The organism is Desulfocucumis palustris, assembly GCF_002933875.1.
In the GTDB taxonomy this organism is placed as follows: Bacteria; Bacillota; Desulfotomaculia; order Desulfotomaculales; family Desulfocucumaceae; genus Desulfocucumis; species Desulfocucumis palustris.
Genome location: NZ_BFAV01000157.1, coordinates 57,672 through 173,014, shown reverse-complemented (window position 1 = coordinate 173,014; position 115,343 = coordinate 57,672). Strand labels below are relative to the sequence as shown.

Below are 115,343 nucleotides of genomic sequence, written 5' to 3'. Positions count from 1 at the left end.
GAAAAGACATTCCCACGGTTAGGGAATGCCGGGCCATTTTCAAAAAATTCGCGGTTCCCGAAGGAGTTGTCGCCCACTGCAGGGCGGTGGCGGTTCTGTCGGAAAAAATGGCCCGGCTGCTTAACGGGGCCGGCTGCAATGTTGATACAGCCCTGGTGGAGACTTCCGCCCTGCTGCATGATTTGGCCAGGGGCCGGTCCGATCATGCCGGGGCCGGGGCGGATATTTTGCGGGAGCTGGGCTTTCCCCGGGTGGCGGAGATTGTGGCCTCCCACATGGATATAATACCATCGGGGGGAAGAATCCCTGTTGAGGCTGAACTGGTTTACCTGGCGGACAAGATGGTCAAGGGCGATATGCCGGTGACTCTGGAGGTGAGGTTTGCCGAAACCAGGGGCAGGCTGGCCGGAGACCAGGCTGCTTTGAAGGCGGCTGAAAAAAGGCTGGAAAACGCGGAGAATATAAAGAGCCGGGTTGAGGCGGCACTGGGCATGACCCTGGAGAAATTGTTAGTAAAGGGAAGCATTTATGAATAGATTCATTTATTTAATAAGGCACGGTGAATTACAGACCGGGGGCGGCAAGCGGTTTGTGGGACAAATCGATCTGCCGCTGGCCGATGCGGGAATCAAGCAGGCCGGCAGCCTGGCCCTGGAATTGAGCCGTGTCCGTTTGACGGAAATTTTTTGCAGTGATTTGAGCCGTTCCATGGAGACAGGCAAAATAATTGGCGAAAAGCATAAATTAATCCCCCGGGCCGTTCCGGAATTAAGGGAAATAAGCCTGGGAGACTGGGAAGGCCGGGCTTTTGACGAGATTAAGCGCAAATATCCCCGGGAGTTTAAAAGTCGCGGCAAGGATATAGCCAATTACCGCCCTCCGGGCGGGGAAAGCTTTGCCGATTGCAGCGCCAGGGCGGTGGAGGCTTTTAATAAAATTGCCGCTCTTTACCGGGGTAATATTTTAATCGTCGGTCATGCCGGGGTGAACAGGCTTATTCTGTGCCACCTGCTGGGCATGCCCCTGGAAAATATTTTCAGAATAGGGCAGGATTACGGCTGCCTTAACGTTATTTTCCAGGGAGAGCAGGGTTTCCAGGTCAAATTGATGAACAGGATATTCATGGGTCCGGGCTGAGCCGGGAAGCCATGGATTAGGTATTAATATTTTAACGATAAAAATGTTTTAGCCGGATAAATTCCCGGGGTTACTTTATAGAGAATCGCCGGGCCGAAAAGAAGCAGCCTTTAACAGGCTGCTCCCCGGAAGGTTGATTGCTTTCATCTTTTACCGCAATTTTACTACCTGTGAGCCTCTTCGGGAACGTAAACTCCCCCGTGACCCATGGGGAGCGGGGCTGATTTCCGCAGGGCCGGAGCAGTTTCCCGGGGGCGTTCGGTCTGGCCTGGTTTGCGGATTTTTCTCATATGCTCAATCCTCCTCGATAGATTTGCAAACCCCTGGACTGATTTTATTTTAACCACAACCCCCGGGGGAAAATCCACCGGTGCTTTGGATATAGCCGCGCCAAGATGACTGAATTGCGTGGAAAATATATCTCATTAATAATAAACAGCCGGATTATTTGATGCCCGGCAGCCTTGCCGGCCGGCCTCCGGCGCCTGAGCAGGCGAAAGCTGTTCCGGGTAATTCCAAAAAATAGCTGGCGCTGCTTTGACTTTTCATGCAGAATAATAAAAGAATGAATATTCATATTAAAATGAAAGGGGCTAATTAATGGAATTTATTGATGTGGTTAAGAAACGTCGCAGTATCCGGGCGTATAAACCGGACCCGGTGGAACTGGAAAAAATTTCCGCCATTCTGGAGGCGGCCCGGCAGGCTCCATCATGGAAAAACCTCCAGTGCTGGCGCTTCATGGTTATTGGCAGCCGGGAAAAACGCGAAGCTATTACCACTGCCTTTTCCCCTCAAAATCCGGGTGCGAAAGCGCTGGTACAGGCGCCGGTGATAATTGTGTTGTGTGCAAACCCGGTGGAGTCTGAAAATTGGCAAAACAAGGACTTTTATATGCTGGATGCGGGGCTGGCCATGGAGCACCTGGTGCTGGCCGCCACGGACCAGGGACTGGCCACCTGCTGGCAGGGGCTTTATGACGAGGGAAAATTGCGCGAAGTGCTGGGAGTGCCGGGTGAGTTCAGGATTGTTGCCCTGACTCCCCTGGGTTATCCGGCACAGGAAAGGGACCCCCGCCCGCGTAAGGCCATGGAGCAAATCGCCTTTGGAGAACAATGGGGCGAGCCCTGGAAGGGCTAAACCGTAAACATTTATATGAGCGGTGCGGTAAGGTGATTACATTATAATGCCTTAAAATGAAAATATGATTTCCCGGGAGAAAAAGCCGGAATTCTGTATATCGGAATCCGGCTTTTTCATAACTGTTTTCCTTCCATAAATAAGTAATATTAGTGTAGGACATATTATAATTATTATTCAATTGTAGCTGTATATTAAAACATGAAAGGTGGAATCTTAAAGAAACAAAAAAGGAGGTTAAATTAATGAATAAATCAAGACTGCTTATTCCTGGCCTGTTAATCATTGCTATAGTGTTAATGTTAACCGTATTTACCGGAATTGCCATGGCGCAACAGCGAGGTTATAGCAACAGCTCCATGGTGCGGGTTATCCATGCAAGCCCGGGTTCGCCCCCGGTGGATGTGTATGTTGATGGAAAGATCGCACTTCGCAATCAAACCTACAGACATGCATCAAACTATTTAAATCTTTCTTCCGGCTCGCACCATATCAAGGTAATCACCGCGGGCAAAGGCCCTAATGGAAATATACTGATCAGCAGAACCGTAAATGTCCGGCCAAATGAAAGGTACTCCCTTATGGCTGTGGGAAACAAAAAAAGCATACATTTGCTTCCGGTGGCCAGCAGCCAGCAAGTGGCCAGAGGAAAGTGCAAAATTCGCTTCGTGCACGCTTCATCCGATTCGCCTCCGGTGGACGTGGCTATCAGGGGCGGCAGGGTTTTATTCCGCAATGTATCCTATGGAAAGTCCTCAGGCTATGTGGAAATAAAGCCCACAACGGCCAACCTGGAAATAAGGGAGGCCGGAACCGGAAAAGTTCTTGTGAATTTACCCAATATGAGGCAGAAAACGGACAATTTATATTCCCTGAATCTAATTGGCTTTTCAAAGGGACAGCCCGGGCTGGAGGCTACCCTGACGGTGGACTCGAACATGCAGCCGTTTTCTATGCCCAGGACGGGTATGGGCGGAACCAGCATGAAATAATACCTGAAATTATCGAAATACCCTCCATCGGGGTAAAGGCCCCGGTGGTTCCGGTGGGAGTGCTGCCCGACGGGCAGATGGAGGTTCCCCGGGACACGGATGCCGTGGGCTGGTACAGGCCCGGGGCCAATCCCGGCGACCGCGGGAATGCGGTTATGGCCGGACACGTGGATAGCAAAACAGGACCGGCTGTTTTCTACAAGCTGAATAAACTAAAAAAGGGAGATATCATTTTAATCAGGCTAAACGGCGGCTTCACCCGCGCTTTCTCGGTAAAGAAAGCAGTTATCTACCGGCGTGACAGGGCTCCAATGGAACAGATCTTTGGACCCACCGGGGATGTTAATCTGAACTTGATTACCTGCACCGGCACATTCGACAAAACCAAGGGAACCCACCAGGAGCGCCTGGTGATTTACGCAGGGCTGAAGGCCGCGCACGAAATAAAAAACAGAGTCCCGCCATTGTAGTAAGGCGCCGGGGCTCTGTTTTTTTGTTTAACAACAATAACCGTTCAGCAAAAATGCCAACTGCCGGCCATTATAGGACATGCGGGGCGGTGGGCCGGAGGAACTTCCGGTTACCGGCCGGGGTATGAGCATGTTAAACGAAGACTGAATCCGTACTCACTTTTTGTTTGCGCCGGTCAAGGCGGTGGCCACGCCAAGTCCCAGGTAGATGGTTCCGGTAAAATACCGCTGGGCCCGTAAAAAACTTGAATTGCCTTTCAGCCAGTGTCCGACGCTTCCCGCTGTTATCGCATAAAGACTATCGCTGCACAGACCCATGGCTGCCAGAAGGAGCCCCAGAAATATGAACTGTTCGACTATGGTTCCTTTGGAAGTATCAATAAACTGGGGCAGGAAAGCTAAAAAGAATAGAGCGGTCTTGGGGTTTAGCAGGTTAACAAGCACAGCTTGACAAAAGATCCGTTTTAATTCTTTTTGTTCCTTTATTTCCGTTTGCCGCAGCTTTTCATCAACAATTAGTTTGCGGATGCCAAGATAAATAAGGTATACCGCGCCAATATATTTCAGGGCGCTAAAGGCCAGGGCCGAGGACAGTATCAGCGCCGACAGTCCCAATGCCGCCGCCGCAATATGAAAAAGGGTTCCAAACTGTATGCCCAGGGCGGAAACAATACCCGCCAGACGCCCCTGATCCATGCTTCTTGTCACAATGTAAAGCACTGATGGGCCGGGTATAAGCAAGAAAACCAAAGCCGAACCAATAAATAAAACAAGTGTTGAAAATTCAGGCATGGACATCTCCCACAGTTTCTATATGTACATTGGTATCTGTGTTAATTATTGCTTTCTTCGGCATTAATAAATAAATTCCTCCCAAATCCGGGGGCCGGTGGATGAAAAAAGTGAGCATACCATTGAGCCGGCGGGCTTTGCTGCCGACCACGCAAATACCGGAGGCGGCGCCGGGCCAGGCCCAGCCCGCCAAGGGCGATAGGGAGATGGAGGGGTGTGATGAATAATATTGCCAATGATGGCAAAAATTAAATAGGCAATTTCCTTAGGGGGTGAATTTGTGCGCAGAGTCACCAGACATATTAAGGGCGGCTGCCGGAACAAGGCGAAAATACCCCCGGGCAGCAGCAATAAAGATTCGTCTGCGGAGCTGGATGAGAGCTTGTTGCTCACAGAAAATTTAACAACAAATCTTTTTCGGATAAAACAGTTTCTAATAGATTGCAGCGATATAGTCTACCGGGAATTTCTATTCGCCCAGCGCGAGGACATAAGACTTGTGATGATTTATACCGACGGCCTGGCCGACAAAAGCCAGCTCAGCGACCAGATTATGCGCGCGCTCTCCCTTGAATTGCCCCTATCCGCGCCCCAGGCGGATATCACCAGGTCCGGGGCCTATCATTTAATCAAGGAGCGTGGGGTATGCGTCCACCAGATAAAGGAAACAAACCGCCTGGACGAGATCATTGAAGCCATTCTCTCCGGTGATACCGTGCTGCTGGTGGAAGGAAACTCCACCGCCATTATTAACGGGGCCAGGGGCTGGGAATCCCGCAGCATATCCGAACCGGATACGGAGGTTATTGTGCGCGGCCCCCGGGAGGCTTTTGTCGAAAATCTGAGCACCAATACGGCAATGCTTCGCCGCAAGCTGAAAAGCCACCTGCTAAAAATAGAAGCGCTAAGGTTGGGAAGAATAAGCAAAACCGACGTGGTTATTATTTACATCAAGGGTGTAGCCAATGAAAAGCTGGTTACAGAGGTAAAACGCAGGCTGCGAAAAATTGATCTGGACGGCATCCTTGGCAGCGGGTACATTGAGGAATTGATCGAGGACAATCCATGGAGTCCGTTCCCCCAGATCAACCATACCGAGCGGCCGGACAGAATGGCGGCCCGCCTCCTGGAAGGACGTGTGGGAATCATGGTTGACGGGACGCCTTTCGCCCTTACCGTTCCCAATGTATTCATCGAATACCTGCAGGCTCCGGAGGATTATTACGAGCGATTTTATTTTGCCACCGGCGTCAGGATTATTCGTTTTGCGGCCCTTGTGCTTTCCCTTACGGCCCCTTCCCTGTATGTGGCCATCATCACCTTCCACCAGGAGATGCTGCCCACCCCGCTTCTGCTGAGCATTGCCGCCCAACGGGAGTCCGTGCCCTATCCGGCCATTTTCGAAGTTCTGTTTATGGAATTATCCTTTGAAATATTAAGGGAGGCGGGAATTCGCCTGCCGAGGCAAATCGGACAGGCGGTCAGTATCGTGGGTGCTTTAATTATCGGCGAGGCGGCGGTGCGGGCGGGGCTGGTTGCTTCCGCCACGGTGATTGTGGTGGCCATCACCGGTATATCCTCCTTTGTTTTTTTCTACTCCGCCAGTATCGCTATCCGCATGCTGCGTTTTCCAATAATGATGGCTTCGGCCGCCCTGGGGCTGTTTGGGCTGATTTCCTCCATAATTGTCCTGGTGCTGCACCTGTGCAGCCTGCGTTCCTTTGGAATTCCCTATCTTTCCCCGGTCGCTCCCATTAGCGTGGGGGACATGAAGGACGTCGTGCTGCGCGTGCCCTGGTGGGCCATGTACAACCGCCCCCGGCTGATTGGGTGGAAGAACCCCAGAAGGCTGGGACCGGAGCAAAAGCCTGACTTCCCGGAGGTTAAGAACAGGGGAGGCGCGGGAGATGCTTGAAGATGGCAGAATCAGCAGCAGGCAGGCTACTTTCTTAATGAGCACCATGATAATAGCCACGGTGGTCCTTTTTGTGCCGAGCATAACCGCCAAATATGCCCGGCAGGATGCCTGGCTTTCAATTATCGCGGCTATTCTGGCCGGGCTTCTGATTGCCAGGCTGGCCACCACACTGGGCCTGCGCTATCCGGACAAGAGCATTTTTGAATACCCGGAGGATATTCTGGGCAAATGGCCGGGAAAACTGGTGGGCTTGTTGTACGTTTGCTGGTTTTTGCATTTGAACGCGGAGGTAATCAGGGAATACGGCTCTTTCATGGTCACTGCCTTTATGCCGGAGACACCGATTATTGTTTTTATACTGGTGGTGGTGTCGATAGCTGCTTACGCCACCATAAACGGCCTTGAAGTTTTCTCCCGGGCCAACGAAATCTTTCTCCCGTTGATTGTGGGCTCTGTCATTATTCTTTTTATACTGGCATTGGGGCAAATGAATTTTCATATGCTGCTGCCCATGTTTGACGCGGAACCCGAGGATGTTTTAAAGGGGGCCATAGCCCCGGAGGGCTGGTTCGGCGAGGTTGCCGTTATCACCGTGCTTATTCCCTATCTGAATAAACCCCGGGAGGCTCACCGGGTGGGTGCCCTGGCCGTACTGACCTGCGGCGGGCTTCTGTTACTGGATGCGGTGGGTATCATTGCCTTGTTCGGTCCCAACCTTGTGGAGGCGTGGCTTATTACCACCCTGAACGGGGCCCGTATGATAATCGTCGCTTCATTTATTGAGAGGCTGGAAGCGGTGATAATGATTATCTGGGTAACCGGGGGCCTGATAAAAATAACGGTTTTTTATTGGGCTGCGGCCCTGGGCAGCGCGCAACTGCTAAAATTGAAGGACTACCGCCCGCTGGTGGTGCCCATTGGAACGGTTCTGGTCTCCCTGTCAACCCTGCTTCACCCAAACATATCGGATTTGCTGCAATTTCTGACCAGTGTCTGGCCGCCTTACGCTATTATTGTCTTTGAGGCGGGCCTTCCTTTGCTGTTATTGACGGTTTCGCTGGCCAGGGGTATTAGGGGTGCCAGGGTTTGAACAGGAAAATTATACTGCTTATGGTGTTGATTTTAGCGCTGTTATTCCCGGAGGGGTGCTGGAGCCGCCGGGAAATTAATGAATTGGCCATCGTTCTCGGGGCCGGGCTGGACAGAACCGCCGATAATAAAGTACAGCTCACCCTTCAGCTGGCCAGGCCCAGCGCGTTCAGCGGCGGGGGTGAAAACGCCGGGGGAGAGGCGCCCAGACAGAATAACTCCTGGGTGGTCACCGGCACGGGGGATACGGTCCTTGACGCCGAGAATAACCTGGCGTTAAAGGTATCCCGCCATATATACTGGAGCCACAGCATTATCATTGTATACGGTGAAAGCATGGCAAGGGGGGGAGTGCGGGATGTAAGCAACTTCTTCATGCGCAACCCCCAGCCCAGGGAAACCTCCTGGATATTCGTTACTGAAGGGGAAGCGAAAAATGTATTGGAAAGCCACTCCGAACTGGAAAAGACCTCTGCCCAGTCCATTGCCTTTCTTGCCAGGAACCAGCCCGGCTATTCGATAATGCTGGAGGATTTTCAGCAGAATTTGACTTCTCCGGGAACAAACCCGGCGGCGCCGCGGATCCAGTTGTTAAAATTGGGACAGCCCCAGGGCGTCGGCATGGAGGAAAGGCTGCGGCATGAAGAGGTCGGCATAACCGGCACGGGCATCTTTAAAGATGATAAGCTGGTGGGCTGGCTGGATATGTCCGAAACAAGGGGGCTGCTCTGGCTGCACGGCAAGGTAAAGGAAGGGGCGATTATCGTCCCGTCTCCGGGGCAGCCGGACAAAAAAATCTCTCTGGCCATTAGCCGGGATAAAATCAAGGTTAACCCGGAATATGACGGGGAGACCGTTAAATTTAACGTTAATATAGAATTTGACATGGAATTGCTGGAGCAGCAATCCAACGAAGACCTGACGCAGCCGGAAAAAATAAAAGAAATAGAGAGGCTGGCGGCTGAGGAAGTGCTGGAACAGTGTAATTCCGCCCTGGCAAAAGCCCAGGGAGATTATGGCACTGATATTTTCGGTTTTGGGGAAGCCTTTCACCGGAAGTATAAAACAGAATGGAAAAAAGTAAAAGGGCACTGGAACGACGAATTTCAAAAGGCCCGGGTTGATATAGCGGTGGAACCCCATTTGCGGCTCACCGGAATGCTGCACAGAAGAGCCAGCCTGAAGAGATAACAATATCCTCAAATAAAATAGATAAGGCTGAAATAATTTCAGCCTGTACTCTAATTTTAACATGGAGTGCTGTTAATGCCGGTACTGCTGGTTTTGGTTTTTTTATTGATTATTTTCCTGGAAGCGCCGGGGCTGATAAAAAAGAAATGGTGGAGGGAAATGATTGCCGTCTCCTTTTTCCTCCTTCTGGGCTTTGCCCTGTCCCTGCCCCAGGTGCTGGGGTTTGAGCTGCCCAGTCCCAATATAGTAATTGAAGCTATTTTTAAACCAATATCGGACTGGCTGCGGGTAACCACTTAACTCAATTTTGACGGATTGAGTCCAATTCCGGCCGGCATGAACAGATATTCGCCGGGTAAACCGTCACCTTATCCCCTTCCCGCACCGGCGGGTGTCCGGAGGGGATTTCAATCAGCGCGTTGTAACTGCCCAGTGAATTTAACATGCTGGATTTCTGTCCGGGCAAAATCCGCACGGTCCAGCCCCCTGCGTCACATTGGGCATAACCTCTCAAAAACCGGCGGGTATCTCCTCCTTTGTCATAGGGGCTCAGGCAGGTGGCGGTGAATACCCCAGGAAGAGGGTTTAATCCCTGCATTGCCCGCAGCGCCGGGGTGGCCAGCAGGTGATAGCCCGTGATGCAGGCGGAAGGATTGCCGGATAGGGATATTATGGTGGTCGAACCGCTGATTCCGCCCCCGCTGTGTGACCCGGGTTTCACCCGGATACCCCAAAAAAGCATTCTTGCCCCGGTTTCCCGCAATAATGCAAGAGCCTGGTCGGAGGCCCCGGAGGCCGCCCCCCCCACGGTTAAAACCAGGTCGGCCCGGCTGATTAGACCGGCCAGAACTTCCCTAAGCCCATCCGGCTTCTTCCCGTGTAAATATTCCATGCTTACAGCCAGACCCCCGTCCAGGTTAATCAGCGCTGCCAGCAGGGGGCCGTTGCTGTCCCGGACCTGTCCTTTTTCAGGCGTCAAATGGCAGGGAACTATCTCCGGCCCCAGGCATACTATGGCAACCCGGGGGCGTCTGTACACCGCAATCTTGCTATGGCCGAAAGCGGCAAGTATACCCGTCATTCCCGGGGTAACAGGGGAACCGCGCTTAATCAGGGGCTGACCGCCGCAAAAATCCTCACCCCGGGGTTTAATGTTGACTCCCGGAGCAATTTCCCCGTCACAGAATACGTAATCCCCCTCCAGCCGCACCTTTTCCAGCGGTACAACCGCTGCCGTGTCCAGGGGCAGGGGCCCGCCGGTGACCACCCCGGAAGTTTTTCCCGGCTCCAGGGGCATGGAGGGCACGTCTCCCGGAAACAATATTTCCAAAAGAGCCAGGCCGGGCCGCTCTTTTAAATTTTTTTGGTGAATTGCGTATCCATCCACCGCCGACTGGGGGCAGGGGGGCAGGTCCGCCGTGGCCGCGTAATCCGTGGCGGCAATCCGGTTAAGGGCTTGCGACAGCGGAACGGTTTTTACCGGCAGGGGTAATATTTGGCCCAGGAGCGTGTCCCGGGCCTCTTCAACACCAATTTGAAATAACATTTTATCATCTCCGGGTGAACTTGCTTTTATATTTATGCTCCGGTGGATTTACCGAAGGAGCAGGAAGGGTAGCGGCATATCTCGCACTCCTCGCACAGTCCTCCGTGCCCCATGGCCACCACGTCGGCCCGGCTCACTCTCTCCCCGGCGAAGAATCTCGGCAGCAGCAGGTCCAGTATGGTTGTGCTGTTGTACATTACACAGCCCGGCAGCCCGCAAATGGGAACATGTCCCAGGTAAGCCAGCATGAACATGGAGCCCGGCAGCACCGGAGCCCCGTAAAAGACCACCTCCGCCCCGGTGGCTCTTATTCCCGGAGGGGTGACGTCGTCCGGGTCCACGGACATGCCTCCGCTGGTCAAAACCATCTCCGCGCCTTCCGCGATGAAGCGGCGTATTTCCCCGGTAATCAGGTCCTGGTCGTCCGGAACTATGGACTGGCCCATTACCCTGCCTCCGAAGGGTGTGACTTTGTTTCGGATCATACCGAAGGAGGCGTCCTGGATGCGACCGCTGTATACCTCGTTACCGGTGGTGACCACGGCCACCCACAGCGGGTTGAAGGGTTTGACGTAAATCAGCGGCCCCGGTCGGCTGCATATTCTTTCAGCCTCTTCAAGCTTATCCCCGGGCACGGCCAGGGGGGTCACCCTGGTGCCCGCCACTGTCTGGCCCTCTTCCACCCCCCGGTTGTTGTGCAGGGTGGAAAACACCATGTCCTCTATGCTGTTCACAGAGTTAAGCCGGTCAATATCCACCTTGAGCAGCCCCTTATGGGTGGCCCTGAGGGCTACCTTGCCCTGGTTGGGCCCGTTCATGGCCAGGCCCTGGCCGGCCGCGGCGCCGGCCAGCCGGAGGGCGGCTTCATCCTCGTGCACCATGTTCTCCCCCGGCTCCCAAACGTATATATGCTCCTTGCCCAGGTTACGCAGGGCTTCTATATCCGTTTCCCGGATAACGTGCCCTTTTTTAAAGGCCCGGTTTTTTTCCCGGCCAGGGACAATCCTGGTGATATCGTGGCCAAGAACCATTCCCACCGCTCCGGTAACAGGCACTTTCCGCATTGTCACGGCCTCCTTGCCGCTGCCGGAACTTCACAACAATCTGGCTTTAAGGGAAGCCCGGCTTAAATTTAAAAGTATTAATTTTTGACGTATACTTCTATATTCTATCATACACAGCCGGCAGGCCTCCAGAGGGCTGAGATTTTTTTACGGCAAGGCCCCTGGGAATAAGACGCCCGCCAGTATTGCGGCGTCCGGCTGCCGGTTTTTAACCATGCCAACCGCCTTACTGACGGGCGTCTTTTATTTCCGGATGCTTGCTATGCTTTTATCACATTGACGGCGCAGACCTTGTATTCACCGGTTTTGGTGATTGGGTCCAGTGCGTCGCTGGTCAGGGCGTTGGCCGGACTGTCCTTGTAGTGGAAGGACATCCATATAACGCCCGGCGGCACCCGGTCCGTCACTTGAATTTTGGTGGTCAGTTCGCCCCTTCTGGAGTATACCTTCACCCTGTCTCCGTAGTCCACGCCCAGCCGGGCGGCGTCTTCGGGATTCACCTCGGCGTATTCCTCGTTCCATATACTGTTTATGGCTTCGGAATAGGGCGTGGTGACATTGTAATGATAGAGTATCCTGCCGGTGGACAGCAGGAAAGGATATTCCTGGTCCGGCAGCTCCGCCGGCGGAATGTGATCTATGGACTGGAACAGTCCCTTGCCCCTGCTGAAGGCCTGGGCATGCAGGTACGGCGTGCCCGGGTGGTCGCAGGTGGGGCAGGGCCACTGAATTCCTTTTTCCTCCAGCCTGGTGTAGTTAATGCCTCCATAAGACGGTGCAAGGGAAGCCATTTCCGCAAATATTTCTTCGGGTCCGCGATAGTTCATGGGATAGCCCATTTTGTTGCTCAGGCTGATAATGGCCTGCCAGTTGGTCATTCCCGGCAGGGGGGCAATGGCCTGGCGAACACGCTGAACCCTGCGCTCCGTATTGGTAAAGGTCCCGTCGGTTTCCGCAAAGCTGGCGGCCGGCAGTATTACATCCGCATATTCGGCGGTTTCGGTCAGGAACAGTTCCTGTACCACCAAAAATTCCAGATTTTCCAGCCCGGCCCGGATATGATTGCTGTTGGGGTCCGTAAGCACCGGATTTTCGCCCAGTATATACATGGACTTGACTTCTCCGGAATGAGCCTTATCAAACATTTCAGGGATCATCAGGCCCATATCTCCTGAAAGACTGGCTCCCCAGGCCTTTTCAAATTTTTCCCTTGCAGCCGGGTCTATTACCCTCTGGTAGCCGGGGTATACGTTGGGAAGCGCCCCCATGTCGCAGGCGCCCTGCACGTTGTTCTGGCCCCGGATGGGGTTTACCCCGGTGCCGGGCCGTCCCAGGTGGCCGGTTAACATGGCCAGGTTGGCCACGCTCATTACGTTGTTTGTCCCGCAGACATGCTCCGTAATACCCAGGGTATAGAAAAGCATTGCCTTGTCGGTGGTGGCGTAAAGCCTGGCCACCGCGTATAAGTCTTCCTCCGGTATTCCGGTAAGCCGGGATACGTAATCCGGAGTGTATTTTCCCACCGTTTCCTTCAGGGCTTCGTAATTTTCGGTTCTTTCCCTGACGAAAGCCTCGTTATGAAGATTTTCCTTGATAATTATGTGCATCAGCCCGTTGAGAAGAGGGATGTCCGTGCCTGGTTGCAGCCGCAGCCAGTAGTCGGCCTCCTCCGCCAGTTCTATGCGCCTGGGGTCGGCTACAATGAGCTTCGCCCCCCGGCGCGCCGCCTGGCGCATTTTATACCCGATGACGGGGTGGGCCTCGGTGGTGTTGGTGCCCACCAGAAACATCAATTCAGTCTGATCTATCTCGCCAATGGAATTGGTCATTGCGCCGCTGCCGAAAGAAGTGGCCAGACCGGCCACCGTCGGAGCGTGTCAGGTACGGGCACAGTGGTCTACACTATTTGTGCCCATCACCACCCTTGTAAATTTTTGCAACAGATAGTTCTCCTCGTTGGTGCACCTGGCCGAGCTCAGCGCCGCAAAGGAATCGGGACCGTATTTTTCCTTAACTTCCCGCAGTCCGACCGCTATCCTGTCCAATGCCTCGTCCCAGGTTGCGGGGACGAATTGCCCGTCCTTTTTAATAAGGGGGGTGGTAAGCCGCCGTTTGCTGTAAATAAAGTCCCAGCCAAAACGGCCCTTGATACATAGTGAACGCCCGTTAACCACATTGTCCGGCCCGGTGGTGACGGCCATTACCTTGCCGTCTTTGACATTCAGGTCGAAATTGCAGCCGGTTCCGCAAAACGGGCAGGTGGTTCTAATCTTTTTAAATTCGTAGTGCCGGGCCACGCCCTGAATGCGCTTTTCAGTCAGCGCCCCGGTGGGGCAGGCGGAAACGCAGTTGCCGCAGAAAACGCAGTCCGACTCTATGAAGGGAACGTCGTAGAAGGTGGTTACCTTGCTGTTAAACCCCCTGTAAGCGTAGTCCAGGTTGTTTTTACCGGTGATTTCAGCGCAGGCCCGCACACATTTGCCGCAAAGAATGCATTTGTTCATGTCCCGCACTATAAAGGGATTGCTGTCCTCCACCGGGTAATGGTGCCTGTCCCCCTGGAAGGTGCTCTGCTTTACCCCGTATTCGTAGCAGTAGTTGGCAAGTTTGCAATTGCCCATTTTCTCGCAGGTGAGGCAATCCTGGGGGTGATTGGCCAGCAGCAGCTCCAGTATGGTCCGTCTGGCCTCCATAACCGCCGGGGAATGGGTATGCACCACCATTCCGGAGGATACCGCGGTTACGCAGGAAGCGGGAAGGTTGCGCATGCCCTGGATTTCCACCACGCAGAGCCTACAGGCCCCCAGGGGGCTTAAGTCCTTTTCGTAGCAGAGCCTGGGTATGTGGATGCCTGCCATTTCGGCGGCATTCAGGACGGTGGTGCCCGCCGGCACTTCAACCTCCAACCCGTTAATGGTCAGCTTAACGGTGTCCAACTCATCACATCCTTTATTAAATAGATAATTGATTACCTTGGAGTATGTTTGTCCAAACAAAAAACCTCCGGCCGGGCTGGAGGTTTATAAGGCAATTAACAGCCAGGTGGACGGCGGCACCCGAAAAAGATGCCAATAACCATCACTGACAGTAGTTTAAAGCTCCTTTCCAACCACGGGAGGCAAACCCGTTTCCAGATTTACCCTAACAGCCTGATGCCCTGGCTAAAAGCGCTTTAGGCAAAAAGGCTCGGAGCGGCATATTAATTTGTCAGTAAATAAATACAATTCGGCTGGCTTAATTTTAAGGCTTTCCATGATAAAGTGTCAAGCTTAATTGTTTTTCCGGGCTGGTCGGATGAAATTTAAAACAATAAAATCAGCCAGCTCGCTAATTTGTTCAAAGCCGAACCGGGGCAGGCCGTCTTCCAGGGGGGCGTCCGTTACCAGGGCGATTACGTTGGAATCCGGGGGAAGCCTCCGGGTGGAATGATTATTCCTGTATAATTCTATTTTGGGGCCCGGCTCGGATTTGAAGCCTTCCACCAAAATTATGTCGACATCCCGTATTTCCCGGAGCAGCTCCTGTAAAGCCGGCGGCCGGCGGCAGCCGTGGTGCACCGTGTAGGAATCCGGGCCCGCCAGTATCATTTGGTCCGCTCCGGCCCGAAACACGCGCCAGGAATCCTTTCCCAGCGGATCCACGCTATAGCCGTGGGCGGCATGTTTTATGGCGGCCACACTATAGCCGCGGTTCTTTAAAGCCTTGACCAGTCTTTCCACCACGGTGGTTTTGCCGGAATTAGAGTAGCCTGCGATAAAAACGAAGGGAATCAATATGCGACCTCCCTATCCCGTTATTCTCTCATTATGGCTGTATATGCTAAAGCTCCGGCCCCGGGCGAAGCCCACCAGGGTTATACCCAGCTCATCCGCCAGCTCCACCGCCAGCATGGTGGGCGCGGAGCGGGACAGCACCAGGGGTATGCCCAGGCGCGCGGCTTTAATTAGTATTTCCGAGGAAACCCGTCCTGTTAACAGCAGGCATTTATCACCGGTGACCAGACGGTTTAAAAGGGTGTAGCCCAGCACCTTGTCCACCGCGTTGTGCCTGCCTATGTCTTCATACATAACAGTTATATCCCCGCCGCTGCCCAGGCCGGCGCTGTGCACGCCGCCGGTGACGCGAAAGGTGGCGGAGCTTTCATCCAGGGCGGACATCAGCTTTGCCATGGCGGAGGCGGCAAACAGGGCTTCCGATTTCACCGGCTGTATTTGCCGGGCATCGTTTACAAAATACAGAAGCGCCCGGCCCTTGCCGCAGCAACTGGCAATCTGGCGGCGCAAAAAGTTTTCCGCCTGGGGGACCGGGGAGTGGGTCTGTATCCACAGTAATCCCTCGTCTTCCCGGCAGGATATTTCCCTGATCTCGGAGCAGCTTGTAATCAAGCCTTCGGTGGCCAGAAAGCCGACAGCCAGCTCCCGGTAATTTCCCGGCGAACAGACCAGGGTGGCCAGCTCCGCATCGTTAAGGTATAGGGTTAGCGGCACTTCATTTACGATCATGGCGTTTGTTTCCCGCATTTCGCCCCGGTCGTACTTGATTATGCCGCGCTGGGTGTATGTGGAAGGCGTCGCCACGGTGCAATGCTCCTTTCCTGTTCCGGCGCCTGCACTATTTTGCCGGCCGGCGGGTATTAATTCATGTCCGGGTTTTTGTTAATTTTACGACAGCCCGGGGTATTTGACAATTATAAGCGTTTACCTTAAACACAAAACATTGGGATGGTCCCAAAGTTATGGCGGCGGAGTGCCGAACAAAGAGCCGGATGCGTGAGCGCAGGCGGTTTCTTTAATTTATAAGTAAATTTTATAATGAACATAGTTAAAATAAAAATTACTAATGGTTACCATAAAGTATTTAAATGTGTGCAATGTTAGTTTAATATATTTATGTGAAGAGAAAGGAATGGAGGAGGTTTAAATGAACGGCAAAAAATTTCTTGTCGTGGCGACCGGGGGCGTTTTGGGGCTGCTGTCCGTATATCTTGTCAAAATGGGGAACCCGGCCAATATGGGCTACTGCATAGCCTGTTTTCTCAGGGATATAGGCGGCGGGTTGGGGTTTCACAGGGCGGAGACCGTTTTGTACATGCGCCCGGAGATATTTGGACTCATCACCGGCGCCTTTTTGGCGGCGCTGGTGACCAAAGAGCACAAAGCCGTGGGCGGTTCCAGCCCTTTATTGCGGTTTTTTCTGGCTTTTGCGGGCATGGTGGGCATGCTGGTATTCCTGGGCTGTCCTGTTCGGGCCGTGCTTAGACTGGCGGGAGGGGACCTTAACGCGGGGGTCGGTATACTGGGCCTGATTGCAGGTGTTTTTATCGGCATTCAATTTTTAAACAGGGGCTTTTCCCTGGGCAGGGCAACCGCTCAGAGCAGCGTTAACGGGTATATTTTTCCCTTAACGGCAATTATACTTCTACTTATTGTATTATCCGGCGCCGTTGTCTTTTTTGCCAGCAAAACCGGCCCCGGCTCGATGCATGCCCCGGTACTTGTATCCGCCGCGGCGGGACTTGCGGTGGGGGTGCTTGCCCAGCGGTCCCGCTTTTGCATGATCGGGGGGTTAAGGGATTTTATTCTTTTTAAAGATACCCACCTTTTATGGGGCTTCTTCGCTCTGTTAATATTTGCCCTGGCGGGTAATCTGGCGGTGGGCGCCTTTAAAATTGGTTTTGCCGGCCAGCCCATAGCACACTCCGACGGGCTCTGGAATTTTATGGGTATGCTGTTGGCCGGTGTTTCCGTATGTTTGCTGGGAGGTTGTCCCTTAAGGCAGATAATTGCCGCCAGTGAAGGAAACACTGACTGCGCCGTTACAATCATCGGATTTATCGCCGGTGCCGCCTTTGCCCATAATTTCGGCCTGGCGGCCAGTCCCAAGGGAGTGCCCGTGGCAGGCCAGGCAGCCACCGTAATAGGTATTGTTTTGGTGCTGATAATAGGATTTGCCGGAGCTTACCGGACAAGCGCGGCTTCAGGGGGTGTAAAGCTTGGACAAAATGGTTGATGCCCGGGGGCTTTTATGCCCGGAGCCGGTTCTGCTGACCAAAAAGGTGATAGATAACCTGGGGGGCGGAGTGGTCAGGGTAATGGTGGATAATAACGCGGCCAAAGAAAATGTTACCCGCCTGGCGGAAAACAAGGGGTGGGGAGTGGAGGCCGCCCTGGAGGGCGGCGAGTATATTCTCACCCTAAAAAAATAATTTAAGTATAATAATGGGAGGATGCCCCGTCAAACCTGATGGAGAAGCACCCTCCCATTTTTTCGCACGGTGAAATTATTTGGCGATCATTACCGAGCTGGCTTTAACCAGGGCTGTTATTTCATCGCCCGCTTTCAGTCCCAGCCGGTTTACCGAACCGGTGGTTATGGTGGAGCACATTTCCTGACCGCCCACATCCAGCACCAGTTCCGACATTATGGCGTCGGACTTGATGTCCTTGATACGGGCCTTTAGCCTGTTCCGAGTGCTGAGTTCCATGTAATATTCCCCCTTTCCGGAATATTTTGTACCCGGGAGGAAATATTTATACTTTTTAATGCCATAAATATTCTTCTGTTATATTTTATCTATGGTTACGCCGATATCAGCGGGTTTGCCGAAGTAGACCCAGGTGGTTACCACTGCGTCTATTCCTGTTCCGGCATATGCCGCGACATTTTTTTCATTGATGCCCCCGGCTGCCAGGGCTACTATCCGGGGATTTTTTTCTTTAATTGCAGCCACGTATTTTGTCAATTGGTCCGGCGGCACCTTGTCGAACTGTATGCCGTCCACCCCGCTGTCGCAGAGCATTATAGCGTCTTCCAGGTTGTCCACTTCAATGATTATCTTTTTTTCACAGGCCCTGGTTTTAACGGTGTCGATCATTTTTATGAAGTTTGCCGGACCTCCCAGAAAGTTCAAGTGCTGTTTGAATACCAGAACGGTTTCGGACAGCCCCAGCCGGTGGGGGTAACCGCCTCCGGCCACAGCGGCCTTGATGGACAGGTCTTTGGTTCCCGGGAAATTTTTTCTGGTGGTTATTATGGAAACCCCCGGGTTTATACTTTGGGCGGTATCCACCAGCCTTCTGGTTCTGGTGGCTATGCCGGAGCAATATTCAAGAATATTTAAAGACACCTTCCAGGCCATGTGCAGATCCCCGGCCTTTCCCTCCGCCTCGAGGAACACCTGGTTTGGTTTAAGCGCCGTTCCGGAGGGAAGATGTTTAATTGTTGCGATATTCAGCTTGGAAAAAATCCTCAACACTTCTTCCGTGCCTGATAATACCGTGTCTTCCCTGCCGGCAAACCGGATTCTGCCCTGCTGGGAGCCTATTCCCAGCACCAGGGTGGTTAAATCAATGAACGGCGCGTCTTCCTTGATGAAATAATCGATCCTGTGATCAGAAAAGTAAATCATTCTATTTCCTTTCCGGCGGTTTTCTGCCGCCTGTTAATATTGGCGCCCGGTTTTAGTTTTCAGGTATGATATGCAGGTTCTCCGGATTTACCCAGAGGTTTACCCTTTCGCCTGCCGATAATTGAAGTTCCCGCCACCGGGCCAGGGACAGGCTGGCCTGCCAGTTGCCGCTTCCGTGGCAGTAAACGTCCGCGTGGGTCCTGTTCAGGGCGATTCTGCTGACTGAAGCGGTCCAGCTGATGGAATTGGCGGATTCCGGCGGCTGGCGGCCAAGCCGCAGGTTGCCGGCCCGGATGAGCATTTTCCGCTTCTGGGACCCGGGATTGTCAGCAATTGCGGCGCCGCAATCCAAAGGCAGCGGACCGAACAGCAACGGCCCGTTATCCTGGCGGAACCACCTGCGGCCGTTTATGGTGAGTATGGTACCCGCAAGCAGGTTTTCTCCCTGCAGGAATCCGGCAACGTACACCGTGGCCGGGTGAAAGAAAATGTCACAGGGAGCGCCCCTTTGCTCTATCGCCCCATTTTTCAGCACGGCCATGCAGGTGCCCAGCTGCATGGCCTCGGTAAAGTCATGGGTTACATGAATTATGCCCAGCCCTTCCCTTAAGTGTATTTGCCGCAGCAGTTCCTGCATGGCGCCCCGGGTCCGGGGGTCCAGGGCGGATAGCGGTTCGTCCAGCAGCAGCAGGGGAGGTCGTTTCACAATAGCCCTGGCCAGTGACACCCGCTGCCTTTCGCCGCCGCTTAAACCCGCCGGATATCTGTCCAGCAGGCCGGATATGTTCATGGCCTCAACCAGCTGCTCCAGGTGCCTGCGAATTTGGGGGTCGCCGGCCTTGCCCCGGCCCCGGGAGCCGAACAATATGTTTTCCTTCACTGTCAGGAAAGGATATAGCAGGCTGTCCTGGTAAGCCAGCCCGATGCTTCTCTGCTCCGGGGGCAGCCTGGTTATATCCCTGCCCTGCAAAATTATGGCGCCCCCGGCAGGCATATAAAGGCCGGCAATGGTTTCCAGCAGCAATGTTTTGCCGCAGCCGGTGGGGCCAAGCACCATGAAGTAATCGGACCGCGCCATGGAGATATTAATATTTTTCAGAGCAAATTTACCGGCGTTTAAATGAAGTCCGCTAATTTCCAGCAATGTGTTCATGCCCGCGCCTCAAGTCTGGATATGGTTTTAAAAACGGCCAGCAAAAACATGGCCAGGAACAGCATTATAATTGATGTGGCCATGGCAAAATTCATATCGCCGATGGACATGTTTAAAAAAACAGCCACCGCCAGTGTTTCCGTTTTCATTCTGATGATTCCGGCCAGCATGGCCGTGGCGCCGAATTCACCCAGGGTTCTGGCCCAGGCCATGGTAAGGCCTCCCAAAAGTCCCTTTTTGGCCATGGGCACGGTGACTTTGAAGAACACTTCGGACGGGGTGTAACCCAGGGTCCGGGCGATTTTTTCCAGCCGCGGATCGATTGAATCAAAGGCCTGTTTGAAGGTTCTGACCGCAAAGGGAGTGGCGATAAACCACTGGGCCACTATAACCCCCCGGATGCTGAAAACTATGTCCAGCCCCAGCCTGGTCAGGGCGTCGCCCAGCACGGGGCCGAACAGTATTAACAGGGCCACCCCGCTTACCAGGGGCGGCAGCACTATGGGTATGTCAATTAAGGTATCCACCAGTATTTTCCCCGGGAAATTGTGCCTGGACAATATAAATCCGCAGGGAACCGCCACCATGCCCGCAAGCATGGTGGACAGCAACGTGGTCCAGAGGGTGAAGGTCATTGCGTAATGGAATTCCGGCTGCTGTAACACCTTCAGGAAAGCGCTCCATTCGCCGTATAGAAAGAGGCCGCCTACCAGGGTCAGCATGAACGCCGTCATCAGTATTAAAACCAGCCAGAACGCTGCCTGGAAGGGGCCGGGACCCTTGAGGGACATTTTCATGGCATTAAAGAATACAGCTTTATGATCCTGTTTTAAAGCCGTGTTTTGCAAAAATGGCTGGTCCTTCCTGCTTCATGAATTCAAGAAAATCCTTGGCCTGCTCCTGTTGGGTGGAGAAGGTGAGCAGGGCGCAGGGGATTTCCTCGGGCATGTTTACCCCGGGGTCTATTTCAATAACGTCCAGCTTGTCCCGGTTTTTATACATGCTGATTTCCGTGATGCCGGCGTTTCCCTGGCCCAGCATGAGCATTTCGGCAACCTTCATCGGTGTTTCGGCGTAGGTTAAAATATTTTTTTCCACCTGCGCGGTTATCCCCAGCTTGTCGAATATCTTAAAGGCCGTTTTACCCATGGCGGTGGCCTCTTTATCGGGCATGATAATCTTTACCCCCGGTTTGGCCAGGTCTTCAATTTTAGTGATATGGGCCGGGTTGCCCTTGGGGGTTATAATTGCCGGGGTGTGGTAGGCTATGGGGCCGGCCATTTCTCCCAGGTAGCCGGCTTCTTTGGCCTTTTGTATGTAGGGCATGCTTCCGGGCATGAAAATGTCGCCTTTTTTGGCGGTTTCCATCTGGTTCAGCAGGGCGCCGGAATTATTGAAGGAGGTTTCCAGTTTGACCCCTGTTTTCTGTTCGTATAGGGCGGCGATTTCACTGAAGGGCTCCTTCAGGCCGGCCCCCACATAGGCAAACATAGGGGCTTTTTCAGCTGTGGCGGAGTCCTGCTGGTTTTCCGGGGCTTTTTGTTCCGCCGGAGTAGTATTTGCGCATCCCACCAACAGCAGCAAGGTCAGGGACAATACTAAAAATAGCTTGATATTTTTAATTGGCTGATTAAACAAAATACCCATCTCCTTATAATTCACCCTGGCGGTTGCCGGGGTGAATGAAATTTATGGCGAACAAGTTTCTGCGGCAAAGTCTGAAAGTTTTTAAGACCTGCATATGTTCAAAAAAATGGCTCAAAAAATAAGCCGGCTGCGGCGCCGGCAGCCGGCTTATTCAAGGCATGCTTTGGGTAAGCCCGGAAGCCGCTTCGGATATGGTTTGCAGGGGTGTATCGGAACTGCGGCCTTTTTCCAGGGATATTATTTTGTCCCCCAGAAATCCGGCGTCCTCCTCGTCGTGGGTGACCAGCACAAAGGGTATTTTCCATTTACGGTGCAGTTTTTTTATTTCCTGGCGTAAATTTTCCTTTATATTTCTGTCCAGGGCGCTGAAGGGCTCATCCAGCAGCAGCAATTGCGGCTGGACCGCCAGTGCCCTGGCTAGGGCCACCCGCTGCTTTTCACCCCCCGAGAGCTGTGTGGGATAACGGTCGATCAGGTGGCTCACCCCGAAGGGTTCCAGCAGCTCCAAAGGGTTCTTCCCGGGCAGGTCGTGGTCCTTTTTCCTTTTGCATTTCACCCCGTACAATACGTTTTGCCGCACCGTGAGATGCGGGAACAGGGCGTAGTCCTGGAACAGGTAGCCCACGTTCCTGAAGCGAGTGTTTACATTGATTCTTTCCTCCGAAGAGTAGAGAACCGTGTCGCCCAGTTTGATCAGCCCCCCGCCGGGACTGGACAGCCCGGCCAGACAATGCAGAATAGTGGTCTTGCCGGCCCCGGAAGGGCCCCATAGAACCAATATTTCAGTGCCCAGGTTAATCCTTATGTCCAGGGTAAAATGCCATAATTTTTTTGTGAAGCGCGCTTCCAGCATAATATCACCGGCTGTTTAATGATTTTGACGCTTGGCCCACCTGTTAACCCAGAAAATCACCAGGAAGCTGAATACGGTGATGATGGCCACCAGGGTCCTGGCGGTAACGTTGTCCCCGGCGTTTACCGCGAAATAAATGGCCATGGGAACGGTCTGGGTCTGTCCGGGTATATTCCCGGCCACCATCAGTGTGGCTCCGAATTCACCCAACCCCCTGGCAAAGGACAGCACCAGCCCGGCAATGATGCCCGGCCAGGCCAGGGGCAGGGTAATGGTGAAAAAAATTTTAATCTCTCCCGCACCGAGAGTTCTGGCGGCTTTTTCATAATTAATGTCCACGCTTTTAAAAGCCGCCTTGGCGCTTTGATACATCAGAGGGAAGGCCACCACGGTGGAGGCCAGCACAGCCGCCCACCAGGTGAATATTAAAGTTAGTCCCAATTCCGTTAAGGTTTTGCCCAGTATGCTGTTTTTGCCGATGAGCATCAGCAGCCCGTAACCAATTACCGAAGGAGGTAGCACCAGGGGCAGGGTGATGGCGGCCTCCAGCAGGTCCTTGCCGTGGAATTCCCTGCGGGCCATGAGCCTTGCCACCGGCAGGCCGAAACAGGTTACTGCCGCCAGGGCAATAAACGCCACCCTGAGGGAAAGAAATACCGGGAACCAGTCATTTATTTGAAAATACATGGTCGCGGGATTTCGCTATTTCTTTGTTATAAAACCGTATTTTTCAAATACCGCCCCGGCTGTGTCGCTTTGCAGGAAGGCGGCAAAGTCCCCGATTTCCTTCTGGTGCTTGGTGCTTTTGATAAGGGCCATGGGATATTCAATGGGTTTGTGCGAATCCGCCGGGGCGGCGGCAACTATTTTTATGTTTTTCCCGGCAATGGCGTCGGAGCGGTATACCAGTCCGGCATCGGTATTGCCTGTTTCCACATAGGTGAGCACTTGGCGCACGTCACTGGCCGGAACCAGTTTGGACTGTAGTTTATCCCAGAGCTGCAGGCTGGTCAGGGCTTCTTTGGCGTAGCTTCCGGCAGGCACGGTTTCCGGTGTGCCGATGCCGATTTTTTTCACATCGGCTCCGGTTAAGCCGTCAAATCCCGCCAGCTTGCTGTCCTGGCCGGCTATTAGCACCAATTCGTTGCTTAAAAGGTTTACCCTGCTTTCGTCTATAAGCAGTCCCTTATCCGCCAGGGCGTCCATTTGTTTCTTGCCGGCGGAAATAAACATGTCCACCGAGGCGCCTTCCTCAATTTGCTTTTGCAGGGGTCCGGAAGCGGCAAAATTGTATGTAATTTCTACTTCGGAGTGCTGTTTCTGATATGTATCTTTTAACTCGGCCGCCGCGTCCTGCAGGCTGGCGGCGGCGGATATGGTCAGTTTGACCGGTTCCGCCTTGGTCTGGGGCTGTTGCTGTTCCTGGCTGCCGCAGCCGGCCAGGGCAAGAGTGATGAACATCAAAAAACAAAAAAATAGCCGCATTTTTTTCATGACAGGGAGCCTCCCGTTAAAATTGTTTTTGTTACAACAAGGAGTTGATGACGGTGAATTCATAATCATTGGCATCCTTACCGCTGTTTTGTTTAAAACGGTGGAGCATTCTTTCGCACAGCATATTGATTGTAAGGGATAAGGCGATGAGTCCCGGTAATTTTAAAAATATATCCAGCAGCAAGGAATGATACGCATCCAAATTAAGGCCCACCCCCTTTTGTATAAAATGGAACTTAAAAACATCTTTGGGACTCCGTAATAAAAAAACCCGACATTGTTGATATGTAGGGCATCGTTGCCATATTAATAATATGCAAAGTAATCGTTATGTAGAATTATAAAACGTTATGAAAATAAGTATTGGTTGTCCAAGTGCAGTGTTTTGTCTAGTATGATTACCTTTCAGATATCGCCTGGTCGAAAATTAAATACCGGCATGGTTTTAATGGGTAATCTTATCATTTAAACCGGTTATAATAGTGATGAAACAATACATAACATAACTATACGTAAATAATAATGTATGTTAAAATGAATGTCAAGTAATATGAAAAATATTAAAGGGGCACCATGTGATAAAAATTTATGGCAGGGAGGAAGTGCCGGTGAATGTAACCGATAATATGGCAGCTATAATTCTTGCGGCGGGTTCTTCCTTCCGGATGAAGGAATTCAGGCCCTTGATGAAATTGGGAAATGTTACGGCCATCGAACATGCGGTTCGCTGCTTTTATTACGCGGGGATCAACGACATAAGAATTGTATTGGGATATAATGCGCTTGATGTGATAGAAACCCTAAGGTATTATGTAGTCAGATTTATTTTTAACAGGCGTTTTCACGAGGAAATGTTTTCTTCGGTGCGGGAGGGGATCGCCACCCTGGAGCCGGAAATAAGGGCATTTTTTGTTATGCCGGCGGACAACCCCCTGGTGAGTGTTAAGACAGTATATACAATGCTTGAACGTTTTCATGCCCCGGACCAGCCGGATATTGTATACCCCAGTTTTAACAACAGGCGCGGGCACCCGCCCCTTATCTCAGCCAGACTGAAAATGGATATTTATAATAGCTCCAGCCCCGGGGGATTGCGTGAAGTATTGAGGAATTTTGAATCCGGGGCGGTGGACGTGGCGGTGGATGATGAGGCGGTATTGCTGGATATGAACGTGCCCGATGATTACCATCGTTTGCTGAAGTATTTAAAATATCAGGATGCCGCGGAGTATAAATGATGTTAAAAAAAATAACCGGGTATGGTTTGGGGGCGGATAAGATGGGTGAATTGTCTTTGACACCGGAGGAAGTGGCCGGTATTTTAAAAATAGCCAAAAATACCGTTTACGAGCTGATTAAGCGGGGGGAGCTTCCCGCTTACCGGGTGGGCAGAAAAATCCGAATAGATTTGGAGGACGTGGAGTCTTATAAAAGAAGGGGCAAAAAGGTTGAGGCCGCCTCTGACGAGTACGGCCTTTGCAAGGTGGCGGAAAGGAATTCAGCGGTAAAAAACGCCGCCGGTCAGCCTGCTAAATTGATCATATGCGGCCAGGATGTTTTGCTGGATATCCTTACCCGTCATCTTGAGCGGCATCCCGACGGAACACACGCCTTCCGTCACCACGTGGGAAGTTTTGCCGGGCTGCAGGCCCTTTACCAGGGCAAGGCCCAGATGTCGGCAATTCATTTATGGGACGGGGATTCGGACAAATACAACCTGCCCTACGTGCGCCACATGCTGCCCGGAATACCCACGGTAATTATCCATCTGGCCTGCCGTATGCAAGGGTTTTACGTGGCTGCCGGCAATCCCAAGAAAATAAAGGAGTGGCGGGATCTGGTCCGGCCCGGCGTGCGTTTTATAAACAGGGAAAAAGGCTGCGGCACCCGGGTGCTGCTGGATGAACACCTGCGTTTGCAGGGGATGGACCGGAGAGCGATAAAGGGCTATGGGGTTGAGGAATATTCCCACCTGGGTGTTGCCAGCACCGTGGCCAGGGGGGAGGCCGACGTGGGGCTGGGCAGTGAAAAGGCGTCTCTGCAGGTCAGGGGCATAGAATTTATTCCCCTGCAGAAGGAACGCTATGAGCTGGTGATAAAGCGGGAAGACCTGGACAGGCCTGAATTCAGGGCGGTCATTGATATATTGCAGTCCGAGGAATTTAAAGCCGAGCTCCGGGGATTGGGGGATTATGATTTGACGGAGACAGGCAGGATAGTGTCTGAAGGTTAATTTTTGCCTTAAAAGTAAAAACAAAGCCTTCCCTTAAACCCGCCGGGTTGGGGAAGGCTTTGAAATTTTAAGCCTGTTTTATTCAATGCAATCCGTAAAAATATCGCTGTCCGGCGTGTTCCAGAAATCCACCGGGCTGATCCGGCGCCGGGCTGAAATGCTTAATGTTTTGCTGCCCAGGCTCCAGTCGCTGCGGCCCGGGGAATCAGCCAATTGATGTCTGAACCGCGGCGGGTTGGCCAGCCTGGCCCTGGTCAGCCCCTGCAGGGTATCGGCCAGACACGCGGAGCCGGTTACCGCCACCTGGAGATCCGGCGAATTGATGTGTCCAAGGCTCTCTTCGGCCAGCATGGTCATGCGCACCGCCAGCAGGAGATCCGGACATTCCTCCTGATGGTGGGCGATAGCCCGTTTTAATAATATACCCTTTAGCACCTCGCGCCGGAGGGGCCTCATGTGGGGCGTGCGGGGGGAAAATATAATGTCGTTTTCAAAATACGGCTTGATATCAATAACCGGAGTTCCGTCAATGGCATCCAGTCCGGTTACATGCAATTTGTTTCCTTCCACGCTCTCCAATTGCACCAGGCTGAGACCCACCGGATTGGGGCGGACCGGGGAGCGCAGGCCAAATACTCCGTATTCGGGCAGATTGGGATTAATGCGGCCGGGCACTGTGACCAGGACGTTCCGCCTTGCCTGATGAAACCAGGTCAGTATCCAGAAATGCGAATGTTCTTCTATCCGCAGCAGGGCATTCGCATAATCGGGAAAAACCTCCACCGTGGCGCGGTATCCCAGTATGGGCGCCTGGGTGGGATCCGCATAGGGGGCCTGAACAACCCCCACCGGCTTAATGACTATGTCTTGAAACAGCATTGTTTGCTCCTTTCCTGCCATCTGCCTTGTGGCGCTTGAAATTTTCAACCTTGCGGGGGGCCTGGCCGGCTTAAAGGTCTCCAGGTTGAAAGGGGCTTTCCGAAGGATTTGTTGGTTTTTTCCGGCACATATTCAATACCGTAAAATCTTTGGTAGAATTCTTTGGTTTCCGCCGGCACGTCAAATTGAAAAATTTCCGGATGCAGCACGTTGGCAATGTGCATTAATCCCAGAATCCAGCGGGGACTGCCGAAATCCGACACGGGAACGGGATGCGTGTGTATTCTGCCCTTGCGAACCGCCTCCACATCTATGCCGGTAAAGACGCAGTCCACGGAAAAGTCCTCCACCCGGTTGCTGAAGAAAGAAGAGATAAAGATGAACTCCGGATTTAACCTGTTCAATATTTCCGGGGTAATCTCGAAACCGGGCCTTCCGCTTCTTTCCAGCTGCTTGTTGACACTGGCTCCGCCTGCCAATTCCACCAGATTATTTTCCATCCGGTCACCGTTCAGGCAAAACAGGGGCTTTCCCATTACATAATAAGTCCGGGGGCGGAGTTCTGTTTTTTTAAGACCTTCTTTTATCAGCCGCAGCTTTGCACCGATATAATCCACCAGTTCCAGGGCGCTCTTCTGGCGCCCGGTCAGCTCTCCAAAGGTGCCGATAATCTCCAGATAGGCTTCGGGGCTTTGAATGCCTTTATGCAGCCGGTTCAGGCTGTAATTGCCCAGCACGTGATCCAGAACATCTACAAAATCCCTTTCGGTGTTTACCCCGATGGATATTAATACCGCTTCTATCATTTCCAGCGCCCGGGTAAAGGGATAGCCTCCCTCAAACATTTCTTCCTTGTAGGCTTTGGCGGATATTTCCCCCCGGATGGCAGTCCCGGTTCCGCAGCGGGGGCAATGGCGCCCCGGGGCGGAACCGGGGCTATTCCGTAATTTCGCGCCCATGGGCCCGTAAAATTCCCGCCTGTAAAGCACCAGACCGCATTCCGGGCAGCGGGTGTTTAATAAATGTGTGCCCGGGCTATTGAACAGATACACGTATTTCAGCATCTTTTCCAGCTGGCTGCAAAGAATTTCGGATTCTTTAATGGAGGGCTCGGTGGATATATCCGTATTTTCCAGCGGTATAAACCGCATAATCTGCAGGGGGATATCCGGATTAATAGCCGCCAGCCGTCCGGCCAGTTTTAAAATCTCCGGTTCGTTGCCTGTCTTGTGCACGCAGGAGGCCTCCACATGGACGCCATTGTTAGCAAGAATCTCCACGTTGCGCAATACCGGTTCCACGCTCTTTCCCCCGCACAGGGTATAAGCCCGGCTGGAGAAACCTTTAAATCCCACATTGATGAAATTCAGGAAGGGCATTAATTGGCTTAAGGATACCTCGGTAAAATAGCAGTTGGTGGAGCAGCCCACCAGCAATCCGCGTTCTCTGGCCAGTGCCGCCACTCTAATGAAGGTAGGCAGCGAGGCAAGGGGGTCATTCATTAAAAAGGCAACTCCCCGGCAATTTTGTTTGACCGCCTCCTCTATAATGGTTTCCGGCGCCAACCGGCGGACGGCTTTAAACCCGGGATGAATTCCTTTAACAATCAAATTGGAAACGCAGCCCGGACAGTCAAGGTTGCAGCCCAGGGTGCTGATTTGCAAAAGTTTGCCGGCCGGGTGAAAGTGCAACACCGGCATGGTTTCCACCGAGATTGGGCAGACCGCGATATAGTGATCCGGGAAAAGCTCCAGCATGGTGCCGCCTGTGTTGCGGTACATGCCGCAGGCCCCGCTGGAGCCCTCCTGAACTACGCAGCCCCGCTCACAAATATTACAAATCATAACCGGATCTCCTTTCAGGGGTGGTCTTGCGTAAAAGCTTCTATTTGCCGCCCGGGGGGGTCAGTAATTTATCCGCCTCCTGGTCGGAAAGGTCGTAATGGTAAAACATTGAATAGAATTTTTTAACTTCCGCCGCCAGGTCATATTGATAAACATCCGGGTAGAGCATTTTGCCCAGCCATTTTATTCCGATAATCCGGTTTGAGGAAGGAGGCCGGTCAAACCAGCAAAAGGGGTAATCGTTGATTAAATATATCCGGTTATTTTTTACGGCTTTCAGTTCCCGCCATTTCGGGTCGGAAAGGATGGCGTTGTAAGCGCCCCCCTGTTCTTCGGGCCTGGTGAGAATTACATCGGGATTCCAGGACAGCACCTGCTCCATGGATACGTCGGACATCCCCATTCCCCCGACTCCGCGTTGCGGGGGGATATCGGCAACGTTAATGCCGCCCACCAGATCCAGCACCTGGGTATGCGGCGAGCCCGAGGGATCGGTCTGCAGGCCCTTCGGGCCTTCGGCGTAATACACTCTTACCCTTTTGTCCGCCGGAATTTGCGCGGCTTTTCCAGCAGCCTCGCTCACCGTTTGCCGGCAGTAGGCGGCCAGCTCCGCCGCCCGGGATTTTTCATCCAGCAGTTCCCCCAGTATTTCATAGGCCTTGTCCATTTTGTCCAGATCCGTCTTGATGGTAACCACGGGAATGCCTGTCTGGTTTTGAATTTTGTCGGCCTGGGAGGCGGATGTCTGATCCACGGCTCCCATGGAAAGAATCAAATCCGGGTGAATTTTCAAAATCTCTTCCACGTTGCAGGTGCTTTTGGCGTACCAGCCGCCCAGATTCGGTAAGGACCTGTACTGGGGCAGAATAAAATTGGCATCCCCGGGTTTTAGATCGTAATTCCACCCGATGAGTTTATCGGGGTCCAGGGTGTATACCATAATGGTCCCAACCGGGCTGGTTGAAAATACTTTATTAATCTCCCCGGGAATGGTGCTGGTCCTCCCCGCGTCGTCAACAAAGGCGCGGGTTTTGTCCGGGGAATTGTCCGCCGGGGTTTCTCCCTGTTTATTGGCGCAGCCTGCAAGCCCGGTAACGAAAACAATAACAATCACCAAAAAAAGGCCTGCCAGGGAGGTTGAATTCAATCGTTTAATCACTTTAATCTCTCCATTCCAATTTTCGGTTGGCGGTTTCTTGTTTTTATTATCCCGCCGGCTCCTTTAACCCGGGATGGGATACTGGGCATTATCCCTTGTTCTTTTGATGTTATTGCTTTAATCCCGCCTTGTAATAACAGTCCGGCTGGCTGATTTGCCAAAGAAGTGATAACCTGAGCCGCCTTCCGCCAGAAGATCCAGCAACCGGTCGGGGCTGTTCACGGAAATTCCGCCTATAATATCAGCTCCCCGTTGAAAGAAAGCATCCGGCAGCAGGCTTGCATGGCTCTGGCGGAACTGGGACAGCAGACCGCCTCGGGAATGGTCTTGACCGGTGTAAAGCAAATGCCGCCGAAGCTATTGCTGAGTTTTACCCCTGTGAAAAATAAACCCAAAACTATCCGTTCCAGGGAGATTTCGTCTAACTCCTCCCCTAAAGCAGCCTGGATATGTCCGTGGGTTTCCCGGAGGATGGCGCCGGGACTAAAGTCTAATGAGCCCACAGATTATTCTCCTTTTCCGTAAACTTAAAAGCCTTACCCGGCCATGAGAATGTTCCCCTGACGCCGGGCCGCCGGCGCAATCCTTTGCCTTGCTGTGTTATTTAAAGGTTATTCCCCGGCCGATTGCGGGTTGAAAAATGCTTTGAATTCCTGGTCGGTTAATGAATAATGATAAAAGGTTTTAAAAAATTCCCCGGTTTCCCGGGCCAGGTTGATATTTGCAAAGGTATCCGGATAAAGCGTCCGGGCCAGCCACATAATCCCGAGGATGGATTCCGGGGAAGGCCGGTCCCACCAAAAGGCGCCGATGGGGCATTGGTACAGCTGATTATTTTTCACTGCGTTTATATTGGTCATTTGCGCGTTGTTTTTCAGTTCGTCGGCCATGATAAAGTGGTTTTTGGTGGGTCCTATATTGCTGCTCATGATAATAACGTCAGGATTCCATTGCAGGACCTGTTCGGCTGAAACCTGGTTGGCATTGTCCACTCCCCGGGCAACGTTGATTCCCCCTGCTGTTGTAATAAAATCCTGTCCCCAGGCAGAGCCGTCGGTTCTCAGCGGGATGCCCAGCATATAATAGACTTTTTTCTGTTTGTCCGCCGTCAGTCCGGCGGCCTCATCCTTAAGCATTTTCAGCCGGCTGTCCCAAAAACCGATCAGGGTATTTGCTTCATTTTCCTTGTTTAATACTTCTCCCATCATCTTAAATTCTTTTTTTAAGCCGTCAATGGTGGCCCGGCCCGTTAGCACCGTTACAACAGGTATCCCGGCATCCTCCAGCTTTTTGTTGCCCTTGGGGGAAGTGACGCTGGCAATTACAACATCCGGTTTAAGCCTGATAATCTCTTCCACGCTGATATTGTCAAAGGAACCGGCATCCGGTATGTTTTTGAACTGCGGCTCAAATTTAAGTAAATGCGGGAAGTTTTCCTGTGAAGGCTGGCCTACAATCTTGTCGGCCGCGCCGAGGACAACGATTTCATTGGTGGCGCCCCCGTAACAGGTGACGACGATTTTATTAACCTCCGCCGGAACTTTAACTGTTTTACCGGACATGTCCACAACAGTCTTTTCTGCCGGGGCGGTTTTGACTGCCGTCTGGGTGCCGCAGCCGGCCTGAATAAGAAGGCATGCCATTATGACGGCTGCAGCCAGATAGTATTTAATGTATCTATTCATATTCTTCTCTCCATTGCTATCTTGTTTTTGGCCCTGGGAACTCAGCCCAATGCCGCCGGAGGGTACCGGCACGGGTTTTGATGACCGGCTCCTTATCCGCCCTGCACATTTATGCGCTTGCATTTTCCGGGGCCGGACAGTCCATTGGTCCGGTATGAATATTGATAATTTACCGGCGGTCTACTGTACTAAGGGGACAATAACCCTTGTTTCACCGCCTTTTCGGATGGTTGTGGTTATTATTTTAACGTCAACCCCAAAAAGTGTTTTCAGGCTCTGCTCGGTTATCATTTCCTCCGGCCTGCCGGCCCCAAAGACTTTGCCCTTATGCAGCAGCAGCACTTTTGTGGCACTTAAAAGGGCGTGTTCCGGGAAGTGGGAGGACATCACCACCGCCAGGCCCATTTGGGCCAGCTTTTGAACGTGCCTGAGAACCAGCAGCTGGTTGCCGAAGTCCAGGTTGGAGGTTGGCTCATCCATGATTAAAACCTGGGGCTGCTGGGCCAGTGCCCTGGCAATAAGCACCAGCTGCCTTTCACCGCCGCTTATTTCCGTGTAGATTTTATTCTGTAGATGGGAAATATTAAGGGCCTCAATGGCTTCCAGGGCTATCTTCTGATCGTTTTCGGAGGGCGAGGCGAAAGCCCCCAGGTGAGCTGTCCTGCCCATTAGAACAATATCCAGCACCTTATAGGGAAAGGGCGGATTATGGGCCTGGGGAATGTATCCCATAAACCTGGCTATTCTGGAGCGGGGCCAGTTGCCGATATTCTCCCCGCCGCAGAGAATTTCTCCCCCCTGTAATCTTAGTAATCCCAGCATGGTTTTAAAAAGTGTTGTCTTTCCCGACCCGTTCGGTCCCAGCAGGTATAAAACCTCTCCTGAATCAACGGGCAGGGAGACCTGGTGGACCACCGGCTTGCTGCCATAGCCGCAGGTAACGTTTTTAAGCTCCAGTCTCATAGCCAGCCCCTCCGGCTTCGCTGCAGCAGATATAAGAAAAAGGGAGCGCCAATCAGGGAGGTCAATATGCCCAGGGGAATTTCCACCACGGCCATAATCCTTGCCAGGTCATCCACCAGCAGTAAATAGGAACTGCCGATCAGGATGGAGGCAGGCAACAAAACCTTGTAGTTTGGACCCACCAGCATCCGGGCCAGGTGCGGAACCAGCAGTCCCACCCAGCCGATTACCCCGCAGATGGAGACGGCGGCGGCGGTCATCAGGGTGGAGCAAACAATCACCAGAAACTTTAATCTGCCGGTGTTGATACCCAGTGCCCGGGCCTCTTCCTCTCCCAGGGACAGCACGTTCAGGCGCCAGCGCAGGAGATACAGGGGAACGGCCCCGGCCAGCATCGGGATGATCACCGAAAGGACATCCCGGGGGGCGACGGCGGCCAGACTGCCCATCAGCCAGTAGGTGATGGCCGGCAGCTTGTCGTAAGGGTCGGCCATATACTTAATCAGGGAAGTGCCTGAGGTAAAAAGCGTTCCAACCAGGATGCCGGAAAGAATCAGGGCCAGCATGGGGTCGTGCCTGATTCTGCTGCTGACGGCATAGGCCAAAAGCACGGCCAGAAGGCCGAAGAGAAAGGAGGAAGCCTGGATTCCGATTATGCTGAAGGAGTTAAAGATGGCTATGGCGGCGCCAAACCCGGCCCCGGCGGAAGCCCCTAGAATATCCGGCGATACCAGCGGGTTTTTAAACATTCCCTGGTAGGCGGCGCCCGCCGTGGCCAGAGCGGCTCCCACCAGCATGGAGGCAATGATTCTCGGCAGCCGGACCTGAAAGACCACCGTATCCACCGTGTCCGGCCAGGTATGCTGCAAGGGCAGGAGTTTGGCCGCCAGGACATTGAGCAACAGGTCCGGAGAAACCGGGTAGCGGCCCAGGGTAAAGGAGATGATGAAAAGCAGCGGCGGCAGCGCAAACAATGCGCCGCCTTTAATTACGCGGAGGCCGTCCCGGGATTGAAAAATTAATTGAAATATATTTCTCTTTTTAATTAATTCCAATTCCGTTCACCTGCTTGAGGCTTGTTCGCCGTTTATCTTTACCATCCGGGCGCCCCGCTGGAACAGCTGCAGGCTGCCGCCCTCCTGAACCACCTGGCGGACGGTTTCCGGGTCAACCACCACGGTGCCCGCCAGCACGTTGACGCCGTATTGAAAAAGAATGGGAGTCAGGGGGGTGCTGGGACCCACCAGTATAACCACCGCCTGCCTGCTCAGTTCCAGCAGCCGGGGCAGGGTTTTATTGATCAGGGTGGTGGCGGTGATAAAGATGTAATCCTGCCGGGGTAAAATGTATTCACAGGCCGGGTCCGGAAAATCACCCGGCCGGGGCCTGCGCTCCAGGATGGAAAGCCGGCAGATGGCGGCCAGCGGGTCCAGGTCGGGAAAGTGGCCTATTACGGCTACGTTTTTATCTCTCAGCTGCTCTTGAAAACAGGTGAAGGCGTTGACCTGTATCTGCTCGCTAAGAGGCTTGCCGGACAGTTTTTCCGCCTGTTCGGGAGTGTTGTAAAAAGAGTTGATGGCGGCAAGGCCTATGGTTGCCTCTAAAAAATCCCAGGATTTAACATGCTCAGCCAGTTGACGAAGAGGCATGCCGCGTATTTCACCTGCCAGCCTTGTGCCGGTACCGCTTTCCGGGTAGGTCATGGCAATTCCCGCGGTTCTGGAGTCGACCATGGTCCAGCATAACCCCAGCAGGCAGTCTCTCACCTTTAGGCCGGGCGGAATTGCGGCAATGAGTTCGTCGTAGATTTCCCACATGAAAATTCCTCCAAAATATGGCCGGGCCGGGCTTGTTTTCCCCGGCAAGTTCAAATGCGGGCGACAAGGAAAGCGCCGCTACCGGCATATTTGTCCGCGGTCTAAATTTCAGAGAAATATTTTAAAGCATACTCTTCTTCATCCCCCAGGTCGCTGGTGATGACAATGCATCCGGACATTCTGCCGTAGCTCAAAACCTCGTATACTTTTCCCCTGGTAATATTAAAGACTGTGGACCCGGCCCTTATTTTGCTTCCAATTTCAGGCATCAAGGTCTGGCCGCAGCACCGGCAAACAGCTTCCATGCGCTTTTCCTCCTCTATTGCGGGTATGGGGACGCTGCTATTGAATAATAGTATGTTGTCATGCAATATATTACATGACAAAAATAAGCATGACATAGTTGTTGTTTGGGTTGGACGTTACATAACATATCGTAACGTAACATAAATTTATTATGTTAATAATAGTAAATTAGGTTGGGGTGCTTGTCAATACAATGGGGATTAAAAAATCATGCAACATTTTAGCGGCGGAGAATGGCAGGGAGGCTTCGGGGCGCCTTCTGCATGGGGTGAGAGTGCTGCCGCGCGGGAAGGTAATATCCGTGCCCCAAGAATTATTTTTATAAAAATATCTTCAGGGTATATTGACATTTATTTTATTATGACTTATCATTCTTTCATAGTTACGTAATGTACAGTTATGTTACGTTATAATTATTTATATCAATGAAACAATTTGTATTGAGTGGAGTTGAGTGGCGTTGAGTGGCGTTAAAATATTTAACGTTAATCTATGCTCTATCCGATTTGCCTGACAGTCTTTATAGTATACAAGCGATACGATGAAGTATCAGGCCGACGATGCCCTAATTACGCAGTGCGCGTATATTAGGGCAATTATATTTTTACGGTCTTTTTAATTATGACAACAAAAATTTAATTAAAGGATACAAAGCGGTATCAAAAGGGCGGCGGCGCTTTTTAAGAAAGCTATTTTTCCTGAAGAGCGCGCTGGTCAGCACAAGGATGTATTAAACCGAGCAGTGACGCTTTCACGACAGGAGTCAACCCTGTTGTGACGGCGTTTTTTGTTTTAGCCCGGCGGTTTTTGGCAGGCTATCCGGCTGAATCCAGGGTTTCAGCAAAAACACTATGCAAATAAACTTCCTGATATTTAAGTAATATGAATTTTGGAGGCGATGGAGATGTGGGGAATAGAGGTTAATAACGTTACTAAAAAAGCAATTTTGCCTGATGGAACAAGTGATTTGTTATTTGAAAATTTTAATTTAAGAGTAAAGGAATCGGAGGTTGTTGGAATTTTTGGGCCTAACGGCTGTGGAAAGACTACGCTGTTAAATATGGTTTCAGGAATTAGCAGGCCCGATTCAGGCGAAATATTGATATTTGGGGAAAAACCGGGAGAAAAAAGGATTGCCTATATTTTTCAGGATTATCGAAGCAGTCTTTTCCCCTGGCTTACAGTGAGGGATAACATTGTATTCCCTCTTTCTCTCAGAAAAATGAACAAAAGGGATATTGATGAAAAACTGAATCGCATGGCGGAAAACATTAAAATCTCATTCGACATGGCTAAGTATCCTTATCAGTTAAGCGGCGGGCAGCAGCAATACATTTCCATATTAAGAGGGCTTATTTCCGACCCCGTTGCAATGTTGATTGATGAACCTTTCTCAGCATTGGATTATAGCAATAGCTTATGGCTCATGAAAAAGATGTCGGAGATTATGGATGCCGTAAAAATTCCGGCAATATTGGTGGCGCATGACATTAATCATCTAATGCGTCTTTCTCACCGGATTTGCTTTTTTTCCAAAAAGCCCACGGGAATAATTAAAGAGAGGCATATCAAGTCTGATAGAGCATGGAGAAATCAGTATTTTAAATATAATGAAATTTTAGAAGCAATGCACTAGTTATTAAAAATGTCATACCTTCGGTGCAATTGCAGATAAAAATCGGCATCAAAAGAAATATAAAAAATAGGAGGTTTATGCTGTGAGATACTTTATTGCCCCGTGAAAAACCAGGCGAATCCGCAACAAAACCGATTATATCACCGGCATTCAGTGGTAAGGGCAAAAGTCAGAAAAACCGCTTAAAAGGCATATGAATTGGAGGTGCAATTAACTGTGAAAGAAAAAATTAAAAAAATAATGGAGAAATACCCGGCCAAAGTTTTTAAGAACAGAAAGGAACATGTTCTGGTGGTGAATAAATGCGAGGCGCCGCAAATGATTATGGCCGATGCCAGAACAATACCGGGAATCATAACAGAGCGCGGGTGCACTTATGCGGGCTGCAAGGGTGTTGTGGTGGGTCCCCTGAAAGATACCGTGGCCATAACCCATGGTCCCATAGGCTGTGGTTATTACAGCTGGCTGACAAGACGAAACAGGGCAAGAAATAATGAAGGAGAGGGTTATAATTTTCTGACTTACTGTTTTTCAACCGATATGCAGGAAAAGGATATCATATTCGGCGGTGAAAACAAGCTGAAGCAAGCCATCGGGGAAGCCGTGGAGATATTTAAGCCCAGGAGTATCATGATATGCGCGACCTGCCCCGTGGGATTGATCGGTGACGATATTAACGCGGTGGCAAATTGGGCCGAAAAGGAATTCGACACCCAGGTAATAGCCTTCAGCTGTGAAGGCTATAAAGGAGTAAGCCAGTCCGCCGGGCACCACATTGCCAATAACGGCCTGTTTAAACATGTCATTGGTACGGGGGATGAGCCCGTTGGAGAATACTCCGTCAATATATTGGGGGAGTACAACATTGGCGGCGACGGCTGGGAAATTGAAAGGCTGCTGAAAACCGTCGGCTACCATATTATATCCATCATGTCCGGGGACGGTTCCGTCGAAAGATTGCGAAACGCCCACAAGGCGCACCTCAACCTGGTGCAGTGCCACCGTTCCACCAACTATACCGCGGAATTGCTGCGGGCCCAATACGGCACCGACTGGCTTAAGATCAACTTCCTTGGAATTGAAAGCACCGTTCAATCTTTGAGAGATATTGCAAAATACTTCGGGGACCGGAAACTGATTGACAGAACCGAGGCGCTGATTGCCGAAGAGCTTGCTATTATACAGCCGGAAATGGAAAAGTACAGAAAGCTCTGTCAGGGTAAAACCGCGGCGCTCTTTGTGGGAGGCTCAAGGGCGAACCATTTCCAGGGCCCGTTCAAAGAACTGGGCATGGAAACAGTTCTGGCCGGTTTTGAGTTTGCCCACAGGGATGATTATGAAGGAAGGGAAGTAATCCCGTTTATAAAAGAGAACGCGGACAATAAAAACATTGAAAATATTGTGGTCGGGCCTGACAGGGAGCGTTACCGCCTGGTACTGTCCAGGGAAAAGTATGAGCAGTTGAATAAGGAAATGTCTCTGAATTATTTTAAAGGAATGATCAAGATCATGGATGACGGCAGTATCGTTGTGGATGACATCAATCATTACGAGATAGAATCTTTTATGAAATTATTGAAGCCGGATGTTTTCGGTTCGGGAATAAAGGAGAAATACGTCATCCACAAAATGGGGACGCTGTCGAAACAGCTCCATTCCTATGATTACAGCGGACCCTTCGCAGGTTTCAGAGGGGCCGTGATATTTGCCAGGGATGTGGCCATGGGATTGACCACACCTGCCTGGAGGTTGATTAAACCTAAATGGAAAACCGGTCCGACCCTTGAAGGCGATTTTATCCGGGAGGTGGTTTAAATGCTGGATCATACCCCGAAGGAATGTATTGAAAGAAAAGCCCTGGTAATAAACCCCGCCAAAACCTGCCAGCCTCTGGGCGCCACCTATGCCGCACTGGGCATACACCGGTGTTTGCCGCACAGTCACGGCTCCCAGGGGTGCCAGATGTATTTCAGGTCACACCTGAACAGGCATTTCAGGGAACCGGTTGAGGCTTCCACGAGCTCCTTTACAGAGGGCGCGGCGGTTTTTGGCGGGGGAGCGAACCTGAAAACATCAATTAAAAACATATTTTCCATTTACGACCCGGATATTATTGCCATTCATACCACCTGTTTGTCGGAAACCATTGGAGACGATATACCAACCTATATTGCCCAGGCTGAAGTGCCCGAAGGCAAATTTGTCATTCATGCCAATACGCCCAGCTACGTGGGCTCGCATATCGTAGGATTTTCCAATATGGTCAAGGGTATGGTTAAATATCTTTGCAATAATAACGGCAACCCGAACCGGAAGATAAACATCATCCCCGGTTTTGTAAATCCCGGGGACATGAGGGAGATTAAAAGAATCTTAAAAGCCATGGAAATTGATTTTACCATGTTTCCCGACACAAGCGGCGTATTGGATGCTCCCCTCACCGGGGACTATACCATGTTTCCCGCCGGGGGCGCCAGGGTGGAGGATATTGTTGCCGCGGGAAACTCAGGCGCCACATTGGCCCTGGGAGGTTTCGCCTCCGGAGACGGGGCTTTTGAATTGAAGAAAAAGTGCAAGGTTCCGGCAAAAGTATTGCAAACCCCCATTGGTATAAATGCCACCGACGAGCTTCTGATGGCGGCGTCGAATTTCAGCGGCAGGGAAATTCCGGCGGAACTGGAGGAGGAAAGAGGCCAGGTAATTGATATAATGGCGGATTTGCATCAGCATTATCATGGTAAAAGAGCGGCAATCTTTGGAGATCCGGATATTCTCATCGGACTTGCGGCATTTCTCCTGGAATTGGGTATGATTCCTAAATATGTACTTACGGGAACGCCGGGAGCTTTATTTAAAAAAGAGGTTGACCGGATGCTTCAGGAGGCGGGTGTCGACGGCAGGGTCATAAGCGGCGGCGACCTTTTCACATTGCACCAGTTGCTAAAGAATGAACCGGTTGACCTGTTGATGGGAACAACCTACGGCAAATATATCTCCAGGGCCGAGGATATCCCCCTTGTACGGGTGGGCTTCCCGGTTATGGACAGGGGCGTTCACTCTTATCTGCCCATTGTCGGCTATAGAGGGGCCATGAGGCTGGTGGAAATGATCAGCAATACGCTGTTGGACAGGGTGGACAGAGACGCGCCTGATGAAAATATGGAATTAATCATGTGACAACCGGAGGGATAAAAATGCCCAATTTCCCCCATCAATATTTTCCATTTAAACCAAATCATATTCCCCCGGAGCACGCGCCGGGCGTAAGGGAGCGATTGCTTTCCTGCGACGGGGCGGGTGATCAATTCGACCGCCATGTGATGTCCTGCGCATTGGCCACCGCCATGGCCGAGAGGGAATATCATCCGCTGACAGAAGCCCTTGGTCTTACCCGGGAAACAATTGCGGAAATATTGGGAAGCATGTTTCCCGGTAGCTATGCCATTGACGAAATTATTCCAGCCCATGCCGGCACCGGAGAAGCTGCCCCTGAGGAGCCCGCCCTTAGAAAAATGCTTTTGCTTCACCGCACGGCAGGTACGCCGATTGAGGAAACAAAAGTATAAAAATCCACAAATATCCTTTTTGTGATTACTGTCCTGATCTGGAAGAGTGCATTGCCACGGAGGATTAATCCCCGACTCTGAATTCTATGGAAAGGAGGAAGAAATTTTGCGCAAAAAGATTGCTGAAACTCCCGGAAACGTCGCTCCCTGCGCACATAAAAGCGCCGGCGGGCAGGATTGCAGAGGAATTGAACCTCCGGGACTTGCCACCTTCGGCTGCGCCTACGAGGGGGCCTATTTTGCCCTGGCGCCGGTGTCCGACGCCGTTCACCTGGTGCACGGGCCGATGACCTGCCTGGGCTCCACCTGGGAATTTCGCCATGTGGGAAGCAGTTGTGCGGGCCTGGACAAGACTCAGGTGGGTTTTACCACCGATATAGGCGAAATGGAGCTTGTTCACGGGGGAGAGAAAAAACTGGCCGGGGCTATTGATTATGCCATAAGCAAATATCAGCCCCAGGGAGTGTTTGTCTATGAAACCTGTGTGACCGCGCTGATTGGGGATGATATGGATTCAGTCTGCGGAGCGGCGGAGAGGCGCTGGAACATCCCTGTTGTTCCTGTCCACGCCCCGGGTTTCATCGGCACAAAAAATTACGGAGAGCGGCTGGGCCTTGAGGCGGTGGTGAATCATATAGTCGGAACAAAGGAGCCGGAATTCGCCACTCCTTATGACATCAACCTTATTGGCGAACACAACATCAACGGGGAGATGTGGATGTACAAACCCATTCTCCAGGAGATTGGCGTCCGGATTCTTTCCACCTTTTCCGGTGACGGGCGCATAGAAAAAATGCGCCAGGCTCACCGGGCGCGCCTCAATGTTGTGGTGTGCGCCAAATCTTCCCTGGCTATAGCTGAAATAATGAAAAAGAGGTGGGGTATACCCTATTTGTCCGCGTCCTTTTACGGCATGAGGGAGGCCTCGGATGCCATCCGCCGGATTTGCCGGCAATTAGGTGATGCCAAATTGATCAAAAAGGCTGAGCAGGTGATAGCCCGGGAAGAAGCTAAAGTCAATAAGGCGCTGGAACCGTACAGGGAGCTGTTTGCGGGACGTAAGGCGGTTCTCAACACCGGCGGCAACAAATCCTGGGCCTTTGCCGTGGCCCTGCAGGATATAGGCATAGAGGTGGTTGGCGTTTCAGTGCGCAAATCCAATGAGGAAGACCGGGCAAAACTCCGAAATATCCTCGGGGCGGATGCTGTGCTGATGGAAAAGCCGGTGGTTGAACAGATTCCCCTGATTATGCGCACCGGGGCCGACTTGCTTCTGGCCGGGGGGCGCAGCCTTTACTCGGCATTGAAAAAGGCTATTCCATTTATCGAAGTGAGCCAGGAGAAAACCGGCAATTATTGCGGCTACGGGGGTCTGATCAATCTTGCCCGGGATATCGACCTGTCAATAAACAATCCCGTGTTTAAGCTTGTCAGCGGTGACGCCCCCTGGGAAAAGAAGGTAATGGAGCCGGAGCAATGCCTGGGCAGGGGGGCATAATTATGAGGGCCTATGCGACTATTGGCAATAAGAATATGCAGGTTTACCCCATAAAGCTGTCCCAGCCCATGGGCGCGACCCTGGCGGTTCTGGGGGTGAAGGGAAGTCTCGCCCTGGCCCATGGGGCTGTTGGCTGTTCCAGTCTGACAAAAATATTTTTCACGCGTCATTTTTGTGATCCCATCGCCATACGAACCACGGCGGTGAGCGAGCTGGCCGCCATCTTTGACGGCGGGGAGGGCATTGTGCGGGAAGCTGTTCAAAATTTTCTGCCCAGGGTGAGGCCCGAGGTTATCGGCCTGTTTTCCACGGGGCTGACCAGCGCCAAGGGTGATGACCTTAAGCGCATCGCAAACAGTATAAATTATCCCATTGTTTATGCTGAAACTCCCGATTTTGAAGGCGGGCTGGAAAGCGGCTGGGCAAAGATGGCCGCGGCCTTTATAGAACAGGTCATGAAGCCCGGGTTAAACCTCCGGCCTGATAAGGTTCTGCTAATGCCGCATGTCAGCCTGCACCCCCTGGAAGTGGAGGGCGTTAAGGATCTTCTGGCGGAATTCGGCCTGGAGGTCCACGCGCTTCCGGATATTTCCGATTCCCTGGACGGCCACCTTGGAATTAACCAGGCGTCATTGTGCCAGGGCGGCATTGCAATGGATGAAATTAAACAGCTGGGCTCCGCGGGGCTCGTCATTTCCGTGGGAGCCTCAATGCTGCCCGTGGCGGAGGCGTTTCTCCGCAAGAGCCCCCAGGCCTTGCATATTAATATTCCCGGTCTTATGGGATTGCAGGCCACGGATACTTTTATCGGGCAGCTGATGCGGCTGACCGGCAGGGAGCCCGGCCCCAGGGTCAAGCACTGGCGCCGGCGCCATCGGGATGCTCTTATTGATTCCCATTTTTACATCGGCAGGAAGCGCTTCATACTGGCAGGCGAGCCCGACCGGATTGTGGATATGGCTGCGGCCCTGGCGGAGGCCGGAGGAATCATAACCGCCATTATTGCCAGCACACCCGGCAAGTCGCTGGAGAGATCCGTGGCGCACCGGACCCTGGTGGGGGACCTGGAGGATGCCGAGGGCATGATTGATGACTGTGATGTTTTGATATCAAATTACCATGGTGAGCGCATCGCCCGCCGTCATGGAAAAATTCAGGTTTTGCGGGGCTTCCCGATTCTTGAGCAGATTGGTGCTCAATTGAAGGTGGATACTCTTTACGATGGAGGCACCCATTTTCTGGTGGAGGTGGCAAATGCAATTATTGCAGGCCACCCTCATTGACAGTCTTTCAGGAAGACACCAATTCAGCATTGTATTTAGAAGCATTTATTATGAAATAAAAGGACGATTGAAAAATATTTCAGGAAAGAAGGTATTGTCATGCTCAAGGAGATCGCCGTTCATGTGGGCAGGAATGGAGAAACCGCCACCCTGTACGAGCAGGGGAAAATTGTAATATATCAAAGGAAGCAGGGAAGCTGGAATGTCCATAGGGAAAAAGACTATAGCTTCAAGCGGGAGCAAGGATTGCCGGGGATGCGCAAGCAAATGGGAGAAGTGGTTGATTTTATTGGCGGCTGTAAAATATTTGTGGCCGGCGCCATTAGCGGTATACCCTATTATGAATTGGAGAAGGCCGGGTGCAGTATCTGGGAGTTTTCCGGCGAACCCGATGATTTGCTGGAGTATGTCTGGGAAAAGGAGGAGCAGGCGGCCCTGGAAAAAGCGGTCAGGCTTGTGGCGGTGCCCGGGCCGGTGGATATGGGCAACGGCTGCTATAGTATTTCAATCAAGGAGATTCAGGAAGCCGGAACGGGAATTACCACCAAGCAGGTGCTGTTGCCCTTTTTGCGGCAGGGCGATTTTTACCGGCTGGAAGTGCTGTGCAATCACATCCCGCCATGGCTTAAGATGGAGATCATGGGTAGCGGCCTGACCTGCGAGGTGGAAAAAGTGGCTACGGGTGAAGTGAGGCTGGTGATTGGCAAAAAGGTCTGTTCCGCTTAAACGGGGGTTGTGCCCCTGTGGGAAAGCGGTCCCGGACTAAGTTGCCGCCGGTAATAATAGCTTTGCGCAAAATTCGTTATTTACGTGCCGGGCGAACGGGGGGTTAGTATGCAAAGGAGAGCTTTAAAGGGGTTAATTGTGCTACTGGTGTTTATTTTCATCGCGGCTCTTTTAACGGGATGCGGTAAACCGGAGACCCGTGGCACCAGCCCGCAAAAAGTTAAAATTGGATATAGCCGGTTAATTATCAGCCTGCCAGTATTTGTTGCTGAAGAAAGGGGAATTTTCCGCGAAAACGGGCTTGATGTTGAATTGGAAGGATTTGACACCGCCCAGCCGCTAATGGACGCGCTTTTGGCCGGGCAGCTGGATGTAGCCGGCTACACGGCCTTTCCCATTACCTTTAACGGCCAAGTCAGAAGTAAAAAACAGCTGTATTATCTCACCGCCCTGGTGGAGGATGACAAGCATCCCATCAGCATGCTAATGGTGAAAAAAGACTCGCCCGTCAGCGGCATAAATGATTTGCGCGGCAGGAGAATCGGCATTTTACCCACAGTGGCCTATAAGGCATGGCTGAACATGATATTGCAGGAAAACGGTATTTCTCCCGATGAGGTGGTTATTCAAACCCTCGCTCCCGCTTTAACAGCCTCCTCCCTTGATTCAGGGGCGGTGGACGCCGTATTCTCCAATGATCCCGCGGTAACAACAACCCTGCAAAAAGGAATAGGAAGGCTTCTTTACCAGGGAGCCATTGTCCCCAAATATTTATGGTCGCCTCTTCCATTTGGCAGTTTCAACGTCAGTAAGGAATTTGCCGACAAAGACCCCGATATGGTGGAGCGGATAGCCAAATCCCTGGATGAGGCCATTGAATTTATAGACGCAAATCCCAGGGAGGCGAAAAAGATGATGGCCGGTTTTGTTTCCGATACCGAGAAACCTTTTGTTGAAAATTATTCGGACCCCAGGTATTTAAAAACCGGCGAGGTCTCTCCCGGGGAGCTCTCCAGGCTTGTGGAAGCCTATCAGAAACAGAACATAATAAAAGGAAATCTGGATTTGACAAATATGCTGTATAAATACCCTCAGTAAAATGCACACGCGGCTAATGGCAAAAATATTTTAAACGGGTCGGTATTGAAGATGAAAAAATATATGCTTGCTTTTGCAACCGCGGTTTCATTCTGGCAAATAATTTGCTGGCTTCAATTGATTAACCCCATGTTTTTGCCGACTCCTTATGAAACTTTCAAAGAGATTATTTATCTTGTTTGCAAGGATATTATACTTTTGGATGCGGCCTATTCCCTAAAGCGCGTGCTGACAGGCGGCGCCGTATCTTTCTTGATTGGGGTCCCCGCGGGGCTCCTGCTGGGTTATTATGAAAACTTATACAATTATGTGGAGTGTTTGATAGATTTTTTCAGATCTATTCCCCCGATAATTGTTTTTCCCCTGGCGTTGTTGATATTCGGCATTGGCGAGGTATCCAGAATAATTGTTATTGTATTTGGGTGCGCCACCATAATGATGTTGCATTCAGCCGTGGGAGTGCGCAACAGCCCGAAAATGCGGGTCAGTATCGCTAAAATGATGGGGGCAAAATGGCACCAGGTTTTTTCCCGGGTGATTATATTCGACGCTTTGCCCCAGATATTTATCGGGACACGGGTTTCATTGTCTCTGGGGGTTATTATTGAGGTGGTGACGGAAATGCTGGCCGGGGCGAAACATGGGCTGGGCAGCAGGGCGGTATATGCCCAGATCGCCTACAATACCCCGGAGCTATATGCTACTATAATTTTTGTCGGGCTGATTGGGTTTTTTATAAACAAGGGCCTGATTTTGCTGGAAGACAGGGTGATTTACTGGAGAAAAGGCATATAAGTTGAATTTGTACCGGGCCGGGATTGTTTAGAGGCAAGTATATAAAACAGAATAAAAATGGGGCCGGTGCAAAACCGGCCCCATTTTTACGGGTCGTGCCATTGTTTGTCCATTTGTTTAATAGCTGCGATAATTACCGCTGTTAGAAATTAAACACCTCATCCAGCTCGTCTCTGAGGGCGAACTTGGTGTTGTGGGGAGCCAGTTCCTCGTTGTAGAAGAATTCCGGCAGGCGGTCGTCGGCTTTGGTGAAGCCGGCCTTTGCGTTGAAGGCCCGCTCGTTTTTAAGGACGCTCTGGCCAAGGGCCACCACGTCGTCGGTGGTCAGGGAGGTGCCGTACATGGCGTTCAGCATTTCCACCACTGTGGGCAGGCCTTCCGGGTTGTCCAGCACCGCGAAGGCGATGAAAAGGCACAGTCCGGTGGAGTCCACGGCGGCGGTGGCGATTTGCAGGTTCCTGGAAAGTTCGATCTGTCCCTGGTCGCTGGTAGGCTCCACGAAACCGCCAACCTTAAGAATGTTTGCGGTAACCGCGTAGCCGGCGGTGTGGTCCGCGCCCATGGTGGTGGTGGCGTAGGTTACACCGTTGCCCCGGCAGGAGCGGGGATCGTAAGCGGGAATGGCCTGGCCCTTGACGGTGGGCACCCTGGTCACACCGTACAGTTTGCCGGCAAAGGTTGTGCCTGAGCCGATGATTCTTCCCAGGGGGGAGCCGGTGTATACTTCTTCCAGCGCTTTGATGGCGGCCTTGCCGTCGCCGAAGGGAATTACTCCGGCCTCCATCAGAACGCCCAGGGTGGCGCCGGCGTCAATGGTGTCCAGGCCGATATCATTGCAGAGCCAGTTCATCATGGCCACGTCGTCCAGGTCGCTTACTTCCAGGTTGGGACCGAAGCCCCAGGCGGATTCATATTCAATGGGGGCGCAGACCTTGCCGTTGGGCATGGGATATACGTTGGAGCAGCGCATTACGCAGCCGGGATGGCAGGCGTGGGTGGCCTTGCCTCCCCTGGCCACGGCAACCTCGGCCAGTTTTTCACCTGATACCTCGCTGGCCTTGTCAAAGCGGCCGAAACGGAAGTTCCTGGTGGGCAGGGTGCCGGCCTCGTTGATAATGTTCATCAAAACGTTGGTGCCGTAGCTGGGCAGTCCGGAGCCGCATACCGGGTGGTCCAGGAGTATTTTGGCAAATTTTCTGGCCGCGGCCTTGAACCTTTCCGGGTCCTTCACCGGGACGTCGAAGGTGGTGGGGCTGTCGATAATAATGGCCTTGAGGCCTTTCGAGCCCATCACGGCGCCCAGGCCGCCCCGGCCCGCGTAACGGGAGGCGTTGCCCTCGCCGTCGTTGGTGCCGACCCCGGCGTTGGCCATGAGCATTTCGCCTGCGGGGCCGATGAAGATGACGCCGACCTTTTGTCCGAATTTTTCACGGCACAGGGCAACCGTGTCATATCCGCCCTTACCGGTCAAATCGCCCGCCGGCTCAAGCTTTACGCCAGCGGGGGTGATGCTGATGAGGTAGAACTCACCTTTGGGAGCCTGGCCTTCCACTATTACGGCTTTGTAGCCAAGGTTGGCCAGTTTCTGGGAGCTGATTCCCCCCGCGTTTGATTCTTTGATGGTTCCGGTGAGAGGGCTTTTCCCGCCCACGGAGAGCCGTCCGGATGAGGGAGCGCTGGTTCCGGAAAGCAGGCCGGGGGCATAAATCAGTTTGTTAAAGGGACCCAGCGGATCACAGGTGGGTTCTACTTCGTCCAGCACAAATTGTGATGTCAGGGCCCTTCCGCCCAGAGCCGCGTATTTCCCGGGAACCGGCTCAACTTTGACTTCCTGGGTGGTCATGTTGATTCTTAAAATTTTATCCATCCATAGTCCTCCCTTTTCTTTTTTCTTATTAATTGTTAAAACTTTTGACAAAACTCAATATAACCGTTATGCAATCTATATACCACTCGAATTTAAAAAAACCTTCTTAAATTAGCAGCTTTTTTATTTCCATAATGATAAAAAATAACAAAATAGGGGCGAGATGCCCCTATTTTGTGTGAAAATAGCACAATCAACCGGTCATTAATGGATCGCCTGTCCCATAATAAAACAAAAGCAATGCCTTGAACGGTATCCTGTATAATTTGAAAATGTTATGGCTACAGTGATTATCTTAAACAATCTGTCTTTCCATATGCTTAATTATGCATAACGTGTGCCAGGTTAATAAAATGATAAAAGCCGGTGTTCATGTACATACCGGCTTGTTTTCCCTGTCTTTTTATGTGGCTGTTGGGGGATATGCTATCAATAAAGCCTAAGGCGGTCTTCCAGGGTTTCGTTCATGCTGCCGGACCGAAACCCCCGTAGATCAAGGGTGACATAAATATAGCCAATTGTCTTTATGGCGGCGGTAATCCTTTCGGCGTCCCGGAGAACGCTTTCCATCCGGTCCGGGGGCACCTCGATGCGGGCCAGGTGCCCGTGATGCCTGACTCTTAAGGGAGTATAGCCCAGGCTTTTTAAAAAGGCTTCCGATTTGTGCACCATATCCAGGGCCTCGGGAGTAATTTCAGTCCCGTACGGAAACCTGGAGGCCAGACAGGGATTTGCCGGTTTATGGGCGGTGGGCAGGCCCATTTCCCTGGACAGGGCGTATATGTCCCGCTTGGTAAGGTTTGCCTGCTTTAAAGGTGTGCGCACCCCGGCCTCCACCCCGGCACGCATTCCCGGGCGGTAGTCCGAGGCGTCGTCCGCGTTGACTCCGTCAGCCACATAATTTAAGCCCCTTTCCCGGGCCAGGCTGTTAAGCTTCTCGTATAATTCCTTTTTGCAGTGATAACACCTGTCCGGAGGGTTTCCCGCAAAAGCCGGGCTTTTAAGTCCCCCGGTTTTTAATATTAGGTGTTCCGCCCCCAGGGAGCGGGCAATTTCAGAGGCTTCCTCCGCCTCTCCCGGCGGGTAGATTTCCGATCTGGCCGTTACCGCAAGCACCCTGTCACCCAGCGCGTCCAGGGCGGATTTTAGCAAAAGTGTGCTGTCCGCGCCCCCGGAAAAGGCCACCAGCACACTGCCGTAGCCTTTTATAATTTTATTTAGATATTGGCTCTTGTCCTGTAAAGTTTCCATTTGCACCCGGCCCGTCCTTTAAAAATTTTAGGGCATTAAAATGCTGTTTATCACCACGGCATTTATTTCAATTTGTTTATCTCGCTAACGGCCTGTAAGACCCCGTCCTCGAAGGTCGGGGATAAACAGGTAATTAAGGAAAGGAGACACACCTCTATTAAAAGCTTGACTTTGGGGTGAGGAATGTCCCCAACTTATTCGAACTAAGTTCGCTCTAAGGGTTCGGTAAGGGGATAACCCCTTCCAAACCCAAGGCTCACTTATATTCCCGCCCGGGGTTATGCTGGTGCCCATGTTCATGCCCGTGCTCCTTATGACCCCCGGCGCCTGCCGGCACCCCAAGGGGGCTGTCAGCGGTGTCGCCGGTTATCAGCCTTAGCAGGTTGGGGTGTTCCATATCTTTTTTGCCCGAACCGTAACCCACTGTTTCAATGGTCATCGGGGGGAGGCCGGAGAAAGCCTCCGCCAGTGTTGAAATCAGTGCCGCGCCGGTGGGAGTGACCAGCTCTCCCTGGACACCCGCGCCGTAAACAGGCACGCTGCGCAGTATTTCCAGGGTTGCCGGGGCCGGGGAGGGAATGATGCCGTGCATGCATTTAATAAATCCCGTACCCATGGGCAGGGGAGAGGAGTAAGCCTTTTCCGCTCCCAGCAAGTGCAGTCCCAGCACTGTGCCCACCACGTCCACTATGGCGTCAACGGCGCCCACCTCATGGAAGTGGATGCGGTCCGGCGTGGTGTCGTGCACCTTTGCCTCGGCCAGGGCAAGACGGTTAAAAACAGCCTTGCTTTTCTCCTTTACCTCATCCGGCAGGCCGCTGCCGTCAATAATCCGTAGAATATCTTCAAGATGGCGCAGGGGTTGTTTCTCCTCCGCAAGGTCCACAAATACGTTAACGGCGGTAATGCCGTTTCTTTTTATCTTTTCCCGGCGCAGCCGGTAACCTTCCACCGGCAGTTCGGACAACATGTCCTTGAGCCGGTCGAAATCCGCCCCTGCTGCAACAAGCGCTCCCAGGCACATGTCCCCGCTGATTCCTGAAAAACAATCAAAATAGGCTATTTTCATGCTTCCGTCCTTTCAAGCAGCCGGGTGATGGCGTTGGCCATGGCGGCTGCGCCAAATCCATTGTCGATATTTACCACGCTTACTCCCGAGGCGCAGCTGTTAAGCATGCATAAAAGGGCGGATAAACCGTTGAAGCTGGCCCCGTAGCCCACGCTGGTGGGCACCGCCACAATGGGCTGGTCGGCCAGGCCTCCCACCACGCTGGCCAGTGCTCCCTCCATGCCCGCCACCACGATGATTACATGGGCCCAGCGGATCAATTCCAGTTTGTCCAGCAGGCGGTGTATGCCCGCCACCCCCACGTCGTAGCAGCTTTTTACGTGGTTTCCCATTATCTCCGCGGTTACGAAGGCTTCCTCGGCCACGGGCAGGTCCGCGGTGCCGGCGCTCATAATCAGTATGTTTCCCTTTTGGGGCGGTTCTTCACCCCGCCTGACCACTATTGTTCCGGCCAGTTCGTGGTATTCGGCGTCCGGGTAAATTTCCTTTACCGCGCCGTAGGCTTCCCGGGAGGCCCTGGTCCCCAGAATGCTCCTGGTTCCCTGGCAAAGTTTATTAAAAATCTGTGCCACCTGTTCCACGGTTTTTCCCTGGCAGAAGATTACCTCCGGAAACCCCTTGCGCAGCGCCCGGTGGTGGTCCACCACCGCAAAGCCAAGGTCTTCATATGGCAAGTGCTTTAATTTGTTTAAAGCGTCACTTATCTCAACCCTGTTGTTTTTTACATCCTCCAGCAATTGGCGCAGTTCATTTTTCACCATAAATTACTGCTCCTTTTCAGGTGCTTTTATCAATATGCAATCAAGGGGGGCAAGTACATTATAATTATATACCTTTTTTCAATTAGGTCTACTTGGGGATCGGAAAAGGTTGTTTCCCGGCGGGGAAATCCTCCGGGAGGCAGGCGGGCCTTCCTGAAGCTGCAAAAAAAACAGGTGGAACAATGTCCACCTGCCGGTAAGTATATGGATTTACTGTGGTAATTTTAGAGAGCGGACTTAAAGATGCTTATTACGTCGTCTAATGTGGCGGTTCTCGGGTTGGTGAAGCTGCAGGCGTCTTTCATGGCGTTTTCAGCCATAATCTTGAGGTCTTGTTCTTTAACACCCAGTTCGGTCAGGCCGGCGGGAATGCCCACGTCGGAGGACAGCTTCTTGATGGCGGACAGGGCCAGGTCGGCGGCGTCACGCATGGATAAACCTTCGACATTTTCGCCCATGGCAACAGCTATGTCAACGAAACGCTCGGGGCAGGCAATCAGGTTGAAGCCTTCAACGTGGGGCAGCAGGATGGCGTTGCAAACTCCGTGGGGGAGATTGTAGAAGCCGCCCAGCTGGTGGGCCATGGCGTGAACATAACCCAGGGAAGCGTTGTTGAAAGCCATGCCGGCCAGGAATTCAGCATAAGCCATGTTGTCCCGGGCCACCATGTTCTGACCGTTGGCCACCGCATTGCGCAGGTTGGTGGCAATGAGTTTAATAGCCATTAAAGCCGCGGAGTCGGTTACAGGGGTGGCGATGGTGGACACATAGGCCTCGACCGCGTGGGTCAGGGCGTCCATTCCGGTGGCGGCGGTCAATGCCGGGGGCATGCCAACCATTAACAGGGGGTCGTTGATTGCCACGTTGGGGGTGCAGCGCCAGTCAACGATGGCCATTTTAACTTTGTTGCTGGTGTTGGTGATGATGCAGAAGCGGGTCATTTCGGAAGCGGTACCGGCTGTGGTGTTAACAGCGATGAAGGGGGGCATGGGCTTTGTGGTCTTGTCAACGCCCTCGCAGTCACGGATATGGCAGTTATTGGTGGCTACCATGCCGATGCCCTTGGCGCAGTCGTGGGAGCTGCCGCCGCCCAGGGAGAGTATCATGTCGGCGCCGCAGTCCTGGTAAACTTTCAGGCCGTCATGCACGTTAATGTCGGTGGGGTTCGGCTCGGCTCCGGCATAAATAGTAACCTTAGTGCCTGCGGCTTCCAGCATGGCCTTGATGTCGTCGGCCATTCCGCCTTCACGGCCCAGGAAAGCATCGGTAACGATTAAAACATTGGTGCCGCCCAGGGTTTTAACCTGATTGGGAATTTCCTTGTGGGAACCTACACCCATTAAGTTAACAGTGGGAATAAAATAACCAAATACCTGTTCGCCGATTGCCATTATAAAATTCCTCCTTGATATAATTAATATTTTGTTGGACTTTAAGGGTATCTTTGCCGGGGGCTGTTGCTGCGCCGCCGCCGGGCCTGATACGCTTGTCCAGGTAAGCCGTGTTTAGTAACCCGATTATCCGGAGCCGATGCTGTCTGCTCACTTGATGGTAGCGGGCGTGAATAAGATTTTGCAAAATTTTTCACATCTTTTAAATGTTTAGATAATACAGAAACGGATTGGATTAGCGCCTGCCGGTATTTCACCTCCCTTACCACACTTGCACTTCTTTTCAAAAAAGCTCAAATAAACAGATTATTTTGAGTGAATAGCAAATAGGATGCCATTGATTCACCGGTTTTGAACAAGCCGGTTAACCCGCCAACTTCATGGAGAGCCCGGTTAAACTTTTAACCGGTCATAGAGTATCTAACCCGGCCCGGTGTTTAATTTGGGGACAAGGGTATGCGCACAATTTGGAACGGTTGCTCCAAAACAGAACGGTTTGGCGGGCTTTGCAGGGATTCTGATGTTTTGAGGCCGGTGGGGTTTGGGCCGGCCGGAGGTTGGCCTTATCTGCCGGGAACGGCTTCAAAATTATAATTGGGTGGGAATTTTGCATGTTTTTATGCAAAATTCGTGAAATTTTTATTTTACGAATGAATTGTGATACGGGCGCAAGGCAGCCGCGGGCGAAAACCGGCAGAGGTTATGCTGCCGGTTTTTTCAGACCCGGCCGCCTCCGGGAAGGCTATTGGTTTTTTACGTAATTTTTTAATGTAAAAAGTTGCTCTCCGCGCAAATGCTTTGTTAACCGTAGCCATTTTAAGTATAATGTTTTCAATATATCGTAATACCGTAAAAAAACAGGGAGCCTCCCAGATGAAGATACTTTTTTTTGATTGTTTCGCAGGTCTCAGTGAAGCCGCGTTAATGGCGGCGCTTTTGGACGCGGGGATCGATTCCCTTTATGTGGTGGGGAGCATGAACTCCCTTATGCCGGAAAAAGTGCGTATCGAAACTGAAAAAAAACATAACCTGGGTCTCCGGGGAACCTTGCTGAAGGTTATTTGCAAGGAGGCAATAAATTTCAAAAGCCTATCCGAACCGGAGCACATAGTTTTAAAAAGCGGTCTTCCGGATATGGTTAAAACCAATGTTCTCAAGGTGTTGAAAAAAATGAAAGAGGCCGAGAACAGGGTTTACGGGCTGCCCCCGGGGGAACGGGGTTTTATTGAGTCCTTTTCAGCGGAGTCGCTGGTGTTTGTGGCGGGAATAACCCTGGCCCTGCACAGTATGCAGACTCCCGAGGTTTATTGTTCGCCTCTGCCGCTGGGAAGTGGCATGGCAATAAAAGGAAATAATTTACTGCCGGTTCCCACCCCCCTGACCGCGGAACTTTTGCTGAATGTTCCCGTTAAACTATTAAATACCGGGGAGGAACTGGTGACCCCGGCCGGCGCTGCCCTGGCTGTTGCAGCAGTCAGGGGATTCGGGGCCGCTCCGGAAATGAAGGTGAAATCCGCGGGTTATGGAATAGGGGCTGAAGGAACCGTAATTGGAACCCTGCGGGTATTGCTCGGCGAGGCTGAGCGTTCCTGCGCATTTATGGAATCGGTTACGGTAATTGAAACCAACATTGACGACATGAATCCCCAGTTTTATGAACATATTTTTCACCTGCTTTTAAAGGCGGGAGTACTGGATGTTTTCATAACGCCGGTGCAAATGAAAAAAAACAGGCCCGGCGGCCTGCTCACCGTGCTGTGCCGGGATGAGCAGCTGAAAACCGCGGCGGATATCATATTGAAGGAGACCACCACCCTGGGAATAAGGGTAAGGGAAGAAAAAAGAGTAGTGTTGCACAGAGACTTTATTACTGTTGATACCGTTTACGGTGCCGTGAAGATAAAAGTCGCCCGGGGCGGAGAGCCCGCCGCCGTGCTTCACTGGACACCGGAATATGAGGATTGCAAGCTTCTGGCGGAACAATCCGGCGCGCCTTTACAAAAGATATATACGGAAGTATATAAATTGGCCTCGAGGGATCCCCGGCTGGGAAACCTTTAAGGGGCTGCCTTTTAGCCGGTGGGATTACAATCCATTGGCTTAAGTCTTTAAGTTTATATATAATAATGATATATCGCAGTATATATGGAGGAATAAAAGCAACGTGAATATAAGCAAATTTGTGGCCCCGGAAATAATATGGGGGCTTGGTTCCCTGAATCAGGTGGGAGAGAGCGCGGTGCGCCTGGGGGTAACCAAGATTTTCGTGGTCACCGACGAGGGTGTGCTGAATAGCGGCTGGGTGGAAAAGGCTCTCAGTTTTTTAAAAATGGCTAAAATTGAATACAGGGTCTGGAACAGTCTGACCACCAACCCCAAATGTATGGAGGTTGCCCGGGCCGCCACGGAATATATGGCTTCCGGCTGTGACGGACTGCTGGCGGTGGGGGGCGGCAGCCCCATAGACGTGGCCAAGGCAATAGCCATACTGGCCACCAACGGGGGCGAAATCGCCGACTATGAAGGGATTAACAAGGTAACCAAACCCCTGCCGCCCATGGTGATAGTTCCCACCACCGCGGGATCAGGCTCGGAGGTTTCCCAGTTTACAATAATCGTTAATAAAAAAAGAAAAGCCAAGATGGTAATAGTATCCAAATCCCTGGTGCCGGACATAGCTATTGTGGACCCCACGGTGCTTCAGACCAAAAATCCCCGTCTTACAGCCGGCACCGGTATTGACGCCTTAAGCCACGCCATAGAGTCCTATGTTTCCCTGGCAGCCACCGAGTTAACTGATGTACAGGCTTTAAACGCCATCAGGATCATCGCCAACAATCTCAGGGAATCCGTGGCTTGCAGCACCAACCTTGACGCCAAGGCCGCCATGTCCATGGCCAGTCTGCAGGCCGGACTGGCTTTTTCCAATGCGATACTGGGCGTTACCCACGCCATGACCCACCAGATAGACGCCCTGCTGGATCTGTTCCATGGGGAAACCAACGGTATTTTACTTCCCCATGTAATGGAATACAACAGCATAGCCTGCGCGGATAAATACGCCCGGGTGGCTGAAGCCTTCGGGGTGAATGTCACGGGCCTAAGCAAATGGGAGGCGGCGGACCGGGCTATAGCCGAGGTAAGGCGCCTGGTAAAGGATATCGGACTGCCCGAGAGCCTTTCCGCGGTGGGCCTGAGCGATGACATTATTCCCAGGTTGAGTGAAAACGCCTTGATGGACACCTGTCTTATCACCAATCCCAGGGACTGCGGCCAGGAGGATATCGCGGGCATTTACCGGCGCGCCCTGTAGGCCGTAAGCAGTTTGGCGATTCGGGATTTAGGGGGGATATTTATTTTTAACAACAAGCAAAAACTTATAGAAAACCTGACCGGGGTGGATTCCTCCAAGCTGAATTATTACCTGGAGTTGAAAAAGCAGAACAAACAGATGGAGCTGCAGAACAACAGCCTGGAAATACTCCACCAGCTGGCCAAGGACATAAATATAGACATGTCCCTGGGCGACATAATAAAAAGGGTGTATCAAAAATTGCCCCTGGTTATAAATTGTGATTTTATGGCCCTGGCGCTGCTTAAGGGCGACGACCTGAAAATCACGGCCACCGTTCCCCGGGCCGAATGCATGGATAATAATGTTCCCCGGACGTCGCTTTTCTGGCGTACCGTGGAAACCAGGGAGAGCGGGTACTACCATCTTCCCGAATACGAAAAGCTTTTTGACTGCGGCATGGTTAGGGATTTGCAGTTGATCGCCGTGGCCTTGATTCCCCTGATTGTGAGGGGCAAAGCCATCGGGGTGCTGATGCTGGGCAGTAAAGCCAGGGATGTTTACGATGAAAGCCAGTCTTTCTTTATTCAGCAGCTGGCGGCTCAACTGGCCATATACGTTGAAAACGCCAAGCTTTACGAGGAGGTTCTGCGCAGCAAGAACGAGTGGGAAAAGACCTTCTGGTCGGTGACCGATCCCATTTTCATGTTTGACCTGGGGTACAACATTATCCGCTCCAACGAGAGAATGCGCCCGCTGAACGAGAACCCCGGCGAGGAAAGCTGGCGGAACAAAAAATGCTACGAGCTGTTGTGGAACCGACAGACAAAGTGTGATGTCTGCTTCATGGACGAGGCGGTTGAAACCCGGAATCCGGTATACAGGAAATTGCAGCTATCCTCCGGCCAGGTTTTTGATGTTTCCTACTACCCCGTATACAATACCAATTCCGATGTTTACGCCGTGATACACCATATTAAGGATATAACTGAAAAGGCCAGGATGGAGGAACAGCTTTCGCAGTCCGGAAAACTGGCTGCCATAGGGGAAATGGCCGCCGGAGTGGCCCATGAGCTGAACAGCCCCATGACGGTAATTATCGGCAACGCCCAAATGCTGCTGCGGGACATGGAAGAGAGCGACCCTTCTTACGATTTGTTGAAGGATATTGTAAACTGCGGGCTCAGGTGTAAAAAGATTATTCAGAACCTTCTAATCTTTTCCCGCCAGGAAGAGAGGCCCATGGGGCCCACCGACCTCAACGAGGTGGTGGAGAGGGTTTTAAGTCTTATTCATTACCAGATAAACAGGAACAGCGTGGATATAAAAATTAACCTGGCCCCTGATTTGCCGAAGATAAAAGCCAACGGCCACCAACTGGACCAGGTGCTCCTGAATCTGCTGTTAAACGCCAGGGACGCCCTGGATAAAAAGGAAGGCGAAAAGGTTATAGAAATAAGCACCGGGGTGGTATCGGACGGCGAGGCCGGCCGGAGCCTGGTGCTGGCGGTTAAAGACAACGGTGAGGGGATCAAACCGGACAGGGCGGCTAAAATATTCAACCCCTTTTATACCAGCAAGGAGACCACAAAGGGCACCGGACTGGGTTTAAGCGTCAGCCTGGGCATTGCCCAGGCCCACGGCGGGACAATCAATGTGGAAAGCAGCCCGGGAGAAGGAAGTGTGTTTTCACTGGTTTTACCCCTGTGCGACCATATGAAAATGCTTAACAAATAATTCCGGTGCCGATGGAACCCTGTCTTCGGCTAACTTTTGAGCCCCGGGCGGGGGCCTACGGGTTTTGTTTAGGCAAACCCGGGCAAATGTGTTTTGCATCAGTCTCTTAGGAGGGGTATTTTGAACGACCAGAGCTATGTATTGGTTATCGACGACGAGATGGAAGTGGGGACTTTTTTCCGCCGCTTGCTGGAGCGCAAGGGCTACCGGGTAAAGGTCGCCGCCAGTGGCGCGGAGGCCGTCCGGGCGCTGGACGAGCAGCAGTACCAGGTGGCCATGGTGGATTTGAAATTGCCGGATGCCAACGGGCTGAGCCTGCTGCAGGAAATTAAAAACCGCCAGCCCGGCTGTGAAGTTATTATCATGACCGGCTACAGCACCACCAAAACCGCTGTAAAGGCCATTCAGCTGGGGGCGTTTGACTATATAGACAAACCTTTTGAGGATATAGCTGAAGTGGAGGATTTAATAGACAAAGCCTGCGACTACGGGAAAAGCCTTCAGCATGGCGCCGGAACACAGCCGGAATGGTTCAATACAGCCGCTAAGGCCGGCTTTCTGGTGGGCGGCACCGCAAAAATGTTCAAGATGGTATCCATTGCGGATAAGATAGCCAAAAAAAATATCAACGTTTTGATACAGGGGGAAACCGGCACCGGCAAAGAGGTGCTGGCCAGGTTTATACATGCGGCCAGCAACCGTTCCGACATGCTGTTTATACCGGTCAACTGCGGCGCCTTTCCTGAAAATCTCCTGGAAAGCGAATTGTTCGGACACGAGAAGGGAGCTTTTACCGGAGCTTCCAGCCAGCGCAGGGGGATATTCGAGCTTGCTGACCGGGGCACGCTGTTTCTGGATGAAATAGGCGAGGCCAGCCTGTCCATTCAGGTAAAACTGTTACGGGTACTGGAGACAGGCGAATTCTTACGGGTGGGCGGGGAAAAAACCATACACACCGATGTAAGAATTGTTGCGGCCACCAACATAGACCTGGAGCAGGCGGTTAGGGACAAACTGTTCAGGGAGGATCTGTTTTACCGTCTGGATGTGGTGCGCTTTGAACTCCCCCCTTTAAGGGAACGGCGGGAGGATATACCGCTGCTGGTAAAACATTTTTTAAAGCGCAACTCCGAATTTGCGGACAAAGAGCCACCCCAGGTTTCCGGGGAGACCATGCGTTTACTCATGGAATACTCCTGGCCGGGAAACATAAGGGAACTGGCAAATACCATCGACCAGGCGGTGGCCCTGTGTGACGGCCCGGTGATATTGCCAAATCATTTGTCCGATAAAATTATGAATTCGCTGTTTCCTCAAAATAACTGGCAGACCGCGGACATAAACGCGGCCGATAATGTTCCGGCCAATACTATTAACGGGCAGCTGCAGAATCTTTTGGACCACAGGGAAGGGCTGGTAAGTATGAGTCCCGAGGAACTGCTGATAGCCCACCGGCTGGTCCGGGCCATCGACTCGGCCATAGGCGAGGCCATAGACACCAGAAAACTGCCGCGCCCGGAGCCGCCCGCCCTGCAGGAGGTGGAGGCCAGGGCCATCAGGGACGCCCTCTCGTATCACCGGGGTAACGTAACCTCCGCTTCCAGGTCACTGGGTATAGGAAGAAACACTCTATATAGAAAAATGAAAGAATATAATATAGACTTGAACTAGGAGAGTGTTGAAACTTTCGTCCGGCAGCCCCACAGCCGTGTTGCGGGCAATGTTGCAAGGCATGACAAAACTTTTTGCCGGCAGTATCCTTTTGGCACGACTGTTCCGTTTAAGGACAGAAAAAGTATTATAATTTTTCTCCCCGGCGGTTAATATTAAATTGTTTTTTGAAATCAGGGGCAAGAATACGCCGGGCTCCCCGGGAAGCATAAATAAAAGCCTTATTTATGGCATATTCATTGCAATTCATATACCACATTACAAAAGTATTAATTGACGGTGTTTTTCCGGAGGTGACGGGATGAGGCTGGAAGTCAGGGTATTCAGCGGTCTGGAGAAATTTGTCGACGGGGTAACCTTTGGCCAGGCCTTTGAGATGGAATTGCCTGAGGGCGCCAATGGCAGGGACCTTTTAGAGCTGCTGGGCATACCGGAAAACCAGGTGTTCAGTATTCTGGCCAATGGAAAACATTTCTCCCTTGGCGACAAGTTCGGCCCGGGCGACCGGGTGGCGCTGTTTCCCCCCGTGGGAGGGGGCTAAACAGGTAAGGGAAGGAAGGTTTCCGAATATTGTTAAAGCGGACAAATTGGAGTTGGTTGCATGACAGACAATAATTCGCTGCCTAAATTTAACCTGGGTTTTAAAGTATGGCTGGAAAAGGGCGGCCTGTCCTTCGGGGACGGCCTGTTTGATCTTCTGTCGGGTGTGTCCAGGCTGGGTTCAATCGCTAGGGCGGCAGCTGATTTAAAGATGTCTTACAGGGCGGCCTGGGGAAAGATTAAAGAGGCGGAACGTCAATGGAATATTACACTGGTACGGACCCATGTGGGTGGCGAAACCGGAGGGGGCGCGATATTGACTCCCGAGGGCGAGGAACTGCTGGTAAGGTATCGCCTGTTTCGCAGCAAGGCTGAAGATACCGCCAGAGAATTGTTTGCCGGTGTGTTTGACTAAAGGGAATCTTTCTTCAGGTGTCCCCATATATAAGACGGGGGGCATTCCTCCGGGCAATAGTTAAAAAAGAAGGGAATATGCCGGCATAAAAAGGTGTGTCCCCTTAAATTAGACGGGGTTTTACTTCGACATGGAATTGATCTGGCATGGCCTGCTCAAGGCTTTGGAACTATTGTTGCACATGGACAGGGAAGTATTCGGCATTACTTTTTTAACCCTCAAGGTTTCAGGATTAGCTACGCTGATCAGCGTGGCCATCGGAGTTCCCCTGGGAGTTTTTCTGGCCATTGCTGTTTTTCCCGGGCGCAATGTGGCGGTTAGCCTGGTAAACTTTGGTATGGGGTTGCCGCCTGTGGTGGTGGGGCTGTGGGTTTCAATTTTTTTATGGAGATCAGGCCCGCTGGGGTTTCTAAATATGATGTACACCCCCGCAGCCATCATACTTGCCCAGGCCATAATAGCCTCACCTATTGTGACCGGTTTTACCATAGCGGCCATCGGACAGCTTAATCCCAAAATCAGGCTGCAAATAATGGCCCTGGGGGCATCCCGGCTGCAGTTTCTCCGGTTGCTGCTGAGGGAGGCCAGAATGGGACTGCTGGCGGCCATTATCGCAGGTTTTGGCGGGGTTGTTTCGGAAGTAGGGGCTTCCATGATGGTGGGGGGGAATATTTATCACTACACCAGGGTACTTACAACCGCCACCGTGATGGAAGTTTCTAAGGGTAATTTTGATCTGGCCATTGCCATAAGCATTATATTAATGCTGCTGGCTTATGTGGTAACCTTTTCACTTACCATGCTCCAGCAAAGGGGTAGAAATTTATAATTTTAGCCTTCTTCTCGCCCCTTTTTTGCATGTAATCGATATTCAACTGCTCAACCGGTTTGATGAAATTATACTGTACAAGCCCTCCGGAAAAGGATAAGAGGAGGTAATAAACATTGAAGGATATTTGCCAGAGGGAGATCAACTATCTCCGCATATCAGTAACGGATCGCTGTAATTTACGATGCACTTACTGCATGCCCCGGGAAGGAGTCAAACCTATCCCCCACCAGGAGATACTGCGTAACGAGGAAATTGGCCAGATAGTAAAGGCCGGGGCGCTGGTGGGCATAAACAAAATCAGGTTGACCGGGGGAGAGCCCCTGGTGCGGAAAGGGCTGCAGGATTTAATAGGGCTTATTCACGAAACCCCCGGAATTGACGATATAGCCCTGACCACCAACGGAATTCTGCTTCCCGGAATGGCCGCCCAATTAAAATCCGCCGGTGTCAACAGGCTTAATATCAGCCTGGATACGTTAAAGCCCCGCCGTTACGAGGAAGTTACCAGGCTCGGTAAATTTAGCCAGGCCTGGAAGGGCATCGAAACAGCCCTGGAATTGGGATTCCATCCGGTTAAATTAAACGTGGTGGCCATCAGGGGCTTTAATGACGATGAAATACTGGAGCTTACGGCACTCAGCTTTAAGTATCCCCTGCATGTCCGCTTTATCGAGGTAATGCCCATAGGCGTATCCGACGCCTGGGCCTCGTACAGGCATATACCGGTATTTGAAATAAAGGAAATAATTGAACAGGGACTGGGAAAACTTCAAGAAGTGAGAAAGCTTGTGGGAAACGGTCCGGCCCAATATTACCGCCAGGACGGAATGCAGGGCTCCGTAGGCTTTATCAGCCCTGTGAGCGATCATTTCTGCGGCCGCTGCAACAGGCTCCGCCTGACCGCCGAGGGCAAACTGAGGCCGTGCCTTTACAGCAGCAATGAAATTGATCTCAAAACACCATTGAGAAACAGCGCCGGCGAAATGGAACTGGCCAAACTTTTCGCCCAGGCCATAAAAATTAAACCCGTCCGCCACAACATTGCCGGGGGCTGGCAAGACAAGGACAGGGTGATGTCTCAAATAGGAGGATGATTTCAGGTTGAGCGAGAACCCCGTATTAACTCACTTTGACAGCCGGGGCAGGGCCCGTATGGTTGATGTAGGCGAAAAGGACATTACTTTGAGGGAAGCGGTGGCCCGGGGCAAAATAGTCATGCGGCCGGAAACCTTAAGCCTGATTGAGAGCGGCGGCATGGCCAAGGGGGATGTGCTGGGGGTTGCCAGGGTGGCGGGCATCATGGCGGCCAAGGAGACCGGCAGGCTTGTTCCCATGGCCCATCCCATCAACCTGACCGGGGTGAATGTTAATTTCAGGCTGAAGAAGCCGGACACGGTGGAAATTCAGGCGGCGGTCCGCACCGCCGGGAAGACCGGGGTGGAAATGGAAGCCCTTACCGCGGTATCGGTGGCTGCGCTCACCGTATACGACATGTGCAAGGCCGTGGACAGGGGCATGACCATTGAAAACATCCGCCTGGTTAAAAAAAGCGGCGGCAAGAGCGGACTATTTACCAGGGAGGAAGAGGAAGAATGGGAAAAATAGTGGCTGTCTGCACAAGTCCCAGAAAAGGAATGCGCAAAAAGAACGTGGGAGAGGGCATACTGGTTACCGAGCACGGTCTGGAGGGAGACGCCCATACGGGTACCTGGCACAGGCAGGTAAGCCTGCTGGCCCTGGAAAGCATTCAAAAGATGCAGAAAATGGGTCTGGACGTCAAACCGGGGGATTTTGCCGAGAACATCACCACCGAGGATATGGATCTGGTCAGCCTGCCCGTGGGCACTAAACTCCGGCTGGGCGGGCAGGCCTTGGGTCAGGTTACCCAGATCGGCAAAGAGTGTCACACCCGCTGCGCCATATATCACCAGGCCGGGGACTGTGTGATGCCCAAAGAGGGCATTTTTATCCGGGTTCTCCAGGGAGGTCCGGTTAAGGTGGGGGACCGGGTGGAAATTGTGGAATGAGCGGTTTAAAGGATTGGTAGCATGCTTACGGACAATCAGCTTAAACGATACAAAAGAAATATTTTACTGCCGGGCGTGGGGACGGAGGGCCAGGAGAAACTTTTAAAATCCCGGGTGCTGGTGGTGGGCGCCGGGGGGCTGGGGTCCCCGGCGGCGTATTATCTGGCGGCGGCCGGTGTGGGTCACATTACCCTGGCGGACAGCGACAAGGTGGATCTGTCAAACCTGCAAAGGCAAATACTGCACCGCACCGGGGATATCGGCAGGCCGAAGGTAATATCCGGCTCGGAAAAGATTTCGGCCCTGAATCCGGATATTCAGGTAAATACAATAGAAGGATTAATAACGGCGGACAATGTTGACCAGGCGGTCCGGGAACATGATCTGGTGGTGGACTGCACGGATAATTTTCCCGTTCGCTACCTTTTAAACGCTGCCTGCGTCCGCCTGGGCAAAACAATGGTTTTTGGGGGGGTTCTTTCCTTCAGCGGGCAGTTGATGACCATTATTCCCGGAGAGGGACCCTGCCTGAGGTGCCTCTACCGGGACGAGCCTTCTCCCAGTGCTCCTTCCTGCGCGGAGGTGGGGGTTTTGGGAGCTGTTGCGGGGATTATCGGAGTACTGCAATGCGCCGAGGCGGTAAAATACCTGCTGGGTTTGGGTCAACTGCTGGTGGGCAGGCTTCTTACCTACGACGCCCTCTCGGCTGCATTTTTTGAAATAGCGCTGGAAAGAGATCCTTCATGTCCCGACTGTTTCGGGGTATAATTATATTGAGGCCTTTTTAACCAACCGATTGATAATTGTTTAACAGGTGATGTGCAAAAGGGGGCAATTGTTTTGGATAACGGCGCATGCGTAGAAGTCAGGGCATTTTCCTTTATAAAGGAAATTTTTGACCGGAGAGGCTGGCCTTTTCCCATGGAGGTGCCTCTGGAACAGGAATGCACCGCCGCGGAACTGGCTGAGAAGCTGGAAATCCCCCCGGAAAAGATCGAGGCGGTTTTTGTAAACGGCATAATAAGAAAGCTGAACGAATCCGTGAAACCCGGAGACAGGGTGGCCTTCGTGCCGCCGGGCACCCCCGGCCCCTACAGGGTTATACTGGGCATTGTGGGCAAAAAGGAATAAAACTTTATATAGATTCAGTAAGCCGCCGGTTAATCCGGCGGCGATTTTTTTTATGAAGCCCTGTCTTCTGCCGGCATTTAAAGAGGGGGCTTTTTCAGGTTGGAAGGGTAACATTATCTGTTATATTTTTTCAATATGCTAAAAAGGGAAATCGTGTTAAAATAAAGAAAATTAATAATTTTACAAAAATTCCTTGAATATATTTACTTCAAGGGATTTGGCAAAAGGAGAAATCTGTTATGGATAAAAATTCCAATGACGATTGTATTGGCCATGAAACCGGCGGAAGACGAAAATTTATTAACCACTTGAGGCGTAACTTTGTGATATATATTATAACAATAATTATTTTCGCCTATATTGTTTCGATATTTGTGACTGGTGAAATAAGTATCAATAGCACGCAAATAGTAAATTTGTTGTTTTTGCTGGCAATATACGCAGGATTAATTTATGTCTTTATCGGATTATTTAAATGCTTTTTAAAACTTAGGAATAAGTAAGTTTACAAATTAAAAGCGGGAGTTTATTACTCCCGCTTTTAATTTGCGTATTATTTTCATTAAATAATGCCATGGGGGACGGCCACAGATTGACGGTTTTTGCCTTTACTTTCCTTCCGCCAATTTCCCGCCGGTAACCGTCTCTATTATAAACAACTCCATGGCCGGTAGAAAATCCTTCCTCCCGGTTTTAACTCCCGCGTCAATTTCCTGAAGAGAATGCAGCGCCCGGATCAGGAGGTTAATATCAAATCCTTTGCATTGTTGATACAGCTTTTTTGCCACGAAGGGATGAATGCCGGTGGTTGAGGCCAGCTCGCCAAAGGAGCAGCCCCGGGATAAAGCTTCCTTTACCTGCAGAAGCAGCCTGAACTGCCTTGCCACCATGGACAGAATATATTGCGGGGGCTGGCGGGCCAGCAGCAGGTCCCGGATTCCCGATACCGCCTTGTCCGGTTTTTTTTCTCCCAGGGCGTCCACCACGTTGAAAATGTTTTCTTCCAGGGGGACCGCCGTCAGGAGATTAACATCCGCCAGTTTTATTACAGGGGCTTGGCCCGCGTAATCAATTAATTTATTTATCTCCGCATGAAGGGCGGTAAGATCCTGTCCGACCCTGTCCAGCAGTGCCCCGGCTGCCGCCGGTTCCAATTTTTTGCCCGCCAGGCGGGCCTGCTTGTCCAGCCATTTACGTATATCCGCAGGCTTTAAAAGGGCAAATTCCACCGCTTTGCCGTGCTTTTCCACCGATTTATAAATCTTTTTCCTTTTATCCACCTGGTCCGGGGTGTTGAAGATAACGCAGGTGGAAGGCATGGGGGAGGCGATATAATTTATGAGCGCCTCTTCCTCTCCGGGGGTTTTGCCTCCGGGTTTATTTGTTTCTTCCTCTTCCTGCCCCGCTGTCTCCTTCGGGGCGCGGCCCTTTCCCGGAGAGGCCCGGAATACCGCCGGGCGGTCAATTATCAGGAGCCTTTTCCCGGAGAAAAAAGGCGCGGTTTCGGCCGCGGATATTATCTCGCTTATCCCGGCCTTTTCACCGTCCAGTCTGGTAAGGTTGAAATCCCGGTTGTCGCCGTCCAGCAACGCCTCACGTATTTTTTCAACCGCCAGCCTCCTGAGGTATGCCTCCGGGCCGTGAAAAAGATAGACCGGGGCAAAATTCCGGCTTTTTACAGTCTCCAGAAGATCGGTGAAATATTTCATTGCCCTGTTAATTTCCTTTCCACCGAAGCCACCTTCCCGTCCATGGTCAAAGGGCGGTCCCTGCGGTCGTCAATGCGGATTGCGGTTACCACCCTTCCGGCTCCCGCCCTAAAGGGCTGCTCGTGCATTTCCCGCACCACTTTCAGTAAAACCTCCAGGTCTCCCTCAATTATGGTACCCATGGGCGTAAGCCGGTATGATATCCCGCCGGTTTCCCGCAGGGTTTTAAGGCAGTCGGCCACATAGGCGCTCAGGCTGGTGGAAGACGTGCCCACGGGGACTATGCTCACTTCCAGAACTGCCATGATAACCTCCATTTTCAGCGGTTATTATTCGATACTCAATTATAACAAAACCACCCTGGCAAGGGTGGTTGTTTTAAATTTCATATTAGCCTGCCATGGTTTTGTTGAAGCGTCGGGTCAGGCGAGATTTTTTACGGGCAGCGGTGTTTTTGTGCAAAATACCCTTGGTCACTGCCTTGTCGATGGCCACCAGCGCGCGCTTCAGCCTGCTTTTGGCGTCTTCCTGGTTGGCGGCGGTCATGGCCTCTTCAAATCTGCGAATGGTGGTGCGCAATGCAGATTTCAGCCTGGCATTTCTTATGGTTCTTCTGCGAATAATGTCAACTCTTTTGGCCGCAGATTTAATGTTTGGCAACGTTCTCACCTCCCAACAGCCTCCATTTTAACACGGCGGTTTAAAAAATGCAAGCAATGCCAGTATAGATAAATTAATTTTTGTCAATGATTATTATTAACCAAAAAGATTGGGGGTGATTTCGTGAATTGGGTAGGCGCCATCGTAAGGTTTGTGGTTTCAGCCCTGGTACTGATCGTGGTCAGCTGGCTTTCTCCCGGTTTTGTGGTTAAAGGCGGTTTTGTCGGCGCGTTGATTGCGGCAGCGGTGATCGCTATACTGGGATATATTGCCGAAGCGTTGCTGGGCGACAGGATATCTCCTCAAAGCAGGGGTATCGTCGGCTTCATTGCGGCGGCAGTGGTTATTTACCTGGCACAGTTTATTATTCCCGGATTGCTCAGTGTAAGCCTGCTGGGAGCTTTGATCTCGGCTTTTGTTATCGGACTTATCGATGCAGTTGTTCCCACCGTGTTGCGTTAAAGCCGTAAACCGCAGTTTTAAAAAGGGCAGGCCCGTTTGCGGGGGTCTGTTCTTTTTTATGCCGGTGGTGGAATTGTTTGATACTGTAAATCGTAAAAGAAATGCGGTTGAATATTTCACCACGCTATTGTACAATATATTGTACAATAGCGTGGACGAAACTGGAAAGGTGGAATTGATTTGCTTATCAACGCTTCAGCAGCAAGGCAAAATTTCTTCCGATTAATTGAAGCTGCTGTAAAAAACCACGAACCTGTTATGGTGACATCTAAACAGGGTAATGTTGTTATTATTTCCGAGGAGGATTACAGGGCTATCCAGGAAACCATGTATCTTTTAAACGTGCCCGGAATGAGGGAATCCATAATCGAGGGGATGAGGGCTGCCCCGGAGGATTGCGTCAAGGCTGAGGAGATTGAGTGGTGATGTGGGAGATAGAGTTTACCAAACGGGCGGTAAAGGATGTTGCTCTGATAAAGCAGGCGGGATTAAAGGAGGCTGTTCTTGGACTGCTGGAAGTATTGAAAAACAATCCTTTTGAAAATCCACCGCCTTACGAGAAATTGGTTGGAGACCTCAAAGGCGCGTACTCCCGGAGGATAAACATAAAACACCGTCTTGTTTATGCGGTGGACAGGGACAGGCATTGTGTAAGGGTATTGCGGCTTTGGACGCACTATGAGTGATGGAAAGCATATCATAATCTTAGTGAACCGGGAACCTGGCAGCGGGTTCTTTTTTGTTTGCCGTGCGGCGGGGCGGGACATTCAATCCAGGTCATGCTTTTAAAGTATTGCGATAATCGAACATATGTCAATATACTTTTTTGGTGCCGGTTGTTTTCTTTTGAATATGTTGAAATAACAAGTATTGTGCCGAAGGGATCTTCTTTATATAGAGGACTTTTCTTTTTTTTATAGAAAAAATTGAAATAATTTCAGTCATATCGCATAAATAAATTGACGAGGTTCCCCAAAACTGCTTGCCATGGCTACGGAGGGCGGAATGATTATAGAACTGGGATATAAGATATTTGCTACAAAGAAGGTTAACGACAATCTAAGTATAGTTTTAATGGAGAAGCATACCAGAGCAAATCGTTATAGCCCCAATTTTCGTACACCCATAAATCCTGTATGAGGAGGATAAGTAATGAGGGCGGGAGGGTTTACAGAACAAAATGTGCTGGATATGGCCAGAAGGGGGCATGAGGAAGGGAACGCCGGTTTTGAGGTGGTAAAGGAAAACTGTGCCCTGCTGGTTATTGACATGCAGGATGAATTTGTGAAGCCACACTGGACTCCTTACTGGGTTCCGGAAGCCACCCGCCAGGTACCGCATATAAAGCGGCTTGTGGAGGTTTGCAGAAATAAAAATATACCTGTGATATTTACATCGTACGCGAAAACCCATAATAATCTCGACCGCCCCGGTTCCGGGGGATTCATGCCCAATCGTTATCCCGGCTTTAATGATCCCTCCTGGTTTAAGGACGGAACCATTTTTCAGGAACTCACTCCTTTGGATGACGAGATTATTATTCACAAACCTTCCTATGGCGCTTTTTACGATACTCCGCTGGAGACCATACTGAAAAATTTGGACAGGGACACTGTGATTATTTGCGGCACACTGACAAATTATTGTTGCGGAATGACTGCCCGCCAGGCCTATGAAAGAGGATTTAAGGTTGTCTTCGGCAGCGACATCACCTCCACCGACGATCCGTCCATGCAGGAGGCCGAATTAAAGGTTTTAAGAAGAGGATTCGCCAGGGTGTTGTCTGTAAACGATATTATTAAAAGATTGGAGTAACAATTGATGTGGTCCGCCGGTATGAGCAACGCCATGCGGGGAACCCGCTTTCCGCAACAAAAAGTTGTTTTGCCGGGAAGGGAGAAAATGCCCGGCGGAAGAAAAATATTTTGTAATGATGTTTTTGCCGACATGTGGGGGGATAAAAGGTGAATCAATACTCTTCTCTGGAAAAGGCCTTGCAGCAATATTTTAATTTCAGCAGTTTTCGCGCCGGGCAAAAAGACGTGGTGGAAAAGGTATTGGGCGGCAACAACGTGCTGGCCATAATGCCCACCGGACAGGGCAAATCTCTCTGTTACCAGCTTCCGGCCCTGCTGATGCCCGGTGTCGCTGTGGTCATTTCCCCCTTGGTGGCCCTGATGAAGGACCAGGTGGACGCCCTGCACGGCAAAAATTTGCGCCAGGCGACATTTATCAGCAGTCAACTTACCCTGGAGGAGCAGCGGCGGCGGATGGATGAGATGGGCAGGGGTAAATACAAGATTGTTTATGTTGCCCCGGAGCGGCTGAAAAGCCGCACCTTCCTGGCCCAGTTGGCCAGGATAAAGGTATCCCTTTTGACGGTTGATGAAGCCCACTGCATATCTCACTGGGGACATGATTTTCGCCCGGACTACCTGTACATACGTGAATTTCACGGCCAGCTGCCGGGCAATCCGCAGATACTGGCGCTGACCGCCACAGCCACTCCCTCGGTGCAGCAGGATATATTAAACCAGCTGGACATTCCCGACGCCTGCAGGGTGGTAAGCGGCAGCGACAGGCCAAACCTTTATTATACCGCCGGAGTGTTCGATAATGACCGGGCCAGGCTGGATAAATTACATGAGCTGCTTTCAGGCCGCAGGGAAAGCGGCCTTATCTACGTGGCCACCAGGAAGGATGCGGAGAGGCTGGCCTCCTGGCTGAGCGGCAGTTTAAAAATCGCCGCTGCTGCCTATCACGCGGGACTGGAGCCGGAGGAGAGAAGCCGGGTGCAGGAGAATTTCCTGCAGGGCGGGATAGACGTGGTGGTGGGCACAAACGCCTTCGGAATGGGCATAGACAAGCCGGACATACGTTTTGTAATACATTGCTGTTTGCCTGCCTCCCTGGAGGCCTATTATCAGGAGGTGGGACGGGCCGGCAGGGACGGGCGGCCGGCCCTGTGCGCACTGTTGTTCATCCACCGGGACAGGCAGCTGCAGGACTGGATTATTGATAATGATTCCCTGGGCAAGGAAGATATTGTGAATTTTATGCATGCCTACAGGAATTCCCAAAGGGATAACGTGTCCGTGATATCCTGCGGGGAACTGGAGCAGGGGGGGCTTGGAGAGACCAAGGTAAGGTTTCTGATAAGCATGCTGGAGAGGCTGGGGATAATTCATTTAACCGACAGGGACGGGGACAATTTATACCTGGAAGCGGGTTCCGAGCCTCCCACCGCCAGGTTGATGAATGTGGTGCTGCAGGAAGCCAGGCAGAGAACCGCGGAGAGGAAAGAAAAACTGGCGGCCATGGCCAACTGGGTGCATACCAGCGGCTGCCGCCGGGCGGCTTTGTTAAATTATTTCGGCGAGGCTGTGGGTGAGCTGAAGGAAATATGCTGCGACAACTGCCTGAACAATTCCAGCGGGAAGCTGGTGAAATCGGATTTGCCCCTGGCGGTTTTTGGCGCGGTTAAGGAATTGCCCCGGCCGGTGGGTCAAAAAAAATTGGTGGACGTGCTGCGGGGGTCAAGGGCCAAGGACATTATCGAGTGGGGTTACGACAAAATAAACTTTTACGGCAGGTTATCGGCTTTACCCGCCCCGGCTGTGCGGGGACTGGTGAACCAGCTCATTGGTGACGGGTTCCTGGGGGTGGCGGGGGATGAATATCCGGTGGTGGTGCTGACCGCTAAGGGGGAAGAAGTGCTCAATAGCGGGCAGGCGATACCCATTAGGCAGGATTACATCCTATCCGGGGGCAATGCCTCCGGGACCGCCCCGGCGGGAAATATCGACGCGGACCGGGAACTGCTGGCAGTATTGAAAGAATTCAGATCCGAGCTGGCCCGGAGAGAATCCATGCCCCCCTATGTATTCTTTCATGATCGGGTATTGCAGGAGATAGCCGCTAAAAAGCCTGTTACCCCGGCGGAGTTGCTAAACATTAAGGGCCTGGGAGAAAAAAAGGTGGCCAGGTTTGGGGAACGGATAATTGAAATGGTAAGGTCAAATGTATACGGCGCGCCTGTGGGACCGGACCAGGAGAGTTTGGAAACCCCCGCCGCCGCCCCGGATCTCCGGGCACCCGGGGAAAAACCGCCGGCAGGGGATAAAGTTGACATGGCGGATAGAATCGAATCCATTTTCCGGCAGGGATTTTCCCCGGAGGACATTGCCCTGCGGCTGGGCCGGGCGGTATCCACTGTGGAGGGCTACCTGGCCCGGCTGGTGGCCGAAGACAGGATAAAGGTGGACGAACTGGTGCCCTGGCCGGTGCGCAGCCAAATATATCTGGCCATGGAGCAGGTTGGCGTAAAAAAAATTGCGCCTGTTAAAAAATTGCTGGGGGAGGATATACCGTACAGCGCCATCCGTTATGTTCAGGCGGGTCTGTTGAAAGATGAATTTCTAAACCCTGAAAAAACGACGCAGGATTAATGTCCTCCCGACCCCCCGGCTAAAACCGGCTTTAACCGGGGGAGATTAACATTATGGTTACTGTTTCAGCATTAATGGGGCCAGCAAATAATCGGCGTAGAACTGGGCGATTTCTTCCTTGCTTAAGGGGCCTTTTTCGGAGAACCAGCGGGAGATCCAGTTGATAGCCCCCATGATCAGAAAGATCACCATTTTTTCCGGAACCGGCTTGAAAATTCCCTGCTTTATTCCTTCAACAATTATTTTTTTAATGCTTTCCTCATATAAATCCCTTTTCTTTACAATTATTTCCGCATATTCATCCTGCAATAAAAAATCCGATGCCAGGGACACGTTGATAAGGTTTAACTCCCCCACCATAATTTCCACATGCCCCTTGATTACTTCTTTTAACATCAGGTCCGGAGCCAATCCGGATTCTTTTATTTTGTCTATGCTGGCCATCAGCATGTTCATGGCCAGGTCATGACATTCAAACAGCAAATCCTGTTTGCTCTGGATGTAGTAATAAATACTGCCCTTGGTATATTTTAACTCCTTGGCTATATCCTCCACCGTGGCTTCATGGTATCCTTTCTCGCTGAACAGTCTGGCCGCGGTCCTTATTATATTCAGCTTTCTTTCCGCGGCCCGTTCCTCTCTGAAACTCAAATTAATATCCTCCTCCGGGGGTCTGTTTCCATTTAGTAATAATATATTTTTTCGCCGTGAAGTCGAATCCTGCAAGAGTAGCTAAAAATAAACTATAATTTAAAAATTGACCATTCAGTATTTATTTTCAGCCGGCCGGGGTTTAATTTTAACCGCCCGGGGAAAAAGATTTTTTTGTTCTGTTTTATACATTACAATGATTGTAGTTAAAATTATACCCAAGGGTCAAATTTTATATTAATGGTTAACCTGTTTCATTTTTTAAAGCAAAGGGGGGATGCTTTTTGGGTTACGAACAGATAGCGGTGGAGCAACGGGGCCGGATTGCCGTTATTGCTCTAAACCGGCCGGAAAAGAGAAATTCATTAAGTGAGCAAATGAGCCGGGAGCTGATAACGGCCTTAAAGGATGCGGACAGGGACGATGCCGTGGGGGCCGTTGTAATCACGGGGAAGGGCAAGGCATTTTGCGCCGGAGGCGATCTGGGCGATTTTTCCCAGATGATTTCCAAAACAGCGCCGGCCATTCACCGGGAGGGAAAGGAGTCCACAGAGCTTTTCAAAATGGGATTGCATTTAAGCAAGCCGCTAATCGCGGGGATTAACGGTCCTGCCATGGGAGGCGGCCTGGGACTGGCGGCCATGTGCCACCTGGCGGTGGCCTCGGAGAATGCGCAATTCGGCACCCCGGAAATTAAAATGGGTATTTTCCCTTTTGTGGTGTTTCCCCTTTTAATAAGGGCCGTGGGGCCCCGGAAGGCTCTGGCCATGGCTCTTACCGGGGAGACCCTGGATGCCGGACAGGCCCTTGAACTGGGCCTGGTCCACAAGGTGGCGCCCGCGGGCTCCCTGGAGGAAGAGGTGATGAGCCTGGCGGGGCAGGTGGCGGAATACAGCCCGCTGGTGCTGAGACTGGGACTCAATGCCTTTAACACGGTGATGGATATGGAGTTTAACAAGGCCATGGATTACCTGAACACCATCCGGGTGATAGATTTTATGAGCCAGGATTTAAAGGAGGGAGCCACGGCTTTTCTGGAAAAACGCCGGCCCCTGTGGAAGGGCATGTAGTACAGGAGGTAATTAAATGGATTTAAAGGAAAGAGCGGCCAGGCTGAATGAGCGGAAAGAGAAAATAATGGGCATGGGTGGCCCTGAAAAAATCGCCGGCCAGCATGCCATGAATAAACTTACCGCCAGGGAGCGCATTGATTTGCTTTTTGAGCCGGGCACCTTTGTGGAAATGGGAATACTGGCGCACCACCATTCCAGCCATCCGGGCATGAAAAACAAGGAGACTCCGGCGGACGGGGTAATTGCCGGCTATGGAAAAATAGACGGCAGGCTGGCCTGTGTGGCGGCTTACGATTATACGGTAATGGCCGGCTCCATGGGGGAGTCCGGGGAGAAAAAGGTTGGCAGGATAAGGCAGTGGGCCTTAAAGCACAGGGTGCCCATGATCTGGCTGATTGATTCCGCCGGGGCCAGAATCCAGGAGGCGGTGGGCTCCATGTTTGCCGTTTCCGGCAGTTTGTTTTTTGAGGAAGTGGTCATGTCCGGGGTGATACCCCAGGTGTGCGCCGTGATGGGTCCCGGGGCGGCGGGAACGGCTTATATTCCGGCACTGGCGGATTTTGTGCCCATGGTGAAGGACAAAAGCTTTTTGGCCCTGGGCGGGCCGCCCCTGGTAAAGGCCATGATTGGCGAGGACGTGGATGAAAATACCCTGGGGGGCTCCAAAGTGCATTGCGAGACAAGCGGTGTGGGGGATCTGGAAGTGGAAAATGATCAGGACTGCATCTCGGCGGTAAAGGAATATTTGAGTTATTTTCCCTCCCATAACCGGGAGTCGCCGCCGGCAATTGCTTCCGCCGATGATCCTGACCGTTACGTGGAAGAGCTGCTGAATATAGTTCCCGGAGACCAGCGTAAACGGTACAACATGCTCCAGGTAATTGAAAAAATTGTGGACGGAGGGCGCTTTTTCCAGCTCAAACCCGGCTGGGCCAAAAATATAATAACCTGCCTGGCCAGGATGAACGGAATGGTGGTGGGCATTCTGGCCAACCAGCCCATGGTCCAGGGAGGGGTGCTGGACATAAACGCCGCCGACAAGTCCGCCAGGTTTATCAACCTGTGTGACGCCTTCAATATTCCCCTGGTCTTTCTGATGGATGTGCCCGGCTTTATGATCGGCTCCGCCGTGGAAAAACAGGGGATTATCAGGCACGGGGCCAAGATGCTGTACGCGGTGTCCGAGGCCACCGTGCCCAAAATAACGGTGGTATTGAGAAAGGCATACGGCGCCGGTTATTACGTCATGTGCGGCAGGGCCTTCGAGCCCGACCTTATTGTGGCCTGGCCCGGCGCGGAGATTAGTGTTATGGGCCCGGAGGGGGCGGTTAATATAGTTTTCCGCAAACAGATAGAAGCGTCGCCGGACCCGAAGACCGCCAGGGAGATGATGATTGGCGAGGTAAGGAAATTAATTGATCCGGAGATAGCCGCCTCCCATGCCTATGTCGATGACATAATCGACCCGGGTGATACCCGCCGGGTGATCATCCGGGGACTGGAAATGGCTAAAAACAAAGAAATCCACAGGCCCTGGAAGAAACACGGGGTGGTTCCGGTATAGAGGGGAGGTATTTTATTGAAAAAGATACGCATAGGGGCGGGGCAGGGCTTTTGGGGAGATTCGCCCTTTCCCGCCCTGGATGTGGCGGCCCGGGGCGATGTTGGATACATAGCCTGTGACGCCCTGGCGGAACTGACCCTGGCTATTTTGCAGAAGTCCAGGCAGAAGGACCCGGCCCTGGGTTATGTCCAGGATGGGTTTTTTAGCGTGCTGCTTCCGGTCTGCAAGGAAAAGGGGATCAAAATACTGACCAATGCCGGGGGAATAAATCCCCCCGGGGCGGGCCGGATGGTTTGCGAGCTGGCCCGGGGCATGGGGCTTGGGGGGTTGAAAATCGCCGTAATCACCGGCGATGATATTCTACCCAGGGTAAAGGAGCTTAAGGATAAGGGGGTCAGCTTTGACGATATGGAATCCGGCGGCAATATAGCCGCCGTGGAAGGCCGTATTTTATTCGCCAATGCCTACCTGGGAGCCAGGGGAATGGTCCAGGCCCTGGAAATGGGCGCCGATGTGGTGATAGCGGGCCGCACCGCGGACCCGGCCCAGTTTCTGGCCCCCATGATATATGAATTCGGCTGGTCCTGGGACCACTGGGACCGTCTGGCGTCGGGGATATTCCTGGGGCATCTGATGGAGTGCTCCGCCCAGAGTACCGGGGGCAATTTCAGCGGAGACTGGTGGAATATACCCATGATGGAGAGAATGGGATACCCGGTGGCTGAGGTATACGAAAACGGCGAAGCCATACTGACCAAACCGGAGGGCACCGGCGGCAGGGTGGACCTGGAAACGGTGAAGGAGCAAATGCTCTACGAAGTGCACGATCCCGCCGCCTATATAACCCCGGATGTGGTGGTGGATTTCACCACTCCCCGGCTGGAGGCGGCCGGGCCCGACCGGGTCAGGATAACCGGTGTAAGGGGCAGGCCCCGGCCGGAGCGGTTAAAGGTTTCCATGGGTTATCACGATGGCTGGATGGGGGAGGCGACGGTCAGGTACCCGTGGCCGGACGCCCTGGCCAAAGCCCGCAGGGCGGAGGAAATAATCAGAAAACAAATGGCCATGGTGGGCTTCCAGCCAAAGGAAATGCTGGTGGAATACATAGGTTACAATTCACTGAGCGGTCCCCTGGCCTGGGGAGACGGGGCAGATTTAAACGAGGTGGGCCTGCGCCTGGCCGTGCGCACGGAAACCAAGCTGGATGCTTCCCGGCTGCCGAGGTTTGTGCCGCCCATAGCTTTAAACGGTCCCCCCGGCGCCACCGGCGGCGGAGGGATGCCCAGACCCAGGGAGCTTATCGGGCTGTGGTCGGCACTGGTGCCCCGGGAAGAGGTGGAAAAGCAGGTGCGGGTGGAGCTTATGGAAGTCTGAGGCCGGGAGGGGGGTTGAAATGTCCAAAATATTGTTGAGGGAATTGGCCCACGCCCGTTCCGGGGATAAGGGAAATACGGTGAACATAGGGCTTTTCCCCTATCGGGCGGAGCATTATGAATTATTGAAAGAGCAGGTCACCGCTGAAAGGGTGAAGGAGCATTTTGCCGGTTTGGTGGAGGGCGAGGTGGCGCGGTACGAGGTTCCCAATATCAACGCCTTTAATTTTGTGCTGCGGGGAGCGCTGAACGGAGGGGCCTCCCGCTCCCTGCGCAGCGATAATCTGGGGAAGTGCTTCGGGGCCGCTATTTTGAGGATGCAAGTGGAATTTGAGGGAAATTAGTTTGAGCTTACAGGCTGTTTCTTCCCGGCCTCCGGGGACGGGGCCTTGCAGTCTGTTGGCGGGATAAAAAGGCCGGTATTGCATAAAGGATACCGCCGGGACGGCAATTTACATAATTTTGGAGGTATGAGTGATGTTTCAGGTATTAAGCGATATCGCCGGCGTGGTTATACAGGTGTTGGTGGCTGAAGGGGACGAGGTCGCCCGGGGCAGTGAAGTGGTAATACTGGAATCCATGAAAATGGAGCACCCCATTGAATCCGGGGACCCGGGCCGGGTGGCAAAAATACTGGTGGCGGAGGGCGACTTTGTGGAAGAGGGCCAGGCTGTCCTGGAAGTGGAATAGGGTATGGGCATGTTTAAAAAAATTCTCATAGCCAACCGGGGCGAGATTGCGGTGAGGATATTGAAGGCCTGCAGGGAGCTGGGAATTCCCGCGGCAACGGTATATTCCGAGGCCGACAGGGAGGCCCTGCACGTGGTTTCATCCCCGGAAGCCCATCTCATCGGGCCTGCCCCGGCTTTAAAAAGCTACCTGAATATGGCGGAGATTATAAGGGTTGCCCGGAGCTGCGGGGCGGACGCCATACACCCCGGCTATGGTTTTCTGGCGGAAAACGCCGGTTTTGCCGGGGCCTGCGCCGGGGCGGGAATTGCCTTTATCGGACCCGGCCCGGAGGCCATAGCCCAAATGGGATTAAAGGTGCAGTCCCGCAGGCTGGCACGGGAAGCGGGGGTGCCGGTGGTGCCGGGCAGCGGCGGGGCGCTGGAAACCCTTGCGGAGGCCCGGGCACAGGCTTCCCGGCTGGGTTATCCCGTGATGCTCAAGGCCTCCGCCGGGGGCGGGGGTATCGGCCTGCAGCTGGTTTTGCGGGAAGAGAACCTGGAAAGAGCCTATAAAACCTGCCGGGAGCGGGCTGCCGCCGGTTTCGGCAACCCCGGGGTTTATCTGGAGAAATATATAGCCCGGCCAAGGCATGTTGAAATTCAGGTTTTTGCGGACAAACAGGGCAATGTAATATACCTGGGGGAGCGGGAGTGCTCTGTTCAGCGGCGCCACCAGAAGATTATGGAGGAATCCCCCAGCCCGCTGGCTGACGATGTTCTCCGGGCCAGGATGGGGGAGGACGCCGTGAGGCTGGCCGGCAGTATCGGCTACCTGGGGGCGGGGACGGTGGAGTTTCTGGTGGATGACGCCAAAAACCATTATTTTTTGGAGATGAACACCCGCCTGCAGGTGGAACATCCGGTCACCGAAACCGTCACCGGGATTGACCTGGTGATTGAGCAGATCAGGGTGGCGGCGGGCTGCCCTCTGTCAGTGAGGCAGGAGGATGTAAAGATAAAGGGGCATTCCCTGGAATGCCGCCTGTATGCCGAAGATCCCTCAAATTTCAGGCCGTCCACCGGGGTGCTGGAGGAGGCGCGCTTTCCGGCGGCGGAAAAAATTAGGGTGGACAGAGGTGTTCAAAGGGGATACAGGGTCACACCCTATTACGATTCCCTGCTGGCCAAGGTTATTTCCCGGGGCGATACCAGGGAAGAGTCGCTGGATTTGATGCGGGACGCCCTGAAAGAGATTAAAATTACCGGCGTAAAAACAAATATTGACCTGCTCATTAAAGTAATAGCCCATCCCGAGTTCAGAAAGGGCAACCTGTCAACGGATTTTATCGAAAGATTCGCCGGCTGCCTGCTTGGCCGGGCATCCTCCGGCAAGGCGGTTGGTAACTAATAAAAAGGAATTGGATAATTATGAAAAAAGTTCTAGGGCTGGTAATATCGGAAAGACGGCTGGGGAACACAGAAATACTGTTAAAAGAAATCATTAAAAACGTTCCGGACCCGTGCTCCAGGGAATTAATCCGCCTCACGGAACTAACCCTGAAATCCTGCAAGGGTTGCTACCAGTGTCTTATTCCGGGCAACAGCTGCAGCATTAACGATGATTTTTTATTCCTGCGGGAACACATTAAAGACGCCGATGCCCTGATTATTGGGCTGCCGGTTTATTTCCTGGGTCCGCACGCCTATTTTAAATTATTGATGGACCGTTTGCTTTGCGCCGGATATTTTGCCGAACACACCAGGGGAAAGCCCTGCGTGCTGGTCATTCCCTTCGGCATGCGGGGCTGGGAAGGCTATGCCAGGGCAGCCGCCCTGACCTTGCCGGCGCTTTTGAAAATGAAATTGATTGATTGCTGGCTGGTGCACGCCGCCCTGCCGGGAGAAAGCGTATTAAACGAAGTGAATGCGGGGTATGCCGGGCAACTGGGCGCAAACCTGTTCAACTCGCCGGCCGGGCAGTGGGGAAAACTGGATTGCCCGCGCTGCGGCAGTGATTTATTGCGCTTTTTGCCCGGCGGTCTGGTGGAATGCCCAATCTGCAGCGGCAGGGGCAAAATAGTGGCCCGGGACGGTGATTTGCTGCCGGATTTTACCCTGGAGCCCTCGACCCACCGTTTTTCCGAGGCCGGCCTGGAGGAGCACTTCAAAGGGTGGCTGGTTGGCATGAAAGAAAGGTTCAAGACTCAAAAAGACATCCTTAAAAAAGTTCAGCAGCCCTATAAGGAATATGACTGGTGGGTACGGCCCCCGGGGCAAAAAAATGACAAATAAATGATCAATAGTGAATAAAGAAAGGGTGGGTTATGTTGGAGTTCACTCTGAGTTCCGAGCATCAGCTGCTGGCCGACACTGTTTACAGGTTTATGTTGAAGGAAATTGCCCCCCTGGCGGAAACCATTGACCGGGAGGATAAATTCCCGGATGGAATATGGCTCAAACTGGGGGAGCTGGGGGTATTGGGAACAACCATAGCGGAGGAGTACGGCGGGTCCGGGTTTGATGTGCTTTCGGCCCTGCTGGTAATGGAGCAGATAGGCAGGATTTGCCCCGCCCTGGCCCTTTCCACCGGCGCCCACGCCATGCTGTGCGCGGACACCCTTTATAGAAACGCCACCCCGGAACAGCGCAAAAAATATTTGCCCGGCCTGTGCTCCGGTGAAAGAATAGGGGCCATGGCCCTGACCGAGCCGGATGCCGGCTCGGATGCCCTGGGTATCCGGACCACCGCCGTTAAAAGGGGCGGCAAATATATGCTGAACGGCGGCAAGACCTTTATTACCAACGCCCCGGTGGCGGAGGTATTCGTGGTATATGCCAAAACGGACCAAAGTGCCGGACCCCGGGGCATTTCGGCATTTATCGTGGAGAGGGGCTATCCCGGCTTCACGGCTTCAAAAAAAATAGAAAAAATGGGGAATAAAGGATCACCCACCGGAGAACTGGCCTTTGAGGATTGTGAAGTTCCCGCTGAAAACCTGCTGGGGCAGGAAAACAGAGGTGTGGCGGTGATGATGTCCGGTCTGGACCGGGAAAGGGCGTTTTACTCCGGGCTGGCCGTGGGATCGGCCCAGGGGGCCTTTGAACTGGCCCTTAAATATAGCCGGGAAAGGATTCAGTTCGGTCAGCCCATAGCAAATTTCCAACTGATCCAGGCAAAGCTGGCGGACATGTACACGGGCATTGAGACGGCGCGCCTGTTGGCTTATAAGGCTGCGGTGCTGGCGGAGGGCTCCGAAAGGGGCGGGCTGGGAACGGAAATTCATAAAATTGCCGCCGCGGCTATATTATTCGCCTCGGAGATAAACACCAGAGTGGCCAACGACGCTGTGCAGATACACGGCGGTTACGGTTACACCCTGGAATACCCCGTGAACAGGTTCTACCGGGACGCCAAACTGGGGGAAATAGGGGCCGGGACCTCCGAAATGCGCAGGCTGATTATTGCCCGGGAGTTGCTAAAGGCATAAAAAGAACTGGATAAAATGGCCCTGGCGTTAATTTCGGTATTAATAATAAAGGGGGAAGCCTGATGAATGCCCAGTTGGAACAAAATCTTATCCAGCGGCTGGCGGTGGGGGATATCATTCGGCGGTCGGCGCTTCGGGCCCCGGGGCGGGAGGCCCTGGTGGAATACCGGGGGGATACCAGAATCAGCTATACCTACCGGGAGCTGAACCAGGCCGTTAATAAATTTACCAGGGCGCTGCAAGGTATTGGACTGCGAAAAGGCGACCGGGTGGCGGCGGTATGCCTTAATTCCGTGGAGTATATTGTCGCAATTTTCGGACTGGCCAGGGGCGGGTATGTAATGGTGCCGGTAAATCCAGGGCTGAATCCGGCTGATATGGGATATATTCTAAACCACTCCGAAGCCAGGGCGCTGATTGTGGATGACGCTTTTATCCCGGTGTTAAACAAATACCTGGATAAACTCCCCAATATCAAAAACTTTTTTTCACTGCCGGTATCCGGGCTTGCGGCGGTAAAACCCTTCATTTCTTTTCCGGAGCTGCTGGCCGGACAATCCCCGGAGGAAGTGGAGGATGTAATTATAGGGGACAGGGATATTTTGCAGATAATGTATACCAGCGGCACCACCGCGGCTCCCAAGGGTGTTATGATTACCAACCTTTCCGTGTATGTGGCGGCACTGCACAATATTATTTTTGCCAATATAAATTCCCGCAGCATTATGTCGGTAGTTCTGCCGTTATTTCATTGCGCCCAGCATAGCGTGCTGACCAGCGCCCTGCTGGCGGGGGCCGGGGCGGTAATAATGAGGGGCTTTGAGCCGGGCAAATATATCGCCATATGGAGCCGGGAAAAAATTAACTTTATGTTCGCCTTGCCCGTAATGTACCGGGCTTTACTGGATTATCCGGGGATTGATGAATATGATCTGTCCGCATTTGAACGTTGCATTTATGTTATGACTCCCATGGACCGGCGCACCCTGGAGGACGCCGGGGAAAAAATAGGGGCGGACAAATTCGTGCTGGCCACGGGGCAGACCGAGGCGTATCCCTCCACCAATTATTTCTACCCGGCCTGTTATCCCGGTAAGGAGGGCAATTACTGGGGTGTTTCCAATCTTACCTATGAAACAGCGGTGCTGGATGAGCAAGGCAACAAGCTGCCCCGGGGGCGGATTGGCGAGATTGTCTGGCGGGGGCCGGGGGTAATGGAGGGCTATTACAAAGATCAGGAGGCCACGGAAAAGTCCAGAAAGTTCGGCTGGCATCATTCCGGGGACCTGGGATATTTTGATGAGGACGGACTCCTGGTATTTATGGACCGGAAGAAAGATATGATTAAGACTGGTGGAGAAAATGTTCCTTCCATTAAGGTGGAAAGGGTATTGCTCAATCATCCCGGAATTGTATCCGCGGCTGTGGTTGGGCTGCCGCATCCCCACTGGGTTGAGGCGATTACGGCCTTCGTGGTTGCCGGGGAGAAAGGCGGCGGGCTTGCCGAAGGGGATGTAATCGCCTGGTGCAAACAGGAGCTGGGGGGGTTTGAAGTTCCCAAATCCGTGGTATTCGTTAAAGAACTTCCCCTGACCAGCACGGGAAAAATAAAGAAGCATGAGATCCGGAGCCGCTATGAACATTATTACAGGGAATAGTCCGCCGGTAAGCGGCGTTAGCCGCTTTATCGTCCTATGCCCTGGAAACCCTGAAGAAATACCGCAAACCGGATAAATTTAACTTGCCATGCCAAAAAGCCTCCCCGGGGGAGGTTTTTTGCATTCTGAGGCATTATATGGTAATTACTGTAAACGATCTTTTCAACATTTTATTTTTTGATTTGGGGAAAATAAATTCTGGATTCTTTTACCGGAAATGGAGAAAGGCATATGTCCCGCAGTATTTTCAGAAAACTTTTATCCATGAAACCCAAGCCTGATAATAAGAGGGTTTCCCCGGCCCGGGCCGTCCCTGCCGGAAGGGACAAACTGTCCGGAGAGCTGGCGGCGGATCTGGATATGCTCAGAAATGTCCTGGGCAACAGCATGGATTTGGTGATAAGGGAGTTTATGCTGTGCGACACCCGGGCGGCTCTGGTTTATATAAACGGAATTATTGACAAGGAGGCCTTGAGGGAAAATGTGCTCAGGGCGTTAATGGTGGATACGAAAATGGTGAATACCCCGGGTTATTCATCCGGCAACAGCCTGGCCGCCCGGGTTAAGGAAAATGTGCTGAGTATCGCCAATGTCAAAGAAGCCGTAGAAATCGGCTCAATACTCGAAGGAATATTAGGGGCCGGCATAGCCCTGCTCTTTGAAGGCGACCACACGGCACTCACTTTAAAACTTCCGGCTTTTGAGACCAGATCCGTTGGAGAGCCGCAAACCGAATCGGTGGTCAGGGGTCCCCGGGAGGGGTTCGTGGAATATTTATATACTAATTTATCCATGCTGCGCAGGAAAATAAAAAGCCCTGATTTGCGGCTGGAACGCATGCAGGTGGGCAGGGTAACCGGAACCGATGTCTGCGTGGCCTACATTAAAGGAATTGCCAATCCCAAAATAGTGGAAGAGGTAAAAAAGCGCCTGGAGCGGATCGAGCTGGACGGGGTATTGGAATCCGGCTATATTGAAGAATTTATAGAAGACGCCCCCTTTTCAATATTTCCCACCGTGGGCAACACGGAAAAGCCGGACAGGGTGGCGGCGCAGCTACTGGAAGGGCGGGTGGCCATATTCACGGACGGTACACCCTTTGTTCTTACAGTTCCCTATCTTTTTTTGGAATCCGTCCAGGCCAGCGAGGATTATTATTCCAGGCATTTTTCCAGTTCATTGTTCAGATCCTTAAGAATTCTGGCCCTGATCCTCACCACCGAGCTGCCCGCTCTTTATGTGGCAATTTCTTCCTTTAACCCGGAAATACTGCCCACTCCCCTGCTGCTGACCATGGCCTCCTCCAGGGAAGGGGTTCCCCTCCCCGCTATTGGTGAGGTTTTAGTGATGGGGGTTATTTTTGAGGTGCTCCGGGAAGCCGGGGTGCGTCTGCCCAGGCCTGTGGGCCAGGCGGTGAGTATCGTGGGAGCCCTGGTGCTCGGGGATGCGGCGGTCTCGGCAGGGCTGGTGAGCGCCCCGGCTGTAATCGTTACGGCCCTTACGGGGATTGCTTCCTTTGTTGTTCCCTCCCAGAGCGACGCCCAGATTTTTATCAGGTTTTGCTTTACCATTATGGCCGGTTTTGCCGGTTTTTTCGGCTTGTTCCTGGGCTTTGCCCTGATATTAATCCACCTGGCCTCCCTGCGCTCCTACGGGACGCCGTACCTTTCCCCTCTGGCCCCGTTCAGCAAAGGGGATTTAAGAGACACCTTCACCCGCTTCCCGTGGTGGGCAATGGGCGGCAGGCCCCGGGTGATAGGCTGGAGGAACCCCCGGAGGGCGGGGAATGTCTCACCCCCCGCCCCCCCCGGGGATAAAAGAAACAGCCGCGGGGAGGGGGACGGGTAAGTGCTGGAAGACGGAAAGATATCCGGTAGACAGGCGGCTTTTCTAATTATCAGCACTATTCTGCCCACCAGCATAATGCTGTTGCCCGGCATAATATACCAGGAGGCCGCCCAGGACAGCTGGATGTCGATTATTCTGGTAACCTTTTTCGGGATGGCGGCAGGCTTGGTCATCGCGGCCCTGGGTATGCGCTTCCCGGACAAGACCATTGTCCAGTACGCCGGGCTGTTGACAGGCCGGGTTTTGGGCAAGGCCATAGGGCTTTTGTACATAGTGTTTTTCATTTATATAAACACTTTCGTTATCAGGCAGTTTGGCGAGTTGCTGGTCACCATGTTCATGCCGGAAACTCCCCTGCTGGTTTTCCTGATCGGGCTGATGATGGCCTCCGCCTATTCCATACGCTGCGGTCTGGAGGTGCTGGCCAGGGTCAACGAAATAGTTTTGCCGGTGGTGCTGGGACTTTTGCTGCTCATCGTGTTGTTGATTATTCCGGAGATGCAGGCCCAAAAATTAACTCCGGTGCTGGAAAAAGGGATTGTGCCGGTACTGAGGGGGATCTACTACCCGGCTCTCTTTTTTGCGGAGACAGCGGTTATGTTAATGATTATTCCTTTTTTGAACAGACCCCGGAAAGCCGGGGGAATTATACTAAAGGGCATTGTCACCGTGGGGCTGTTTCAATTGCTCACCATGCTTGCCACCATTATGGTTTTTGGTCCCCGAACGGCCCGGATCCAATTTCCGGTCCTGATTCTTGCCAGGCAGATCAGCATCGCCGAGCTGATCGAGCGGGCGGAACCCTTTGTAATGTTAATCTGGGTACTGGGAGGCTTTGTCAAGGTGGCTGTCTTTTATTACTGCGCCGTGCTGGGCACGGCACAGTTGTTAAACCTTAAAGATTACAAATCCCTGGTACTGCCCACCGGGGTGCTGCTGACTGTTCTTTCGGTGCTGCTCTGGGGCGATGTGCTGGAATTGACCCGCCAGATCACCAAATTGCTGCCTCCTGTTTTCATACCCATTGAAGCCGGCCTGCCGCTGCTCCTCCTGGTGCTGGCCAGATTGCGCGGAAATAGGGGGGGAGGCCGGTGAAGCGCAAAACACTGACACTGATTATTTCTCTGGCGCTGCCTTTCTTTCTTGCTTCCGGTTGCTGGAACAAGGTGGAACTGGATCAAAGGGCCATTGTCGCCGGCTTTGGGCTGGATAAGGCCCGGGAGGAGGGGCGGCTGAAGGTAACCGTGCAGGTTGCCAAGCCCGGGGAAATTAAAGCCGGCGCCAAGAGCGAAGGAGGCGCTCCCAGCGCTGTGACGGTGTTTACCGGCACGGGTTACACCTTTTTCGACGGCCTTCGGAATCTGGCCATGGTAACGGGCAAAAAACTGTTTCTTTCTGAAGCGAAAATTTTGGTGGTGGGAGAGGAACTGGCCAGGGATGACATCGGCAAGGCCACGGACCTGTATGAACGCGACGCCGAGCCTTCCACCCGGAACTATCTGTTAATAGCCAGAGGGGAAGCGGAGGAGGTATTGGAGACCGAGATGGGGCTCGAAAAAATCTGGGCCTACGGCATAGGCAACACGGTTAAAGCGATGAGCGCGCACGGGAAAGCGCCGGCCATAGAGATAGCGGATTTTTTGGAAGCTGTGGAGAGTAAAACCACCGCTCCGGTTGCCACGGCGGTGCGGTTGGTTAGTAAGGGGGAGGAGAAAGGTGAAATAACGGCCGGGGAGAATAAGGCGAGGCCTCCCAAAGAAATCAAGGTGTCGGGGGCGGCGGTTTTTCGCAATTATAAAATGACCGGCTGGCTGGATGAAAGGGAGACCCGGGGGCTGCTCTGGGTAACCGGAAAAATAAAGAGCGGGATCATTGTGGTGCCTGCTCCGGGGGACGACAGCAGGCTGGTGGCCTTCGAGATAATCCGGGCCAAGGCGGATATCAAGCCGGAAATGAAGGACGGAAACTTAACCATAACCGTGGAGGTGGAGGAAGAGGGCAACCTGGGCGAGGAGCAGCCGGATTCGGTGGATGTGACCGTGCCCGGGGTTTTGCGGGAGCTGGAGAAGAGGAAAAAGGAGGCCATAGAAAAGGAAATACTGGCCGCCGTGTCCAGGTCCCGGGAACTGAACGCGGATATTTTCGGCTTCGGCGAGGCGGTGCACCGGAAGTATCCCGGGGAATGGAAACAACTGGAGGCCGGCTGGGATGAAATATACCCCACCCTGGAAGTGAACCTGGCGGTGGACGCCAGAATAAGGCGCACCGGAAAAATTACCAAACCCGCGGAGCCCAGGTCTTAAAATTTTTTCAAGTGAATTGACGCTATTTTATCAATATCCATTAAGGCGGTTGTATTGATGTTTTTAGATATTTTTTTCCTTATCCTGTCCTTTGTGATCATTGTGTTAATTGACGCGCCACGCCTGGTTCGCCTGGGGCTTTGGCGGGAGTTGTGGGTTTTCGGCACAATAATGGTCATGGGTTATACCCTGGCCTTCCTCAGGGTGTTTAAGGTGATATATCCATAGAAACGAAAGGGGAAGATGTAGGAAGTAAAGTTTGTCCTAATTACATTAAACATATGGAGGGAATGAGCCCTCGCTGACCGAAATTACTTGATAATCAACTGCTTATTACAAAAAAAGCATCGCGGGGTTGTTATCTAATGCCGGTTATGCAGAGGGAAAAAAACATCACGGCGGCGAAGCCAAAATTGTGGACGCTGGATTTTGTTCTCATTTGCCTGTCATCTCTCACTGTCTGCCTTGCTTTTCACAGCCTGATACCCACGTTGCCCATGTATATACAGGAGCACGGGGGGTCAAAGAGTATGGCCGGGCTTGCCATGGCTGCGCTCACCGTGGCCGCGGTTATTATCCGGCCGGTGAGCGGCTGGGCGCTGGACAGGTATGGCCGCAGGGTCATTCTTATTGCCGGACTGCTTACTTTCCTGCTCCCCTCGCTGGTTTATACTTTAATGCTTCCTATCATTCCGCTGCTCTTTTTTCGCTTTCTCCAGGGTTTTGGCTGGGGAATCGGCACCACCTCCCAGGGAACCGTGGCCTCGGATATCATCCCCGGGAGCAGGCTGGGGGAGGGGCTGGGATTTTTCAGCCTGGCAGTCAGCATTTCATTAGCTACGGCCCCTGCCATCGGTTTATGGCTGGTGAACCGTTTTTCCTTCCATGCTCTGTTCCTTGCCGGCGCTCTGTTGACCACGATTTCCATGGCCCTGGGGCTGTTAATCAAATACCCCGCAAGGAAGGCTCCGGAGCAGGCGGCAAAACCGGTTATCATTGAGAAGCAGGCCCTTGGCCCCTCGCTGGTAATGTTATTGACAACCACCACCTACAGCTCTTTGCTTTCATTTCTGGCCCTGTTCGTTCAGCAAAAGGGGATGACCACGGCCGGGCTGTTTTTTACCGTGGTGGCTGTTACTACCTTTATTTCCAGGCCCCTTGCGGGAACCATCGTGGACAGAAAAGGGCGCGGCGGATATGATCTGACGGTTTTTGCAGGTCTTTTTGCCATAATTGCGGCTATGATTATTATCGCCCGAACCTCTTCCCCGGGGCATTTGATAGCCGGGGGACTATTGTTCGGCATCGGATTTGGCTCCGTTCAGCCCAGCATGCTGGCTTTATGCATCAATAGCGTTCCGCTGCACAGAAGAGGCGCGGCAAATGCCACCTATTGGACCGCCTTTGATACCGGAGTGGCTTTCGGCTCTGTTTTCTGGGGGGTGCTGGCCAATTATTCCGGATATGCGGTGATGTACTATCTGAACATAATTCCGCCCCTTTTGGCATTGCCGGTCTACCTGTGGAATAAAAAAAGCAAATTAAAGCCCGGGGCTGACTAACCCCGGGCTTGGGGAAGGGATGGCGCCAATCCGGGGCATTAATTTTTTTCGTGCAGGAGATTCATAATGACCTGGGGGATGGTGTCTATGGGCTGCAGAAATTCCGCCCCGCCCAGCTCGTAGGCCACCTTGGGCATTCCGAATACCACCGAGGTGGATTCATCTTGAGCCAGGGTCCTGGCCCCGGCGTTGCGCATGGCCAGCAGGCCGTCCGCCCCGTCGTGCCCCATACCTGTTAAAATAATCCCTATGGCATTACTCCCGACTTTTCCGGCCACGGAGTGAAACAGCACATCCACAGACGGGCAATGGCCGTTGACCTTATCTCCTTCCCTGCACTCCACCAGGTAGACTCCACCTGAGCGCTTTACCGTCATGTGCTTGCCGCCGGGGGCTATTAAAATGCGCCCGGGCATTATCCGGTCATTGGTACTTGCCTCCAGTACTTCCATTTCGCATATATTATTAAGATTGTCCGCAAAATGTTTGGTAAAACCGGCGGGCATATGCTGCACGATGACCACACCGGGCATGGAAGCGGGAAAGGACTGGATAATCTGGCGAATGGCCCTGGTTCCCCCGGTGGAGGCGCCGATGGCTATCACCTTGTCCGTTGATTCCGCCGGGGCGGCGCCGGAGACGGGCTGTAACTTGGCCGCGGCCGCTGTTTTCTTTTCCTTCCATTCCCTTAAATTGGCTGTGGCCGCCATTTTTACCTTTTGCCTGAGCTTGTTCATCATGCTGTCCAGTCCCCTGGCAATGTCGGAGCTGGGCTTGGTCACATAATCCACCGCCCCGGCCTCCAGGGCTTCCAGGGTGGTTTTGGCTCCCTCCCTGGTTAGAGCGCTGACCATAACCACCGGAAGGGGATATTGCGGCATCAGCCTTCTCAAAAACTCCACCCCGTCCATACGGGGCATTTCCACATCAAGGGTCAACACATCCGGTTTTAACTGGACAATCTTATCACGGGCGATGTAGGGGTTGGACGCCGCGCCCACCACCTCAATTTCCGGGTCCATTCCCAGTCCCTGGGCCAATATTTCACGAACAAGCGCGGAATCGTCCACCACCAGTACTTTAATCCTTGTTTTCAGCTGTTCCACCCCGCATGCTTTAGCTTTTATATTTTTTGAAAAATAGCCGGCTGGATATATTTATACATTGACCTGTACTGGCTTAAGGACTCGGAATGGCCTACAAAAAGGTAGCCATTGGGCTCAGTATAATAGTGCAGCCTATTAATCAATTTCTGCTGCGTGGCGTTGTCAAAGTATATCATTACATTCCGGCAGAATATTACGTGAAAAAGTCCTTTAAAGGGGTAACTCTCATTCATCAGATTCAAACGGCGGAAAAGAATCATGTCCTGAATTTCGGGTGCTATCGACCAGGTTCCTTTTCCGGAGGGTTTAAAATAGCGTAACCGGTAGGCGGGCGGAATGCACTCCAGCTGGTTGTTCCTGTATAGCCCCGAGCGGGCCTTTTCCAGTGCCGTGACGGAAATATCCGTGGCCAGAATGCCCACATCCCACCCGGAAAGATCATCATCGAAAAAATCACTGATTACCATGGCCGCGGTATAGGCTTCTTCGCCTGAGGAGCAGCCGGCGGACCAAATCCTTATTTTACGGCTGTTCTGTTTTTGGAGACGTTCCAATAATTGGGGAAATACTCTCAACCTCAAAAAATCATAGTGTTCCGTTTCCCTGAAGAAAAAGGTATGGTTGGTGGACAGTCTGTCCACCATGTGCAGCAGGGCTTCCCCGGAAGTATCGGAAATCACATGTTTGTAATAAGCCTTGAAACTGGGAAACTGGCCCGCGCGCAGTGTTTTTTGCAGCCTCTCCACCACCAGGGCGCGTTTCTGCTCGGTAAGGTTAATGCCGCAGCGGTTATAAAGCAGCCGGCTGATCAACCTGAATTCATCATCCTGTAGTTTTATATTTTCCATTTTAGCCGGCCCCCTTATTTTACGGGCAGGGAAGGTTCTTAAAATTTGCCGAAGTCCTGATCGTCCAGGGAAATAACTTCATTAGGGCTTAAGGTGGCCGCCGCCTCTCCCGGGGGAACTGAAACGTAACCCTGTGCCTTTGCTTTCTGTCCGGATGTCATCCGGGGCTGGCCGCCTTCGGGCCGGGCAGCCATGGACAGGGCGCCGTAATTTATCCTGCGCAGTTTGAACCTTGCCAGCATGCCTTTGAGCTGCACCGACTGGCTGGACAGCTCCTCGCCGGCCGAGGCCAGTTCCTCGGCGCTGGCGGTATTTTGCTGGGTTACCTGGTCCACCTGCTGCAGTCCCTGGTTGATTTGTTTGATGCCCTGGGCCTGCTCCTTGGAGGCGGCGGCAATTTCACTGATTAAATCAGTAACCTTGGTGGCCCCGGTAACGATATCCTCCAGTGCCGTCGAGGTGTCCTGGGCGATTTTGGTGCCCACCTCGGTCTTCTTGATGGAATTCTCGATCATTTCGGTGGTCTCCCTGGCGGCCTTGGCGCTGCGCTGGGCCAGGTTTCTCACTTCCTCGGCCACCACTGTGAAGCCCTTGCCGTGCTTGCCGGCCCGGGCCGCCTCAACCGCGGCGTTAAGGGCCAGGAGGTTGGTTTGAAAGGCAATTTCATCGATGACTTTAATAATTTTGGAGATATTTGCCCCGGACTCGTTGATATCGTTCATGGCCCTGACCATTTGAGCCATCATTTCGTTGCCCTTTTCCGCGTTGTTCCTGGCCAGAACAGCCAGTTGGTTGGCCTGGGTGGCATTTTCGGCGTTTTGATTGGTCTGGGAGGACATTTCCTGCATGGAGGAGGAAATTTGTTCCACGGCGCTGGCCGACTCGCTGGCTCCCTTGGACAGGGCCTGGCCGGAATCGGAAATCTGTGACGAGCCTCCGGCAACCTGGTCCACGGCAACCGTTACCTGGCCCAGGATGTCGTTGACAGCCTCCAGGGTGGAATTTAAGGCTTCTTTAATTATGGCGTGGTCGCCCTTATAATTTCCGGCCACCGCCACATTCAGGTTTCCTCCGGCCATTTCCTTAAGACAGCCGGCCGCCTCGTTAATGGGTTTTAGCACTTCGTCCAGGGTGCTGTTGAAGCCCTGGACAATTTCCCTGTATCCTCCCTCAAATTTATCGGCATTTCCCCGGGCCCGGAGGTCGCCTTCCAGGGCGGCGCTGGAAAGCGACAGGCTCTCGTTAATCAGCCCTTTAATTGTTTTAACCATGTGGCTTAAATTTTTGCCGAGAATGTCGTTATCCGAGCTGATTTTTACCTCCACATTCATGTCCCCCGCGGCAACCTTCTCCGCCGCCAGGGCCGACGCCCTTATGTTTTCGGCCATGTTCCTGAATGACCCGGCCAGCATTCCTATTTCGTCCCTGGTATCGGCTTCAATTTTTACGTTCACATCGCCAAGGGCCAGGCTGTCCGCCGCCTCAGCCAGTTTCCGGATGGGCCTGCTGATTATGCGGGAGATGAAAAAGCCCAGTACCACCGCCAGGAGGACACCGATTACCAGAATTATAATCATTTCCCTTACCGTGGCCTCGGCCATTTCCGAATTGCTTAGAGAAGTCTCCGAGCCTTTTTCCAACACCATTTTAACCAGTTTATCCAGCGCGTCCTGTTCAACGGCGGCTGCCTTTTTGGCTTCGCCGTTCAATAATATTACGGCCTCTTCCCTGTGTCCGGCCCGGGCCAGTTCCATTATCTTTTCCAGCAGGGGCGCGAAGGCATTATGCGCCGACAGGTATTCGCCGTAGGCTTGCCTGGTGTCCTGCTGGGCAAGGGCCTTTTCAAGGATGGGGCCGTGCTCGTCCATGTTGGTTTTCAGCTCCGCGATACTTTCCATGTGCTGCTGAATTTCTCCCGGCGTATTGACCAGAACCATTTCCGCCAGGTTGACGCGAATTCTCTGAAAGGATGTGGATAATTCATCCAAATGCTCTATTGGCAAAGAGACATTTTCATACATGTATTTATTTTGCAGGTTAAGGGAATGAATATTTTTTATGCCGATGAAACCGATTACGCCCGCTATAAGGGCGACAATAACAAAGCCGGTCAATAGCTTGACGGCTATTTTTAAGTTATAATACCATTTCATTTTAACAATCCCCCTGTAATCCAAAGCTTTTTCAACTTGCCTTTAAAAAGGGCTGTTAATTAAATAAAAAGCATGACACTATTCCCAGTGGAAAAGCAGTTTTTCAGCGTCCAGCAATAGTTTTACTTCTTCTCCCGCTTTCCCCATGCCCTGAAGGAACCTGTTGCCCCTGTCTTTTCTTATCTCCGGTGTGGGCTCAATCTGTCCCGGGGGGATATCCAGCACTTCGGAAACCCGGTCCACTATGAGACCCACCGGCTGCTCCCTGACATTAATAACTATAATGCAGGTACGGTCGTCATAGACCCGGTATTCCATCCCGAAACGGAGGCGCACATCCATTACCGGTATAACCTTGCCGCGTAAATTAATTACTCCTTTAATAAATGAAGGCATATCCGGAACCTCGGTAATATTCTGCAGGCCGATTATTTCAGTGACGTAGCGGATTTCTATGCCATATTCCTCGTTGTTTAACAGGAAGGTTAAATATTTGCCCTCCTGGCTGTCCTCCATATCGTCATCGTCTTCATCATCCAGCAGGTCCGGGTTCAGTCTCTCTCTGACGGCCATACAATTAACCCCCTCCGGTGTTTTTAATGAGTGCGCGTTTTAAACGGCATGTTTGGCTGTACTGTTTTCCAGCAGGCTTTCCGCCGAATTTACCAGACTGGTGATATCCAGAATCATACTCACTTCGCCTTCCCCCAGGATGGCGAAGCCGGAAATGCCGCGCACTTTGCCGAAATAGCCGGACAGGGCCTTGATAACAATCTGCTGGTGGCCTGCCAGCTCATCCACGAAAAGGCAGCATTTTTTGGCGTCGCTTTCCACCACGATGACTATTCCTTCAGTTAAATTTTTATAGGTGGGCTTGATTTTATACAATTCATGCAGCCTGATTACAGGCAGTATTTCTCCCCTGATAGTAATCAGCTCCAGCCCTCCGGGGGTTACAGTGATCTGCTCGGGCCGGGGCTGCAGGGATTCCTTGATGGAAATAATGGGGATGGTATAACCCGCCTTGCCCACCCGCACCACCATGCCCTCAATAATGGCCATTGTCAGGGGAATACGGATGGAAAAGATGGTGCCCTGGCCGGGTGTGCTGCGTATGTCAACCCGCCCTCTAAGCTTGCCGATCTGGCTTTTAACCACATCCATGCCAACCCCTCGCCCTGATATGGAGGATACATTATCCGCGGTGCTGAAGCCCGGCTCAAAAATCAGATTCCAAACCTCTTCATCTTTCAAATCTTTGGCTTCATCCTGCAATAACCCCAGCTTGCCGGCTTTTTTCAATATTTTTTGGCGGTTAAGCCCTCTGCCGTCATCCTTGACAATAATCAAAACCTCACCGGCGGAATGCCTGGCCTCGAGGGTTATGTGACCAGTTTCCGGTTTGCCGGCGGCCATTCGTTCTTCCGGCGCCTCTATGCCGTGATCCGCCGCATTGCGTATTAAATGCACCAGGGGGTCGGAAATCTGTTCGATAATGGTTTTGTCAACCTCGGTTTCTTCTCCGGAAATCACCAACTTTATCCTTTTATTCACCTTAAGCGACAGATCCCTTACCAGCCGTGTCATTTTCTGAAAAGTGCCCGCCAGCGGGATCATGCGCATGGACATGGCCATATCCTGTATTTCCCGGGTAATCTTGGTCAACTGCAGCAGGGATTTGTCCAGGCGGTCGAGCTGTAGTCCCTGTATATCGGGATTGTGTGAAACCATGGCCTCGGCAATCACCAGTTCACCCACCAGGTCTAACAGTGAATCCAGTTTTTCCACATCAACCCTTATCGCCCGCTGTATGGTGCTTTGTTTTTTATTGTTTTCGGGACTGCCTGCATCGTGCTCCGGGTCTTTGCAGCGTTCTTTTCCCTCCGGCTTTTCGAGGGGAGGAGGGCATGGAGTCTCTTCCCCGTGATTATCCCGGCACTGTCCGTTCTGGTAAAAGAAATCTTCTTCTTCCTTAACGGTACAGGTAACAGTGACCCCGGCCGGGGTATCCACCGGAGGCTGTTCCGTCATTTCCGGTAAAAGCTGTGAAAAGATTTCCAGATTATCAAGAAGATCTATTAAAATGTCCTTTCCTGGCAAATCCGCCGTTTCTCCCGGCTTGAGGTTCCTGGTTCCGTCCCTCATCACGTCAATGACTGATAAAAGGACGGAAACCGTTTCCTCGTTAACCAGGCTGCGGCCTTTTCTGATATCCTCAAAAATACTCTCAGCCTTGTGGCTTAATTTTTCATAATCCCTGTAGCCCAGGAAGCCGGCGTTGCCCTTAAAACTGTGAAATACCCGGAATACCTGCTCAATATACTCTCTGTCTTCCGGACTTTTTTCCAGTTCCAGCAACGCCGTTTCGGCTTCCTCAAAAAGCTCCATGGCCTCGTTAATAAAAATATTGACCATCTCCGGCGTAACCACCGGCCGGTATTCCTGGGAGGCCGCCTCATTCTCCGTAACCCCCGCGGGGTTGTCTTCATTTATTAAGGTCAGGTTTTCCGCAATACTATCATTATCCGGGGTGTGTTTCCCGTTATTGTCACCTGTCATCAGTCAAATCAACCCTCCCCGTGAGGTTATAATAGGGTTAACTAATTAGCCTGGGTTCCCGGCAAAGAGATTTCAGGCAAGCCCTTTTCCAGCCTTTCAATCATGTTTTTGATTTTGTCCGGATGGAAGGGCTTTACTATGAAACCCGCAGCCCCGCTTTTTATTGACTCCAGTACGAATTCCCTCTGGCCCATGGAACTGACCATCACTACCCTGGCGCCGGGATCATGCTGCTTAATGGCTTTTAGTGCCTGCAGCCCGTCCATCACCGGCATGGTTATATCCATGGTAACCAGATCGGGTTTAATCTTTTTATACAGCTCTACTCCTTCCTGGCCGTTAGCGGCTTCTCCCGCCACTTCGCAGCCCATGCCCTTAAAAATGTTAGCAAGGTTGTAACGCATAAAAGTTGTGTCGTCCACGATTAAAATTTTCACTATCCGCACCTCCGTGGAAATTTTTTTGAACCTTACAAAGCCGCAAAAATAATGCAGGCCGCATAATGTTCCTGTTGTGTGGCTTGAACTGTCATTGGCAAACCCTAAAACTTGCCGTAATCCGTGTCATCCAGGGAAATAATGTCTTCCGGTCTGATATCGGCGCCGGCTGATGATGTGGCAGCCGCCTCGGCCATAGATGTTTTTACCTCTCTTGTGTTACCCCTTACCTCGGGGGGCTGGACCCTGCGCCGGGATGCCTGGGGATGCCTGCCGGCTGAGGGCTCTTCCGCCGCAAAATTCCCGCCATGCCTTTGCAGTTTGAATTTATTCAGCATTTCCTTAACCTGTAAGGCCTGGCTGGACATTTCCTCGCTGGCGGAAGCCAGTTCCTCGGAGTTGGCGGAATTCTGCTGGGTAACCTGATCCATCTGGTTTAAGCCCTGATTTATTTGTCCTATGCCTAAAGCCTGTTCTTTGGAAGCCGACGCTATTTCGCTGATCAGGTCGGTTATCCGGGTTACTCCCAGTACTATTTCTTCCAGCGCTCCGGATGTTTCCTCGGCGATCCTGGTGCCCACTTCTGTTTTTTTGATGGAGCCCTCGATCATTTCGGCAGTTTCCTTGGCGGCCCTGGCGCTGCGCTGGGCCAGATTTCTCACTTCCTCGGCCACCACGGTGAACCCTTTGCCGTGCTTGCCCGCCCGGGCCGCCTCAACCGCGGCGTTTAAGGCCAGCAGGTTGGTCTGGAAGGCTATTTCGTCTATGGCCTTGATAATCTTGGATATATTGGAGGCGGATTCATTTATATCGTTCATGGCCCTGACCATCTGGGCCATCTGTTCGTTGCCTTTTTCAGCATTGCCCCTGGCCTGGGTGGCCAGTTGGTTGGCCTGCACCGCGTTATCCGCGTTCTGCCTGGTCTGGGCGTTTATTTCCTGCATGGAGGAAGTGATCTGCTCCATTGAGCTGGCCGACTCCGCGGCGGCCTGGGACAATGTCTGGCTGGCGTCGGAAACCTGCTGGGCGCCGGTGCTTACCTGAACCATGGCGACGGAAACCTGGCTCAATATTTGATTCAGGTCGTAAATGGTGGTGTTGAGAGCTTCTTTAATGACGGCGAAATCACCCTGATATTGTCCGGTAACAGCCACGTCAAGGTTTCCTTTGGCCATTTCCTGCAGGCATCTTAGAGTCTCTTTTTTGAGAATTTCATTCAGCGCCTCCAGGGTGGTATTGAGGGCGTCTTTAATTATGGCGTGGTCACCCTGGTATTTTCCGGTGACCCTTACCTCCAGATGGCCCTTTGACATTTCTTTCAGGCATTTTGCCGCTTCATTGATTGGATCGATCACCGCGTCCAGGGTGTCGTTTACACCCTTGATAATATCCCTGTAGCTTCCCTGGAATTTGTTGGCGTCGCCCCGGGTCTGCAGCCGGCCTTCCACCGCGGCCCCGGAAAGCGTCAATGACTCGCTGACCAGCCCGTTAATTGTATCTATGCACCTGTTCAGATTGTTTTTAATCTCGTTGAAGTCACCGTAATAGGTTTCTGTAATCTGCGGCGGCAGGTTTCCCTTACTGATCCTTTCCACGTACTCCGCCGTAACATTAATCGGTCCCACAAAAGCGTCAACCAGTTTATTTATGCCGTCCACCATTTCGCCCCAGCCCCCGGGGAAGGACGAGGCATTGCCCCGGATATCAAGCTTGCCTTCCCTGATGGCCTGGATAAGAGTGTTGGTTTCTTTGAGCAGGTTTTTGATTGTTTTGACCATCATGCCCAGGTTATTGCCCAGCATATCCTTATCAGACCGGACTTTAACCTCAACGTCCAGCTCGCCCGCGGCCACTTTTTGCGCGGCAATTGCCGACTCTTTGATATTTTCAGCCATTGTTTTAAAGGACCGGGAGAGCATCCCTATTTCATCATTGGTGTTTGCTTCGATTTCAACGTTAACGTCTCCCAGGGCAAGTTTATCCGCCATGGAGGTAAGCTTCTTTACCGGATTGGAAACGCTGCGGGCGATGAAAAAAGCTATCAAAATACCCAGCCCCAGGGCGATCCCGCCCAACAAAAACATAAGCAGCCGGGCCTGGCCGTAAGCCTCCACCGATTCATCGAAATCCAGCTTGCTCTGGTCCTGCTGGTAATTGACGACCTCCTCCAGGCTCTCGCTTATTTTGGTCATTCCGGGCAGCGACTGGTTTATAAGCAGGGGAATGGCCTCCACGGTATTGTTGGCCATTCCCAGCTCAATGACTTTATTATTGGATGCGGCGGCGTCGTTTATGACATTCTGGACTTTGTCCAGCAGCGTTTTGCCTTCCGCGCTGTCTTCCATATCTTTTAATTTGTCAAAAGCCTCGCCGTACTTTTTCCGGGCTTCCTGTATTCTATCGTAGCTCTCCTGTTTTGCGCCGGGATCCTGTAAGAGAAGAAGGGTTTGTATTTCCCTGGAAATGGCATCCATGGAATTCATCATTTCGTTGGCCAGAATTATTTTTGAAGTGTTATCGTATATTTGCTCCAAATCGCCATTAATCTTCCCCATGTTGCCGACTCCTGTTATGGACAGGGCAATCATCAATATCAATACCAGACCGAACCCCAGCCCCAACCTCGTGCCGATTTTCATGTTCCCTATCTTCATGATGTTTCCCCCCGTGTTCTTTGTTATATATACCACTTGGCTTTTTAACAGTCATTGCCCACGCTGTCCTTAAGGGTGTTACCTGCAGAGTGAACATCGACTTTTCGGAATAACTGTGCGTCATCAGTTACCTGTTCAAAAAGATAGGCTGTTTCCCGGGGTAATTTTTGCGTCTGCTCCATGGCAAGATAACCGCCCGGCGCCAGTGCCCTGTGGAACATTTTGAGCACTTCGGCCCGCCCCTCGGGCTGAAAATGCAGCAAAACATTCTTACACACAACCAGGCTGTAACCATCCCCCACCGGCTGAAGAGAGAGCAAATTGTGCCTTTGATAATAAACCCTGCTTCGAACAATACTGTCAATCCTGAAGTAACCTGCTTTTTCGGATGGCCGGAAGTATTTTCTGAATAACCCGCCGGGTATCCGTTTGAGATCCTCCTCGGGGTATAACCCCTGGGAGATTATTTTTTCAAACAGGTTACTTTCATCCACATCCGTTGCATCTATTCGAAGATTACGGAATGCGAACTGCCCCATATTTTCGGCAAACATTATGGCCAGGGAGTATGGTTCCTGTCCCGTGGCGCAGCCCGCGTCCCAAATCCTGACCTTGCTGCGGCCGGCAACATGGGGTACGACATGTTTGATAATTAATTCAAGGGTGTACAGGTCACGAAAGAAATAGGTAAAAGCCATTGCAAAACCGTCTCCTGGCCTTCTGATATGTTAAGCAGTCCGATTAGCTTGCGTGTCCGGGCAAAGTAAGCGCAGGCAACCCCCTTTCCAATCCTTCCATACATGTTTTTAATTTTGTCCGGGTGAAAGGGCTTTACTGTGAAACCGGCAGTCCCGTTTTTTATGGCCTCCGGTATGAATTTCCTTTGCTCCATGGTGCCGGCCATTACCACCGGGGCAGGCTATAACGCGTAAAAACTGTGTGGTCTACAATTAAAACTCTCACCGGACATGTCCCGGGCATAATTACAGGGGCTAAAAGCATTAAGTTAAATCTCAGGGTTCGGCGGCCTTAAAGTCGAATCGAACCTGTGGCTAACCTGTCCGGATGGGATAACAGGGATTCGATTTAAACTGCCGATAAACAAAAAAGCTTACTGCCGGTCAACCGACAGTAAGCCTCCGTATTATGTATGAACGCAAAATAGAGGAATTCACTTCGGTAACCCGGCCATCATAGTGGAATAACTCCACCTTAGATCGTTGGCTTTGCGTCCCCGCCTTTCGACAGGTTTGCCTTTTTCGGTGATTTTAAGTAATTTTCCTGAATTTCTAAATTTTAATTCTACATATTTCTTCAATATCCTTCATAAAATGATTTCTCGAATAATGATTTCTTAAATAAAAAAGAGAATATTCCTCCCGAAAATGATTTAAATTCAGGTTAAAAAAAATTAATAATAATTTAAGTTCTCCTTATCCAAAGTGAAATTATAATAATAGATTGCCGGCGAAATGTGCTATTGAACAACGTTTCGCCAGGCAAAGGCTTGACAGCTAAAAGCAGTTCCTATATTATCCTGATTAAGGCAATTAATATTTAATTTTACAGGTGCCCGGTAGGGAGAATAGGGAACCAGGTGAGATTTCTGGACGGACCCGCCACTGTAAGGGAAAGCTGTTGCCGGTACCACTCCGCTTTAGGGGGAAGGGGCAATAAAGCGATGAACCCGAGTCAGGAGACCTGCCTGTAAATTACTACGCTGCCTCGAGTAAAGGCAAGCTTAGGTGAGGATGATGGAAAAATCCACACCCTGTCGGGTTGTGGGTTTTTTTATTTTTAGAAAAAGACTCTGGAACCGGAGCCTTATGGCATTGGGCAGGTAAAAGGCGGGCCGGGATGGCCGATAAATTGTTTTGACAGGGGGGCATTAAATGAATTCCCAACTTAACGGGGTTATTTCCCATATCAGGCCGGTGAGCCGGGAGTGGCGCCAAAAGGCCAGGGATTATTTGAGCCGGCTGGCGATTCCCCGGGGCAGCCTGGGGGAGCTTCTGGTCCTGGCGGAACAGCTGTCGGGCATCAGGGAAACACTGAAGCCCTCCGTAAGCAAGAAAGCCGTTGTTACCATGGCGGGGGATCACGGTGTTGTCAGGGAAGGGGTAAGCGCCTTTCCCCGGGAGGTTACCCCCCAGATGGTGAATAACTTCGTGCTGGGCGGAGCAGCCATCAACGTACTGGCGGAAACCGCCGGAGCCCGGGTGGTGGTGGTGGATATGGGAGTCGCCGCGGATCTCGGCACCCTGGTAAAGGAAGGTAAAATACTTTCCTACAAAATTGACCACGGAACCCGCAATATGGCCCGGGGGCCGGCGATGACCCGGGAGCAGGCCCGGCGGGCGGTGGAAAGCGGCATTGAAATCGCGGGCAAACTGGTCCGGGAAGGTGTTGAACTCCTGGCCACCGGGGACATGGGTATTGGCAATACCACTCCCAGCAGCGCCATTCTGGCCGTATTGTCGGGACGGCCGGTTCGCCAGGTTACCGGTAGGGGGACGGGTATCAGCGACCAGGCCCTTGAAAACAAAGTCAGGGCCATTGAAAAAGCCATCGAGGTAAACCGCCCGGATGCCAGGGATCCGGTGGATGTGCTGGCCAAGGTGGGGGGGTTTGAGATCGGCGGAATCGCCGGGGTAATACTGGGCGCGGCTTATCACAGGGTGCCCGTGCTGGTTGACGGATTTATTTCCACCGCCGGGGCCCTGCTGGCCAGGGCTCTGGCGCCGGACTCCGTTGAATATATGATTGCGGCGCACCGTTCCCTGGAATACGGGCACCAGTTTATGCTGGAGGAACTGGGCTTAAGTCCTTTGCTGAATTTGAACCTGCGCCTGGGCGAGGGCACCGGGGCGGCGCTGGCCATGAATATTGTGGAAGCGGCGGCACAGGTAATGGGTAAAATGCTCACCTTCGAAGATGCCGGGGTGGACGGTCCGGGAGGGTGAATTCAGTTGTTTTGCCAGTTTTCGGCGCTTCCCAGGTTATCAGCCGGTAAATAAGTTAATAAGTTAAGTGCCTGACCCCGGAAGAGGTGAGATTGTTGAGGTATCTGAAGCATGATCCCCAGGAAAAAGGTCCACAGTACCTTGAAGAACTGGCAACGGGTTACTGGTACTCGGAAGCCCTTTTTACCGCCGTGGAACTGGGGCTGTTCACACTGCTTGAGCCCGGCGGGAAAACGACGGAGGAGATCTCCGGGGAGCTGGATTTAAACCCGGAAGGGCTGGAGCGGTTCCTGCAAACCCTCTGCGCCCTTGGGCTCCTGGGCCGGCATGGCGGGCTTTATTTTAATACCAAAATATCAAGTGGTTTCCTGGTAAGGAATGCGGATAATTACCAGGGAGATTCCATCCTGTGGAGAAAAAAACTTTTTTCCAACTGGCGCAGTCTTGGAAGCTGCCTCAGGAAGGGTGGAAGGGTTAATTTTACCCGGCGGGAGGAAGGGCCGGAGGATTTAATCAGGCGCACGCGCCAATACAGCAGGGCCATGGATTGTGTGGCCGGGACCAAGATTAAGGAGATATTGCCTTTTTTTACGGGCGTTGTCCTGTCCGGAGCTGTTCTGGATGTGGGCTCGGGGACCGGAGCTGTTTCAGCCGGATTTTTAGAGCATTTTCCGGGGCTGCGGGCAACGCTGCTGGATCTTCCGGAAGTGCTGGATTATGCCGCAGAGCTGCTTCGGGAAAAGGAATATCATGACCGGTTTGATTATTGTCCGGCCAATATACTGGAACCCTGGCCGGTCAAAGAAGAGCGCTTCGATTTGGTCATCCTTTCCAATATAGTTCACGCTTATTCGGAAAGGGAGATTTTGCAGCTTCTGGACAGGGCCGCGGAATGTCTTCAGAGGGACGGATTTTTGCTGCTCCATGACTTTTTTTTCGAACACTGCCCGGAAAAAGCCGCATTATTTGATTTGAACATGTTTGTGAATACCTTTAACGGCAGGGTCTATCCGGCAAAGTGGCTCCAGGGGCAGCTTGTCTCCCGGGGACTTTATGTAACGGAATTGCTGCCCCTGGAATCGGACACCGCTCTCCTGATTGCCGCAAAAAGGCCTGAAAGACTGCAAAGTCTTTGTTTGGAGCAAAAATCCCGGCTTGCTTTCAGAATAAAAAGCATGGGCTTTCATAATGTGCTGCCCATTCCGGCGGAGATGGTGCATATACCGGAATGGGCCGGTTTACGGTGCAGGTTCGGCTGCGGCAATTACGGCAGGCCTCACTGCCGGCCGGACAGTCTCACCCCTGAAAAAACAAGGAAAATGCTGCGGGACTACAGTCATTGCCTGCTCCTGGAAGGGGCTCCGCCCACCGGGGATTTTCAGCGCCTGGTGCTGAGGGCGGAAAAAGAGGCCTTTAAAGCAGGCTTTTACAAGGCCTTCGCCCTTTGGGCGGGACCCTGCGACCTTTGCCACAGCTGCGCCGGGGAGGGAAGCTGCCGCAACCCGAAGGATTCCAGGCCTTCCATGGAAGGGTCGGGGATAGACGTTTTTGAAACTGTGAAACGGGCGGGGCTTACCCTTCGGACATTGTCAGCCAGAGGGGATTTTATCAAATACTTCGGGATTTTATTGTTGGAGTGATGACAGTGCGGGTGCTTATGGTACAGACCCCTTCGGTGGAGGGGCTATCCCGGGAAAGAGTTTATCCCATTGGAATCGTTACCCTGGCTACCCATTTAAAAGAGGCCGGCCATGAAGTGGAGCTTCTGGACATGAATATTGAGGCGGACTCCTTTGGTTCCTTAAAGGAGAAACTGCTGGATTACCGGCCGGAGGTGGTGGGTCTGTCATTGCGCAATATTGACCCCCTGGCCAATAAAACCAGTTCCCTGGTCCCGCCGTTTGTGGCCACGGTGCGTCTGGTGGCGGCGTTTCTTCCCGGGGTTTGGATTGTGGCCGGGGGAACGGGGTTTTCTCTCTTCCCCCGGCGGCTCATGGAGGAATTGCCCCAAATTCAGTACGGCCTTGTGGGGGAAGCCGAAACATCCTTTCCGGCCCTGCTTGCCTCCCTGGATAACCCGCCCGAATTAAAGGGGCTGTGCCGCAGGAAGGGTGAAAAATTACTGGTCAACCCGCCTTCGGCGGAATACGACATGGCCCGTTACGCGGTTCCCCGCAGAGAGCTTCTTTCACCCCGGCTTTACCAAGGACTCAATAATTACGTGCCGGCCATGGGTATTGAAACCAAACGGGGCTGCCGGCTAAACTGCGCCTATTGCGTTTATCCCCGGCTCCAGGGCAAAAAACTGCGTTGCCGCCAAACCGCCGGGGTGGTGGATGAAATAGAATTTTTACATAAAGAATACGGTATTAAAGATTTTCATTTCAATGACCCGGTGGTGAATCTTCCCCATGGTCATCTGGAGGATATTTGCCGGGAAATACTCCGCCGGAAGCTCCGGATCCGGTGGAGCGGCTTTTTCCGGGAAGACCATTTGGATGAAGGCAATATATTTCTTTTTGAAGAGGCCGGCTGCAATTGTTTTTCCTTCTCCCCGGACGGCCTTTGCGACCAGTCGCTGAGGGTGTTGGGCAAAAATCTCTGTGAAGACGATGTTTTAAAGGCGGCAGGTCTTGCCGCCCGAACGGATGTGGTAACCATGTACCATTTCATGGTTAATGTGCCCGGGGAAAACGCTGAGACAATACGTAAGGGGCTGAGCCTTCTGGATCGCCTCTATGAACTGCACAGCGTAAAAATAAATCTGGGAACGGTGGTATTGAACAATATCCGCATATTGCCCGGCACTCCCGTGGCGGAGAGGGCCCGGAGAGAAGGGGTAATCGGACCCGAAACGGACCTGCTCTATCCGGTGTATTACAACCCTCCCCCTTATGAAACCCTGCGTTACCGGCTGGAAACCCATCATCTTCACAGAAATGTGTTCATGTGGCTTAAAAGTGGGGAATTGCCATGAAAATTCTTTTGTTGGAGCATCCGCGAAAAATTGCCCGGGGCCGCTGCAATGACATTGCCAATACCCCGTTGTCCTCTTGCCTCATTAGCGGTTATGCCGCCGGGATGCTGGCAGCCGTGGGACATGAGGCCGCAATTGTGGAGGGGTATCTGGACGGTCTCTCTTATGAGCAAATTCGCCGGCAGATAAAGGACTTCGGCCCGGATATCCTGGGCGTCCACATGGTATATCAGTGGGGCCGGGACCAGGAACTTTTTGTATTTCTTGAAGATATTAAAAATGAGGGGAGCGCTCCCCTGATCATTGCTTACGGGTTTTATCCCACCTTTGCCTACGAGGAAATATTACGGCACTGCCGGGCCGTTGACGCCATAATTCTGGGCGAGCCGGAATACACTTTCGCCCGGCTGGCGGAGAAGTCCTGTCCCGGGACTGCGCTCCAGGGGATTTCCGGGCTGGCCCGGCGGGACGGCTCCGGCAATATCCTGGCCCGGCGCCGGGAGCCTCTGGCGGACCCGGAGCTGCTGCCTTTCCCCCTTCGTACCAAAGCCATGCTGGGTTTGCCTGAAATTAATATAGAAGGCAGCCGGGGATGCTACGGGGGATGCGCTTTTTGTTACATCAACTCCTATTATATGGAAAGGGAACACACCGGCCGCGGCAAGGTGACAACCCCCGGGCCTTCCCGGTGGAGGGGGCGCAGCCCGGAGAATATTACGGCGGAGATTGACCTGTTGATGGCTGAATTCGGGAAAAGGGACTTCTATTTTGTGGACCCCAACTTTTTCGGTCCCGGCAGGCAGGGCCAGGAACGGGCGCTCAGGCTGGCCGGTCTTTTAAAGGAGCGCGGCATTCGATTCGGCATCGAGGCCCGGGTGAACGATATCCACCAGCAAACCATTGAAGCCCTGGCGGAAGCCGGTTTGCGCAACATACTGGTGGGCCTGGAGAGCGGCAGGGATGAGTCGCTGAAACGGCTGAACAAAATGACCACCGTGGCCCAAAATGAAAAGGCCCTGAAGATTCTCCGGCGGCACGGGATAGAGCCCAACGTGGGTTTTATCATGTTTGAGCCGGACTCCACCCTGGAGGACCTTCGCATAAATTTTGAATTTTTGCAAAGGAATGATTTGCTGGGGGATTTGCCCATTACCGCCAATGTGCTTTACCACCCGCAAATCATACTGCAGGGCACCCGGGCTTATCACAAGCTTCAGGAGGAGGGGCGTTTGCAACTTCTTTCCACCACCTATGAAGGAACGGCTGGTTTTGCCAACCCGCGGGTGGCGGCGCTGGCACAAATTATGAGCGGAATCACCAATTATCTTTTTGTAAAGATGGAAGGAATTTGGAGCGGAAAGGCAGAAGAGCCAAAAAGCGCCCGGGCTATTTACGCCAAATTAAACCGTAGCCTGATAAAATGCTTTGCCGATACTTTGCATCAGTTGGAGACCGGAAAACAATTTTCGCCGGGGGAAATAGAAGATTTTGTTTTTATAGCGGAGCAAGAGATCGATAACATGTAAAGTTAGGGGTCAGGCTTGCGTTATTGCATATTTTTTAAAATATGCAATAACGCAAGCCTGACCCCTAAGTGCCGCTGAAATGGCGGCCAAATGCCCGGGGAGCCGGGCTTTTTATTTTTTTCCGGGATTATCACACCCTATTGACATCAGTAATAAAATAGTTATTATATATATAAAAGGTTATATATATTAATATTTGTATATGGCTAAAACGCCGAATAAATCGCAGAAAGGATACTGAACATGTCGCTGAAACATGCCCTGCTGGGTTTCTTGAACTATAAAGGCATGACCGGTTACGAACTGAAGCAGTGTTTTGACCGGTCGGTCCATTATTTTTGGAATGCCAACCTCAGCCAGATTTATCCCACCCTGGGCCAGATGGAAAAAGAGGGCCTGCTGACAATGGAGGTTGAATACCAGGAGAGCCGGCCCAACCGCAAAGTTTACCATATCACCGGTGCCGGGTGTGAAGAATTGCACCGGTGGCTGCGTGAACCAATGGATCCGCCGCCGGTGCGCCAGGCTTTTCTTGTTAAAGTCTTCTTTGGCGGGAGTCTGGAAAAAGAGGAAATTTTGGCCCAGTTGCGCCAGGAACTGGAACTGCACTGTAATCTGCTGGCCATTTTGGAGGACCGGGCCCGGGAGGGATTACAGCAAAGCATTGAAGACACCGGCTTCAAGCGGGAGGGTTTGTTCTGGGGACTGACCCTTGAGGCCGGCATCAAAAGCAAAAAGGCATGGATAGAGTGGCTTGAGGAGGCCATTGCAAAGGTCGAGCTTTACAGTTAGAAAACATTATTAAAAGGGGCGGCGACCCCAAAAAAAGGAGGTAATTAAAGTGAAAATACTGGCTGTCAACGGCAGTCCCAGGGGGGAGAACAGCAACACGGATCGCATCCTGCAGCCTTTTCTGGAGGGAGCCCGCGGGGCGGGGGCGGAGACCGAGACAATCTACCTTAGAAACAAAAAAATTAATCACTGTACCGGATGCTTCACCTGCTGGACTAAAACACCGGGGGTCTGCATCCATAAAGACGATGTGCCCGGGCTGCTGGAGAAGGTCCGCCAGGCGGATGTCATTGTTTATGCCACGCCTCTTTACATATTCACCGTAAGCGGTTTGATGAAGGACTTTATGGACCGGGTAATACCTTTATTAATGCCGCACATCATAAAACGCGGCGGCCAGTACATCCACCCGATGCGGCACCAGGGCGCCTGGCCCAAAAAAGTGGTGCTGATATCAAACTGCGGCTTTCCGGAGCGCCACCACTTTTCAGGCCTTCTTGAGACCTTTCGCTGTTATACTTCCGGTCCCGACATGGAACTGTCCGCCACCATTCTGTGCGCCGGTGGTGAATTGTTAAAAGTTCCGGAATTGCGGGAGAGTATTCAGTGGTACATTGATGCTTCCCGCCGGGCTGGAGTGGAGTTTATGGAAAGCGGCCGCATCTTGCCTGAAACACAGGAGGTGCTGGACAGAAGCCTGGTGGACGATCCGGAGTTTTTTTGCCGCATGGCCAATGCCCACTGGGACAGCGCCATCGACAGGCAGCCGGGGCCTGTTGCCGCGACCGGCGACGCCCCGGCGGGGACGCTTTCGCCGGCGCTGCCCCCGCCGCCGGCCGGTGCTGGAAAGCCGGAGACGTTCCAGGAGGCGGTTACAGGACAGGCGGCGATGTTCAACCCCCGGGCCGCCGGGAGCCTGCGGGCCGATATACAATTTATTGTTACCGGACAGGAGCCGGGAGAGTATGTGCTGCGCATGGCCGGTGGCCGGTGTACGGCCCACCGGGGTACTGTGCCGGAGCCGGCCCTTACCGTCCACTCTCCCTCGGAGGTCTGGCTGCAGATCGCCCGGGGCGAACTGAGCGGGCAGACCGCCTTTATGAAGGGGCTTTACCGCACCGATGGAGACCTGGGGTTACTGCTGCGCATGAGTGAACTTTTTTCAGGGAAGAATGACACCGCCCTTTGAAATTCCGCCGGCGGTCCGGTTGCGGGCCCTTCACCGGAAGATGCCGTGCAGCGCGGGCCGGTCCGCTTGCCGGGGATAATCTGGCTGAAAATGGCTTTTGTGCCCTGGATTGTCCATTGGTCCACCGTGAATAATCACAGCCTGGGTACACCGGCCAAAATGGGAATTCCCCTGTTGCTCGGGGTGCTGCTGTGGGGTTACCGCAGGGGCTACGGAAGCCCGACCTGGATGGAGACGGGAACGATGTTTTATTTTGCCCTGGCCGGTCTGCTGACAGTGCTTGGCAGCGGTTTCTTCACAGTTTACGGCGATGTGGTCGGCTCGCTGGTGCTGAGCGGACTGTGGATGGGCACCCTGGCAAAGTCCATGCCGCTTACCGGAGATTATATCAAGTGGCATTTTCATCCGGCGCTGTGGAGCAATCATGTCTTCATCAAGACCAACGCCATCATCACGGCGGTATGGGGTGGAATCTACCTGCTCCAGGCGGTGGCGGCCCTGGCGGGACATTTTACCCCGGCGCAGGCTTTCCAGTGGATGCTGGTTCGCCACCTGCTGCTGGTACCGGCTATTATATTCACCATCTGGTTCCAAAAGTGGTATCCTACCCATGGAGCTGCAAGCTGTGACTGAGCCGGCCTTGCCTTTAGCCAAAACCCGGGAATAAGCACAGGGGAGCCGTATGGCAAATTTTCCATAATTCAGGACGCTTCGTATGGCAGAAGGGGCTGGAAAAGCCCCCTCTGCCGTTTTTTATTTTTTGGGGCGGCGGATAAATTCCAGCATACAAACAATCATAATAGTGATGTAATTTTGTTGAAACAAGGGATATTCCAGGTTTTGGGTGATAATAAGCAAACAATATATTATTGAAATATAAACCCAATTGCATTACGTTTTTTTAGCTGAAAAAAGCTATTTAACAGCGCAAAACACCCGTTGCCTGACGCAACAGGTGTTTTATAATTTTTCGGTTAAAAGAAATTTTGTATTGATATAAGAATATTTTTTACTTCCATTTAATTAAACCAACTGTGTCACGTTATATTTGATGAAATGTACATTAAGTATTTCCTTTTCGAAAATATGTTTTTAAAATGGCTTCTTCCTCTGCAAACACCAAAAATAAAAAAACCTCCAGTAAATTTAGCTGCAGGAAAAAAATTAGAGCACAGGTTGTAATAATAGGCTTTTACACTTATCTATAAATATTACGACAATTTCAGATAATTTTAGCCTAATTTAATCATTTTTTAACAACGTATTTATATTTTAATATTTATTAGATGTTACAATAAATTATGAAAGATTTACCAAGGGGGGTAATAAAATTGAGGTTAAACCTCGGACAAAAGTTTCTGCTAGTGTTCACTTTATCCATGGTAGTATATTTGGCACTGTCCACCTATTTTAATTCATCTGATCTTGAGAAAGCCATTTATAATGAAAAAAAATCTCAGATTAAAGGAATTGTAGAAAGCAGTACTTCCATAATTGCCCACTATTATGAATTAGAAAGCAAGGGACTACTCAGTACAAACGATGCTCAGGAAAAAGCCAAAGAGGCTATAGAATCCTTGCGCTACCAAGACAATAATTATGTTTGGATTGATACTACCGACATGATTAACGTAATATTACCCCCTAAACCGGAGACATCGGGCAAATATAGGGGTGATACAAAGGACAGTCAAGGACAACTTATTGTGAAAGACTTTGTTACAGGAGCTCTTAACAATAAGAATGACGGTTTTTACTACCGCTACTGGTTTGTTAAGATAGGTGACAATAAAGAATATCCTAAACTTGGTTACACTAAACTATTTGAACCCTGGAAATGGGTAGTTGGAACCGGGGTATACCTGGATGATGTGGAAAATATAGTTAGCGCTCAAAAAACAAAACAAATAATTTTAAATATTATTTTAGGTTCAATACTGTTGGTGCTTGTTCACATTATTTGCACCTTTATTACACGCAAATCCATTAAAAAACCCTTGCAACTAATTACCGCCGAAGTATTAAAATATGCTGAGGGTGATTTCAGAGGGAAGCTGGAACTTAATTCCACTGATGAATTTGGACAAATAGCTAACTTATTAAATAATATGAACGAAAAATTAAAGAACTTAATCGCCAATATCGTAGAAACATCAAATACTCTTACTGTTCATAGCGAAGAAATATCAGCAACTGACGAAGAAATTGCTGCAACAATTGAAGAGTTATCAAGCACTACACAACACGTTGCTGAATTGGCACTACAAAGTGCTTCTAGTGCCAACCATACAGCTGATGTCCAGGAACAGGCTAAAGAATCCGCCCATGAAGGGAATAATGCAGTACAACGTGTTGAAGAAAAAATGAATATAATTCAAACTGTTGCCCATGAAATGGCTTTCTCAATTAAAGAATTGGATAATCATTCTCAACAGATCGGAAAAGTTGTCGATATGATTTCCGCTATAGCCGCTCAAACTAACCTATTGGCATTAAATGCTGCTATCGAAGCTGCCAGAGCAGGGGAACATGGCCGTGGTTTTGCAGTGGTAGCTGATGAGGTTGGAAAATTGGCTGAGCAATCATCAAAATTTACCAAGGACATAGCTACTATTATACTGGATATTAAAGCTCAAATGGAAAACTCCACTCACAAAATGGACCAAAGTATTGCTGAAGTTAAAGAAGGAGCTGAAATTTCCCATCAAGCCGCTACTGCCTTAAACAAAATCCAAGAGCAGATAATCCAAAGTGCAGAATTATTAAATAATATAAGCAAAGGGGCACTTCGGGCCAGTGATGATACTCAGCATTTAGCCTCCACAATTCAACAAATAACATCCACCGTTCAACAGCAATCCAGCTCATCTCAAGAGCTGGCAAGGATAGCTGAGAAACTCCAGGACGCAGTAGGCAATTTTAAGATATAAGATATTATCACACCAGCGGCGTTTTCCGATCCGCCGCGTTAGGGTCTTGCATTACTCTTTAAGCATTGGGACATGCCCGGGTTTGAAAAGGCGGCATTTTATTTGTAGTGTACAATAAATGAATCCAAACTTACCACTCCGTTAGCCGAACTACCTTAATAAATAGATTAAATCCTCAAAGAACTGACTACTGGAGGGTTATCAAGTGTCAGCCTTAATTTTGATAAATCAATGGTTTTGTCGTAAGCTTCCAATTCCTTATATAGAAAACCTTCAAAAAGTTCCAGAATATCATCCCTAAGGGATACCGACAGTGCCCGTGCATGCAGGTTAACGGCTGATTGGAAGGCGATTGTAAGAACGCCTAATAATTCATCATCGCTTGCCCTTATTTTGTTGAGCTGCCCCGGTGTATATTGATTTGTTCTAATGACTGGCCTAGGGGGAATGGTTAATCCTTCTTTTTTTAGAATGGTTTCAAGCCTCTCCATCTGGGGCATAACTATTTCTTTCAGTCCCCAACTTATAAGGTTATTGAGTTGTGTGTCTTTGGTGCTGGCTAAATATGTCTCCATATTGACCTGGCTTGAGTGCCTTCCTGTCAGTTCATCCCAAATTACTCCAACCTCATACATGTTCAAGCTGTCTTTTCTTGCTGTGGCTGGCGGGGGAGGATCGAATACATTTCTGCTTTTCCCCAGTCCCAAGGCCATTTTATATACTTCTATTGTTTCACCTAGCAAATCCTTAAATAGTTTTCTTACGGAATCATTGGTAGATACCGTGACAGCCCGGACGAAAAACATAACGTATGTCTGAGCAAGACCAACAAGGTTTTTAATAACTTCCCGGTCGGTAAGTTTTACTTCCTGGCCTGACCCGGGAGAACCTTGCAGCGTTTTAGAAGATGGGCGTGGTGGAACGGTAAAGCCCTCTCCCTTCAAGACATTTTCCAGCTCACTCACTCTGAATAGGAAGGCTCCCGATGTTAAAGCTTTCAGGTATGCATGCAGCTCAGGGTCTTCGGTGTTCATAAGATACATTTCAGCTATTGTTATAAGTTTATAGGTTCCGGTAAGACTTTCCCATAAGTAATAGACCTCACCGGCGGTCAGTGGTTTTTTTGACGTCGCTTGTTCAAAAGGTAAAAGCTTTTTAAAAATATTCTTACCGAATATATTCATAGTAAATCCTCCAAGAGTTATTGGATAATATTATGCCTTGGTAAATTCCAAAATATTCGGCATGCCACCCTGAAAAGGAGCGACTGCTAATGTCGCATTTTTAACAAAAAGTTGATTGACAAAGTCTATACCATGCCTGCTTAACCGGCTTCCGCCTACTTCTTGATAGCTTCTCAGCAACAATCAACCTGCCCTATAGAACTACTGCAGAAAATAAAAGACCTCCAGGCTACATTACCTGCAGGCGCAAAAAATCTGGGAGAAACAAGTTTTTCTGGCTTTAATCAAGCCGGGGTAATAAACCTGCCGCATCAGCAGCCAGGGCTTCCAGGGCATGTTTCCTGGGCGGCGTCTTATTGGACTGCTCATGATAAAAGCAATATTGCCGGAGAGCCCTATTTTTCCTTAACTGTTGACGGAAGGAGTCACGGCCATTTTCTTTCCTTTAATACCAAGGCCAAGCAACCCCGCCGCAAGAGGCAGCCAGATCAGCAAATGAATGGCATAAACGATGCCCATATGCTCCGCCAGCAATCCCACCAGTCCAACCCCCAGCCCGCCGATACCGATGCCGAAACCCAGCATCAGGCCCGATGCCATGGCTGCATTTTTACTGATGACTTCCTGGGCAACAACCACGGTCACTGAAAAAGACGCCAGCAAGCAGGCTCCGGCCAGGGCCAGCAGCAGGTAGCTAATGACGCCGCCGGTGTTAAGGTAGAGGTAAAACAGTGGGCTGGCCGCCACCAGTGAGCCGACAATAACGGGCTTCCTCCCCACAAGGTCTGAAATATACCCTCCCAGCAGACCTCCCATAGCTCCGGCAAACAACATTAGAAATAAAAGGCGACTGCCGGTAAGAAGAGAAATTTTTTCATGCTGAAGATAAAGCGGCAGGAAGGAAACCAGGCCAAAGTAAGCCAGGGAACGGCAGGCAACCACCAGCACTATTTTGGTCAACTCGGTCCAGTTGGAGCGAAGGGTGGGCCAAAGGGGTGGGGGGGCGGACTTTTTCCCGACCGGCATCCTGGGCGCGGTGAACCAGAGCAAGAAAGCCACAAGCACCCCGGGCAGTACAAATAACGGAGTCAATTCCAAACCGTACTTTTGGGCAAAAGGAACCACCACCAGGGGGGTCAGTGCCCAGCCGACGTTTCCGGCGGCCACAAATAAGGCCTGAAAGAACCCCTTTCTATTCCCGCTAACTGCACTGACCATGGCCGAGGCCTGGGGGTGAAAAGCAGCGGTACCCAGGCCGGCCAGGGCTACGGTGAATACCAGTAGGGGGTAACTTTTAAGCACGCCCACCAGGCTTAGCAGCACCGCCATCCAGAAGGTACCCACGTACACCATCCAGCGCTGGTTTTTCTGATCCACCAGGTAGCCCGAAACCGGCTGGAGTACCGAGGAAGTTATGGTGAAGGCGGCAATCAAAAAAGCGCCCTTGCTGACTCCCAGCCCGGCGGCTACCATGAAAGGCAGCAAGGTCTGGATGTAATTCATGTACCAGTCGTTAAAAAGGTGGGCCAGGGATAGAGATAATATCTTTCCCTTATTGGGCGACTGAGAAATCAAAACAATCATTTCCTTTCAAGTCTATATTTTATAGCTGCCCGGTCTTTTGCTTATAAGCTGCCAGGAAAAATTCAAGGTTTTTCTTGCTCTTATCAATGTCTTCCGCGAATTTAGCCAACAGCTCCAGTCCCTGGCCGGTTATTTGATACCACTTTTTGGCCGGACCGGAAATACCGGTTTCCCAGTAGGATTTCACTGCGCCCACTTCCTCAAGTTCCTGGAGGGTGCGGTAAACCACGGCACCGTCGGCATGGCAAAAAGGTATTTCACTGTGCATCCTGTTAAACAGGGCCGCACCGTATAAATTCTCCCGGGACAAAAAAAGCAGAATAAATGCCGGAGTGTAGCGGTAGACCTGGCTTTTCTTGGATTTTCCGGACACGGCATCATCTCCATAGTGTAAATTACATGTATATGTAAACTGCATTTATAGTGTAACTACATTAATAATATAAGTCAAGTATTGGGGGCAGGCTTTGTTATAATGCACGGTATGATGGGGTAACTGTTTTGGTAAAAAGGGATTGAGCCAAATCCTTTTGCCTGTATAAATACAGAATAAAATCAGTATACAAACAATCATAATAGTGATATAATTTCATTAAAAACAAGAAAGGGGGTGTTTTGAGTTTTTTGAGCGGTAAAATGAACACTAACTTTGACATCGAAGGGAGCCTGGGATTTCTTATTGCCAAGTGTCACCAGAAAGGATTCCAGATATTCCGTGAAAAACTTTTACCACACAACCTCACTCCACCCCAGTTCGGACTGCTGGCTTTTCTATGGAAAAAAGACGGGCAGTCACAAATCCAGTTGGGAACAGCCATGGAGATGGACCGCACCACTACCAGCGGGGTTATTGACCGCCTGGAAAACCTGGGACTGGTCAGCCGCAGGAATCATCCGGAAGACAGGCGGGTTTTTATGATATTTCTGACTGAGGCCGGCAGGGAACTGGAGCATAACCTTTCCCATTTGTCGCTTGAGTCCAGCGCGGAATTAGCTGCGAATCTGTCTGCCGGCGAGAAAGAAACACTTTTGGGGCTATTAAAAAAAATAAGGGGTGAAGTTAAATGAAAAGCAAGATAGCGGAGGCTGTTAACCTGAGGTATTCTCCGGTAGCCATTGTATTCACCGATGAAAAGCCGGAAGGGGCGTTCCAGTACAAGGAGGGCCGCTGGGGCTGTGTGGTGGCCATGCTGAATGCGGCGGCCAAGGGGCGGACAGCGGTTTTCGACCGTAAGACTTACGGCTGCATCGGCGGAGGCGCCGGCCTGGGCTTCGGCAATACCTATACTGGTTTCCCGGGCGGGATTGAGTATTTCCTCTCCGTGGGTAACAAGGAGTTTTGCGAAAGTGAAATGGGTAAAAACGTGGTAAATAATTGGCCCGCCTTAAGCCATGGCGAAGCGTATAAGAAAACACCGGAATTAGCCAAATCCTTTGCCGACGCCCTCCCTTATTACGATGTTCCCACTGAATACGTGGTATTTAAGCCCCTGGAGAAACTTCTGCCCGGCGAAAAACCCGAGGTAGTGGTGTTCCTGGCCACCCCGGACCAGATTTCGGCCCTGACTGTGCTGGCCAACTACGCCAGGCACGGCGGAGACAACGTTATCATACCCTTTGGCGCGGGCTGTCACAGCGTCTGCATCATTCCTCTCAAAGAAGGTAAATCGGATAATCCCAGGGGGGTGGTCGGACTCATAGACATTTCCGCCCGCAAACATGTGGACAAGGATATTCTCTCCTTCAGCGTCCCTTACAATATGTTCCTTGAAATGGAAAGCAACGTGGAAGAAAGCTTCCTGACCAGGGAAGAGTGGCTGAAAGTCAGAGAAAGAAATAAATAAATAGACAAAAAAGGCCTCCAGCCGGAGGCCTTTTTTAGTTGGCATTTAGCCGGCGGTTGCCTCAGCCTGTCCCCTTTCCCCCAATTCTTTGTCTTCCCTTGTCCTCTCATATACACTTATCCAGGATAAAAAAATCCCACAGAACATTTCCCTGTGGCATCAGACCAAACAAGTCCAATAGCCAATCTGGACACCTTTTCCTAAATCGACTAAGTAGGGAAGTTTGGCCTCCCTGTCATTAGAACCGTTTCCGCGTTATGTGCCGTGGAAATAAAATTTTTAAAAAAGTGAACCTTTTTGAATTAATTACTCCCTTATATAATGTAGGGTGCACCTTATGGAAGGAGTTTAATAAATTGGTCGATATTGATTTGATTAAGCGATGTCAACAGGGAGAGAAAGGCGCTTTTGATGCATTGTATCAAGCATGTGCGACAAAAGCCCTGCGGACAGCCTATTTATTGGTTGGCAATAAAAGCATTGCCGAGGATATCATTCAGGAGGCATTCTTTGAATGCTACCGTGATATAAAAAAGTTGCGCACTCCGGAAGCGTTTCAGGTTTGGTTTAACCGGATACTGGTGAGGATAAGCTGGCGCATGGCTTCCAGGGAAAGGAAAACAATACATGAAAGCCTTGATGATAGTGCCTTGGAACGCCTGCCGGACCAGCAGGATGTACTTGAGGCTGTGGAAGCAAGCCAGAACAGCCGGGTAATTCGCCAGGCGATTAATAATCTGAGCGTTCCCCTGAGGACTACGATGATCCTCTATTATTACAACGATATGTCTGTAAAAGAGATATCCCAGGTAATGAATTGTTTCCAGGGGACCGTAAAAACCAGGCTGCTTAACGGTAGAAAAAAGCTGGCCAGAGAATTGAAAAAAAGGCCCGGCGATTGTGCTGACAAAATGACGTCCGGACCTTTGAAAAAGGAGTGTGTGGCACATGAATAAACAGGCGCAGCTTGAAAAATCCATAAAAGCGGCTCTGCTGCAAGGAGTTGAAACACTTGAGGCAGACCCGGATTGCCTGGAAAAAATCAAATGCCAAATAAGCACTGAAAAGGAAGGGAGAAAAGATATGATGAAAAGAATATATGATTATTTATATGATCTGAAGTTCAGGATTAAAAAGCACGCCGCTCTGGTTTGCGGCATTGCAGCGGCAGCTGTTATGTTATGTATCTTTATCCAGCCTGTCAGGGTGCTGGCGCAGGAGGGAATCGACAAAGTTGCTTCCATGGTGTATATAGTGGTAAAAGGAGAGAACGGCAAATACGAACCGGTACAGGTCCCGGTCGAAAAAGTGGAGCGTTCATATACTAAAGCCGATACCACTGTTTTAAATGATGAAGAGCTGGCAAAGGAAGTGGGGTTTGATTTTAAGGCTCCGCAGACCCTGGAAGGCGGATATAAGTTGGCTGATACTGCTATTAGCCAGACAGACGGATCGGATAAAAAAGAAGTTTCTAAGTTTTACCAGAAAGAAAAATCCAGACTTGTTTTGAGTATTAGCGATCAAAACTACTCACTGCAGTATGCCAGGGAAATTGGGGACAAAAGGAAAGAAGTGCAGGTTGAAAATAAAATATTGTACTATTGTGAAAGGCCTCTTCCTGTATATCCCATTATTGAGAAGAATGGCGTTAGGACAAATGATCCCACCCAGAAGCCGACCGAGATTAAAACCATACATTCACTGGCATGGGAGTATAATGGAGTTTACTACAAGTTGTCGGATATGGGTGCTGGCCTGCAG

At 51.7% G+C, this 115,343-nt stretch carries 112 protein-coding genes, 1 pseudogene and 3 riboswitches (2 of these 116 cut by a window edge); of the genes and pseudogenes, 66 read left to right on the top strand and 47 right to left on the bottom strand.

The features are described 5' to 3' along the window. Positions 1 to 536, top strand: the end of a protein-coding gene (locus DCCM_RS15610; protein WP_104373304.1) for a DVU_1551 family NTP transferase. It extends 601 nt beyond the left edge of the window; the window shows 536 of its 1,137 coding nt (coding positions 602–1,137); the start codon falls outside the window, past its left edge; it ends in the stop codon at positions 534 to 536. Continuing rightward, entirely contained in the window at positions 529 to 1,137 is a 609-nt protein-coding gene (cobC, locus tag DCCM_RS15605; RefSeq protein ID WP_104373303.1) for an alpha-ribazole phosphatase, read from the top strand. Before DCCM_RS15610 ends, cobC begins: the two co-directional genes overlap by 8 nt. A 164-nt stretch (positions 1,138 to 1,301) precedes the next feature. Here cobC and DCCM_RS19555 read toward each other — a convergent pair whose 3' ends face one another. Then, positions 1,302 to 1,427: a hypothetical protein gene (locus DCCM_RS19555; RefSeq protein WP_269433763.1), complete on the bottom strand. Its 126-nt coding sequence runs from the start codon at positions 1,425 to 1,427 to the stop codon at positions 1,302 to 1,304. Between the two features lie 310 nt (positions 1,428 to 1,737). Here DCCM_RS19555 and DCCM_RS15600 point away from each other — a divergent pair, with 310 nt between their 5' ends. The 3 genes from DCCM_RS15600 (at position 1,738) to DCCM_RS18775 (ending at position 3,739) form a co-directional block, all read left to right on the top strand. Further along, positions 1,738 to 2,277, top strand: coding sequence for a nitroreductase family protein (locus DCCM_RS15600; protein ID WP_104373302.1), 540 nt, complete (start codon positions 1,738 to 1,740; stop codon positions 2,275 to 2,277). A 245-nt stretch (positions 2,278 to 2,522) separates the two neighbouring features. Beyond that, positions 2,523 to 3,269, top strand: coding sequence for a DUF4397 domain-containing protein (locus DCCM_RS15595; protein WP_104373410.1), 747 nt, complete (start codon positions 2,523 to 2,525; stop codon positions 3,267 to 3,269). Continuing rightward, complete coding sequence (locus DCCM_RS18775; RefSeq protein WP_269433766.1) at positions 3,266 to 3,739, top strand: class F sortase; 474 nt, start codon at positions 3,266 to 3,268, stop codon at positions 3,737 to 3,739. Before DCCM_RS15595 ends, DCCM_RS18775 begins: the two co-directional genes overlap by 4 nt. Before the next feature lie 156 nt (positions 3,740 to 3,895). Here the strand turns inward: DCCM_RS18775 and DCCM_RS15585 are convergent, their stop codons facing one another. Next, entirely contained in the window at positions 3,896 to 4,531 is a 636-nt protein-coding gene (locus DCCM_RS15585; RefSeq protein WP_104373300.1) for a LysE family translocator, read from the bottom strand. A 101-nt stretch (positions 4,532 to 4,632) separates the two neighbouring features. Between DCCM_RS15585 and DCCM_RS19550 the strand changes: the two genes are divergently transcribed. The 5 genes from DCCM_RS19550 to DCCM_RS15565 all read left to right on the top strand — a co-directional run bounded on the left by DCCM_RS19550 (position 4,633) and on the right by DCCM_RS15565 (position 9,029). Next, positions 4,633 to 4,758 carry a hypothetical protein gene (locus tag DCCM_RS19550; RefSeq protein WP_269433762.1) on the top strand — a complete coding sequence of 42 codons (126 nt, stop codon included), beginning with the start codon at positions 4,633 to 4,635 and terminating at the stop codon, positions 4,756 to 4,758. A 53-nt stretch (positions 4,759 to 4,811) separates the two neighbouring features. Next, complete coding sequence (locus DCCM_RS15580) at positions 4,812 to 6,446, top strand: spore germination protein (RefSeq protein ID WP_104373299.1); 1,635 nt, start codon at positions 4,812 to 4,814, stop codon at positions 6,444 to 6,446. Continuing rightward, entirely contained in the window at positions 6,439 to 7,539 is a 1,101-nt protein-coding gene (locus tag DCCM_RS15575; RefSeq protein ID WP_104373298.1) for a GerAB/ArcD/ProY family transporter, read from the top strand. Before DCCM_RS15580 ends, DCCM_RS15575 begins: the two co-directional genes overlap by 8 nt. Continuing rightward, on the top strand, positions 7,536 to 8,729 hold the full coding sequence (locus DCCM_RS15570; protein WP_104373297.1) for a Ger(x)C family spore germination protein: 1,194 nt from the start codon (positions 7,536 to 7,538) through the stop codon (positions 8,727 to 8,729). Before DCCM_RS15575 ends, DCCM_RS15570 begins: the two co-directional genes overlap by 4 nt. Before the next feature lie 75 nt (positions 8,730 to 8,804). Further along, a complete protein-coding gene (locus tag DCCM_RS15565; RefSeq protein ID WP_104373296.1) occupies positions 8,805 to 9,029 on the top strand; it encodes a hypothetical protein in 225 nt (74 codons plus the stop codon). A 1-nt stretch (position 9,030) separates the two neighbouring features. On the opposite strand, the gene DCCM_RS15560 is transcribed toward DCCM_RS15565, so the two are convergent. The 5 genes from DCCM_RS15560 to fdhD all read right to left on the bottom strand — a co-directional run bounded on the left by DCCM_RS15560 (position 9,031) and on the right by fdhD (position 15,916). Beyond that, positions 9,031 to 10,275, bottom strand: a complete 1,245-nt coding sequence (locus DCCM_RS15560; protein ID WP_104373295.1) for a molybdopterin molybdotransferase MoeA — start codon at positions 10,273 to 10,275, stop codon at positions 9,031 to 9,033. Between the two features lie 32 nt (positions 10,276 to 10,307). Continuing rightward, on the bottom strand, positions 10,308 to 11,339 hold the full coding sequence (locus tag DCCM_RS15555) for a molybdopterin-binding protein (protein ID WP_104373294.1): 1,032 nt from the start codon (positions 11,337 to 11,339) through the stop codon (positions 10,308 to 10,310). A 260-nt stretch (positions 11,340 to 11,599) separates the two neighbouring features. After that, complete coding sequence (gene fdhF / locus DCCM_RS15550; protein WP_104373293.1) at positions 11,600 to 14,275, bottom strand: formate dehydrogenase subunit alpha; 2,676 nt, start codon at positions 14,273 to 14,275, stop codon at positions 11,600 to 11,602. Between the two features lie 146 nt (positions 14,276 to 14,421). Next, positions 14,422 to 14,543: riboswitch (molybdenum cofactor riboswitch) on the bottom strand. 65 nt (positions 14,544 to 14,608) lie between these two features. Beyond that, positions 14,609 to 15,112 (bottom strand): molybdopterin-guanine dinucleotide biosynthesis protein B, encoded by a 504-nt coding sequence (gene mobB, locus DCCM_RS15545; RefSeq protein WP_165792201.1) that lies wholly within the window; start codon positions 15,110 to 15,112, stop codon positions 14,609 to 14,611. A gap of 12 nt (positions 15,113 to 15,124) precedes the next feature. Continuing rightward, positions 15,125 to 15,916, bottom strand: coding sequence for a formate dehydrogenase accessory sulfurtransferase FdhD (fdhD, locus tag DCCM_RS15540; RefSeq protein WP_231702799.1), 792 nt, complete (start codon positions 15,914 to 15,916; stop codon positions 15,125 to 15,127). Between the two features lie 343 nt (positions 15,917 to 16,259). Here fdhD and yedE point away from each other — a divergent pair, with 343 nt between their 5' ends. Together yedE and DCCM_RS15530 are read left to right on the top strand one after the other, a co-directional pair. Further along, complete coding sequence (gene yedE, locus DCCM_RS15535) at positions 16,260 to 17,348, top strand: YedE family putative selenium transporter (RefSeq protein WP_104373291.1); 1,089 nt, start codon at positions 16,260 to 16,262, stop codon at positions 17,346 to 17,348. Beyond that, entirely contained in the window at positions 17,341 to 17,544 is a 204-nt protein-coding gene (locus tag DCCM_RS15530; protein ID WP_307718825.1) for a sulfurtransferase TusA family protein, read from the top strand. The genes yedE and DCCM_RS15530 overlap by 8 nt, the downstream gene beginning before the upstream one ends. Before the next feature lie 75 nt (positions 17,545 to 17,619). Here DCCM_RS15530 and DCCM_RS15525 read toward each other — a convergent pair whose 3' ends face one another. From DCCM_RS15525 to DCCM_RS18770, 9 genes are all read right to left on the bottom strand, one after another. Continuing rightward, a complete protein-coding gene (locus DCCM_RS15525) occupies positions 17,620 to 17,823 on the bottom strand; it encodes a TOBE domain-containing protein (RefSeq protein WP_104373289.1) in 204 nt (67 codons plus the stop codon). A 78-nt stretch (positions 17,824 to 17,901) separates the two neighbouring features. Further along, entirely contained in the window at positions 17,902 to 18,747 is an 846-nt protein-coding gene (gene modD / locus DCCM_RS15520) for a ModD protein (protein ID WP_174705170.1), read from the bottom strand. A gap of 52 nt (positions 18,748 to 18,799) precedes the next feature. Beyond that, positions 18,800 to 19,900, bottom strand: coding sequence for an ABC transporter ATP-binding protein (locus DCCM_RS15515; RefSeq protein WP_104373288.1), 1,101 nt, complete (start codon positions 19,898 to 19,900; stop codon positions 18,800 to 18,802). Continuing rightward, positions 19,897 to 20,748 carry an ABC transporter permease gene (locus tag DCCM_RS15510; protein ID WP_231702798.1) on the bottom strand — a complete coding sequence of 284 codons (852 nt, stop codon included), beginning with the start codon at positions 20,746 to 20,748 and terminating at the stop codon, positions 19,897 to 19,899. Before DCCM_RS15510 ends, DCCM_RS15515 begins: the two co-directional genes overlap by 4 nt. After that, a complete protein-coding gene (gene modA, locus DCCM_RS15505) occupies positions 20,717 to 21,538 on the bottom strand; it encodes a molybdate ABC transporter substrate-binding protein (protein WP_231702797.1) in 822 nt (273 codons plus the stop codon). Before modA (DCCM_RS15505) ends, DCCM_RS15510 begins: the two co-directional genes overlap by 32 nt. A gap of 160 nt (positions 21,539 to 21,698) precedes the next feature. Next, positions 21,699 to 22,400 carry an ATP-binding cassette domain-containing protein gene (locus DCCM_RS15500; RefSeq protein ID WP_104373286.1) on the bottom strand — a complete coding sequence of 234 codons (702 nt, stop codon included), beginning with the start codon at positions 22,398 to 22,400 and terminating at the stop codon, positions 21,699 to 21,701. A 15-nt stretch (positions 22,401 to 22,415) separates the two neighbouring features. Next, positions 22,416 to 23,087 (bottom strand): molybdate ABC transporter permease subunit, encoded by a 672-nt coding sequence (gene modB / locus DCCM_RS15495; RefSeq protein WP_104373285.1) that lies wholly within the window; start codon positions 23,085 to 23,087, stop codon positions 22,416 to 22,418. A gap of 15 nt (positions 23,088 to 23,102) precedes the next feature. Beyond that, positions 23,103 to 23,894: a molybdate ABC transporter substrate-binding protein gene (gene modA, locus DCCM_RS15490; protein WP_104373284.1), complete on the bottom strand. Its 792-nt coding sequence runs from the start codon at positions 23,892 to 23,894 to the stop codon at positions 23,103 to 23,105. A gap of 31 nt (positions 23,895 to 23,925) precedes the next feature. Further along, on the bottom strand, positions 23,926 to 24,096 hold the full coding sequence (locus tag DCCM_RS18770) for a hypothetical protein (protein WP_165792200.1): 171 nt from the start codon (positions 24,094 to 24,096) through the stop codon (positions 23,926 to 23,928). Between the two features lie 373 nt (positions 24,097 to 24,469). On the opposite strand from DCCM_RS18770, the gene DCCM_RS15485 reads away from it, so the two are divergent. Beyond that, positions 24,470 to 25,132: a nucleotidyltransferase family protein gene (locus tag DCCM_RS15485; protein ID WP_104373283.1), complete on the top strand. Its 663-nt coding sequence runs from the start codon at positions 24,470 to 24,472 to the stop codon at positions 25,130 to 25,132. Between the two features lie 41 nt (positions 25,133 to 25,173). Then, the gene (locus DCCM_RS15480; RefSeq protein ID WP_104373406.1) at positions 25,174 to 26,127 is read left to right on the top strand and encodes a substrate-binding domain-containing protein; all 954 of its coding nucleotides are present in this window, start codon (positions 25,174 to 25,176) and stop codon (positions 26,125 to 26,127) included. A gap of 78 nt (positions 26,128 to 26,205) precedes the next feature. Here the strand turns inward: DCCM_RS15480 and tsaA are convergent, their stop codons facing one another. The 10 genes from tsaA to DCCM_RS15435 all read right to left on the bottom strand — a co-directional run bounded on the left by tsaA (position 26,206) and on the right by DCCM_RS15435 (position 34,779). Continuing rightward, positions 26,206 to 27,006: a tRNA (N6-threonylcarbamoyladenosine(37)-N6)-methyltransferase TrmO gene (gene tsaA / locus DCCM_RS15475; protein WP_104373405.1), complete on the bottom strand. Its 801-nt coding sequence runs from the start codon at positions 27,004 to 27,006 to the stop codon at positions 26,206 to 26,208. A 44-nt stretch (positions 27,007 to 27,050) separates the two neighbouring features. Then, positions 27,051 to 28,850 carry a radical SAM protein gene (locus DCCM_RS15470; RefSeq protein ID WP_104373282.1) on the bottom strand — a complete coding sequence of 600 codons (1,800 nt, stop codon included), beginning with the start codon at positions 28,848 to 28,850 and terminating at the stop codon, positions 27,051 to 27,053. Positions 28,851 to 28,890: 40 nt separating this feature from the next. Then, positions 28,891 to 30,009 carry an ABC transporter substrate-binding protein gene (locus DCCM_RS15465; protein WP_231702796.1) on the bottom strand — a complete coding sequence of 373 codons (1,119 nt, stop codon included), beginning with the start codon at positions 30,007 to 30,009 and terminating at the stop codon, positions 28,891 to 28,893. A 117-nt stretch (positions 30,010 to 30,126) separates the two neighbouring features. Further along, entirely contained in the window at positions 30,127 to 30,231 is a 105-nt protein-coding gene (locus DCCM_RS19780) for a hypothetical protein (protein WP_373855494.1), read from the bottom strand. Between the two features lie 11 nt (positions 30,232 to 30,242). Continuing rightward, the gene (locus DCCM_RS19775; RefSeq protein ID WP_174705169.1) at positions 30,243 to 30,512 is read right to left on the bottom strand and encodes an enolase N-terminal-like fold-containing protein; all 270 of its coding nucleotides are present in this window, start codon (positions 30,510 to 30,512) and stop codon (positions 30,243 to 30,245) included. Between the two features lie 108 nt (positions 30,513 to 30,620). Further along, on the bottom strand, positions 30,621 to 31,694 hold the full coding sequence (locus DCCM_RS15455; protein WP_104373281.1) for an ABC transporter substrate-binding protein: 1,074 nt from the start codon (positions 31,692 to 31,694) through the stop codon (positions 30,621 to 30,623). Positions 31,695 to 31,874: 180 nt separating this feature from the next. Beyond that, positions 31,875 to 32,657, bottom strand: coding sequence for an ABC transporter ATP-binding protein (locus DCCM_RS15450; protein ID WP_104373280.1), 783 nt, complete (start codon positions 32,655 to 32,657; stop codon positions 31,875 to 31,877). After that, positions 32,654 to 33,712: a FecCD family ABC transporter permease gene (locus tag DCCM_RS15445; protein WP_165792198.1), complete on the bottom strand. Its 1,059-nt coding sequence runs from the start codon at positions 33,710 to 33,712 to the stop codon at positions 32,654 to 32,656. Before DCCM_RS15445 ends, DCCM_RS15450 begins: the two co-directional genes overlap by 4 nt. A 6-nt stretch (positions 33,713 to 33,718) precedes the next feature. Then, positions 33,719 to 34,474, bottom strand: coding sequence for a DUF364 domain-containing protein (locus DCCM_RS15440; protein ID WP_104373279.1), 756 nt, complete (start codon positions 34,472 to 34,474; stop codon positions 33,719 to 33,721). 101 nt (positions 34,475 to 34,575) lie between these two features. Further along, complete coding sequence (locus tag DCCM_RS15435) at positions 34,576 to 34,779, bottom strand: hypothetical protein (protein WP_104373278.1); 204 nt, start codon at positions 34,777 to 34,779, stop codon at positions 34,576 to 34,578. A 905-nt stretch (positions 34,780 to 35,684) separates the two neighbouring features. Between DCCM_RS15435 and DCCM_RS15430 the strand changes: the two genes are divergently transcribed. The 9 genes from DCCM_RS15430 to DCCM_RS15390 all read left to right on the top strand — a co-directional run bounded on the left by DCCM_RS15430 (position 35,685) and on the right by DCCM_RS15390 (position 45,382). After that, entirely contained in the window at positions 35,685 to 36,416 is a 732-nt protein-coding gene (locus DCCM_RS15430) for an ABC transporter ATP-binding protein (protein ID WP_165792197.1), read from the top strand. 240 nt (positions 36,417 to 36,656) lie between these two features. Next, positions 36,657 to 38,231 (top strand): nitrogenase component I subunit alpha, encoded by a 1,575-nt coding sequence (locus tag DCCM_RS15425; RefSeq protein ID WP_104373402.1) that lies wholly within the window; start codon positions 36,657 to 36,659, stop codon positions 38,229 to 38,231. Then, positions 38,232 to 39,593: a nitrogenase molybdenum-iron protein subunit beta gene (nifK, locus tag DCCM_RS15420; RefSeq protein ID WP_104373276.1), complete on the top strand. Its 1,362-nt coding sequence runs from the start codon at positions 38,232 to 38,234 to the stop codon at positions 39,591 to 39,593. It abuts the gene before it with no gap. 17 nt (positions 39,594 to 39,610) lie between these two features. Further along, the gene (locus tag DCCM_RS15415) at positions 39,611 to 39,982 is read left to right on the top strand and encodes a nitrogen fixation protein NifQ (protein ID WP_104373275.1); all 372 of its coding nucleotides are present in this window, start codon (positions 39,611 to 39,613) and stop codon (positions 39,980 to 39,982) included. Positions 39,983 to 40,088: 106 nt separating this feature from the next. Further along, positions 40,089 to 41,480 (top strand): nitrogenase component 1, encoded by a 1,392-nt coding sequence (locus DCCM_RS15410; protein WP_165792196.1) that lies wholly within the window; start codon positions 40,089 to 40,091, stop codon positions 41,478 to 41,480. Between the two features lie 2 nt (positions 41,481 to 41,482). Continuing rightward, positions 41,483 to 42,763, top strand: a complete 1,281-nt coding sequence (gene nifN, locus DCCM_RS15405) for a nitrogenase iron-molybdenum cofactor biosynthesis protein NifN (protein WP_104373273.1) — start codon at positions 41,483 to 41,485, stop codon at positions 42,761 to 42,763. 99 nt (positions 42,764 to 42,862) lie between these two features. Beyond that, positions 42,863 to 43,489: a Fe-only nitrogenase accessory AnfO family protein gene (locus DCCM_RS15400; protein WP_104373272.1), complete on the top strand. Its 627-nt coding sequence runs from the start codon at positions 42,863 to 42,865 to the stop codon at positions 43,487 to 43,489. Between the two features lie 108 nt (positions 43,490 to 43,597). Then, the gene (locus tag DCCM_RS15395; protein ID WP_104373271.1) at positions 43,598 to 44,587 is read left to right on the top strand and encodes an ABC transporter substrate-binding protein; all 990 of its coding nucleotides are present in this window, start codon (positions 43,598 to 43,600) and stop codon (positions 44,585 to 44,587) included. 63 nt (positions 44,588 to 44,650) lie between these two features. After that, positions 44,651 to 45,382, top strand: coding sequence for an ABC transporter permease (locus DCCM_RS15390; RefSeq protein WP_165792195.1), 732 nt, complete (start codon positions 44,651 to 44,653; stop codon positions 45,380 to 45,382). Between the two features lie 142 nt (positions 45,383 to 45,524). On the opposite strand, the gene DCCM_RS15385 is transcribed toward DCCM_RS15390, so the two are convergent. The 5 genes and pseudogenes from DCCM_RS15385 to DCCM_RS15360 form a co-directional block, all read right to left on the bottom strand. Next, on the bottom strand, positions 45,525 to 47,249 hold the full coding sequence (locus DCCM_RS15385; protein WP_104373269.1) for an aldehyde ferredoxin oxidoreductase family protein: 1,725 nt from the start codon (positions 47,247 to 47,249) through the stop codon (positions 45,525 to 45,527). Positions 47,250 to 47,678: 429 nt separating this feature from the next. Then, positions 47,679 to 48,500, bottom strand: a complete 822-nt coding sequence (gene larE / locus DCCM_RS15380) for an ATP-dependent sacrificial sulfur transferase LarE (protein ID WP_104373401.1) — start codon at positions 48,498 to 48,500, stop codon at positions 47,679 to 47,681. 268 nt (positions 48,501 to 48,768) lie between these two features. Further along, a pseudogene (larC, locus tag DCCM_RS15375) lies at positions 48,769 to 49,569 on the bottom strand (nickel pincer cofactor biosynthesis protein LarC); the annotation flags it as partial. Next, the gene (gene larB, locus DCCM_RS15370) at positions 49,566 to 50,330 is read right to left on the bottom strand and encodes a nickel pincer cofactor biosynthesis protein LarB (protein WP_104373267.1); all 765 of its coding nucleotides are present in this window, start codon (positions 50,328 to 50,330) and stop codon (positions 49,566 to 49,568) included. The pseudogene larC and the gene larB, both read right to left, overlap by 4 nt. A 224-nt stretch (positions 50,331 to 50,554) precedes the next feature. Then, on the bottom strand, positions 50,555 to 51,721 hold the full coding sequence (locus DCCM_RS15360; RefSeq protein WP_104373265.1) for an iron-containing alcohol dehydrogenase: 1,167 nt from the start codon (positions 51,719 to 51,721) through the stop codon (positions 50,555 to 50,557). Positions 51,722 to 52,594: 873 nt separating this feature from the next. Here DCCM_RS15360 and larC2 point away from each other — a divergent pair. The 12 genes from larC2 (at position 52,595) to DCCM_RS15295 (ending at position 63,366) form a co-directional block, all read left to right on the top strand. Beyond that, on the top strand, positions 52,595 to 53,782 hold the full coding sequence (gene larC2 / locus DCCM_RS15350; RefSeq protein WP_165792194.1) for a nickel pincer cofactor biosynthesis protein LarC2: 1,188 nt from the start codon (positions 52,595 to 52,597) through the stop codon (positions 53,780 to 53,782). A 103-nt stretch (positions 53,783 to 53,885) separates the two neighbouring features. Further along, on the top strand, positions 53,886 to 55,034 hold the full coding sequence (locus DCCM_RS15345) for an iron-containing alcohol dehydrogenase (RefSeq protein WP_104373262.1): 1,149 nt from the start codon (positions 53,886 to 53,888) through the stop codon (positions 55,032 to 55,034). Positions 55,035 to 55,046: 12 nt separating this feature from the next. Continuing rightward, positions 55,047 to 56,750 carry a GAF domain-containing sensor histidine kinase gene (locus tag DCCM_RS15340; RefSeq protein WP_231702795.1) on the top strand — a complete coding sequence of 568 codons (1,704 nt, stop codon included), beginning with the start codon at positions 55,047 to 55,049 and terminating at the stop codon, positions 56,748 to 56,750. Between the two features lie 159 nt (positions 56,751 to 56,909). Beyond that, positions 56,910 to 58,421 (top strand): sigma-54-dependent transcriptional regulator, encoded by a 1,512-nt coding sequence (locus DCCM_RS15335; protein WP_231702813.1) that lies wholly within the window; start codon positions 56,910 to 56,912, stop codon positions 58,419 to 58,421. Between the two features lie 301 nt (positions 58,422 to 58,722). Next, positions 58,723 to 58,962: a MoaD/ThiS family protein gene (locus DCCM_RS15330; RefSeq protein ID WP_104373260.1), complete on the top strand. Its 240-nt coding sequence runs from the start codon at positions 58,723 to 58,725 to the stop codon at positions 58,960 to 58,962. Between the two features lie 60 nt (positions 58,963 to 59,022). Then, entirely contained in the window at positions 59,023 to 59,376 is a 354-nt protein-coding gene (locus tag DCCM_RS15325) for a winged helix-turn-helix domain-containing protein (RefSeq protein ID WP_104373259.1), read from the top strand. A gap of 130 nt (positions 59,377 to 59,506) precedes the next feature. Then, positions 59,507 to 60,205, top strand: a complete 699-nt coding sequence (locus tag DCCM_RS15320; RefSeq protein WP_104373258.1) for an ABC transporter permease — start codon at positions 59,507 to 59,509, stop codon at positions 60,203 to 60,205. Positions 60,206 to 60,321: 116 nt separating this feature from the next. Beyond that, entirely contained in the window at positions 60,322 to 61,302 is a 981-nt protein-coding gene (moaA, locus tag DCCM_RS15315) for a GTP 3',8-cyclase MoaA (protein ID WP_104373257.1), read from the top strand. Positions 61,303 to 61,309: 7 nt separating this feature from the next. Beyond that, the gene (moaC, locus tag DCCM_RS15310) at positions 61,310 to 61,813 is read left to right on the top strand and encodes a cyclic pyranopterin monophosphate synthase MoaC (protein WP_104373256.1); all 504 of its coding nucleotides are present in this window, start codon (positions 61,310 to 61,312) and stop codon (positions 61,811 to 61,813) included. Continuing rightward, positions 61,801 to 62,235, top strand: a complete 435-nt coding sequence (locus DCCM_RS15305) for an MOSC domain-containing protein (protein WP_104373255.1) — start codon at positions 61,801 to 61,803, stop codon at positions 62,233 to 62,235. Before moaC ends, DCCM_RS15305 begins: the two co-directional genes overlap by 13 nt. A gap of 21 nt (positions 62,236 to 62,256) precedes the next feature. Continuing rightward, the gene (locus DCCM_RS15300) at positions 62,257 to 63,003 is read left to right on the top strand and encodes a HesA/MoeB/ThiF family protein (RefSeq protein ID WP_104373254.1); all 747 of its coding nucleotides are present in this window, start codon (positions 62,257 to 62,259) and stop codon (positions 63,001 to 63,003) included. A gap of 72 nt (positions 63,004 to 63,075) precedes the next feature. Then, positions 63,076 to 63,366 carry a MoaD/ThiS family protein gene (locus tag DCCM_RS15295; RefSeq protein WP_231702794.1) on the top strand — a complete coding sequence of 97 codons (291 nt, stop codon included), beginning with the start codon at positions 63,076 to 63,078 and terminating at the stop codon, positions 63,364 to 63,366. Between the two features lie 608 nt (positions 63,367 to 63,974). Here DCCM_RS15295 and holA read toward each other — a convergent pair. The 3 genes from holA to rpsT all read right to left on the bottom strand — a co-directional run bounded on the left by holA (position 63,975) and on the right by rpsT (position 65,735). Continuing rightward, on the bottom strand, positions 63,975 to 65,075 hold the full coding sequence (gene holA, locus DCCM_RS15285; RefSeq protein ID WP_104373252.1) for a DNA polymerase III subunit delta: 1,101 nt from the start codon (positions 65,073 to 65,075) through the stop codon (positions 63,975 to 63,977). After that, positions 65,072 to 65,380 carry an MTH1187 family thiamine-binding protein gene (locus tag DCCM_RS15280; protein WP_104373251.1) on the bottom strand — a complete coding sequence of 103 codons (309 nt, stop codon included), beginning with the start codon at positions 65,378 to 65,380 and terminating at the stop codon, positions 65,072 to 65,074. The genes holA and DCCM_RS15280 overlap by 4 nt, the downstream gene beginning before the upstream one ends. 85 nt (positions 65,381 to 65,465) lie before the next feature. Then, complete coding sequence (rpsT, locus tag DCCM_RS15275; RefSeq protein WP_104373250.1) at positions 65,466 to 65,735, bottom strand: 30S ribosomal protein S20; 270 nt, start codon at positions 65,733 to 65,735, stop codon at positions 65,466 to 65,468. A 123-nt stretch (positions 65,736 to 65,858) separates the two neighbouring features. Between rpsT and DCCM_RS15270 the strand changes: the two genes are divergently transcribed. The 5 genes from DCCM_RS15270 (at position 65,859) to DCCM_RS15250 (ending at position 70,645) form a co-directional block, all read left to right on the top strand. Next, a complete protein-coding gene (locus DCCM_RS15270; RefSeq protein WP_104373249.1) occupies positions 65,859 to 66,197 on the top strand; it encodes a phage holin family protein in 339 nt (112 codons plus the stop codon). 180 nt (positions 66,198 to 66,377) lie between these two features. Then, positions 66,378 to 66,623, top strand: a complete 246-nt coding sequence (locus tag DCCM_RS15265; RefSeq protein ID WP_104373248.1) for a type II toxin-antitoxin system Phd/YefM family antitoxin — start codon at positions 66,378 to 66,380, stop codon at positions 66,621 to 66,623. After that, the gene (locus DCCM_RS15260) at positions 66,623 to 66,883 is read left to right on the top strand and encodes a Txe/YoeB family addiction module toxin (protein WP_104373247.1); all 261 of its coding nucleotides are present in this window, start codon (positions 66,623 to 66,625) and stop codon (positions 66,881 to 66,883) included. Before DCCM_RS15265 ends, DCCM_RS15260 begins: the two co-directional genes overlap by 1 nt. Positions 66,884 to 67,349: 466 nt before the next feature. Continuing rightward, complete coding sequence (locus tag DCCM_RS15255) at positions 67,350 to 68,012, top strand: cysteine hydrolase family protein (RefSeq protein ID WP_104373246.1); 663 nt, start codon at positions 67,350 to 67,352, stop codon at positions 68,010 to 68,012. A gap of 149 nt (positions 68,013 to 68,161) precedes the next feature. Next, complete coding sequence (locus DCCM_RS15250; RefSeq protein ID WP_104373245.1) at positions 68,162 to 70,645, top strand: RecQ family ATP-dependent DNA helicase; 2,484 nt, start codon at positions 68,162 to 68,164, stop codon at positions 70,643 to 70,645. 57 nt (positions 70,646 to 70,702) lie between these two features. Here the strand turns inward: DCCM_RS15250 and DCCM_RS15245 are convergent, their stop codons facing one another. Continuing rightward, entirely contained in the window at positions 70,703 to 71,296 is a 594-nt protein-coding gene (locus tag DCCM_RS15245; RefSeq protein ID WP_165792193.1) for a TetR/AcrR family transcriptional regulator, read from the bottom strand. Positions 71,297 to 71,580: 284 nt separating this feature from the next. On the opposite strand from DCCM_RS15245, the gene DCCM_RS15240 reads away from it, so the two are divergent. From DCCM_RS15240 to DCCM_RS15180, 14 genes are all read left to right on the top strand, one after another. Next, a complete protein-coding gene (locus DCCM_RS15240) occupies positions 71,581 to 72,366 on the top strand; it encodes an enoyl-CoA hydratase/isomerase family protein (RefSeq protein WP_104373243.1) in 786 nt (261 codons plus the stop codon). Between the two features lie 16 nt (positions 72,367 to 72,382). Further along, complete coding sequence (locus DCCM_RS15235) at positions 72,383 to 73,933, top strand: acyl-CoA carboxylase subunit beta (protein WP_104373242.1); 1,551 nt, start codon at positions 72,383 to 72,385, stop codon at positions 73,931 to 73,933. Between the two features lie 15 nt (positions 73,934 to 73,948). Next, complete coding sequence (locus DCCM_RS15230) at positions 73,949 to 75,307, top strand: acyclic terpene utilization AtuA family protein (protein WP_104373241.1); 1,359 nt, start codon at positions 73,949 to 73,951, stop codon at positions 75,305 to 75,307. Positions 75,308 to 75,326: 19 nt separating this feature from the next. Next, positions 75,327 to 75,650: an AtuA-related protein gene (locus DCCM_RS15225; protein WP_104373240.1), complete on the top strand. Its 324-nt coding sequence runs from the start codon at positions 75,327 to 75,329 to the stop codon at positions 75,648 to 75,650. Positions 75,651 to 75,783: 133 nt separating this feature from the next. Beyond that, positions 75,784 to 75,996: an acyl-CoA carboxylase biotin carboxyl carrier protein subunit gene (locus DCCM_RS15220; protein ID WP_104373239.1), complete on the top strand. Its 213-nt coding sequence runs from the start codon at positions 75,784 to 75,786 to the stop codon at positions 75,994 to 75,996. A 9-nt stretch (positions 75,997 to 76,005) separates the two neighbouring features. Continuing rightward, positions 76,006 to 77,385, top strand: a complete 1,380-nt coding sequence (locus tag DCCM_RS15215; RefSeq protein ID WP_104373398.1) for an acetyl-CoA carboxylase biotin carboxylase subunit — start codon at positions 76,006 to 76,008, stop codon at positions 77,383 to 77,385. Positions 77,386 to 77,405: 20 nt separating this feature from the next. Then, positions 77,406 to 78,269, top strand: a complete 864-nt coding sequence (locus DCCM_RS15210; protein ID WP_104373238.1) for a flavodoxin family protein — start codon at positions 77,406 to 77,408, stop codon at positions 78,267 to 78,269. Positions 78,270 to 78,301: 32 nt separating this feature from the next. After that, a complete protein-coding gene (locus DCCM_RS15205) occupies positions 78,302 to 79,465 on the top strand; it encodes an acyl-CoA dehydrogenase family protein (protein WP_104373237.1) in 1,164 nt (387 codons plus the stop codon). A gap of 62 nt (positions 79,466 to 79,527) precedes the next feature. Further along, a complete protein-coding gene (locus DCCM_RS15200; protein WP_104373236.1) occupies positions 79,528 to 81,123 on the top strand; it encodes an AMP-binding protein in 1,596 nt (531 codons plus the stop codon). Between the two features lie 231 nt (positions 81,124 to 81,354). Then, positions 81,355 to 82,971, top strand: a complete 1,617-nt coding sequence (locus DCCM_RS15195; protein ID WP_104373235.1) for a spore germination protein — start codon at positions 81,355 to 81,357, stop codon at positions 82,969 to 82,971. After that, on the top strand, positions 82,972 to 84,066 hold the full coding sequence (locus tag DCCM_RS15190) for a GerAB/ArcD/ProY family transporter (RefSeq protein WP_104373234.1): 1,095 nt from the start codon (positions 82,972 to 82,974) through the stop codon (positions 84,064 to 84,066). After that, positions 84,063 to 85,274: a Ger(x)C family spore germination protein gene (locus DCCM_RS15185; protein WP_104373233.1), complete on the top strand. Its 1,212-nt coding sequence runs from the start codon at positions 84,063 to 84,065 to the stop codon at positions 85,272 to 85,274. Before DCCM_RS15190 ends, DCCM_RS15185 begins: the two co-directional genes overlap by 4 nt. A gap of 57 nt (positions 85,275 to 85,331) precedes the next feature. Beyond that, positions 85,332 to 85,502: a hypothetical protein gene (locus DCCM_RS18755; RefSeq protein WP_165792192.1), complete on the top strand. Its 171-nt coding sequence runs from the start codon at positions 85,332 to 85,334 to the stop codon at positions 85,500 to 85,502. 137 nt (positions 85,503 to 85,639) lie between these two features. Beyond that, positions 85,640 to 86,836, top strand: coding sequence for an MFS transporter (locus DCCM_RS15180; protein WP_104373232.1), 1,197 nt, complete (start codon positions 85,640 to 85,642; stop codon positions 86,834 to 86,836). A gap of 38 nt (positions 86,837 to 86,874) precedes the next feature. Here DCCM_RS15180 and DCCM_RS15175 read toward each other — a convergent pair whose 3' ends face one another. The 9 genes from DCCM_RS15175 to DCCM_RS15135 all read right to left on the bottom strand — a co-directional run bounded on the left by DCCM_RS15175 (position 86,875) and on the right by DCCM_RS15135 (position 97,497). Next, positions 86,875 to 87,942, bottom strand: coding sequence for a protein-glutamate methylesterase/protein-glutamine glutaminase (locus DCCM_RS15175; protein ID WP_269433761.1), 1,068 nt, complete (start codon positions 87,940 to 87,942; stop codon positions 86,875 to 86,877). Between the two features lie 17 nt (positions 87,943 to 87,959). Next, entirely contained in the window at positions 87,960 to 88,790 is an 831-nt protein-coding gene (locus DCCM_RS15170; protein ID WP_104373231.1) for a CheR family methyltransferase, read from the bottom strand. A gap of 38 nt (positions 88,791 to 88,828) precedes the next feature. After that, on the bottom strand, positions 88,829 to 90,943 hold the full coding sequence (locus DCCM_RS15165) for a HAMP domain-containing methyl-accepting chemotaxis protein (RefSeq protein ID WP_104373230.1): 2,115 nt from the start codon (positions 90,941 to 90,943) through the stop codon (positions 88,829 to 88,831). A 78-nt stretch (positions 90,944 to 91,021) separates the two neighbouring features. Beyond that, positions 91,022 to 91,516, bottom strand: a complete 495-nt coding sequence (locus tag DCCM_RS15160; RefSeq protein ID WP_104373229.1) for a chemotaxis protein CheW — start codon at positions 91,514 to 91,516, stop codon at positions 91,022 to 91,024. Positions 91,517 to 91,555: 39 nt separating this feature from the next. Then, positions 91,556 to 93,502 carry a chemotaxis protein CheA gene (locus DCCM_RS15155; protein ID WP_104373228.1) on the bottom strand — a complete coding sequence of 649 codons (1,947 nt, stop codon included), beginning with the start codon at positions 93,500 to 93,502 and terminating at the stop codon, positions 91,556 to 91,558. 41 nt (positions 93,503 to 93,543) lie between these two features. Continuing rightward, positions 93,544 to 93,942 (bottom strand): response regulator, encoded by a 399-nt coding sequence (locus DCCM_RS15150; RefSeq protein WP_104373396.1) that lies wholly within the window; start codon positions 93,940 to 93,942, stop codon positions 93,544 to 93,546. A 101-nt stretch (positions 93,943 to 94,043) separates the two neighbouring features. Continuing rightward, on the bottom strand, positions 94,044 to 96,593 hold the full coding sequence (locus DCCM_RS15145) for a methyl-accepting chemotaxis protein (protein WP_104373227.1): 2,550 nt from the start codon (positions 96,591 to 96,593) through the stop codon (positions 94,044 to 94,046). A 44-nt stretch (positions 96,594 to 96,637) separates the two neighbouring features. Beyond that, entirely contained in the window at positions 96,638 to 97,291 is a 654-nt protein-coding gene (locus DCCM_RS15140; protein ID WP_104373226.1) for a CheR family methyltransferase, read from the bottom strand. Next, positions 97,246 to 97,497 (bottom strand): response regulator, encoded by a 252-nt coding sequence (locus tag DCCM_RS15135; protein WP_104373225.1) that lies wholly within the window; start codon positions 97,495 to 97,497, stop codon positions 97,246 to 97,248. The genes DCCM_RS15140 and DCCM_RS15135 overlap by 46 nt, the downstream gene beginning before the upstream one ends. A 271-nt stretch (positions 97,498 to 97,768) precedes the next feature. Continuing rightward, a riboswitch (cyclic di-GMP riboswitch) is annotated at positions 97,769 to 97,858 on the bottom strand. Between the two features lie 285 nt (positions 97,859 to 98,143). Then, positions 98,144 to 98,316, top strand: a riboswitch (cobalamin riboswitch). A 169-nt stretch (positions 98,317 to 98,485) separates the two neighbouring features. On the opposite strand from DCCM_RS15135, the gene cobT reads away from it, so the two are divergent. The 8 genes from cobT to DCCM_RS15095 all read left to right on the top strand — a co-directional run bounded on the left by cobT (position 98,486) and on the right by DCCM_RS15095 (position 108,970). Continuing rightward, positions 98,486 to 99,556, top strand: coding sequence for a nicotinate-nucleotide--dimethylbenzimidazole phosphoribosyltransferase (cobT, locus tag DCCM_RS15130; RefSeq protein WP_104373224.1), 1,071 nt, complete (start codon positions 98,486 to 98,488; stop codon positions 99,554 to 99,556). Positions 99,557 to 99,651: 95 nt separating this feature from the next. Further along, positions 99,652 to 101,196, top strand: a complete 1,545-nt coding sequence (locus DCCM_RS15125) for a DUF2284 domain-containing protein (RefSeq protein ID WP_104373223.1) — start codon at positions 99,652 to 99,654, stop codon at positions 101,194 to 101,196. A 5-nt stretch (positions 101,197 to 101,201) separates the two neighbouring features. Beyond that, positions 101,202 to 102,533 (top strand): B12 lower ligand biosynthesis radical SAM protein BzaD, encoded by a 1,332-nt coding sequence (gene bzaD / locus DCCM_RS15120; protein WP_104373222.1) that lies wholly within the window; start codon positions 101,202 to 101,204, stop codon positions 102,531 to 102,533. Then, complete coding sequence (locus DCCM_RS15115; RefSeq protein WP_104373221.1) at positions 102,530 to 104,059, top strand: B12-binding domain-containing radical SAM protein; 1,530 nt, start codon at positions 102,530 to 102,532, stop codon at positions 104,057 to 104,059. Before bzaD ends, DCCM_RS15115 begins: the two co-directional genes overlap by 4 nt. 243 nt (positions 104,060 to 104,302) lie before the next feature. Further along, entirely contained in the window at positions 104,303 to 104,851 is a 549-nt protein-coding gene (locus DCCM_RS15110) for a PadR family transcriptional regulator (protein ID WP_104373220.1), read from the top strand. 49 nt (positions 104,852 to 104,900) lie between these two features. Further along, entirely contained in the window at positions 104,901 to 106,040 is a 1,140-nt protein-coding gene (locus DCCM_RS19610; RefSeq protein WP_104373219.1) for an NAD(P)H-dependent oxidoreductase, read from the top strand. A 66-nt stretch (positions 106,041 to 106,106) separates the two neighbouring features. Beyond that, positions 106,107 to 106,673, top strand: coding sequence for a hypothetical protein (locus DCCM_RS15100; protein WP_128739165.1), 567 nt, complete (start codon positions 106,107 to 106,109; stop codon positions 106,671 to 106,673). A gap of 698 nt (positions 106,674 to 107,371) precedes the next feature. Beyond that, the gene (locus tag DCCM_RS15095) at positions 107,372 to 108,970 is read left to right on the top strand and encodes a methyl-accepting chemotaxis protein (RefSeq protein WP_165792191.1); all 1,599 of its coding nucleotides are present in this window, start codon (positions 107,372 to 107,374) and stop codon (positions 108,968 to 108,970) included. A 167-nt stretch (positions 108,971 to 109,137) separates the two neighbouring features. Here the strand turns inward: DCCM_RS15095 and DCCM_RS15090 are convergent, their stop codons facing one another. The 3 genes from DCCM_RS15090 to DCCM_RS15080 form a co-directional block, all read right to left on the bottom strand. Beyond that, on the bottom strand, positions 109,138 to 110,154 hold the full coding sequence (locus tag DCCM_RS15090; protein WP_104373216.1) for a DUF3231 family protein: 1,017 nt from the start codon (positions 110,152 to 110,154) through the stop codon (positions 109,138 to 109,140). Between the two features lie 405 nt (positions 110,155 to 110,559). Beyond that, a complete protein-coding gene (locus tag DCCM_RS15085; protein ID WP_104373215.1) occupies positions 110,560 to 111,738 on the bottom strand; it encodes an MFS transporter in 1,179 nt (392 codons plus the stop codon). Positions 111,739 to 111,757: 19 nt separating this feature from the next. Then, the gene (locus DCCM_RS15080; protein WP_231702792.1) at positions 111,758 to 112,111 is read right to left on the bottom strand and encodes a PadR family transcriptional regulator; all 354 of its coding nucleotides are present in this window, start codon (positions 112,109 to 112,111) and stop codon (positions 111,758 to 111,760) included. Positions 112,112 to 112,362: 251 nt separating this feature from the next. Here DCCM_RS15080 and DCCM_RS15075 point away from each other — a divergent pair, with 251 nt between their 5' ends. From DCCM_RS15075 to DCCM_RS15060, 4 genes are all read left to right on the top strand, one after another. After that, on the top strand, positions 112,363 to 112,806 hold the full coding sequence (locus tag DCCM_RS15075; RefSeq protein ID WP_104373213.1) for a MarR family winged helix-turn-helix transcriptional regulator: 444 nt from the start codon (positions 112,363 to 112,365) through the stop codon (positions 112,804 to 112,806). Further along, positions 112,803 to 113,582: a DUF169 domain-containing protein gene (locus DCCM_RS15070; RefSeq protein WP_104373212.1), complete on the top strand. Its 780-nt coding sequence runs from the start codon at positions 112,803 to 112,805 to the stop codon at positions 113,580 to 113,582. Before DCCM_RS15075 ends, DCCM_RS15070 begins: the two co-directional genes overlap by 4 nt. Before the next feature lie 356 nt (positions 113,583 to 113,938). Further along, complete coding sequence (locus tag DCCM_RS15065; protein WP_104373395.1) at positions 113,939 to 114,538, top strand: RNA polymerase sigma factor; 600 nt, start codon at positions 113,939 to 113,941, stop codon at positions 114,536 to 114,538. Beyond that, on the top strand, positions 114,531 to 115,343 hold the 5' portion of the coding sequence (locus DCCM_RS15060) for a hypothetical protein (RefSeq protein ID WP_104373211.1). It continues 51 nt past the right edge of the window; the window shows 813 of its 864 coding nt (coding positions 1–813); the start codon lies at positions 114,531 to 114,533; its stop codon lies off the right edge, out of view. The genes DCCM_RS15065 and DCCM_RS15060 overlap by 8 nt, the downstream gene beginning before the upstream one ends.

Bases quoted from the DNA above. Each gene is read 5' to 3' on its own strand.
- DCCM_RS15215 (WP_104373398.1), top strand. From the start codon at position 76,006: ATGTTTAAAAAAATTCTCATAGCCAACCGGGGCGAGATTGCGGTGAGG.
- DCCM_RS15415 (WP_104373275.1), top strand. From the start codon at position 39,611: ATGCCCAATTTCCCCCATCAATATTTTCCATTTAAACCAAATCATATT.
- DCCM_RS15225 (WP_104373240.1), top strand. From the start codon at position 75,327: ATGTCCAAAATATTGTTGAGGGAATTGGCCCACGCCCGTTCCGGGGAT.
- DCCM_RS15400 (WP_104373272.1), top strand. From the start codon at position 42,863: ATGCTCAAGGAGATCGCCGTTCATGTGGGCAGGAATGGAGAAACCGCC.
- DCCM_RS15160 (WP_104373229.1), bottom strand. From the start codon at position 91,516: ATGGCCGTCAGAGAGAGACTGAACCCGGACCTGCTGGATGATGAAGAC.
- DCCM_RS15565 (WP_104373296.1), top strand. From the start codon at position 8,805: ATGCCGGTACTGCTGGTTTTGGTTTTTTTATTGATTATTTTCCTGGAA.
- DCCM_RS15090 (WP_104373216.1), bottom strand. From the start codon at position 110,154: ATGAATATATTCGGTAAGAATATTTTTAAAAAGCTTTTACCTTTTGAA.
- DCCM_RS15450 (WP_104373280.1), bottom strand. From the start codon at position 32,657: ATGAGACTGGAGCTTAAAAACGTTACCTGCGGCTATGGCAGCAAGCCG.
- DCCM_RS15220 (WP_104373239.1), top strand. From the start codon at position 75,784: ATGTTTCAGGTATTAAGCGATATCGCCGGCGTGGTTATACAGGTGTTG.
- DCCM_RS19555 (WP_269433763.1), bottom strand. From the start codon at position 1,427: ATGAGAAAAATCCGCAAACCAGGCCAGACCGAACGCCCCCGGGAAACT.
- cobC (WP_104373303.1), top strand. From the start codon at position 529: ATGAATAGATTCATTTATTTAATAAGGCACGGTGAATTACAGACCGGG.
- holA (WP_104373252.1), bottom strand. From the start codon at position 65,075: ATGAAATATTTCACCGATCTTCTGGAGACTGTAAAAAGCCGGAATTTT.
- DCCM_RS15525 (WP_104373289.1), bottom strand. From the start codon at position 17,823: ATGGAACTCAGCACTCGGAACAGGCTAAAGGCCCGTATCAAGGACATC.
- DCCM_RS15455 (WP_104373281.1), bottom strand. From the start codon at position 31,694: ATGAATAGATACATTAAATACTATCTGGCTGCAGCCGTCATAATGGCA.
- DCCM_RS15205 (WP_104373237.1), top strand. From the start codon at position 78,302: ATGTTGGAGTTCACTCTGAGTTCCGAGCATCAGCTGCTGGCCGACACT.
- DCCM_RS15305 (WP_104373255.1), top strand. From the start codon at position 61,801: ATGGGAAAAATAGTGGCTGTCTGCACAAGTCCCAGAAAAGGAATGCGC.
- larE (WP_104373401.1), bottom strand. From the start codon at position 48,500: ATGGAAACTTTACAGGACAAGAGCCAATATCTAAATAAAATTATAAAA.
- nifK (WP_104373276.1), top strand. From the start codon at position 38,232: ATGCTGGATCATACCCCGAAGGAATGTATTGAAAGAAAAGCCCTGGTA.
- DCCM_RS15390 (WP_165792195.1), top strand. From the start codon at position 44,651: ATGCTTGCTTTTGCAACCGCGGTTTCATTCTGGCAAATAATTTGCTGG.
- DCCM_RS15145 (WP_104373227.1), bottom strand. From the start codon at position 96,593: ATGAAGATAGGGAACATGAAAATCGGCACGAGGTTGGGGCTGGGGTTC.
- DCCM_RS15260 (WP_104373247.1), top strand. From the start codon at position 66,623: ATGTGGGAGATAGAGTTTACCAAACGGGCGGTAAAGGATGTTGCTCTG.
- DCCM_RS15115 (WP_104373221.1), top strand. From the start codon at position 102,530: ATGAAAATTCTTTTGTTGGAGCATCCGCGAAAAATTGCCCGGGGCCGC.
- DCCM_RS15530 (WP_307718825.1), top strand. From the start codon at position 17,341: ATGGTTGATGCCCGGGGGCTTTTATGCCCGGAGCCGGTTCTGCTGACC.
- DCCM_RS15180 (WP_104373232.1), top strand. From the start codon at position 85,640: ATGCCGGTTATGCAGAGGGAAAAAAACATCACGGCGGCGAAGCCAAAA.
- DCCM_RS15435 (WP_104373278.1), bottom strand. From the start codon at position 34,779: ATGGAAGCTGTTTGCCGGTGCTGCGGCCAGACCTTGATGCCTGAAATT.
- DCCM_RS15500 (WP_104373286.1), bottom strand. From the start codon at position 22,400: ATGCTGGAAGCGCGCTTCACAAAAAAATTATGGCATTTTACCCTGGAC.
- yedE (WP_104373291.1), top strand. From the start codon at position 16,260: ATGAACGGCAAAAAATTTCTTGTCGTGGCGACCGGGGGCGTTTTGGGG.
- modD (WP_174705170.1), bottom strand. From the start codon at position 18,747: ATGATTTACTTTTCTGATCACAGGATCGATTATTTCATCAAGGAAGAC.
- DCCM_RS15135 (WP_104373225.1), bottom strand. From the start codon at position 97,497: ATGGCCGGCACCATGGAGCAAAGGAAATTCATACCGGAGGCCATAAAA.
- DCCM_RS15255 (WP_104373246.1), top strand. From the start codon at position 67,350: ATGAGGGCGGGAGGGTTTACAGAACAAAATGTGCTGGATATGGCCAGA.
- DCCM_RS15320 (WP_104373258.1), top strand. From the start codon at position 59,507: ATGGAATTGATCTGGCATGGCCTGCTCAAGGCTTTGGAACTATTGTTG.
- DCCM_RS15085 (WP_104373215.1), bottom strand. From the start codon at position 111,738: ATGATTGTTTTGATTTCTCAGTCGCCCAATAAGGGAAAGATATTATCT.
- larC2 (WP_165792194.1), top strand. From the start codon at position 52,595: ATGAAGATACTTTTTTTTGATTGTTTCGCAGGTCTCAGTGAAGCCGCG.
- DCCM_RS15555 (WP_104373294.1), bottom strand. From the start codon at position 11,339: ATGCGGAAAGTGCCTGTTACCGGAGCGGTGGGAATGGTTCTTGGCCAC.
- modB (WP_104373285.1), bottom strand. From the start codon at position 23,087: ATGTATTTTCAAATAAATGACTGGTTCCCGGTATTTCTTTCCCTCAGG.
- DCCM_RS15595 (WP_104373410.1), top strand. From the start codon at position 2,523: ATGAATAAATCAAGACTGCTTATTCCTGGCCTGTTAATCATTGCTATA.
- DCCM_RS15430 (WP_165792197.1), top strand. From the start codon at position 35,685: ATGTGGGGAATAGAGGTTAATAACGTTACTAAAAAAGCAATTTTGCCT.
- DCCM_RS15360 (WP_104373265.1), bottom strand. From the start codon at position 51,721: ATGGCAATCGGCGAACAGGTATTTGGTTATTTTATTCCCACTGTTAAC.
- larB (WP_104373267.1), bottom strand. From the start codon at position 50,330: ATGGTGAAAAATGAACTGCGCCAATTGCTGGAGGATGTAAAAAACAAC.
- DCCM_RS15330 (WP_104373260.1), top strand. From the start codon at position 58,723: ATGAGGCTGGAAGTCAGGGTATTCAGCGGTCTGGAGAAATTTGTCGAC.
- DCCM_RS15165 (WP_104373230.1), bottom strand. From the start codon at position 90,943: ATGAAATGGTATTATAACTTAAAAATAGCCGTCAAGCTATTGACCGGC.
- DCCM_RS15210 (WP_104373238.1), top strand. From the start codon at position 77,406: ATGAAAAAAGTTCTAGGGCTGGTAATATCGGAAAGACGGCTGGGGAAC.
- DCCM_RS15480 (WP_104373406.1), top strand. From the start codon at position 25,174: ATGGGTGAATTGTCTTTGACACCGGAGGAAGTGGCCGGTATTTTAAAA.
- cobT (WP_104373224.1), top strand. From the start codon at position 98,486: ATGAATTCCCAACTTAACGGGGTTATTTCCCATATCAGGCCGGTGAGC.
- DCCM_RS15395 (WP_104373271.1), top strand. From the start codon at position 43,598: ATGCAAAGGAGAGCTTTAAAGGGGTTAATTGTGCTACTGGTGTTTATT.
- DCCM_RS15515 (WP_104373288.1), bottom strand. From the start codon at position 19,900: ATGAACACATTGCTGGAAATTAGCGGACTTCATTTAAACGCCGGTAAA.
- DCCM_RS15470 (WP_104373282.1), bottom strand. From the start codon at position 28,850: ATGATTTGTAATATTTGTGAGCGGGGCTGCGTAGTTCAGGAGGGCTCC.
- nifN (WP_104373273.1), top strand. From the start codon at position 41,483: ATGAGGGCCTATGCGACTATTGGCAATAAGAATATGCAGGTTTACCCC.
- DCCM_RS15335 (WP_231702813.1), top strand. From the start codon at position 56,910: ATGGAAGTGGGGACTTTTTTCCGCCGCTTGCTGGAGCGCAAGGGCTAC.
- DCCM_RS15235 (WP_104373242.1), top strand. From the start codon at position 72,383: ATGGATTTAAAGGAAAGAGCGGCCAGGCTGAATGAGCGGAAAGAGAAA.
- DCCM_RS15155 (WP_104373228.1), bottom strand. From the start codon at position 93,502: ATGACAGGTGACAATAACGGGAAACACACCCCGGATAATGATAGTATT.
- DCCM_RS15385 (WP_104373269.1), bottom strand. From the start codon at position 47,249: ATGGATAAAATTTTAAGAATCAACATGACCACCCAGGAAGTCAAAGTT.
- DCCM_RS15600 (WP_104373302.1), top strand. From the start codon at position 1,738: ATGGAATTTATTGATGTGGTTAAGAAACGTCGCAGTATCCGGGCGTAT.
- DCCM_RS15280 (WP_104373251.1), bottom strand. From the start codon at position 65,380: ATGGCAGTTCTGGAAGTGAGCATAGTCCCCGTGGGCACGTCTTCCACC.
- DCCM_RS15070 (WP_104373212.1), top strand. From the start codon at position 112,803: ATGAAAAGCAAGATAGCGGAGGCTGTTAACCTGAGGTATTCTCCGGTA.
- DCCM_RS15425 (WP_104373402.1), top strand. From the start codon at position 36,657: ATGGAGAAATACCCGGCCAAAGTTTTTAAGAACAGAAAGGAACATGTT.
- DCCM_RS15110 (WP_104373220.1), top strand. From the start codon at position 104,303: ATGTCGCTGAAACATGCCCTGCTGGGTTTCTTGAACTATAAAGGCATG.
- DCCM_RS15440 (WP_104373279.1), bottom strand. From the start codon at position 34,474: ATGTGGGAAATCTACGACGAACTCATTGCCGCAATTCCGCCCGGCCTA.
- DCCM_RS15560 (WP_104373295.1), bottom strand. From the start codon at position 10,275: ATGTTATTTCAAATTGGTGTTGAAGAGGCCCGGGACACGCTCCTGGGC.
- tsaA (WP_104373405.1), bottom strand. From the start codon at position 27,006: ATGCTGTTTCAAGACATAGTCATTAAGCCGGTGGGGGTTGTTCAGGCC.
- DCCM_RS15325 (WP_104373259.1), top strand. From the start codon at position 59,023: ATGACAGACAATAATTCGCTGCCTAAATTTAACCTGGGTTTTAAAGTA.
- DCCM_RS15300 (WP_104373254.1), top strand. From the start codon at position 62,257: ATGCTTACGGACAATCAGCTTAAACGATACAAAAGAAATATTTTACTG.
- DCCM_RS15140 (WP_104373226.1), bottom strand. From the start codon at position 97,291: ATGGCTTTTACCTATTTCTTTCGTGACCTGTACACCCTTGAATTAATT.
- DCCM_RS19550 (WP_269433762.1), top strand. From the start codon at position 4,633: ATGAAAAAAGTGAGCATACCATTGAGCCGGCGGGCTTTGCTGCCGACC.
- DCCM_RS18755 (WP_165792192.1), top strand. From the start codon at position 85,332: ATGTTTTTAGATATTTTTTTCCTTATCCTGTCCTTTGTGATCATTGTG.
- modA (WP_104373284.1), bottom strand. From the start codon at position 23,894: ATGAAAAAAATGCGGCTATTTTTTTGTTTTTTGATGTTCATCACTCTT.
- DCCM_RS15200 (WP_104373236.1), top strand. From the start codon at position 79,528: ATGAATGCCCAGTTGGAACAAAATCTTATCCAGCGGCTGGCGGTGGGG.
- DCCM_RS15170 (WP_104373231.1), bottom strand. From the start codon at position 88,790: ATGGAAAATATAAAACTACAGGATGATGAATTCAGGTTGATCAGCCGG.
- DCCM_RS15585 (WP_104373300.1), bottom strand. From the start codon at position 4,531: ATGCCTGAATTTTCAACACTTGTTTTATTTATTGGTTCGGCTTTGGTT.
- DCCM_RS15575 (WP_104373298.1), top strand. From the start codon at position 6,439: ATGCTTGAAGATGGCAGAATCAGCAGCAGGCAGGCTACTTTCTTAATG.
- DCCM_RS15195 (WP_104373235.1), top strand. From the start codon at position 81,355: ATGTCCCGCAGTATTTTCAGAAAACTTTTATCCATGAAACCCAAGCCT.